The 102,305-nt window shown below is 65.3% G+C and carries 120 protein-coding genes and 1 tRNA gene; 68 read left to right on the top strand and 53 right to left on the bottom strand.

Annotated features, from left to right (window positions below):
• Positions 1-523: 523 nt before the first annotated feature.
• The 3 genes from GRI89_RS18380 to GRI89_RS12185 form a co-directional block, all read right to left on the bottom strand.
• The gene (locus GRI89_RS18380; protein WP_159795894.1) at positions 524-865 is read right to left on the bottom strand and encodes a tyrosine-type recombinase/integrase; all 342 of its coding nucleotides are present in this window, start codon (positions 863-865) and stop codon (positions 524-526) included.
• Entirely contained in the window at positions 862-1,296 is a 435-nt protein-coding gene (locus GRI89_RS12190) for a site-specific integrase (protein ID WP_159795891.1), read from the bottom strand. The genes GRI89_RS18380 and GRI89_RS12190 overlap by 4 nt, the downstream gene beginning before the upstream one ends.
• A gap of 527 nt (positions 1,297-1,823) precedes the next feature.
• A complete protein-coding gene (locus GRI89_RS12185) occupies positions 1,824-2,018 on the bottom strand; it encodes a hypothetical protein (RefSeq protein ID WP_159795888.1) in 195 nt (64 codons plus the stop codon).
• A gap of 377 nt (positions 2,019-2,395) precedes the next feature.
• Between GRI89_RS12185 and GRI89_RS12180 the strand changes: the two genes are divergently transcribed.
• Together GRI89_RS12180 and GRI89_RS12175 are read left to right on the top strand one after the other, a co-directional pair.
• Positions 2,396-4,402 carry a TonB-dependent receptor plug domain-containing protein gene (locus tag GRI89_RS12180; protein ID WP_159795885.1) on the top strand — a complete coding sequence of 669 codons (2,007 nt, stop codon included), beginning with the start codon at positions 2,396-2,398 and terminating at the stop codon, positions 4,400-4,402.
• Positions 4,403-4,484: 82 nt separating this feature from the next.
• Positions 4,485-5,891, top strand: a complete 1,407-nt coding sequence (locus tag GRI89_RS12175; protein WP_235913312.1) for a PepSY domain-containing protein — start codon at positions 4,485-4,487, stop codon at positions 5,889-5,891.
• Here the strand turns inward: GRI89_RS12175 and ruvX are convergent.
• The 7 genes from ruvX to pyrE are packed head-to-tail and all read right to left on the bottom strand — an operon-like array spanning position 5,888 to position 11,247.
• Positions 5,888-6,373 carry a Holliday junction resolvase RuvX gene (gene ruvX, locus GRI89_RS12170; protein WP_159795879.1) on the bottom strand — a complete coding sequence of 162 codons (486 nt, stop codon included), beginning with the start codon at positions 6,371-6,373 and terminating at the stop codon, positions 5,888-5,890. The genes GRI89_RS12175 and ruvX overlap by 4 nt on opposite strands.
• Positions 6,352-7,533, bottom strand: a complete 1,182-nt coding sequence (locus GRI89_RS12165; protein WP_159795876.1) for a DUF3089 domain-containing protein — start codon at positions 7,531-7,533, stop codon at positions 6,352-6,354. The genes ruvX and GRI89_RS12165 overlap by 22 nt, the downstream gene beginning before the upstream one ends.
• Positions 7,533-8,639, bottom strand: coding sequence for an AI-2E family transporter (locus GRI89_RS12160; protein ID WP_159795873.1), 1,107 nt, complete (start codon positions 8,637-8,639; stop codon positions 7,533-7,535). Before GRI89_RS12160 ends, GRI89_RS12165 begins: the two co-directional genes overlap by 1 nt.
• Positions 8,632-9,546 (bottom strand): signal peptidase I, encoded by a 915-nt coding sequence (gene lepB / locus GRI89_RS12155; protein ID WP_159795870.1) that lies wholly within the window; start codon positions 9,544-9,546, stop codon positions 8,632-8,634. Before lepB ends, GRI89_RS12160 begins: the two co-directional genes overlap by 8 nt.
• Positions 9,543-9,944 carry a holo-ACP synthase gene (gene acpS / locus GRI89_RS12150; protein WP_328598232.1) on the bottom strand — a complete coding sequence of 134 codons (402 nt, stop codon included), beginning with the start codon at positions 9,942-9,944 and terminating at the stop codon, positions 9,543-9,545. The genes lepB and acpS overlap by 4 nt, the downstream gene beginning before the upstream one ends.
• A complete protein-coding gene (locus GRI89_RS12145) occupies positions 9,941-10,669 on the bottom strand; it encodes a pyridoxine 5'-phosphate synthase (protein WP_159795867.1) in 729 nt (242 codons plus the stop codon). The genes acpS and GRI89_RS12145 overlap by 4 nt, the downstream gene beginning before the upstream one ends.
• Positions 10,666-11,247, bottom strand: coding sequence for an orotate phosphoribosyltransferase (gene pyrE, locus GRI89_RS12140; protein ID WP_159795864.1), 582 nt, complete (start codon positions 11,245-11,247; stop codon positions 10,666-10,668). The genes GRI89_RS12145 and pyrE overlap by 4 nt, the downstream gene beginning before the upstream one ends.
• 255 nt (positions 11,248-11,502) lie before the next feature.
• Here pyrE and coxB point away from each other — a divergent pair, with 255 nt between their 5' ends.
• The 8 genes from coxB (at position 11,503) to GRI89_RS12105 (ending at position 17,847) form a co-directional block, all read left to right on the top strand.
• On the top strand, positions 11,503-12,492 hold the full coding sequence (gene coxB / locus GRI89_RS12135; RefSeq protein ID WP_235913311.1) for a cytochrome c oxidase subunit II: 990 nt from the start codon (positions 11,503-11,505) through the stop codon (positions 12,490-12,492).
• 41 nt (positions 12,493-12,533) lie between these two features.
• Positions 12,534-14,255 carry a cytochrome c oxidase subunit I gene (gene ctaD, locus GRI89_RS12130; protein ID WP_159795858.1) on the top strand — a complete coding sequence of 574 codons (1,722 nt, stop codon included), beginning with the start codon at positions 12,534-12,536 and terminating at the stop codon, positions 14,253-14,255.
• A gap of 113 nt (positions 14,256-14,368) precedes the next feature.
• A complete protein-coding gene (locus tag GRI89_RS12125; protein ID WP_235913309.1) occupies positions 14,369-15,286 on the top strand; it encodes a heme o synthase in 918 nt (305 codons plus the stop codon).
• A complete protein-coding gene (locus GRI89_RS18180) occupies positions 15,283-15,405 on the top strand; it encodes a hypothetical protein (RefSeq protein ID WP_328598231.1) in 123 nt (40 codons plus the stop codon). Before GRI89_RS12125 ends, GRI89_RS18180 begins: the two co-directional genes overlap by 4 nt.
• Before the next feature lie 3 nt (positions 15,406-15,408).
• Positions 15,409-15,981 carry a cytochrome c oxidase assembly protein gene (locus GRI89_RS12120; RefSeq protein ID WP_159795852.1) on the top strand — a complete coding sequence of 191 codons (573 nt, stop codon included), beginning with the start codon at positions 15,409-15,411 and terminating at the stop codon, positions 15,979-15,981.
• Between the two features lie 64 nt (positions 15,982-16,045).
• Positions 16,046-16,870 (top strand): cytochrome c oxidase subunit 3, encoded by an 825-nt coding sequence (locus tag GRI89_RS12115; protein ID WP_159795917.1) that lies wholly within the window; start codon positions 16,046-16,048, stop codon positions 16,868-16,870.
• Between the two features lie 3 nt (positions 16,871-16,873).
• Positions 16,874-17,245: a DUF983 domain-containing protein gene (locus GRI89_RS12110; RefSeq protein WP_159795850.1), complete on the top strand. Its 372-nt coding sequence runs from the start codon at positions 16,874-16,876 to the stop codon at positions 17,243-17,245.
• Positions 17,245-17,847 (top strand): SURF1 family protein, encoded by a 603-nt coding sequence (locus GRI89_RS12105; protein WP_159795847.1) that lies wholly within the window; start codon positions 17,245-17,247, stop codon positions 17,845-17,847. Before GRI89_RS12110 ends, GRI89_RS12105 begins: the two co-directional genes overlap by 1 nt.
• On the opposite strand, the gene GRI89_RS12100 is transcribed toward GRI89_RS12105, so the two are convergent.
• Positions 17,844-18,287 (bottom strand): hypothetical protein, encoded by a 444-nt coding sequence (locus GRI89_RS12100; RefSeq protein WP_159795845.1) that lies wholly within the window; start codon positions 18,285-18,287, stop codon positions 17,844-17,846. The two genes, GRI89_RS12105 and GRI89_RS12100, sit on opposite strands and share 4 nt — an antisense overlap.
• 38 nt (positions 18,288-18,325) lie before the next feature.
• Positions 18,326-18,814 (bottom strand): SRPBCC domain-containing protein, encoded by a 489-nt coding sequence (locus GRI89_RS12095; RefSeq protein WP_159795842.1) that lies wholly within the window; start codon positions 18,812-18,814, stop codon positions 18,326-18,328.
• Positions 18,815-18,946: 132 nt separating this feature from the next.
• Between GRI89_RS12095 and thrC the strand changes: the two genes are divergently transcribed.
• From thrC to GRI89_RS12080, 3 genes are read left to right on the top strand one after another with little or no spacing between them, the layout of a single operon-like run.
• The gene (thrC, locus tag GRI89_RS12090; RefSeq protein ID WP_159795839.1) at positions 18,947-20,350 is read left to right on the top strand and encodes a threonine synthase; all 1,404 of its coding nucleotides are present in this window, start codon (positions 18,947-18,949) and stop codon (positions 20,348-20,350) included.
• Positions 20,350-21,243, top strand: coding sequence for a class I SAM-dependent methyltransferase (locus GRI89_RS12085; protein ID WP_159795836.1), 894 nt, complete (start codon positions 20,350-20,352; stop codon positions 21,241-21,243). Before thrC ends, GRI89_RS12085 begins: the two co-directional genes overlap by 1 nt.
• The gene (locus GRI89_RS12080) at positions 21,243-21,842 is read left to right on the top strand and encodes a TMEM175 family protein (RefSeq protein ID WP_235913306.1); all 600 of its coding nucleotides are present in this window, start codon (positions 21,243-21,245) and stop codon (positions 21,840-21,842) included. The genes GRI89_RS12085 and GRI89_RS12080 overlap by 1 nt, the downstream gene beginning before the upstream one ends.
• 19 nt (positions 21,843-21,861) lie before the next feature.
• Here the strand turns inward: GRI89_RS12080 and GRI89_RS17820 are convergent, their stop codons facing one another.
• Both GRI89_RS17820 and GRI89_RS12070 read right to left on the bottom strand, forming a co-directional pair.
• A complete protein-coding gene (locus tag GRI89_RS17820) occupies positions 21,862-22,326 on the bottom strand; it encodes a hypothetical protein (RefSeq protein ID WP_201290921.1) in 465 nt (154 codons plus the stop codon).
• Positions 22,327-22,444: 118 nt separating this feature from the next.
• Positions 22,445-23,287, bottom strand: a complete 843-nt coding sequence (locus GRI89_RS12070; RefSeq protein ID WP_159795833.1) for a hypothetical protein — start codon at positions 23,285-23,287, stop codon at positions 22,445-22,447.
• 108 nt (positions 23,288-23,395) lie between these two features.
• Between GRI89_RS12070 and GRI89_RS12065 the strand changes: the two genes are divergently transcribed.
• From GRI89_RS12065 to GRI89_RS12040, 6 genes are all read left to right on the top strand, one after another.
• Complete coding sequence (locus tag GRI89_RS12065; RefSeq protein ID WP_328598230.1) at positions 23,396-23,764, top strand: dihydroneopterin aldolase; 369 nt, start codon at positions 23,396-23,398, stop codon at positions 23,762-23,764.
• On the top strand, positions 23,764-24,174 hold the full coding sequence (locus tag GRI89_RS12060; RefSeq protein ID WP_159795827.1) for a Rossmann fold domain-containing protein: 411 nt from the start codon (positions 23,764-23,766) through the stop codon (positions 24,172-24,174). Before GRI89_RS12065 ends, GRI89_RS12060 begins: the two co-directional genes overlap by 1 nt.
• Before the next feature lie 251 nt (positions 24,175-24,425).
• Positions 24,426-25,427, top strand: a complete 1,002-nt coding sequence (gene moaA, locus GRI89_RS12055; RefSeq protein ID WP_159795824.1) for a GTP 3',8-cyclase MoaA — start codon at positions 24,426-24,428, stop codon at positions 25,425-25,427.
• A 118-nt stretch (positions 25,428-25,545) separates the two neighbouring features.
• Positions 25,546-25,788 carry a MoaD/ThiS family protein gene (locus tag GRI89_RS12050; RefSeq protein ID WP_159795821.1) on the top strand — a complete coding sequence of 81 codons (243 nt, stop codon included), beginning with the start codon at positions 25,546-25,548 and terminating at the stop codon, positions 25,786-25,788.
• Between the two features lies 1 nt (position 25,789).
• Positions 25,790-26,254 carry a molybdenum cofactor biosynthesis protein MoaE gene (locus tag GRI89_RS12045; RefSeq protein WP_159795818.1) on the top strand — a complete coding sequence of 155 codons (465 nt, stop codon included), beginning with the start codon at positions 25,790-25,792 and terminating at the stop codon, positions 26,252-26,254.
• Positions 26,255-26,320: 66 nt separating this feature from the next.
• Positions 26,321-26,752 carry a hypothetical protein gene (locus GRI89_RS12040; RefSeq protein ID WP_159795815.1) on the top strand — a complete coding sequence of 144 codons (432 nt, stop codon included), beginning with the start codon at positions 26,321-26,323 and terminating at the stop codon, positions 26,750-26,752.
• Between the two features lie 51 nt (positions 26,753-26,803).
• On the opposite strand, the gene GRI89_RS12035 is transcribed toward GRI89_RS12040, so the two are convergent.
• Entirely contained in the window at positions 26,804-27,307 is a 504-nt protein-coding gene (locus GRI89_RS12035; RefSeq protein ID WP_159795812.1) for a hypothetical protein, read from the bottom strand.
• Between the two features lie 205 nt (positions 27,308-27,512).
• Between GRI89_RS12035 and rplU the strand changes: the two genes are divergently transcribed.
• The 3 genes from rplU (at position 27,513) to GRI89_RS12020 (ending at position 29,087) form a co-directional block, all read left to right on the top strand.
• A complete protein-coding gene (gene rplU / locus GRI89_RS12030; RefSeq protein ID WP_159795809.1) occupies positions 27,513-28,064 on the top strand; it encodes a 50S ribosomal protein L21 in 552 nt (183 codons plus the stop codon).
• A gap of 26 nt (positions 28,065-28,090) precedes the next feature.
• On the top strand, positions 28,091-28,360 hold the full coding sequence (rpmA, locus tag GRI89_RS12025) for a 50S ribosomal protein L27 (protein ID WP_159795806.1): 270 nt from the start codon (positions 28,091-28,093) through the stop codon (positions 28,358-28,360).
• 169 nt (positions 28,361-28,529) lie between these two features.
• Positions 28,530-29,087: a GNAT family N-acetyltransferase gene (locus tag GRI89_RS12020; RefSeq protein WP_159795803.1), complete on the top strand. Its 558-nt coding sequence runs from the start codon at positions 28,530-28,532 to the stop codon at positions 29,085-29,087.
• 497 nt (positions 29,088-29,584) lie between these two features.
• Here the strand turns inward: GRI89_RS12020 and GRI89_RS12015 are convergent, their stop codons facing one another.
• The 7 genes from GRI89_RS12015 to infA form a co-directional block, all read right to left on the bottom strand.
• Positions 29,585-30,514: a hypothetical protein gene (locus GRI89_RS12015; protein WP_159795800.1), complete on the bottom strand. Its 930-nt coding sequence runs from the start codon at positions 30,512-30,514 to the stop codon at positions 29,585-29,587.
• Positions 30,515-31,028: 514 nt separating this feature from the next.
• Positions 31,029-32,189 carry a Fic family protein gene (locus tag GRI89_RS12010; RefSeq protein WP_159795797.1) on the bottom strand — a complete coding sequence of 387 codons (1,161 nt, stop codon included), beginning with the start codon at positions 32,187-32,189 and terminating at the stop codon, positions 31,029-31,031.
• Between the two features lie 338 nt (positions 32,190-32,527).
• Positions 32,528-32,603, bottom strand: a tRNA-Phe gene (locus GRI89_RS12005).
• A 122-nt stretch (positions 32,604-32,725) separates the two neighbouring features.
• The gene (locus GRI89_RS12000; protein ID WP_159795794.1) at positions 32,726-32,896 is read right to left on the bottom strand and encodes a DNA gyrase inhibitor YacG; all 171 of its coding nucleotides are present in this window, start codon (positions 32,894-32,896) and stop codon (positions 32,726-32,728) included.
• Positions 32,893-33,852: a ribonuclease E/G gene (locus tag GRI89_RS11995; protein WP_159795791.1), complete on the bottom strand. Its 960-nt coding sequence runs from the start codon at positions 33,850-33,852 to the stop codon at positions 32,893-32,895. The genes GRI89_RS12000 and GRI89_RS11995 overlap by 4 nt, the downstream gene beginning before the upstream one ends.
• Entirely contained in the window at positions 33,845-34,420 is a 576-nt protein-coding gene (locus tag GRI89_RS11990; RefSeq protein ID WP_159795788.1) for a Maf family protein, read from the bottom strand. The genes GRI89_RS11995 and GRI89_RS11990 overlap by 8 nt, the downstream gene beginning before the upstream one ends.
• A 14-nt stretch (positions 34,421-34,434) precedes the next feature.
• On the bottom strand, positions 34,435-34,680 hold the full coding sequence (gene infA, locus GRI89_RS11985; RefSeq protein WP_159795785.1) for a translation initiation factor IF-1: 246 nt from the start codon (positions 34,678-34,680) through the stop codon (positions 34,435-34,437).
• Positions 34,681-34,885: 205 nt separating this feature from the next.
• On the opposite strand from infA, the gene GRI89_RS17815 reads away from it, so the two are divergent.
• The gene (locus GRI89_RS17815) at positions 34,886-38,023 is read left to right on the top strand and encodes a porin family protein (RefSeq protein WP_235913304.1); all 3,138 of its coding nucleotides are present in this window, start codon (positions 34,886-34,888) and stop codon (positions 38,021-38,023) included.
• Positions 38,024-38,045: 22 nt separating this feature from the next.
• Here the strand turns inward: GRI89_RS17815 and GRI89_RS11975 are convergent, their stop codons facing one another.
• Positions 38,046-39,329, bottom strand: a complete 1,284-nt coding sequence (locus GRI89_RS11975) for an APC family permease (RefSeq protein ID WP_159795782.1) — start codon at positions 39,327-39,329, stop codon at positions 38,046-38,048.
• 74 nt (positions 39,330-39,403) lie between these two features.
• Here GRI89_RS11975 and uvrC point away from each other — a divergent pair, with 74 nt between their 5' ends.
• Complete coding sequence (uvrC, locus tag GRI89_RS11970) at positions 39,404-41,347, top strand: excinuclease ABC subunit UvrC (RefSeq protein WP_159795779.1); 1,944 nt, start codon at positions 39,404-39,406, stop codon at positions 41,345-41,347.
• A gap of 77 nt (positions 41,348-41,424) precedes the next feature.
• The gene (locus GRI89_RS11965; protein ID WP_159795774.1) at positions 41,425-42,213 is read left to right on the top strand and encodes a universal stress protein; all 789 of its coding nucleotides are present in this window, start codon (positions 41,425-41,427) and stop codon (positions 42,211-42,213) included.
• A 109-nt stretch (positions 42,214-42,322) separates the two neighbouring features.
• Here GRI89_RS11965 and GRI89_RS11960 read toward each other — a convergent pair whose 3' ends face one another.
• Together GRI89_RS11960 and GRI89_RS18035 are read right to left on the bottom strand one after the other, a co-directional pair.
• The gene (locus GRI89_RS11960; protein WP_159795771.1) at positions 42,323-43,171 is read right to left on the bottom strand and encodes a hypothetical protein; all 849 of its coding nucleotides are present in this window, start codon (positions 43,169-43,171) and stop codon (positions 42,323-42,325) included.
• Positions 43,172-43,271: 100 nt separating this feature from the next.
• Positions 43,272-44,492, bottom strand: a complete 1,221-nt coding sequence (locus tag GRI89_RS18035) for a S8 family serine peptidase (RefSeq protein ID WP_159795768.1) — start codon at positions 44,490-44,492, stop codon at positions 43,272-43,274.
• Between the two features lie 84 nt (positions 44,493-44,576).
• On the opposite strand from GRI89_RS18035, the gene GRI89_RS18030 reads away from it, so the two are divergent.
• Both GRI89_RS18030 and GRI89_RS11945 read left to right on the top strand, forming a co-directional pair.
• Positions 44,577-45,068 carry an RNA polymerase sigma factor gene (locus tag GRI89_RS18030; protein WP_328598233.1) on the top strand — a complete coding sequence of 164 codons (492 nt, stop codon included), beginning with the start codon at positions 44,577-44,579 and terminating at the stop codon, positions 45,066-45,068.
• Positions 45,065-45,754, top strand: coding sequence for an anti-sigma factor family protein (locus GRI89_RS11945; RefSeq protein WP_159795765.1), 690 nt, complete (start codon positions 45,065-45,067; stop codon positions 45,752-45,754). The genes GRI89_RS18030 and GRI89_RS11945 overlap by 4 nt, the downstream gene beginning before the upstream one ends.
• A gap of 298 nt (positions 45,755-46,052) precedes the next feature.
• Here the strand turns inward: GRI89_RS11945 and def are convergent, their stop codons facing one another.
• The gene (gene def / locus GRI89_RS11940) at positions 46,053-46,622 is read right to left on the bottom strand and encodes a peptide deformylase (RefSeq protein ID WP_159795762.1); all 570 of its coding nucleotides are present in this window, start codon (positions 46,620-46,622) and stop codon (positions 46,053-46,055) included.
• Between the two features lie 141 nt (positions 46,623-46,763).
• On the bottom strand, positions 46,764-47,360 hold the full coding sequence (recR, locus tag GRI89_RS11935) for a recombination mediator RecR (RefSeq protein WP_159795759.1): 597 nt from the start codon (positions 47,358-47,360) through the stop codon (positions 46,764-46,766).
• Between the two features lie 96 nt (positions 47,361-47,456).
• On the opposite strand from recR, the gene fmt reads away from it, so the two are divergent.
• Together fmt and truA are read left to right on the top strand one after the other, a co-directional pair.
• Positions 47,457-48,383, top strand: coding sequence for a methionyl-tRNA formyltransferase (gene fmt / locus GRI89_RS11930; RefSeq protein ID WP_159795756.1), 927 nt, complete (start codon positions 47,457-47,459; stop codon positions 48,381-48,383).
• 124 nt (positions 48,384-48,507) lie between these two features.
• Entirely contained in the window at positions 48,508-49,254 is a 747-nt protein-coding gene (truA, locus tag GRI89_RS11925) for a tRNA pseudouridine(38-40) synthase TruA (RefSeq protein WP_159795753.1), read from the top strand.
• Here truA and GRI89_RS11920 read toward each other — a convergent pair.
• Positions 49,251-51,449: a transglycosylase domain-containing protein gene (locus tag GRI89_RS11920; RefSeq protein WP_159795750.1), complete on the bottom strand. Its 2,199-nt coding sequence runs from the start codon at positions 51,447-51,449 to the stop codon at positions 49,251-49,253. The two genes, truA and GRI89_RS11920, sit on opposite strands and share 4 nt — an antisense overlap.
• A gap of 168 nt (positions 51,450-51,617) precedes the next feature.
• Between GRI89_RS11920 and GRI89_RS11915 the strand changes: the two genes are divergently transcribed.
• The gene (locus GRI89_RS11915; RefSeq protein WP_159795747.1) at positions 51,618-52,538 is read left to right on the top strand and encodes a TauD/TfdA dioxygenase family protein; all 921 of its coding nucleotides are present in this window, start codon (positions 51,618-51,620) and stop codon (positions 52,536-52,538) included.
• Between the two features lie 103 nt (positions 52,539-52,641).
• Positions 52,642-53,754: a zinc-binding dehydrogenase gene (locus GRI89_RS11910; RefSeq protein ID WP_159795744.1), complete on the top strand. Its 1,113-nt coding sequence runs from the start codon at positions 52,642-52,644 to the stop codon at positions 53,752-53,754.
• 13 nt (positions 53,755-53,767) lie between these two features.
• Here GRI89_RS11910 and GRI89_RS11905 read toward each other — a convergent pair whose 3' ends face one another.
• Positions 53,768-54,751: an AAA family ATPase gene (locus GRI89_RS11905; protein WP_159795741.1), complete on the bottom strand. Its 984-nt coding sequence runs from the start codon at positions 54,749-54,751 to the stop codon at positions 53,768-53,770.
• A gap of 77 nt (positions 54,752-54,828) precedes the next feature.
• Here GRI89_RS11905 and GRI89_RS11900 point away from each other — a divergent pair, with 77 nt between their 5' ends.
• Complete coding sequence (locus tag GRI89_RS11900; protein WP_159795738.1) at positions 54,829-55,470, top strand: glutathione S-transferase family protein; 642 nt, start codon at positions 54,829-54,831, stop codon at positions 55,468-55,470.
• On the opposite strand, the gene GRI89_RS11895 is transcribed toward GRI89_RS11900, so the two are convergent.
• Positions 55,467-56,156: a winged helix-turn-helix transcriptional regulator gene (locus GRI89_RS11895; protein ID WP_159795735.1), complete on the bottom strand. Its 690-nt coding sequence runs from the start codon at positions 56,154-56,156 to the stop codon at positions 55,467-55,469. The genes GRI89_RS11900 and GRI89_RS11895 overlap by 4 nt on opposite strands.
• An 80-nt stretch (positions 56,157-56,236) precedes the next feature.
• Between GRI89_RS11895 and GRI89_RS11890 the strand changes: the two genes are divergently transcribed.
• The 12 genes from GRI89_RS11890 to GRI89_RS11835 all read left to right on the top strand — a co-directional run bounded on the left by GRI89_RS11890 (position 56,237) and on the right by GRI89_RS11835 (position 62,349).
• Positions 56,237-56,674 carry a VOC family protein gene (locus GRI89_RS11890; RefSeq protein ID WP_159795732.1) on the top strand — a complete coding sequence of 146 codons (438 nt, stop codon included), beginning with the start codon at positions 56,237-56,239 and terminating at the stop codon, positions 56,672-56,674.
• A gap of 29 nt (positions 56,675-56,703) precedes the next feature.
• The gene (locus GRI89_RS11885; protein ID WP_159795729.1) at positions 56,704-57,114 is read left to right on the top strand and encodes a DoxX family protein; all 411 of its coding nucleotides are present in this window, start codon (positions 56,704-56,706) and stop codon (positions 57,112-57,114) included.
• Between the two features lie 4 nt (positions 57,115-57,118).
• On the top strand, positions 57,119-57,790 hold the full coding sequence (locus GRI89_RS11880; protein WP_159795726.1) for a glutathione S-transferase family protein: 672 nt from the start codon (positions 57,119-57,121) through the stop codon (positions 57,788-57,790).
• Between the two features lie 14 nt (positions 57,791-57,804).
• A complete protein-coding gene (locus GRI89_RS11875) occupies positions 57,805-58,164 on the top strand; it encodes a DUF1428 domain-containing protein (protein WP_159795723.1) in 360 nt (119 codons plus the stop codon).
• A gap of 30 nt (positions 58,165-58,194) precedes the next feature.
• Complete coding sequence (locus tag GRI89_RS11870; protein WP_159795720.1) at positions 58,195-58,551, top strand: DUF1428 domain-containing protein; 357 nt, start codon at positions 58,195-58,197, stop codon at positions 58,549-58,551.
• A gap of 3 nt (positions 58,552-58,554) precedes the next feature.
• On the top strand, positions 58,555-59,346 hold the full coding sequence (locus GRI89_RS11865; protein WP_159795718.1) for a VOC family protein: 792 nt from the start codon (positions 58,555-58,557) through the stop codon (positions 59,344-59,346).
• Between the two features lie 2 nt (positions 59,347-59,348).
• The gene (locus tag GRI89_RS11860) at positions 59,349-59,828 is read left to right on the top strand and encodes a VOC family protein (RefSeq protein ID WP_159795715.1); all 480 of its coding nucleotides are present in this window, start codon (positions 59,349-59,351) and stop codon (positions 59,826-59,828) included.
• Positions 59,797-60,510 (top strand): glutathione S-transferase family protein, encoded by a 714-nt coding sequence (locus tag GRI89_RS11855; RefSeq protein ID WP_159795712.1) that lies wholly within the window; start codon positions 59,797-59,799, stop codon positions 60,508-60,510. Before GRI89_RS11860 ends, GRI89_RS11855 begins: the two co-directional genes overlap by 32 nt.
• A 149-nt stretch (positions 60,511-60,659) precedes the next feature.
• Complete coding sequence (locus GRI89_RS11850) at positions 60,660-60,893, top strand: hypothetical protein (RefSeq protein ID WP_159795709.1); 234 nt, start codon at positions 60,660-60,662, stop codon at positions 60,891-60,893.
• Positions 60,894-60,925: 32 nt separating this feature from the next.
• Complete coding sequence (locus tag GRI89_RS11845) at positions 60,926-61,153, top strand: hypothetical protein (protein ID WP_159795706.1); 228 nt, start codon at positions 60,926-60,928, stop codon at positions 61,151-61,153.
• 95 nt (positions 61,154-61,248) lie between these two features.
• Entirely contained in the window at positions 61,249-61,881 is a 633-nt protein-coding gene (locus GRI89_RS11840; protein WP_159795703.1) for a glutathione S-transferase family protein, read from the top strand.
• A gap of 12 nt (positions 61,882-61,893) precedes the next feature.
• On the top strand, positions 61,894-62,349 hold the full coding sequence (locus GRI89_RS11835) for a GFA family protein (protein ID WP_456236776.1): 456 nt from the start codon (positions 61,894-61,896) through the stop codon (positions 62,347-62,349).
• On the opposite strand, the gene GRI89_RS11830 is transcribed toward GRI89_RS11835, so the two are convergent.
• Positions 62,346-62,942, bottom strand: a complete 597-nt coding sequence (locus GRI89_RS11830; RefSeq protein WP_159795700.1) for a DnaJ domain-containing protein — start codon at positions 62,940-62,942, stop codon at positions 62,346-62,348. The two genes, GRI89_RS11835 and GRI89_RS11830, sit on opposite strands and share 4 nt — an antisense overlap.
• A gap of 42 nt (positions 62,943-62,984) precedes the next feature.
• On the opposite strand from GRI89_RS11830, the gene GRI89_RS11825 reads away from it, so the two are divergent.
• The 6 genes from GRI89_RS11825 (at position 62,985) to GRI89_RS11800 (ending at position 66,531) form a co-directional block, all read left to right on the top strand.
• A complete protein-coding gene (locus tag GRI89_RS11825) occupies positions 62,985-63,263 on the top strand; it encodes a BolA family protein (RefSeq protein ID WP_159795697.1) in 279 nt (92 codons plus the stop codon).
• Positions 63,260-63,967, top strand: coding sequence for a glutathione S-transferase (locus tag GRI89_RS11820; protein ID WP_328598228.1), 708 nt, complete (start codon positions 63,260-63,262; stop codon positions 63,965-63,967). The genes GRI89_RS11825 and GRI89_RS11820 overlap by 4 nt, the downstream gene beginning before the upstream one ends.
• Positions 63,964-64,521, top strand: a complete 558-nt coding sequence (locus GRI89_RS11815) for a hypothetical protein (RefSeq protein WP_159795694.1) — start codon at positions 63,964-63,966, stop codon at positions 64,519-64,521. The genes GRI89_RS11820 and GRI89_RS11815 overlap by 4 nt, the downstream gene beginning before the upstream one ends.
• Positions 64,518-65,402, top strand: a complete 885-nt coding sequence (locus GRI89_RS11810) for a pirin family protein (protein WP_159795691.1) — start codon at positions 64,518-64,520, stop codon at positions 65,400-65,402. Before GRI89_RS11815 ends, GRI89_RS11810 begins: the two co-directional genes overlap by 4 nt.
• The gene (locus GRI89_RS11805; RefSeq protein ID WP_159795688.1) at positions 65,402-66,286 is read left to right on the top strand and encodes an alpha/beta fold hydrolase; all 885 of its coding nucleotides are present in this window, start codon (positions 65,402-65,404) and stop codon (positions 66,284-66,286) included. The genes GRI89_RS11810 and GRI89_RS11805 overlap by 1 nt, the downstream gene beginning before the upstream one ends.
• A gap of 89 nt (positions 66,287-66,375) precedes the next feature.
• Positions 66,376-66,531, top strand: coding sequence for a hypothetical protein (locus GRI89_RS11800; RefSeq protein ID WP_235913301.1), 156 nt, complete (start codon positions 66,376-66,378; stop codon positions 66,529-66,531).
• A gap of 6 nt (positions 66,532-66,537) precedes the next feature.
• Here GRI89_RS11800 and GRI89_RS11795 read toward each other — a convergent pair whose 3' ends face one another.
• Entirely contained in the window at positions 66,538-67,602 is a 1,065-nt protein-coding gene (locus GRI89_RS11795; RefSeq protein ID WP_235913299.1) for a DUF2332 domain-containing protein, read from the bottom strand.
• 42 nt (positions 67,603-67,644) lie between these two features.
• Between GRI89_RS11795 and hisG the strand changes: the two genes are divergently transcribed.
• The 3 genes from hisG to nusB are packed head-to-tail and all read left to right on the top strand — an operon-like array spanning position 67,645 to position 70,036.
• Positions 67,645-68,301 carry an ATP phosphoribosyltransferase gene (gene hisG, locus GRI89_RS11790; RefSeq protein ID WP_159795682.1) on the top strand — a complete coding sequence of 219 codons (657 nt, stop codon included), beginning with the start codon at positions 67,645-67,647 and terminating at the stop codon, positions 68,299-68,301.
• Positions 68,301-69,593 carry a histidinol dehydrogenase gene (gene hisD, locus GRI89_RS11785; protein ID WP_159795679.1) on the top strand — a complete coding sequence of 431 codons (1,293 nt, stop codon included), beginning with the start codon at positions 68,301-68,303 and terminating at the stop codon, positions 69,591-69,593. Before hisG ends, hisD begins: the two co-directional genes overlap by 1 nt.
• A complete protein-coding gene (gene nusB, locus GRI89_RS11780) occupies positions 69,590-70,036 on the top strand; it encodes a transcription antitermination factor NusB (RefSeq protein ID WP_159795676.1) in 447 nt (148 codons plus the stop codon). Before hisD ends, nusB begins: the two co-directional genes overlap by 4 nt.
• 95 nt (positions 70,037-70,131) lie before the next feature.
• Here the strand turns inward: nusB and GRI89_RS11775 are convergent, their stop codons facing one another.
• Positions 70,132-70,971: a S1/P1 nuclease gene (locus GRI89_RS11775; protein ID WP_159795673.1), complete on the bottom strand. Its 840-nt coding sequence runs from the start codon at positions 70,969-70,971 to the stop codon at positions 70,132-70,134.
• Between the two features lie 57 nt (positions 70,972-71,028).
• Between GRI89_RS11775 and thiL the strand changes: the two genes are divergently transcribed.
• Entirely contained in the window at positions 71,029-71,901 is an 873-nt protein-coding gene (gene thiL / locus GRI89_RS11770; RefSeq protein ID WP_159795670.1) for a thiamine-phosphate kinase, read from the top strand.
• On the opposite strand, the gene GRI89_RS11765 is transcribed toward thiL, so the two are convergent.
• Positions 71,898-72,911, bottom strand: a complete 1,014-nt coding sequence (locus GRI89_RS11765; RefSeq protein WP_159795667.1) for a fatty acid desaturase — start codon at positions 72,909-72,911, stop codon at positions 71,898-71,900. The two genes, thiL and GRI89_RS11765, sit on opposite strands and share 4 nt — an antisense overlap.
• Complete coding sequence (locus GRI89_RS11760; RefSeq protein ID WP_159795664.1) at positions 72,911-73,108, bottom strand: hypothetical protein; 198 nt, start codon at positions 73,106-73,108, stop codon at positions 72,911-72,913. The genes GRI89_RS11765 and GRI89_RS11760 overlap by 1 nt, the downstream gene beginning before the upstream one ends.
• A gap of 248 nt (positions 73,109-73,356) precedes the next feature.
• Here GRI89_RS11760 and GRI89_RS11755 point away from each other — a divergent pair, with 248 nt between their 5' ends.
• From GRI89_RS11755 to GRI89_RS11740, 4 genes are all read left to right on the top strand, one after another.
• Positions 73,357-75,456, top strand: a complete 2,100-nt coding sequence (locus tag GRI89_RS11755; RefSeq protein ID WP_159795661.1) for a sodium-translocating pyrophosphatase — start codon at positions 73,357-73,359, stop codon at positions 75,454-75,456.
• A gap of 189 nt (positions 75,457-75,645) precedes the next feature.
• Positions 75,646-76,809, top strand: coding sequence for a GNAT family N-acetyltransferase (locus GRI89_RS11750; RefSeq protein ID WP_159795658.1), 1,164 nt, complete (start codon positions 75,646-75,648; stop codon positions 76,807-76,809).
• Entirely contained in the window at positions 76,806-77,687 is an 882-nt protein-coding gene (locus GRI89_RS11745; RefSeq protein ID WP_159795655.1) for a cupin domain-containing protein, read from the top strand. The genes GRI89_RS11750 and GRI89_RS11745 overlap by 4 nt, the downstream gene beginning before the upstream one ends.
• A 154-nt stretch (positions 77,688-77,841) precedes the next feature.
• Positions 77,842-78,720, top strand: coding sequence for an acyl-CoA thioesterase (locus GRI89_RS11740; RefSeq protein WP_159795652.1), 879 nt, complete (start codon positions 77,842-77,844; stop codon positions 78,718-78,720).
• 5 nt (positions 78,721-78,725) lie between these two features.
• Here GRI89_RS11740 and GRI89_RS11735 read toward each other — a convergent pair whose 3' ends face one another.
• The 3 genes from GRI89_RS11735 to GRI89_RS11725 all read right to left on the bottom strand — a co-directional run bounded on the left by GRI89_RS11735 (position 78,726) and on the right by GRI89_RS11725 (position 81,524).
• A complete protein-coding gene (locus tag GRI89_RS11735; RefSeq protein ID WP_159795649.1) occupies positions 78,726-79,193 on the bottom strand; it encodes a hypothetical protein in 468 nt (155 codons plus the stop codon).
• An 86-nt stretch (positions 79,194-79,279) separates the two neighbouring features.
• Positions 79,280-79,771, bottom strand: a complete 492-nt coding sequence (locus GRI89_RS11730; protein ID WP_159795646.1) for a hypothetical protein — start codon at positions 79,769-79,771, stop codon at positions 79,280-79,282.
• A gap of 91 nt (positions 79,772-79,862) precedes the next feature.
• A complete protein-coding gene (locus GRI89_RS11725) occupies positions 79,863-81,524 on the bottom strand; it encodes a formate--tetrahydrofolate ligase (RefSeq protein ID WP_159795643.1) in 1,662 nt (553 codons plus the stop codon).
• A gap of 226 nt (positions 81,525-81,750) precedes the next feature.
• Between GRI89_RS11725 and GRI89_RS11720 the strand changes: the two genes are divergently transcribed.
• Positions 81,751-83,100 carry a DNA recombination protein RmuC gene (locus GRI89_RS11720; protein WP_159795640.1) on the top strand — a complete coding sequence of 450 codons (1,350 nt, stop codon included), beginning with the start codon at positions 81,751-81,753 and terminating at the stop codon, positions 83,098-83,100.
• Positions 83,097-83,804 carry a hypothetical protein gene (locus tag GRI89_RS11715; protein WP_159795637.1) on the top strand — a complete coding sequence of 236 codons (708 nt, stop codon included), beginning with the start codon at positions 83,097-83,099 and terminating at the stop codon, positions 83,802-83,804. Before GRI89_RS11720 ends, GRI89_RS11715 begins: the two co-directional genes overlap by 4 nt.
• Here the strand turns inward: GRI89_RS11715 and GRI89_RS11710 are convergent, their stop codons facing one another.
• The 7 genes from GRI89_RS11710 to GRI89_RS11680 all read right to left on the bottom strand — a co-directional run bounded on the left by GRI89_RS11710 (position 83,805) and on the right by GRI89_RS11680 (position 89,187).
• Positions 83,805-84,608 carry a TrmH family RNA methyltransferase gene (locus tag GRI89_RS11710; protein ID WP_328598227.1) on the bottom strand — a complete coding sequence of 268 codons (804 nt, stop codon included), beginning with the start codon at positions 84,606-84,608 and terminating at the stop codon, positions 83,805-83,807. It abuts the gene before it with no gap.
• Positions 84,609-84,701: 93 nt separating this feature from the next.
• Positions 84,702-84,977, bottom strand: coding sequence for an HPr family phosphocarrier protein (locus tag GRI89_RS11705; RefSeq protein WP_159795634.1), 276 nt, complete (start codon positions 84,975-84,977; stop codon positions 84,702-84,704).
• A gap of 4 nt (positions 84,978-84,981) precedes the next feature.
• Entirely contained in the window at positions 84,982-85,386 is a 405-nt protein-coding gene (locus GRI89_RS11700; RefSeq protein ID WP_159795631.1) for a PTS sugar transporter subunit IIA, read from the bottom strand.
• Positions 85,387-85,462: 76 nt separating this feature from the next.
• The gene (gene rapZ / locus GRI89_RS11695) at positions 85,463-86,389 is read right to left on the bottom strand and encodes an RNase adapter RapZ (protein WP_159795628.1); all 927 of its coding nucleotides are present in this window, start codon (positions 86,387-86,389) and stop codon (positions 85,463-85,465) included.
• A gap of 42 nt (positions 86,390-86,431) precedes the next feature.
• Positions 86,432-86,851: an HPr kinase/phosphorylase gene (locus tag GRI89_RS11690; RefSeq protein ID WP_328598226.1), complete on the bottom strand. Its 420-nt coding sequence runs from the start codon at positions 86,849-86,851 to the stop codon at positions 86,432-86,434.
• Positions 86,848-88,416, bottom strand: coding sequence for a stimulus-sensing domain-containing protein (locus tag GRI89_RS11685; RefSeq protein WP_159795625.1), 1,569 nt, complete (start codon positions 88,414-88,416; stop codon positions 86,848-86,850). The genes GRI89_RS11690 and GRI89_RS11685 overlap by 4 nt, the downstream gene beginning before the upstream one ends.
• A 6-nt stretch (positions 88,417-88,422) precedes the next feature.
• Positions 88,423-89,187, bottom strand: coding sequence for a response regulator transcription factor (locus GRI89_RS11680; RefSeq protein ID WP_159795622.1), 765 nt, complete (start codon positions 89,185-89,187; stop codon positions 88,423-88,425).
• Positions 89,188-89,407: 220 nt separating this feature from the next.
• Here GRI89_RS11680 and GRI89_RS11675 point away from each other — a divergent pair, with 220 nt between their 5' ends.
• The 3 genes from GRI89_RS11675 (at position 89,408) to GRI89_RS11665 (ending at position 93,070) form a co-directional block, all read left to right on the top strand.
• Entirely contained in the window at positions 89,408-91,009 is a 1,602-nt protein-coding gene (locus GRI89_RS11675) for a phosphoenolpyruvate carboxykinase (RefSeq protein ID WP_407924979.1), read from the top strand.
• A gap of 119 nt (positions 91,010-91,128) precedes the next feature.
• Positions 91,129-91,440, top strand: coding sequence for a hypothetical protein (locus tag GRI89_RS11670; RefSeq protein WP_159795616.1), 312 nt, complete (start codon positions 91,129-91,131; stop codon positions 91,438-91,440).
• Between the two features lie 34 nt (positions 91,441-91,474).
• Positions 91,475-93,070, top strand: coding sequence for a tannase/feruloyl esterase family alpha/beta hydrolase (locus GRI89_RS11665; protein WP_159795613.1), 1,596 nt, complete (start codon positions 91,475-91,477; stop codon positions 93,068-93,070).
• On the opposite strand, the gene GRI89_RS11660 is transcribed toward GRI89_RS11665, so the two are convergent.
• The 3 genes from GRI89_RS11660 to GRI89_RS11650 all read right to left on the bottom strand — a co-directional run bounded on the left by GRI89_RS11660 (position 93,071) and on the right by GRI89_RS11650 (position 94,463).
• Positions 93,071-93,301, bottom strand: coding sequence for a hypothetical protein (locus GRI89_RS11660; RefSeq protein ID WP_159795610.1), 231 nt, complete (start codon positions 93,299-93,301; stop codon positions 93,071-93,073).
• Positions 93,301-93,903 (bottom strand): polysaccharide deacetylase family protein, encoded by a 603-nt coding sequence (locus GRI89_RS11655; protein WP_159795607.1) that lies wholly within the window; start codon positions 93,901-93,903, stop codon positions 93,301-93,303. The genes GRI89_RS11660 and GRI89_RS11655 overlap by 1 nt, the downstream gene beginning before the upstream one ends.
• 197 nt (positions 93,904-94,100) lie before the next feature.
• Positions 94,101-94,463 (bottom strand): DUF3597 domain-containing protein, encoded by a 363-nt coding sequence (locus tag GRI89_RS11650; RefSeq protein WP_159795604.1) that lies wholly within the window; start codon positions 94,461-94,463, stop codon positions 94,101-94,103.
• On the opposite strand from GRI89_RS11650, the gene GRI89_RS11645 reads away from it, so the two are divergent.
• Positions 94,456-94,755: a hypothetical protein gene (locus GRI89_RS11645; RefSeq protein ID WP_235913298.1), complete on the top strand. Its 300-nt coding sequence runs from the start codon at positions 94,456-94,458 to the stop codon at positions 94,753-94,755. The genes GRI89_RS11650 and GRI89_RS11645 overlap by 8 nt on opposite strands.
• A 19-nt stretch (positions 94,756-94,774) precedes the next feature.
• Here the strand turns inward: GRI89_RS11645 and GRI89_RS11640 are convergent, their stop codons facing one another.
• Entirely contained in the window at positions 94,775-95,434 is a 660-nt protein-coding gene (locus GRI89_RS11640) for an energy transducer TonB (RefSeq protein WP_159795601.1), read from the bottom strand.
• Between the two features lie 149 nt (positions 95,435-95,583).
• Entirely contained in the window at positions 95,584-96,240 is a 657-nt protein-coding gene (locus GRI89_RS11635) for an alpha/beta hydrolase (protein ID WP_159795599.1), read from the bottom strand.
• Positions 96,241-96,335: 95 nt separating this feature from the next.
• Between GRI89_RS11635 and GRI89_RS11630 the strand changes: the two genes are divergently transcribed.
• Genes GRI89_RS11630 through GRI89_RS11620 form a run of 3 tightly spaced genes read left to right on the top strand, consistent with a single transcriptional unit; the run spans position 96,336 to position 98,855 of the window.
• Positions 96,336-97,415, top strand: coding sequence for a cysteine desulfurase family protein (locus GRI89_RS11630; protein ID WP_159795596.1), 1,080 nt, complete (start codon positions 96,336-96,338; stop codon positions 97,413-97,415).
• 22 nt (positions 97,416-97,437) lie between these two features.
• A complete protein-coding gene (locus GRI89_RS11625; RefSeq protein ID WP_159795593.1) occupies positions 97,438-98,523 on the top strand; it encodes a cysteine desulfurase family protein in 1,086 nt (361 codons plus the stop codon).
• Entirely contained in the window at positions 98,523-98,855 is a 333-nt protein-coding gene (locus tag GRI89_RS11620) for a 2Fe-2S iron-sulfur cluster-binding protein (RefSeq protein ID WP_159795590.1), read from the top strand. Before GRI89_RS11625 ends, GRI89_RS11620 begins: the two co-directional genes overlap by 1 nt.
• A 7-nt stretch (positions 98,856-98,862) precedes the next feature.
• Here GRI89_RS11620 and GRI89_RS11615 read toward each other — a convergent pair whose 3' ends face one another.
• The gene (locus GRI89_RS11615; protein WP_159795587.1) at positions 98,863-99,840 is read right to left on the bottom strand and encodes a SphA family protein; all 978 of its coding nucleotides are present in this window, start codon (positions 99,838-99,840) and stop codon (positions 98,863-98,865) included.
• 245 nt (positions 99,841-100,085) lie between these two features.
• Here GRI89_RS11615 and GRI89_RS11610 point away from each other — a divergent pair, with 245 nt between their 5' ends.
• A complete protein-coding gene (locus tag GRI89_RS11610; protein WP_159795584.1) occupies positions 100,086-101,243 on the top strand; it encodes a hypothetical protein in 1,158 nt (385 codons plus the stop codon).
• Positions 101,244-101,417: 174 nt separating this feature from the next.
• On the opposite strand, the gene GRI89_RS11605 is transcribed toward GRI89_RS11610, so the two are convergent.
• Positions 101,418-101,642 carry a hypothetical protein gene (locus GRI89_RS11605; RefSeq protein WP_159795581.1) on the bottom strand — a complete coding sequence of 75 codons (225 nt, stop codon included), beginning with the start codon at positions 101,640-101,642 and terminating at the stop codon, positions 101,418-101,420.
• Between the two features lie 79 nt (positions 101,643-101,721).
• Positions 101,722-102,305 (bottom strand): IS6 family transposase (locus GRI89_RS11600; protein ID WP_159791433.1); only part of this gene is annotated, 584 nt, incomplete at its 5' end.

The raw sequence follows: 102,305 nt of genomic DNA, 5'->3' as shown, positions 1-102,305 counted from the left end.
CATCGTCAGATATAATCGAATTGTTGGAAACATAGGAAACGACGATATCTGTCGTGTGAGTGATCAGGATGCTGAAATCATTCGCGTCTTCTGAGCCAATCTGCGTGGCCATTGCGTAACCTTCATTCTATTGTTTTGGAGCGACCCTGGGCTGATCTAGTAAAAGAAATAGCGCATCGCAAGCACTCGGCGCACTATTCAGAGCTTGTAGCCTTATTGACCATCAGGGTCGTTCGCTGAACTTGCAGCATTTTGTTGTAAGTGGAACTGCAGCCGCTAGAAGCCCATCATCAAACTTTGATGTTTGACATTGAGGCAGGCCAGGCAGGGTCAAGTTGGCGCGATCAATTTCACTTCCGTGCCGAGCTGGGTTTGCTACATTTTGCTACACAACAGCGCTACACGTAGGTCTCAGAAAGTGCGGAAATCCGCCATTTTTCAACGCCCGTCGTGGACTGGAACTTCTCCACCCCTGTCCACCAGCCGGTTATGGCTTTGTTTCTACAGCAGAAATATCGATAACCTACGCTCGCCCCTTGGGCGCTGGAATATCGGGCGTGTGTAATCTGTGTGTAACTGAGTTCAAGAAATCCGTGTCGATAGCGGCAATCGCATCGTCAATCTGATTGTCCTCCAGGTGGACGTAGCGCATGACCATTGCGAGGGTCTTGTGCCCGCTGATTCGTTGGATCGTTGGTAGATGGACCCTCGCCTTCACCAGTCGAGTTATTCCGGTGTGCCGCATAACGTGAGGCGTCACTTTCTCGGGGTCTAGACCGGCGCGAACAACGGACGCTGGAACTGGCGCTGAAAATCGCAGCGGTGTTCTGTCTTGCTCGTCCGCGTAGTGGCCGGGAAATGTCACTTGTCGTCTTTCCGCCGTTTCCGCTCCTCCGCCAGGATATTGGCTAAGCTGGCGGTGATGGGCTGTTCGCGCTGGCCCGCCTTGGCCTTGGGAACGTGAATGCGGCGGCGGTCGGTGACTATGCCTTGCCAGAGAATGCGGGCTATCTCGCTGTGGCGCATCGCCGTGTTGAGGCCGATAGCAACGAAAAGCCAAAGGTCCGCATCTTGGTCGGCAACTGCCCCTCGATAAAGCGCTTCGGCGTGTTCGGAGCGAAGTATGACGATTCGCTTGCGGAGTTCTTCATCCTTCACGACGTTGGGGCGCTCACTGTCCTTTATCCACTTCCATTCCACTGCCCAGCTCATCAGGTGAGAGAGGGTGGACAGCTCGCGGTTGACGCTGGCCTGCTTCGCCCCTTCGTCCAGCCGTTGCCGGGTGTAGTGCTGCACGAGGAAGCCGCTGATCTTGTCGAGGCGGTGCGGTCCGAAATGGGGTAATAGCTGGCGGTCGATGTGCCGGCGCTTGTTCGGCAGGTCGGCAAATCCTCGCTGGCCTTCGCCTATCGTTTCCTCAAGTCGGGTGAGGGCATTGTCTGAGCATTTGCACCTTAACCTAATGGCCGTAGCTCAGAGCTGCTGTCAGTCTAGCTCTTGCCGCCGGCTAAGTTCCAGGATCGGCGGCGATTGACCAAAATTCATCAAGGGAGGAGCGACCAGCTCGGGGGAAACTCTACCTCAGACCGGCCGGTGCATTTGCTCTGACAATACCGCAGCAAGAACTGGCGGTAACCCATGCCCCAGAACTCGAAGGTCGGATAGCTCCGCACAGAGAGAACCGCCACCACGCAGCCGCTCGAGCAGGCGGTGAAGGCCACCGCCAGCGAGCACGAACCGAGCAGTTTTTGCCAGTTGCGCCGGTTCGCTGCGACCAGCGACACCTGGATGAAGAACAGCCCGATTCATGCGGTCACCGCCGATCAGTGGATTGCATCCAGCCGCACCATTTCGGACAGCAAGGGCGTGTCGCCCGCCCCCATTCCGTGCAGATAGTAAGAGCGAAAACCCCACAGCGTCATCAGCAGAATGACGCCGCCGGTAATGACGTAGAGGAACTTGCGCCCCGTCGCTCTGAGCGAGGGCCGATGCGGAGCTTGAATCGTTGCAGTTGTCATGAAGATTCACCCACGAGAGTTCGAAAGCTTCTCACGATGTAGACAGAAGTCGAACGATGAAATGTTAGGTGTCAATATGAGAGCGTAATTCCTTTCCTTAATGCACCAATTGCGCGTCTGAAATTGGTATTTCGACTACTGGTTCGCAATGCAGAAGTAGGTCACCGAAAGCGGATTATCCGCATTCGACCCAATTTTGGTCGTACCGTTTTCTTGCCCCGAGAAGGATTGTTCAGAAACAGGTCGATCTTCATGTGCAATCTCAATTCTGTAACGGACCTGTAACCTGGCCATTACGGTAATTTACTGCCGCAACGCACCGGCCTTGCCTAGGCCCCCAAAACTGCAAGCGTCCGTCTGCCGATAAAGGGGGTCAAATGAAGTTTCGTACGACACTGTTTGCCGGGGCGGCAGCCTCGGCGCTCTTCTTTGGGCACGCGTCCGCGCAGGCTGCGGCGGTAGCAGGGGCTGACGAATCGGACCGGCAAAGTATCGTCGTGCTAGGCCAGAAGCTTGAAGAGACGACCCCCGAGGAACTGGAGCAATACGGCTCGCGGCTCGAAATCGTTGAAGGCAAGGCAATCGACCAGGCGGGCTTCGACGACACCGGGCAGGCGCTGCAGATGCTCGTCCCCGGGCTCTATGTCTCGCCCAAGAACGGCGCGTTCGATTACGTCAACGTCTCGCTGCTCGGATCGCGGACGAGCGAAGTGCTGTTCACCGTCGACGGCGTGCGCATGGGCAACCGGCTCTACACCGGGACCACGCCGCTCGACACGCTGCCGTCGAGCATGATCGAGCGGATCGAGGTGCTCAAGGGCGGGCAGGGCCTCTACTACGGAACTCAGGCGGTCGGCGGTATCGTCAACGTCATCACCAAGGGTTTCACCCGCGATTTCGACGGCTCGGTCGAGGCCGGATACGACACCAACGACGGCTATCACGCCAACGGCTACCTGCGCGGTGGAGGCGGCGACCACTACTTCGTCGCCTTCGCTTCATACGACGAGGCGGAAGGCTTCCAGCCGTTCCACACCTCCGACTACCAGCCGAGCGCGACCGACCGCAAACGCGGATACCGGGTGGCGACGGGCGGCCTGAAGTACGCCTACGAACCCGCCGACGCCTTCCGCCTCAGCGCATCGTACCAGCATACCGATGCCAAGGTGGAGTTCGCCAAGGCGGAGGACGTCGCCGCGGCCTTCAACACGCGCAACGAGGAAGTCGCATCGCTCAAGATCGACTGGACGCCGAGCGACCGGTTCGGCTTCTACGTCAAGGCCTACTGGCACGACTGGGATTCGACCTACAGCGAGTTCGAGAACGTGCTTGGTGCCGACGGCCTGCCGACAGGATCGCTGATCACTATCGACGACCACGACCCCTGGGTGTTCGAGGATCGCGGCATCAACCTGCTCGGCGAATACAAGCTGGCCGACGGCGTCACGGTGATCGGCGGCTACGATTACCAGAAGTACGACGGCATGGACGCGGTCTTCCTGATCGGATCGCAGAGCGAGGAAGTCCACGCCCCGTTCGCGCAAGTGAAACTGGACCTCGGCGGCCTCAAGCTGGCGGCCGGCGTGCGCCACAACATGCCGTCCGACGGCCAGTCCAAGACCGTGTGGAACGTCTCCGGACGCTACGCCATGGACGGCGGCGTCTACTTGCGGGGAATGGTCGGCACCTCGTTCCGCCTGCCCGACGCCTATGAGCTCTACGTCATCGACCCCTGCTGCGAGCAGGGCAATCCGAACCTGGTGGCGGAAGAAAGCTTCAACACCGAGTTCGGCGTGGGCCTCGAACGCGGCATGTTCTCGGGCGAAGTGCTCGGCTTCTACCGCAAGACCGACAACCTGATCGACATCGACTATTCGCTGCCGGCCTATCCCGACGGTTTCATCGTCAACACGCAGGACAGCGTCACGGCATGGGGCGGTGAGGCCATCATAAACGCAAGGCTCGACGACTGGTTCGGATTGACCTTCGACTACACCCACACCGAGGTCGAGGCTTCGGGCACCAACGAGCAGATCCAGGACATCCCGCGCGATCTCGCCAAGCTGATCCTGACGGCAGAGGAGCCGGGCGGACGGTTCGGTGGCACGGTGTCGATGAACTGGGTCGGCAAGATCTACGATTCGGTCGGCGGCGGCATCGGCCGCGTCCAGCACGGTGACTATGCGGTGGTCGACCTTGCCGGCTGGTTCTTTGTCGACTCCGCGCACAATCACCGCCTTGGCGTGCGTTTGGAGAACCTGTTCGACACCGATTACGCCACGCGGATAACTCGCGTGCGGCGCGATGCCGACGGCTCTTCCTATCCGGCCGACAATCGTGGAACTCCGTTCACCGTCCATGTCACCTATCGCCTCGCCATCTGACACCGATGCCCTGCCTGTGCCGAAGCGCCGCACCCCGCGGCGCTTCACGCAGGTGCAAAGGTTAGGGGGCTGGCTGCGGCGGATGGCGTTCCTCGTGCACCGCTGGCTCGGCATCGCGCTGGCGTTGCTGATGGCGGTCTGGACGCTGAGCGGAATCGTCATGATGTACGTCTCGTACCCGGAGACGACAGCGGCTGAGCGGGCCGCTGGGCTCGATGCGCTGGACCTTTCGCAGTGCTGCGCCGCTGCCGGCCTGCCGGAGGGTCCGCTCGAGCGCGTTTCGGTCGAGATGCTGCTCGGCCAGCCCGTATTGCGGGTCATGACCGAGGCCGGCCCGGTCACGCTGGGTCTGCGCGATGGCGCTCCGCTTGCAGTGGGCGAAAACGAGGCGCGGCAGGTTGCTGCCACGCACTACCGCAACACCACCGGGCACGACGCGGCGGTCGCGATCGAACCGGTCGATGTCGACCAGTGGACCTTGCAATTGCGCCGCTATGCCCCGCTCTACAAGGCCAGCATGGGCGATGCGGCGGGCAGCGAACTCTACGTCTCGGGGCTGACCGGCGAGATCGTGCAGGACACCACGCGCCGGGAAAGGTTCTGGAACTGGCTCGGCGCGGTGCCGCACTGGCTCTACTTCACCGCGCTTCGCAAGGACGGGGCGCTGTGGAGCGAGGTGGTGATCTATGCCTCGCAGCTCGGTACCTGCCTGACGCTGACGGGAATCTACATCGGCTTGCGCATGTTTCGCCGGGGGCCGCGCTGGACGCCGCTGCGCGGCATCGCGATGTGGCATCACTGGACCGGGCTCGTGTTCGGCCTCGTCACGCTGACATGGGTGTTCAGCGGCTTCGCTTCGATGCAGCCGTGGGGCTGGCTCGAAGGCGAGGGGGCGGGACAGGAAATCGAGGCAATGGCCGGCCGCGCGATCGAACCGCGCGACGTGGTGGATTTTGCTGCCGCGCTGGCTGCACACCCGCAGTCGGGTGTGGTTTCAGCCGAACTGGCGATGCAGCAGGGGCGGCCATGGGCGATCGTCGCCGGACGCGATGGCGCGCGCATTCGGGCCAGCCTGCCGAACCTCGCCGATGCCGCACCGGACGATGCCGGACTTGCGGCGCTTTCTCGCGCTGCCCGGCCGGGTGCCGAGCCCGTCTCACAGGGCCTGATCACCGAGGGCGACGCTTACCACTACAGCCACCACAGCACGCCGGCGGTGCTACCGGCGTGGCGCGCGATCTGGGCGGATGCGGGAGCCCCGCGTCTTTATCTCGATCCACGGACCGGGGAACCTGTCGGCTTCGTCGATGCCGGGAGCCGCGGCTTCCGCTGGTGGCATTCCGCGCTCCACCGGCTCGACTTCGCGCCGCTCCGCGACCGGCCTTTGTGGGATGCCGTTATGCTGGCGCTCCTCGCGGGCGTCGCGGTCCTGTCCCTGCTGGGCGTGTGGATGGGCATTCGCAGGTTGCGCAGGAACGAGCGCGTCTAGAACATTCCCCCCGTCAGCGCATCGAGCGCGGCTTGCAGGATCACCGCGGCGGCGGCGCTGTCGATGCGTTCGGCGCGTTTGGCGCGGCTGAAGTCCTGGGCGATCAGGTCGCGTTCGGCGCTCGTGGTGGACCAACGCTCGTCCCACAGCAGGACCGGCAGGCCGAGCGGAGCAAGGTTGCGGGCGTAGGCGCGGGCGGCCTGAGCGCGCGGGCCTTCGCTGCCGTCCATGTTGAGCGGCAGGCCGAGGACAATTCCGGCCACACGGCGTTCGGCGACCAGCGCGTTCAGCGCCTCGAAGTCGCGGGTGAACTTTCCGCGCGGCAGGGTCTTTCCGGCGGTGGCGAAGCGCCAGCCGGCGTCGGCCAGCGCGGTGCCGATGGTCTTGGTGCCGAGGTCGAGACCGAGCAGGGCGCCGCCGTCGGGCAGCGCGCCGCGCAGCTCCGCCGCGGTGGTGCAGATCAGGGGTGCTGCGCCGCCCATGCGCGCATCCGGCGGTCGACGTCTGCCTGCAGGTTCCGCCAGAACAGCGGGATGTCATAGACGTGGAAGTTGTTGCCCGGCAGCACTCCGGGGCCCATCTGCGGCGGGTCGCCGATCAGCAGCAGGCCGCGCGGGCTGCACCGCGCCGGGACCGCGCCGGGAACCAGTTCGCCCGAGCTGAGATCGTCGTTGGGCCTGAGCGTGCCGAGGTTGGCGCTGGCGTCGGCCTCCCCGCCGATCGTCCCGGTCAGCGGGTTGACGCAGAGCAGCCCGCCCTCGCCGCGCGCCAGTCCGTCGTACCCGGCCGAGGTGCGATAGCGTTCGAGCAGCAGGCCCGGCTCGGCCGGCTCGGCGAAGCTCGAATAGTCCATGATGCAGCCCGCTTGCGCCGCTGTGGCGCAGGCCGGCAGGCCGAGCACCGGCAGGTCGTGCTCCACCGAAATAGGCCAGCCGATCAGGTAGGCCATGGCCACGCGGTCCTGCAGCGGGGTGCCGGCAATGCGTTCCTTGAGCAGCCGGGTCAGGTGCGCCGCGCCCTGGCTGTGACCGGCGAGCACGATCGGCATGTCCGGGCGGATGCTGGCCAGGAAATAGTCGAACGCCTGGCTGACGTCGCGGTAGGCGGCGTCGATCGCCTGGTCGGCAGCCGGGTCGTCGGTCAGGAAGGCGCCGAAGGTCGCCTGGCGGTACTTGGGCGCCCAGATCTCGGCCGCCTGGTTGAACGGGCTGGCCATGCCCTTGATGAACAGCTTCGCGCGGGTGTCGGCCTCGGGATCGTCGAGCGGGGCGTTCCAGGCGTTGCGGTTGATGTAGCTCGTCGGGTGGACGAAGAAGACCGCGAATTGCGGGGTTGCGGCGCCGTCGGGTGCAACGGGCGCGGGAGCGGCTTCGGCGGCGCGCGCGGCGGCGCCCGCCACCGGTGCGGCGGCTTCGGGGGGCTGCCACAGCGCCGGATCGTTCGGCGCGCCGAACCCGGGCCGCGAATACCACATCGCCGGATCCTGGTAGGCGTTCACCTCGAACGGCTGCTGGTCGACGAACTCGGCGGTCGGGACGAAGGCGATCTGGGTCGCCTTGTCGGACCACATCGCCAGCGCAATCGCACCGACGATGACCAGCACGACGCAAATCGCGACCAGGTTGAGGAACTTGCGAACCATTAATTGGCGGACGCTTTACGGGCCTTGTTGTTCCTGTCGAACCGTTCCGAGCGTTGTTCGAGCGCGACCTTGATCATTGCCAGCATCGGGTCGGCCAGCGCCAGCCCGAGGATGCCGAACAGCACGCCGAAGATGAGCTGGCTCATCAGCACCAGCGCCGGGGCGAGGTCGACCGTCTTCTTGGCGATCATCGGAACGAGGATGTAGCCGTCGAAATTCTGCACCAGGAAGTAGATGCCGATGGTCGACAGCCCCATCTCGGTGCCGCCGGAAAAGCCGACCAGCGTCATAAGGACGCCCGAAATGATCGCCCCGATGTTGGGGATGAAGGCGAGGATGCCGGTTATCAGGCCGAGCAGTGCCGCCATCGGCACGCCGATGAACGAGAGCAGCGCCCAGGTGAAGATCCCTTCCGCAAACATGCCGAGCAGGCGCCCGGCGAGCAGGCGGCGCAAGGTGAAGGCCATGCGGTCGAGCGTCGCGGCGACTTCCTTGCGGTTCCCCTCGGGCACCATCCATTCGAGCCCGCGCTCGTAGGGCCGCGGGTCGATCGCGAGGTAGATGCCGATGATCATGATCAGGAAGCCGGTGGTGACACCGCCGAGAAAGCCTCCGATCGCCTTGGTTACCGTGCCGACGCCGCTGTAGAGGCTGCTGACCACGCTCTGCAGGTCGCTGTGGCCGATGTCGATACCGTGCGACCGCAACCAGGCGAAGAAGCGGGAGAGCTGCTCGCTCACCAGCGCCGGGAACTCGGCCGCCTGCTCGGAGATCTGCGAACCGGCGAAGTAGACCAGCCAGGCGACGAAGGCGACCATCGCCAGCAGCACCAGGGCGATGCGCCAGCCGCGGCCGATCTTGAGGGCGCGGCCGAGCAGGCGTGCGCCGCCGTCGAGCATGGCGGCAAAGACCATGGCTCCGAAAATGACCAGCAGCGACTGCGACAGGAATACCGCGAGCACGAAGAGGCCAACGACGACCGACCACGCAAAGGCCTTCTCGACCTCGTAGCGCAGCTTGGGATTGGAAATGTGAGTCGGGCTCGATCCGACCGGTTCTTCGGCCAGGACTTCGGTGATGTCCGGATCCTCTTCGCCCTCACTCATCGCTGGCCGGTCTCTCCCTCAAAGCGGGCCTCAGGGTGGTCCAGGCGCGGTCGGGACGCAAGCTATTCCACCAGGTCAGCGGATTGAGCGTGGTGCTGCCGTCGAGCGAGAAGGTGATGAATTCGGCGCGCCCGCCGACGTTTTCCAGCGGGACGGGGCCGTCCAGGCCTTCGAACGCTCCCGCCTCGAACCGGCTGTCGGCGGAATGATCGCGGTTGTCGCCCATCAGGAAGACATGGCCGTCGGGCACTTCGACCGGGCCGAAGTTGTCCATGCCGAAATTGTCCTCGTCGATGACGAGGTAGCTGGCGCCGTTGGGCAGCGTTTCGCGGTAGGTCGGCGGCTCGTAGAAAACCTTCCCGCTGGGCAGGCGGTGACGGTAACGCGAAAAGTCCGCAAGGCACGGATCGCCGTTGCAGACCTGCGCGTCGGCGGCGAGCTGTACCGGCGGCTCCTGCTCGCGCGGCACGGGCGTGCCGTTGAGGATGACCTGGCCGTTGACCAGCGCGATGGTGTCGCCGGGCAGGCCGATAACCCTCTTGATGTAATCCTCGTTCTTGTCCGGCGGGACGACGATGACGATGTCGCCGTATTGCGGGGTGTGCGGATTGATCCGCCAGTCGCTGCGTTCGAGGATGTGGAAGCTGACCGAGACCCACGACCAGCCGTAGGGATACTTGCTGACCACCAGCCGGTCGCCGACCAGCAGGTTAGGCATCATCGATCCCGAAGGGATGTAGAACGGCTTGGCGACGAAGGTGTGGAATCCCAGCACCGCGAGCAGCATCAGCGCGAGGCCGCGCAGTTCGTGCAGCCAGTTGACCTTTTCCTTCGGCTTCTTGGCCTCGGTTTCGTCGCTCGTGTTTTCGCTATCGGTCATCGCGGGATCGGCTGGGACAGAACTCATAGGGGGCGGGCCTCGATAATAACGTAGGCCTGCGCCCATGGGTGGTCGTCGGTGAGGGTGAGGTGAATGAGCGCCTCATGGCCGGGCGGCGTCAATTCTGCAAGCCGCGCGGCAGCGCCGTTGGCCAGCGCCAGGGTCGGCGCGCCGCTCGGCATGTTCACGACGCCGATGTCCTTCATATAGACGCCGCGATAGAAGCCGGTGCCGACGGCCTTCGAGAAAGCCTCCTTGGCGGCGAAGCGCTTGGCGTATGTTCCGGCGCGGGTGAAGGGTCGCTTGCCGGCCTTGGCGCGCTCGATCTCGGTGAAGCAGCGCAGCTCGAAGCGGTTGCCGTGGCGGGCGAGCGCCGCCTCGATGCGCTCAATGTTACACAAGTCGGAGCCTAGGCCGATGATCACCGTGCCAGGTCCATCAGTTCGCGCATCCGCACCACTGCATCTTCCAGCCCGACGAAGATCGCCTCGCCTACGAGGTAGTGGCCGATGTTGAGCTCGCGCAGTTGCGGAATCGCCGCGATCGGCTGGACGTTTTCGTAGGTCAGGCCGTGGCCGGCGTGCGGCTCGATGCCGTTCTTGGCGGCGAGGGCGGCCATGTCGGCGATTTTCTTCAACTGCACCGCGACCTCCTCGCCTTCGGCGTGGGCGTAGTCCCCGGTGTGGAACTCGACCACCGGAGCGCCGAGACGCAAGGCGGCTTCGACCTGCCGCTCATCGGGACCGATGAACAGGCTTACGCGGATGCCGGCGTCGGTCAGGCGGCTGACGATCGGCTGGAGACGGTTGTGGAGCCCGGCAGCATCGAGGCCGCCTTCTGTCGTCACTTCCTCGCGCTTCTCCGGCACGATGCAGGCGGCGTGCGGTTTGTGGGCGAGGGCGATCTCGAGCATCTCGTCGGTCGCCGCCATCTCGAGATTGAGCGGCAGTCCCGTCGCTTCCTGGATGCGCCTCAGGTCGCCGTCGCGGATGTGCCGCCGGTCCTCGCGCAGGTGGGCGGTGATGCCGTCACCGCCACAGGCCGCGACGATTTCCGCAGCACGGACAGGGTCGGGGTGGTCGCCGCCGCGCGCGTTCCTGATCGTGGCGACGTGATCGATGTTTACGCCAAGGCGGAGCCTGTCATTCAAGCCTTGCGGCTCCCGGGCTTCTCGACGGGAAGCGCCGCCAGTTCCTCGGGCATCTCGCCCGGCGCGTAAGTCGGGAAGTTGATCTCGACCAGCGGGAAGAACGGCACGCCCATGTCGACCTCGCCGGCCGAACGGTCGACCAGCGCGCAGGCGGCGATGACTTCACCGCCGGCCGCGTTGATCGCCTCGATCGCCTCGCGGCCGGAGAGGCCGGTGGTGACGACGTCCTCGCACATCAGCACCTTCTCGCCTTCCTTGAGGGCGAAGCCGCGGCGGAATTCGAAGGTACCGCTCGGGCGTTCGACGAACATGGCGTCGACTTCGAGCGTGCGGCCCATCTCGTGGCCGATGATCAGTCCGCCCATCGCCGGGCTGACGACCTTGTCGATCTGCGTGCGCAGCTCGCGCGGGATCTTTTGCACCAGAGCGCGGGCCAGCCGACCGGCCCGCTCGGCATTCATCAGCACGCGGGCGCATTGCAGGTAGTGAGCGCTATGGCGGCCCGAGGAGAGCTTGAAATGGCCTTCCAGCAAGGCGTGGCAGGCACGGAACTCGGCGAGGACCTCTTCTTCGGTCATGGTGTCTTCGGTGTTTCCCTGGCAGGCATGGGGCCCCTCCACGCGCCATGAGGGCGCGGCCGGAGCCTGTCGAAAAATCTCCCTAGAAGCGCTTGAGGCGTGGGGCAAGCGCGCGTATAGGCCCCGCGAAACCAGCCCCTTGAGGGGCGATCGCGCCAACGCGCGCAACGTTACTGGACGGAAAGCGGCAAACAGATGATTCTCGGCGATATTGCCCGCAAGCGACTGAGTTTCCTTGCAATTCTTATCGGGGCAATGTCCCTCTCCACTGTTTCCCAAGGCGCCCTGGCCGCCACGGCCGAAGCCACCCCGGCGGCCACTACGGTTGCCGCCGCACCGGCTGCCGCCGATTCCACGGCCGTCGCCCCGGCAGAAGCTCCGGCCGCCGACAGCGGTTACACGCCTCTCGGCCCGGACATGATCAAGGGCCAGCCGCATGACGGCGGGTGGGACGTCCAGAAGCAGTATTCGATCATCGGCGACACCGCCGAGCCGCTGCACGTCGGCCTGATCTGGGTCATGGCGGTGATCAGCGTGTTCGTGCTGGGCCTGCTTCTCTACGTGATGGTCCGCTTCCGCAAATCGGCCAACCCAGTGCCGTCGAAGACCTCGCACAACACCCTGATCGAGATCATCTGGACCATCGTTCCGGTGCTCATCCTGGTGGTCATCGCGGTCCCGTCAATCATCCTGCTGCGCGACCAGTACCAGGCTCCGCCGAAAGACGCGCTGACGGTCAAGGTCACCGGCTACCAGTGGTACTGGGGCTATACCTATCCCGACAATGGCGACTTCGAGGTCATCTCCAACATGATGCCGGAAGAGGAAGCCAAGGCGAAGGGCTTCCCGGGTCACCTCGAGGTCGATCACCGCATGGTCGTCCCGGCCGGCGAATGGATCCGCATCCAGACCACCGGAGCCGATGTGATCCACTCGTTCGCGGTGCCGAGCCTGTGGTTCAAGCTCGACAGCGTCCCCGGGCGGCTGAACGAGAAGAAGGTGTTCATCAAGGAGCCGGGCATTTATTACGGCCAGTGCTCCGAGCTTTGCGGCGCGCGCCACGGCTACATGCCGATCGCCGTCGAGGCTCTGCCCCGGCCGCAGTTCGAAGCCTGGGTCCGCTCGCAGGGCGGCACCGTGAAGGGTGATGCTGCGGCGGCTCCGGCTCCGGCCGAAGCGGCACCCGCCGAAGCTGCGCCTGCCGAGGGCGACTCTGCCCCCGGCGAAGCGGCTCCGACCGCCTGAACCGACCAGAACGCGACAGAATAGATCTAAGGTAAGCTAAGATGGCCACCACCGCCGATACCTTCCAGGCCCACCACGATGATCACGCGCATCATGATGCCGATCACAAGCCGGGCTTCTTCGCCCGCTGGTTCATGTCCACCAACCACAAGGACATCGGTACGCTGTACCTGATCTTCGCGATCTGCGCGGGCATCATCGGCGGCGCCATTTCCGGCATCATGCGGATGGAACTGGCCGAGCCAGGCATCCAGTACCTGCAGTACTGGGTCGAGCTGTTCGGCGGCGAAGCCACGATGGACACGATGGGCCATCAGTGGAACGTGTTCATCTCCGCCCACGGCCTGATCATGGTGTTCTTCATGGTCATGCCGGCGATGATCGGCGGGTTCGGCAACTGGTTCGTGCCGCTGATGATCGGGGCGCCGGACATGGCCTTCCCGCGCATGAACAACATCTCGTTCTGGCTGACCGTGGCGGGCTTCTGCAGCCTGTTGATTTCGAACTTCATGCCCGGCGGCACCGGTAACGGCGCTGGCACCGGATGGACGGTCTATGCCCCGCTGGCGACCAGCGGTTCGGTCGGCCCGGCGGTGGACTTCGCGATCTTCTCGCTACACCTTGCCGGTGCGGCCTCGATCATGGGCGCGATCAACTTCATCACCACGATCTTCAACATGCGCGCGCCGGGCATGACCCTGCACAAGATGCCGCTGTTCGTGTGGTCGATCCTGGTCACTGCCTTCCTGCTGCTGCTGGCGCTGCCGGTGCTGGCCGCGGCGATCACCATGCTGATCACCGACCGTAACTTCGGCACGACCTTCTTCGACGCTTCGGGCGGCGGCGACCCGGTGCTGTATCAGCACCTGTTCTGGTTCTTCGGCCATCCGGAAGTGTACATCATGATCCTGCCGGGCTTCGGCATGATCAGCCAGATCGTCGCGACCTTCAGCCGCAAGCCGGTGTTCGGATACCTCGGCATGGCCTACGCGATGGTTGCCATCGGCGTGGTCGGGTTCATCGTCTGGGCCCACCACATGTACACCACCGGCCTCGACGTAAACACGAAGATGTACTTCACCGCCGCGACCATGGTGATCGCGGTGCCGACCGGCATCAAGATCTTCAGCTGGATCGCGACGATGTGGGGCGGCTCGATCGAGTTCAAGAGCCCGATGGTCTGGGCGATCGGCATGATCTTCCTGTTCACCGTCGGCGGCGTGACCGGCGTCTATCTCGCCAACGGCGGCATCGACGACGTGGTTCACGATACCTACTTCGTCGTCGCGCACTTCCACTACGTGCTGTCGATGGGTGCGGTGTTCTCGCTGTTCGCTGGCTTCTACTACTGGTTCCCGAAGATGAGCGGCAAGATGCACTCCGAGCTGCTCGCGCACCTGCACTTCTGGGGCTTCTTCATCGGCGTGAACGTGATCTTCTTCCCGCAGCACTTCCTCGGCTGGCAGGGCATGCCGCGGCGCTATCCCGACTACGCCGAGGCCTATGAATACTGGAACGGCATCAGCTCGTTCGGTTACGAGATCATGGCCGGTTCGATGCTGTTCTTCTTCGCCAACCTGATCTACGCCTTCATCGCGGGCAAGAAGGCCCCCGACAACTACTGGGGCGAGGGTGCGACGACGCTCGAATGGAGCCTGTCGAGCCCACCGCCGTTCCACCAGTTCGAAACGCTGCCGGTGATCGAGGATCATCACAACTACCACGATCACATCGGCGACAAGGGATCGGCGTCAGCCCACTAAGGCCGTCGCCCCGACAACACACAGCAGGGGCGCGCCGGCAACGGTCGCGCCCCTTCGCTTTACCGCCGCAACGGGTTCCAGCCATGACAGTGACGACGTATAACGAGCCCGCGATGACTGCCGCTCCCGCCACCCCCACACCGCTCGAATGGCGCGATTTCTACGCGCTGACCAAACCGCGGGTGATGAGCCTGGTCGTGTTCACCGGGCTGTGCGGCCTGCTCGCGGCGCCCGGAACGATCCATCCGGTCATCGGCTTCACCGCGGTGCTGTGCATCGCGCTCGGCGCTGGCGGCTCGGGGGCGCTCAACCAGTGGTGGGAAGCCGATCTCGACGCCGGGATGAAGCGCACCGCCAAGCGGCCGCTGCCCTCGGGCAAGATGGACCGCTCCAACGCCCGCGATTTCGGTATCGCCCTTTCGGTCTTCTCGGTTCTGCTGATGGGGCTGGCGGTGAACTGGCTGGCGGGCGCGGTGCTGGCGCTGTCGATCCTCTATTATGCCGTGGTCTATACCATCTGGCTCAAGCCGCGCACGCCGCAGAACATCGTCATCGGCGGAGCCGCCGGGGCCTTCCCGCCGCTGATCGGGTGGATCGCCGTGACGAACCAGATCACCCTCATGCCGATCCTGCTGTTCACGATCATCTTCGTGTGGACCCCGCCGCACTTCTGGGCGCTCGCGCTGTTCGTGAAGACCGATTACGCCAAGGTCGGCATCCCGATGATGCCGGTGGTCAAGGGCGAGGCCGAGACGCGCCGGCAGATACTGATCTACAGCGTGGTGCTGTTGGCCGTCAGCGTGGTGCCGTGGGCGATCGGCGGAACGAGCTGGGTCTACGGGCTGGCCGCGCTGGCGCTGTCGGTGGCGTTCCTCCTCATCGCGCTGCCGGTCGGCCTGCGCCAGTCGGTGGAAGGCGACAAGATGAAGCCGGAAAAGCGCCTGTTCGGATACTCGGTGCTCTACCTTTTCGCCCTGTTCGCGGCGCTGGTGGTCGACGCCGTATTGCGCAACCTCGGAGCAATCGGGTGACCCCCGAAGAGGAAGAAGCTTTCAAGCGCGCCCGCAAGGGCCGTAACGTCGCACTGGCGCTGGTCCTGGTGGCCTTCGTGGTGCTGTTCTACGTCATCACCTTCGTAAAGATGGGCTGAGACATGGCGAGCCAGGCAATCGAGTACCGCAACCGCCGCACCGCCGCGATCATGGCGCTGGTCGCCGCCGGGATGCTCGCGCTCGGCTTCGCGGCAGTGCCGCTGTACCGCATCTTTTGCCAGGTGACCGGCTTCGCGGGCACGACCCAGCGCGCTACCGCCGCGCAAGCGGCAACTGCCGCCGAGATGGCCCGCAGCGCCGGCGGTCGCGAGATCTCTATCCGTTTCGACGCCAACACCGCGCCCGACCTGGCGTGGAAGTTCAAGCCGCTGCAGGTCACCGACACGGTCACCATCGGCCAGCGCGACATTGCCATCTTCACCGCCAGGAACCTCTCCGACAAGCCGCTGACCGGCAACGCCAGCTTCAACGTCGAGCCTGAGCAGGCGGGACGCTATTTCAACAAGATCCAGTGCTTCTGCTTCACTGAGCAGACTCTCCGTCCGGGGCAGGAAGTGCGCATGCCTGTGATCTATTACATCGATCCCGCGGCGTTGAACGATCCCAACATGGACGGGGTCGAACAAATCACTCTCAGCTACACATTCCACAAGGCGGTCGATCAGCCGTCTTAAGCACTTGAGCCAACCGACCGGGGCCATTAAGGGCTCGGCAAACATCCATCAGGAAGCGATCATCATGGCCGGCGCCAAGAACCACGACTATCATATCCTGCCACCCGACATCTGGCCGCTGATCGGCTCGATTTCGGCGCTGACCTTCACCAGCGGCATGGTGCTGTACATGCACGACATGCCGAACCACTGGCTGGTCCTGGGCCTCGGCGTCGCCGGCCTGATCGCCACCTTCTTCAGCTGGTTCTCCAACATCGTGAAGGAAGCGCAGGCGGGCGATCACACGCCGGTTGTGCAGCTGCACCTGCGCTACGGCATGATCCTGTTCATCGCTTCGGAAGTGATGTTCTTCGTCGGCTGGTTCTGGAGCTGGTTCGACTTCGCGCTGTTCCCCTCGGAGCTTTCCGAGGTGGTCGGCGGGCAGTTCCCGCCCAAGGCGATCGAGGCGGTGATGAACCCCTTCGACCTGCCGCTGCTCAACACGCTGATCCTGCTGTGCTCGGGCACCACCGTGACCTGGGCGCACCACTGCCTGATCCACGGCGACCGCGACGGGCTGAAGAAGGGCCTGTGGCTGACGATCGCGCTCGGCGTGCTGTTCACCAGCATCCAGGCCTACGAATACGCCAACGCCCCGTTCGGCTTCGGCGGCAACACCTACGGTTCGGCATTCTACATGGCGACCGGGTTCCACGGCTTCCACGTGCTGGTCGGCACGATCTTCCTGATTGTCTGCCTGGTGCGCACCTACAAGGGCCACTTCACGCCCGAGCAGCACTTCGGCTTCGAAGCGGCGGCCTGGTACTGGCACTTCGTCGACGTCGTGTGGCTGTTCCTGTTCGTGGTGGTCTACGTCTGGGGCGGTTGGGGCGCGCCGATTCACGGCTGATCCATGGCGGATACGCCTGAAGCAACGAAGGGGCAGCAGGGCATCGGCCATGCTGCCCTTTTCGGTTTGTGCCCGAAGTGCGGCGCGAAGACGCTGTTCGGCAGGCTGACCGCCTTCGCCCCGACCTGCCGCGCCTGTGGGCTCGACTTCCAGAAGTTCAATGTTGGTGACGGGCCGGCGGCTTTCCTCATCCTGATCATCGGCGCGCTGGTCACCGGCCTCGCAATCTGGTTGGAACTGTCGTTCGACCCGCCATGGTGGCTGCACGTCATGCTTTGGGCACCGCTGACAGTGGCGGGCACGATCTGGGGCCTGCGCGTGGCCAAGGCGGCGCTGCTCTACTCCGAATACCATCGCGGCGGGGAGCAGCGCTGATGGAGCGCAAGGTGCCGGTCGTCGCCACCGTGGTCGTGCTGCTCGCCGTCGCGACGATGGTCGCGCTCGGGGTGTGGCAGTTGCAGCGTCTGCACTGGAAGGAGACACTGCTGGCGCACTATTCTGCTGCGAGCGCCGATCCGGCGCCGGTGGAATATCCCGTCGCCAGCCAGGCCGCCGCCGATGCTGCCCTCTATCGTCGCAGCACCATCGAATGCGCCTTCACCGGGAGTGACTGGCGCTCGATCGCGGGGCGCAGCAGCGAGGGCCGGTCCGGCTACGTCCATATTATCCTGTGCGGGATTGACCGCGGCTCGCCGGGGGAGGATCGCACCGCTTACGTGCAGGCTGGCTGGTCGCCAGGACCGACGCCGCCCGACTGGACCGGCGGACCCGTCAGCGGGCGGATCGCGCCCTATTCGGAAGGTTTCATGCGGCTAGTCGCCGATCCGCCTTTGGGTGGACTCGCTGCCAGTGCCGAACCTGACCCCAACGACATTTCCAACAACCACCTCGCCTATGCCGTGCAGTGGTTCCTGTTCGCGTTGACCGCGCTCGTCATCTACGCGCTGGCGCTGCGCAGGAAGTGGCGCGGCGGCTAGGCGAGGACACCCTTGCGTTCGAGCGATCGAGCGTGGAGCCAGTTGAATATCGCGATCACCTCGATGACGATCGTCGCGATCATCGCTCCCTGATTCGCCAGTGCGCGCGATGTGCCATTTCCGATTTCGATCCCGTTTGCGGCGAGAGTAACGACCACCAGCATCATGAACAGCGGGCGGGCGGCCTTGCGCCGCTGCAGCAACGAGACCGAACCGGCGATGCCCATCAGCAGCGAAATGTTTGACAGCCATTCGAGGAACACCGGCTTGGCGGCGTAATAGGCGATCTCGTCCGCATCCAAGCCCGGCAGCGTACCGTATTGCGCCTGGAAGATGGTGTAGGCGCCAGCGAGGTACCAAAGCAGCGAAAGTATTCCGACGGCCCAGAGATGCCAGGGCGCCTTGGGCTTGGTCGAACCGATTGCGTCTGCTGAATCCACAGCAAGTCTCCTCCTGACAGTGACTTCCTCGTTTCGACCTATTTATACATCTTTTCCCGCAAAATGATGCCGTGTTCGAGCCAGACCTTGAGCGCCGAGACCATCTGGCTCCAGCCCATGCAGTTGCCGTAGCTCGCGTTGAGGGCACCCTGGGTTTCCCGCCAGCCTTCCTCGAAGATTTCGACCAGCGTTCGCTCCGAATCGTTTTCGACCGGCCTGAAGGCCATGGTCACGGTGGTGTTGTAGTCAACGTCTTCCATGCCGCCACCCTCGAGGTCGGTCGGTTCGCCTTTGTGGGCCTGCCACTGGAGGACGATCCTCTCGCCGGGGACCACCTCGATCACGTGGACCGGGAAGGCGCCGGGAAAGTCGTGGAAGTCCCAGGTGACCGTTGCGCCTTCTTCCAGGCGGCCTTGCGCCCCGCCGGTAGTGAAATAGCAGGACAGTTTGGTCGGGTCGGCGACCGCCTCGAACACTTCGTGCACTGGCTTCGAGATGTTGGCGAACACGCGAAACTTGAGGTCCATCACGCTACTCCTTCAGGAAATGTCGAATAAGATCGCAACCAGGCCACTACAAGGTTGGAACCAACGGAGGTTTGGGCTCCCCAAGCCGCCTTTGCTTGCCCGCCGCACCCTGCGCCGCTAACCGCCATTGCGATGCAATATGTCTCGACCCGCGGAAGCGCTCCGGCGCTCGATTTCGAAGGTGCGACGCTGGCCGGGCTGGCGAGCGACGGCGGCCTCTACGTCCCCGCCGAGTGGCCGACCTTCACCCCTGAAGAGATTGCCGCGATGCGCGGGTTGCCCTATGCGGAACTCGCGGCGACGGTGATGCAGCCTTTCGTCGGCCATGCGCTTACGCCTGAGCGCCTGCTTGAGCTGTGCCAGCAGGCCTATGGCCGCTTCGCCCACGCCGCCGTTACCCCGCTGGTCCAGCTCGACGAGCGGAACTGGCTGCTCGAACTCTTCCACGGCCCGACGCTGGCGTTCAAGGACGTGGCGCTGCAGCTGCTCGGCCTGCTGTTCGAGGAATTCCTGTCCCGCCGCGACGAGCGCCTGACCATCGTCGGCGCGACCAGCGGCGATACCGGCAGCGCGGCGATCAACGCCGTTGCCGGGCGCGAGCGGATCGACATCTTCATGCTCCACCCCAAGGGACGAGTGAGCGACGTGCAGCGCCGGCAGATGACCACGGTCAAGGCGCCCAATGTCTACAACATCGCCATCGATGGCAGCTTCGACGACGCCCAGGCAATGGTGAAGCGGATGTTTGGCGATACCGCGATGACCGGGCGATTCCGCATCAGCGCGGTCAACTCGATCAACTGGGCCCGACTGATGGCGCAGGTGGTCTACTATTTCGGTGCCGCCCTCCAGCTCGGCGCTCCGGAGCGCAAGGTCGCATTCAGCGTGCCAACCGGTAATTTCGGTGACGTCTTTGCGGGCCATGTGGCAGCGCGAATGGGACTGCCGATCGAGCGGCTGATCGTCGCCACCAACGTCAACGACATCCTCCATCGCGCGCTGGCGCACGGCGACTATTCGGCCGGAATCGTGACCCCCACTGCCGCGCCGAGCATGGACATCCAGGTCTCGTCCAACTTCGAGCGCCTGCTGTTCGACGTCGGCGGCCGCGACGGCGCTGCGCTGGCGGAGCAAATGCGCGGTTTCGAGGCCGAGAAGGCGATGCGCCTGACCAACGCCCAGCGCGAAGGCGCCGCGGCGCTGTTCACCAGCGCTCGTGCCGACGCCGACGAGATGGCGCGGGCGATGCGCTGGGCCTGGGAAAGCTGCGACGGCGAGGTGATCGACCCGCACACCGCGATCGGCCTCCACGCCGCGCGCGAGGCGGACCTGCCCGCCGGCGTTCCCGTCGTCACGCTCGCCACCGCGCACCCGGCCAAGTTCCGCGACGCGGTTGAACGCGCGACCGGCAAGCGGCCCACGCTGCCGACCCGCGTCGGCGATCTGTTCGAACGCGACGAGGCCTATGTCGAACTGCCTGGCGACTACGACGCGATCGCCGCTTACGTCGCGGAGCACGCGGCGCCCAGCCGCTGATGGCCGGGCTGGTCGAACAGTCCCTGATCATGGCCGGAGAGGGCTGGGCCGACTACGGCCTTGTCGACTCCGGCAGCGGCCGCAAGCTCGAACGCTTCGGCCCCTATCGCTTCATCCGTCCCGAACCGCAGGCGATGTGGACTCCGTTGTTGGCCGAGTGGCAGGCCGACGGCGAATTCATCCCCGGCAGCGACGAGGACGGCGGCGGGCGCTGGCAGTTCGAGAATGCGGTGCCCGATGGCTGGCCGCTGGCTTGGCCAAAGGAAGGGGGACCGGTCCGCTTCACCGCGCAGAACACGCCATTCCGCCACCTCGGCTTCTTTCCGGATATGGCGCCGGTGTGGGACTGGATGCGCGGGAAGCTTGCGGGAACGTCCGACGCGCAGACGCTCAACCTGTTCGGCTACACCGGTGTCGGCACGCTGGCGCTGAGCGAGTGCGGGCCGGTCACCCACGTCGACGCCTCTAAGAAGTCGGTCGCGCAGGCGCGCGAGAACGCGGCGCTTTCGGGCATGGAGGACCGCCCGGTGCGCTGGCTGGTCGACGATGCCGCCAAGTTCACCGCGCGCGAAGTGCGGCGCGGAAAGCGCTACGACGGCATCATCCTCGACCCGCCGAAGTTCGGCCGCGGCCCCAACAACGAGACGTGGCGGCTGGAGGAAGGCCTTCCGGGCCTTATCGCCGACTGCCGCCAGTTGCTCGATGCTGACAGCCGCTTTATGTTCCTCACCGTCTATGCCGTGCGGATGAGCAGCCTTGCGCTCGGCGGCCTTCTGGCCGAACACTTCGCCGGACTGCCGGGCATGATCGAGCACGGCGACCTTGCGGTGCGCGAAGAGGGGCAGGGCGGACGTCTCCTCCCGACAGCCATATTCGCCCGCTGGAGCGCCTGATGGCCGAAAGCTCGATGACCACCGCCCGGCTCGAAGCATTCAGCGACGGGGTGCTGGCGATCATCATCACCATCATGGTGCTCGAACTGAAAGTCCCCCACGAAGCGACTCCGGCGGCGCTCGCTGCGCTGTGGCCGCAGTTCGTCAGCTACGTCCTCAGCTTTCTCTACATCGGCATCTACTGGAACAACCACCACCACATGCTGCACGTGACGAAGACCGTCAGCGGCAGCATCCTGTGGGCCAACCTGCACCTGCTGTTCTGGCTGTCTCTGCTGCCCTTTTCCACCGGGTGGATGGGCGAAAACCACTTCGATACCTGGCCCACCGTGGTCTACGGCATCGACTTGCTGATGTGCGGGATCGCCTATTACATCCTCGAACGCCGAATCATCGCCAGGCAAGGGGCGGACGGCGTGCTCGCGCAGGCGGTCGGGCGCGATCTCAAGGGCAAGCTCTCGCCGCCGGCCTACCTGCTCGGCATTGCCGCGGCATGGCTGGTCAACCCGTGGCTCGGCTTCGTGCTCTACGCGCTGGTCGCCGCCGTCTGGGTCGTGCCGGATCGTCGGATCGAGCGACTGGCCAGCCACAAGGCCTGACCGGCACGCCCGGTCCGGGTCAAGAAATCGTGCAGATCCCGTTTGCGGTGCCCTTGCCGTAGCTCATGCTCGGCGAGCCGTCGGGGTTGATGGTCAGCGATATCGTCACGCCGCTCTTTTTCGCCTCGAAGAAGGAGTCGCTGTACTTCTTGAGTGAGGCCTCCTCGCCGTTGATGTAGATCGGGCCGCCCTCGTCGGCGTGGACCTCGATGCCGAGCGGACAGGTGGCGTTGAGCGTCGGGATGAGCGCCTTCGAAGGCGCGGCGGCGGCGGCGGGCGGGGCTTCGGAAGCTTCCCCGATTGCGACAGTCGCCGGGGTTTCCGGGGTTGCGTCGCCGACCGGCACTGTCGCTGTATCGACGGGCGTAGCTTCCGCCATGGGCTCGGCGGGCGCGGTCTCGTCGGAATTCCCCGAACCGCAGGCGGCGAGCGAAAACGCCAGCGCTGCGGTGGCGGTCAGAAACAGTGGGGTACGTGCCGGCATGCCGAAACTCCCAATCCAGACGGAAGCTGTGATAATGCTAAGGCGCAAACGTGGGGATGCCTAGGGTGAAAGACCCGGACGGCGATACTTTCGCTTCGCGCCTCGCCAGAGCCGCCTGCTAACTGCCGGACCGGATCTCGACCGCCGGGCTGTCCAGCGCGTCGGGGACGAGAAACCAGCCCGAACCTAGCAGCGAGTCGAAATTGTACGCGGCGTTCGGATCGCGCAGGTAACCGAACAGTTCGTCGAAATCCTGCCGCTGGTCTCCGGCAATGGCGAGGACGCAGGCGCTCGCCGCGGCCTGCGCGCGCAGCGTCTGCTTGCGGTCGGCGTCACCCAGTTCGAGCAGGATCGGGTCCCTTCCGGAGCGGTCGAGGCCCGAGGCGATCAGGGCTGCTGCAACATCGTCCACCCGGTTGGCATCGAGCCGCGAGATCCACATCACCACGACGCCGGCCTGGCGAAGTTGCGCGAGCCCGTCGGCGAGGCCGGGGGCGGGCCGGAGTTCTGTCTCGGGCACAAACGCGTCCGCGCCGTGATCGAGGTCGATGATGACCGCGCTGTCGCCGCCGTTGCATGGCTGGCGATCGGGCTGCAGGAGCTCGGCGGCCCCCTGGGCGAGGATCGCCGAAGCCGTTTCGTTGCCGATGCCGCTGGCGCGGTCGAGCGTGTAGCCGACGAAGTCGTGCCAGGGCCCGGCGGGCATCGGAGCAACCTGGAGGTTGGCGCTCGGCACCCCCGGCGTGAGCTGAGCGCTCGCCGGTTTGGGGGCCGCCACCGGCTCGGCAACCGCAACCGGCTCGGCCTTGTCGCGCTTGCCCTTCTGGATCGCGCCAATCGCTGTCATCGAAGGCACAGCCAGCGCTGCCGCCGCCACGCAGCCGCCGAGCGAGGGCAGGAGCATGAGCGCGATCAGCGCACGCGCCCTGTGAAGCGTCGATCGGGGTGCTGCTCCCGCCATCGGCCGGACGATAGCCGCAAGAACTCGCGGCGCCCAGTGCCATGGCGCGGGTGGTGGACAAGCGCCGCACCGCCTGCCATCCGCGCGGCTTGTTTGTGGGAGACTACGGTGGCCGACAGCCTCTACCTCGAGATCGCCGACTTCGAGCACATGGTGCATACCGGCATCTACTCGGAGGAGACCGGGCGCCCGCAACCGCTGCGCTTCACCGTGCGGGTCAAGCTCAAGGCGCAGGACCGCTACGAGCCCGAGACCCACCTCGACGCCAGCAAGAATTACATGGACCTCAAGTTCGCCGCCTCCGAGGCGCTTGGCGAAGTCCATTTCAAGTTGATCGAAGCGGTCGCCGAGCATGTCTGCGACACGCTGTTCGTGCAGGACGCGCGGGTCGAGGAAGTCAGCGTAAAGATCGTCAAGCTGGCGTTGAGCGAGGCCGACGAGAAGATCGGCATCACCCTGACGCGCGAGCGGCGGTGATGACAATCCTGCGGGTCGAGGGCTTGCCCGAAGGCGCGCTCGACGCGGCAGCTGCGTTCCATACGATATGGCTGCCCAGGGCGCTGGCGCAACTTCCTCCCCGAAGCGGGGAGGGGGACCATGCGCAGCATGGTGGAGGGGAGTCGCCAAGCCGTGAGTCCCCTCCGCCAGCGGCTGCGCCGCCGCCACCTCCCCGCGCCGGGGAGGATCTTGTCATCGTCTTCCCGCCGGCGACCCACGAACATCGCGGCTGGCGGCTGGCGGCTGTACAGAACCTTGCTCGCGTTGCCGCACCGTTGCGGGTGAATGGCATTGCGGCAAACGACGAGACTGCCATCGCCCGCACGCTCGCCTTCCTACAGGACGCCCCCGGCGTGACCGGCCAGGTCCTCGAAGTGGGACCGCGCTGACGATTTCGCTGTCCTACATCGCCGTAACCTGCTTGCTGCGGGACCATGATTCAGCCCAGCTTCCCTTTCCCAAACTCCGCGCGCGCCCGGCGCACGGGCGAAGCGGGAGGCCGGAGTTTTGCCCCAGGACACTGTCAACATTGTCAACCCGGTGTAAACTTCGCCGCTCGAAGAGGCCGGAAAGCCGGGCGAATCACCGGTAAAGTTCAAATGGGTTTGAACTTTACCGCCGCCGCCGCCACAATGGCGCCATGAGTTGCAGCAAGCCTCTCGTCGACGCCTTCAACCGGCGGATCAGCTATCTCCGCCTGTCGGTGACGGATCGCTGCGACCTGCGCTGCACCTATTGCATGCCCGAGGCGATGACCTTCCTGCCGCGCAAGGACGTGCTGAGCCTCGAGGAACTGCACAAGCTGGCGCTGGCTTTCATCGACCGGGGCATCGGCAAGATCCGGCTGACCGGCGGCGAACCGCTGGTGCGGCGCGACATGATCGAACTGGTCCATGCCATCGGACGCAAGCTTGGTGACGGGCTCGACGAACTGACGCTGACCACCAACGGCACCCAGCTCGAGAAATTCGCCGAGGACCTGTTCGCAGCCGGGGTGCGGCGCCTCAACGTCTCGCTCGATACGATGGACGCCGACCTGTTCGAACAGCTCAGCCGCCGCGACCGGCTGGTGCAGGTCCTGCGCGGCATCGCCGCGGCGAAGGAGGCGGGTCTCAAGGTCAAGCTCAACACCGTCGCGCTCAAGGGGCTCAACGAGGATGAGATTCCCTTCCTCGTCGAATGGGCCCACGCCAACGGCCACGAGATCACCCTGATCGAGGTCATGCCGCTCGGCGAGATCGAGGGCGAGCGGGTCGATCACTACCTGCCGCTGACCGCGGTGCAGGACGTGCTGGCGGCGCGCTGGACGCTGACGCCCTCGGGCCACACCAGCGGCGGCCCGGCGCGCTACTGGGACGTAGCCGAGACAGGCGGCCGGCTCGGCCTGATCACTCCGCTGACCAACAACTTCTGCGCCGGCTGCAACCGCATTCGCGTGACCGCGACGGGCGAGCTCTACGCCTGCCTCGGCGGGGCCGAGAAGGTCGACTTGCGTGCAGCCTTGCGTTCGGATGCGCCCGACGAGAACCTCGCCGCCGCGCTCGACGAGGCGATGCGCATCAAGCCCGAACGGCACCACTTCCGCATCGAGGAAGGCGCCGCCCCGGCCCAGCCGCGGCACATGTCGCTGACGGGGGGATGAGTGTGATCGGTGCCCCCAGCTTTCGTCATTGCGAGCGTAGCGAAGCAATCCAGGGTGGTGCGCGCCGCCCTGGATTGCTTCGTCGGCTTCGCCTCCTCGCAATGGCGAAGAGGTAACCATGAGCGTGAAGCTGGTCTTCCTCGGCAAGCTGGCCGACCTCGCGGGTTTGCCCGAGATGACGGTCGAGGCCCCGCTCGACTGGGTTTCGCTGGTCGAAGGGCTCGAAGCCGGGCTGGCCGAGGCGATCGAAGGCGACAAGGTGCGTCTCGCGCTCAACGGCACGGTGCTCGCCGACAAGCGGACGCTTGATGCCGGCGAGGGCGACGAGGTTGCGCTGCTGCCACCCGTCTCGGGAGGCTGACATGGCCCGGCAGGTCGAACTGCTCGATGCGCCGTTCAATCCCGGCAGCTACGTCGGACCCTTCACCAACGCCCATCCGGGGCTGGGCGGGGTCTGCACGTTCGTCGGCGAGGTCCGCTCGGACGACGACGTCGAGGCGCTCGAACTCTCGCACTACGCCCCGCTGACGCTGGCGGGGATGGAGGCGTTGGCCGACGAGGCGCTGGGCCGGTTCGACTTGATGGGCATCCTGATCGTCCACCGCGTCGGCGAGATGCAGCCGGGCGAACCGATCGTGCTCGTCTCGGCCTGCGCCCGCCACCGCCGCGCGGCGATCCAGGCGGTCGACTTCGCGATGGATCACCTCAAGTCCGACGCCTGGTTCTGGAAGCGCGAGAGGCGCGGCGGCGTGTGGACCTGGATCGAACCGCGCGAGGAGGATCATGCCGACCTTGCGCGGTGGAGGGAAACGCCGGAGAAAGTTTGATTCCGGTCAAGGCGGACCGCTGCGGCCGCTGCCATCAGCCTCGGAAACAACCCGAGGAGAAAATCGATGGCCGAACGCGTTACCCGCCAGCTCGTTGCCGAGAAGGCGACCGTCTACACCGAACTTCCGGTCCATGCGCCGACCATCGTCGACCGCACCTTCGAACTGCCCAAGTCACTCTATGCCATCACGGTGGCGATGTACCTCGGCTTCCTCGCCGTCATGGCAATCGGTTTCCGCACCCCGGAAATGATCCTGCCGATGGCCGCCTTCGTGGTCTCGATCGTCGCCGGTTTCGGCATCCCTACGATCTGGTCCCGGCTCAACCCGCCGACCGAATCGAAGCCCAAGAGCTGGGCGCGATTTGCCATCGACGGAATCCAGACCGCCTACGGCAAGACCGCGGCACGCGACGCGGCGGTGCAGGTCCTGATCCTGCCGGTGCTGATCTTCGCGTGGGGCGTTGCGGTCGTCACCATCGCCGCGGTCGTCCGCTAGGCCACGAACTCCTCCCCTGGCGCGGGTCCTTGGGGCCCGCGCTTCTTTTCGTCAGCGCAGGGCGTTCCAGATTTCGTCGAGCTTGGCGGTCTCGAAGTCGACCATCTCGCCGACCAGGCCCTGCGCCGCCTCGTAATCCTCAAGCGTACCACCCTCAATCGCGGCTGCGACGGTGAGACGGTCGATCTCGGCCAGCGGCAGCATGGTGCGGCTGCGCTCGGTCTCGAGGTCGGCGATGGCGACGTTGGCCCGTGCCCAGGCGTCCGTCCCGGGCTCCGCGCCTCGCGCCGCAAGCACAGCCGCGCGCACACCGTCGAGCTTGCCGCGATACGATTCGTACGCGCTGTTCGCCTGTTCCACGAGGCTTTCGATGTTCGCTATCGACTCGGCGCTCGGCGTCGGCGCGACGAAAGGCTCGGTCGCGGGTTGGGCGGGCTCCATCGTCCCGGTTACTCGCTCGGCATCGCGAATTGCGAGGCTGGGATAGTCGCCTTGCGGGCTGGCGCAGGCGGCCAGCATGGCTGTAAGGAGGGCGGGAAGGGCGCGATTGGGCATCGACAGCGGACCTAGCGACACACCGCCGGTCTTTCCAGCACGATCGGGCGAAATTACCGCCTTGGGGGCGTTGACAGCGCGGGGCTCTTCCCCTAACGGCTGCGCTCTTTCCGGCACCCCGGTGGGTGCCCTTTTTGTCGTTTGTGCCGCGCGTTTCCATATGTGCGGTGTGAGGGACAGTCGATACGAACGGATTAGGTGAACCATGTTCGCAGTAGTGCGCACGGGCGGTAAGCAATATCGCGTTTCCGCCGGAGACAAGATCGCGGTCGAGAAGCTGGCTGGTGAAGCCGGTGACACGGTCGAGCTGGGCGACGTCCTGCTCGCCGGCGACGGTGGCGAAATCAAGGATGCCGCCAAGGTCAAGGTCGCGGCCGAAATCATCGCCCAGGCGAAGAGCGAGAAGGTCACGGTCTTCAAGAAGCGCCGCCGCCACAACTATCGCCGCAAGGCCGGGCACCGCCAGCAGATGACCCTGCTGCGCATCGTCCAGGTCGGCGATTCGAAGGTCGAGAAGAAGGCTGCTCCGAAGAAGGAAGCCGCTCCCAAGGACGAGGCTCCGGCCAAGGTCGCCAAGACCACTGCCGTGAAGGACGAGCCGGCCAAGGGCGTCGACACGAAGAAGGAAACCAAGGCCGTGAAGGCGGAGCCGGTCAAGAAGGCCGCCACCGCCGCCAAGGCCGACGAGAAGCCCGCCGCCGCCAAGAAGGCTCCGGCGAAGAAGGCCCCGGCGAAGAAGCCGGCGGCCGAGAAGTAATCAAGCCGAGTACGGAGTAAGACGAGATGGCACATAAGAAAGCAGGCGGTTCGTCGCGTAACGGTCGCGATTCGGCCGGCCGTCGCCTCGGCGTGAAGAAGTTCGGCAGCCAGGAAGTCATTCCGGGCAACATTATCGTGCGCCAGCGCGGGACCAAGTTCTACCCGGGTGCCAATGTCGGCATGGGCAAGGACCACACCCTGTTTGCGCTGGAAGCCGGCCGCGTGCGTTTCCACGACGGCAAACTCGGCCGCAAGTACGTATCGGTCGACATGATGGCAGCCGCCGCCGAATAACCGGATGATCCGATAAAGGGGTCATCCAACGGGATGGCCCCGCCGGAGGCGCAAGCTCCGGCCAGTCGAGGGAGATGGGGCCAGACCCGTCTCCCTTTTTTAGTCTCCTTCGCAACAAGACCGTCACGTCCGTGAGGTAGCGGCGCGGCGGCCCGAGGGAGTAAATGCGATGTTCTACCGGAGTGAGAGGCTGTTCCTGCGGCCCGCCTTCCCGGAAGATTGCCGGGCGGTTTACAACGGGATCTGCGATGCCGGCATCGTGTCGATGCTCTCGCGCGCGCCGTGGCCCTATCGCATGGCCGACGCGGAGCAGTTCTGCGTCCGCGAAGTGCAGGCCAGTCAGCCGCGCTTCCTTATTACGCTTCCCGACACTCCCGGCGCTCCGATCGTCGGTTGCATCGGCCTGCACAAGGAGGTCGAGGGCTTCGAGATGGGCTACTGGATCGCCCGCGACCACTGGGGCCACGGCTATGCCAGCGAGGCCGGCCGGGCGGTGACCGAGATCGCGCACGCCTTGGGCTATCGCAAGCTCGTCGCCGGGCACTTCATCGACAACCCGGCGTCGGGCCGGGTGCTGCGCAAGATCGGCTTCCGCGAGACGGGCGAAGTCCGCCCGACAGAGTGTCGGGCGCGCGGCGGGGACCTGCTCCTCGCCCGGCGTTATACGCTCGACCTCGAGACGACCGGCAGCGAAGTAGGCGACGACAATGCCATGAAGGCGGCGTGAGCAGCCACTCCTGACAAGCGATCGGCGGCCGGACGCTGTGCCGGGCCGCCGCTCAAGCTATTGAAAAGGTGGTGCCCAGGGGCGGAGTGGACATTCTGTTGAAAATCAACGCCCGCACTGTTTCCAACCAAGGCTCTTGACCAACGGAAGCCCGCTGAGTCCCGCGGGTGATGTTTCCAACCTTTTCGGCAGAGCGAATCGCCATTTTGTGAAAGTACGTTGAGAACTTGCCAAGGCATTAGCGAAATGACCGCCATAGGCGTTGGCTTCAAGCTCAATGGTTGTCTCCGGGCGGGGCCCAAAATTCGGCCGATAACACCCTGACGCCTAGACAGCGGATCAGAAGTTTGAGCCCTACCGTGCCGTCTCTTCAAGTGGTTAGAAAATTGCCTTCGCACGAAGGTCAAGTCTTCAAACTCTTTGTCTGAATAAGTTGATCTAGCTAGCGCCAGCTAGAGCTGCCCCTTTGCCACTATCATAGCATCTTCGTTGGGGGTCTAGGTTTTGAATAGTCCCGCCTCTTGGCTGCTAGGCTGTAGGCTAAGAAGGTGCTCCATGAATCCAGGAGGTACTATTCGATCAAAACCTTGACGGTTTACTTGAAAAATCATGCCATCAGAAGTTGGATCAGTATCTATGTAAGTAATCCACCTATCTACATCACTGTCGTAAATCAAATGACCAACAAAATACGGTAAAACTGATCCAGAAGGAGGGGAAATTATTCCATCTCTTCGAAGTAAATCTGGAATAATGGACTGTTTCAAATTAAGTTTTCTTTGCCCCTCAATTTCTTCTGTGATTTGAAATCTGGTGATTATTAGATTGTTGTTACTATACCATCCAAAGTATCCTGGACCTCCAGTGCTCACAATCCCCTTGCCCCTTGCCCAAAGCTGGACGCCGTATGGGACTTTGGCAAAAGTGTCGAAATCGGCATAGGCGAGTTCGAACCAGCCTCCGTAAGAGTGCCGGCTTATGCTCTCCGGTTGGTAGCGCTCGAGAAGCGTGTGCATGAGAACCTTGGAAATTAGCTCGTGACGGATGTTAATGTGGCTCTCGTGAGTTCCGTCCGGTTTGAAGCGAATGTCGCGAGCAAAATGCCTTAAGCCACTACCGTTCCCAATTAGGTCCTCCTCTGATGACGATGGCGCGCGCAGACATCCGATTTCCTCACGCGTGATTTCCGCATCTGAGTCTTTGAAATGATAAATGAGTGACAGACCACTTAGTTCAGTTTCGTAGAGGTCCATCTCATCAACTAACTTGTTGATGTTTACTTTTTGGCGGCCCTCGTCAGAAGTCTCTCGCAGCCTAGCTATGATCCTTGTTGCTACGATTTCCATGCCGGCGAGCAAGATCAACGTACGGCCGAAGATTGCCGACTTCTGCGAAAAACCGGATAGGTACCGCTGGTTCCCTTCCATACTCAGAGGTACGTCGCGAAAAGGCAAGTCGGCTGAAATCGAACCATTCGCTACTGGCCGCGAAACGGCGATGTCCGATACAGTCAATAGCCCCGTTACCGGACTACAGTGGGAGAGGATGAGCGTCAGAAATTGACTCCTTTGTTGCGCGCAATCACCATCCACATTCTAGGACTACCAAGCAGGCATTTTGTGACCGAAATCGCCTTGTCTACGATAGAGCGGTTGGCAGAATATTGGCATTAAAGCCAATCAACAACAGAACGGCGCAATACGTTGACCCTCCGCTGGAAGATCTGAGGAGATATTTTCTCGTTGAAGAGGGCGAGGGGCAAACCTCCGTGCTGGCTCGCGTAGACAGCGAGGACGCGGCCCTGCGGTTGGGAAGGCTACTCGGCCTCGCTTGAGGGTTTCGGCTTCAGCAACTTCCCAAGCCGTTCCTCAAAGCGCCGTTCGTCGTCGTCGCACTCAAGCTCGCGCGCGGCATCCTTGAACTTGTCGATTTGCTTCTACATTAGACTGCCATTTCCAACTGCGCAGTCCGTTGGGCGACGAGCTCATATGGATCACCTGCGCGCCGTTCTTCGCGGGTTCTCTCGGTAATTTCGAGCAGCAACTTGCTGGCCACGTAGTATCGGCCTCTCTTTTCGCCAACTGGTATCAGCCAATCAAGTTCACAAAGCCGCCTTAGGTCTCGGCCGGCCACCGCATCTGAGATGTCGCTCTCTTCACGATAGCGATGATTGCGCACCTTGTATCCGAATGCCGCTTCTAAGAGCGGCCCCTCCATCCGATCGTGCAGATCGTGTTGGCGGCAGATCTGCGCAATCTCGCCCCACACCCGGCCGATATGGGTATTTCGCTTCATTAGGGTGGCGGCTTGTTGATAGTGCGCCTTGAGGCAAAATCGCACCCACGGGAGCGCTGAGTTTTTGGGGTGCCAGCTACCTTGACCCACCTCCTTTAGAATATCGTAATATGCGAGCGTGTTGCGTCCGAGCCATTCTTCGATGCTGCAAAAGGTAGGTGAGCTAATCCCATTTTGCGAAATAACCAGCGTCTGCAACGCACGCGCCATCCTGCCATTCCCATCCTTGAACGGGTGGATCATCGCCAGATTGAGGTGGGCCATAGCGCCCAACACCGTTGAGGATTCGACGTTGTCAGAAGAATTTAGTTGCTCAGCGTACTCGTCCATTAGGCAGGGCACTTCCTCGGCTGGGGGCCCCTCGTAGGCCACCTCTTTGGTCCCCTCGTGAACGACGTACACCGGGCCAGGGCGCCATTGGCCCGGCATTTTCGACATGTCGTAGTTCAACATCATGTAGTGCAAAGTACGGATAAATTGCGTCCCTACTTTCGTGTGAGGGTCGTCGTGGATGCGGATGATGTATGTAACCGCTTGGCGGTAACCTTCTAACGCTCTCGCCGTCTCCTCTTCCAACGTTTCAGGGCGTTCGTCATCGATGATCGCCATCGCTTCATCGAGGTTCGCGTTGATGCCTTCGATACTGTTGGATCCCTGCAGAGCGCGGGCAAAGGTGTTCTTCCGAAGAAAGCCGTTCCAGCGTAGCGGGTTCTGTCCGACTTGATGGCGCAACAACCGACGCTGCTCTCGGATTAATCCAAGTACATCGTGATCGATCTGCTCAAGTATTGGGTAGGCGTGTATCATGTCGGTTATTCCGATACGTTCCGTCGTTGTGATGATATATAACCGACATTGCGACGGATTCAAACCGATTAACCGACTCTATCCCCGACATGCCCGATGGCGCTGAGTGCGCCACCGGCGATTGCGTTGATAACGCTGTCACAATGAGGGGGGCTTTTCGGCCCCGGTCAATCAAGCGTATGGCGTTCACGGGGCTCAAGTAGTCCGCGACCTTCGCCAAGTACCGCGGAGGCGCCAATCGAACGCTCCTCGCGGACCGCGCTGTTTCCAACCTTGGACCCTTGGCGTGTTTCCGACCCGAAGAAAAGGACGATGTTTCAGATGCTTGATGGTAATGATGGTGCCCAGGGGCGGGATCGAACCACCGACACTGCGATTTTCAGTCGCATGCTCTACCAACTGAGCTACCTGGGCATTCGCTTCAGCAAGGGCCGGAAACCGGCCCGCGAGCGGTTGGAAGCGCGCCTATGGCGGGCCGTGGCGCGCTTTGCAAGGGGGTAATCACCTCCATCCGACGACAGGAGGATGAGGGCCGTTCAGTCCTCGTCCCTGACCGCGTCTTCCGGGTTCGCGGGGGGGCCGGGAATCGCATATCCCTCGTTGAACCAGCTTGCGAGGTCGCGGTCGCGGCAGCGGGCCGAGCAGAACGGGGCGAACTCTTCGCTGCGCGGCTTCCTGCAGATCGGGCAGGTTTTCGATTTGGTCATGATGCGACCGCCTGCGCGAAGCCGCCATCGAGTGCAAGGGCGGGGTCGGGTGCTGTCCGCACCTGTCGTCCAGTCCGTCGAGCCAGTTCCTCCAGCCACGGCTCCCCGACCTGCGCCAGCACGGCGGGGTGCGCGGTGAGCAGCAACTGTCCCGGTTCGGCGACCTGCTCGGCGCGGCGCAGCAGGAGTCTCGCCCCCGCCCCGGCGCGGTTCAGTGCGAGGCGATGGAGCAAAGACGGGCGCTCGAGCCGAGCGACAATATGCAGCAGGCCGAAGCCGTTCATTGCCGTGCGCTCGTGCGGCCAGCCATCCAGCGCGGCGGCAACGAGTTCGTCAACGACCCGGCGGTCGGCCTTGTCGGCCAGTGCCGGGAAATCTATGGCGATCGACCCGCCGAGGTCCATCCGGCGCAGGGTCGCGGCAATCGCCGGAACGGCCTCGTGGGCCAGTTGTGCCGCCGGGGCAGCGCCGTCGATGTCGATGGCCGTCAGCGCGGGCGTGGGCGACACGACAAGGCTTCCGCCGGGGAAGGCGACCTCACCCGACCAGGCCTCGCTCCAGACCTCTTCCCACAAGCCCGCGGGCAGGGCCCGCACCGCCTTCGCCCCGAGCGCCTCGGCCAGCGATGGTGCAGGGCGGGGGTCCGACGTGCTCGGCCGCGCCTGCGCGCGCTTGTTGCGGCCACGCTCCGCCAGTGCCGGACGGGTCACTTCGAGCCGCATGACGGTGCCTTCGCGGGTATCGGCCGGGAGGCGCGCAACCAGCGCTTCTTCGCCGCCGGAAAACTGCGCCGTGCCGCGTCGCCGGGCCGGGACGTAGTGGGTCAGCTTCGCATCGGCGACGAGGCCGGCAGCAAGTCCGCCGGGCCAGTCGAGCTTTGCCGCCACTGCTTCACCACCGTCGACGAGCAACGCGCGGTGTTCGCCGATGCCCTCCTCGACGAGCCAATCAGCCAAGGCTGAAGCCCGCCGCTTTCAGCAGTGCCCGCGTTTCGAACAACGGCAGGCCGACCACGCCAGAATGGCTGCCGGAGATCCACGCGATCAGGCCCTCCGCGCTGCCCTGGATGGCGTAGCCACCGGCCTTGCCGTGCCACTCGCCCCCGGCGAGATAGGAGGCTATTTCCTCGGCGGAGAGGCGCTTGAAGCGCACCTGCGTCTCGCTCAGCTTCTCGCGCAGGCTCCCGTCTGGTCCGCGCAGGGCGATGGCGGAAAGCACGCGGTGACGCCGTCCGGAGAGTAGTTCAAGGCACTGTCGAGCTGTCGCCTCGTCCTCTGCTTTGGGCAGGATCCGCCGACCGACTGCGACGACGGTGTCGCCTGCGAGCACGAACGCGTTGCCCTCTTCGGCGGCTACCGCCTTCTCGCGCGCCATGCGCACGGCGTAGTCGCGCGGCAGTTCACCCTTTAGCGGGGTCTCGTCGATATGTGCGCCACCCATGCGCGCCGGTTCGACGCCGAGCCGGGCGAGCAGTTCGCGCCGTCTCGGGCTGGCGGATGCGAGGATCAGTGAGGGGGCGTCCAAGCGCCGCCCGCCGCTTATTGCGGGCCCGGGCCGCCCCGGCCGGGCATGAAGCGGTAGGTGATGCGGCCCTTGGTCAGGTCGTAGGGCGTAAGCTCGACGAGAACCTCGTCGGCGACGAGCACGCGGATGCGGTTTTTGCGCATCTTGCCGGCGGTGTGACCGATGATCTGATGGCCGTTTTCGAGCTCTACCCGGAACATCGCGTTAGGCAGCAGCTCCACCACCTTCCCGCGCATTTCGAGGAGTTCTTCTTTCGCCATAAAGTTCGTAATTCCGTTGCCTTGTCTCAGTCGTGGCCGCGCCCATACCCGTGCCGGCGCGAAAAGGAAAGCCTCGCCTCAGGGCGGCGTTAGGCTCCGATACACTTGCGACACTTTATTACCCGAACGCAGCTTGTGGGATTTGGGAGTTTCTCCAAATAGCGCGGCAGGGGTGTGTACAGTTGTATTCGAAGGATATCTGCGCTTGCGATTGCATCCCGCCACGAGTCTTGCTGCCCTTGCCGTTGCCCTGAGCACGCCCGCGTTCGCGCAGAGTTCAACGCCGGTTCCGGATGCGGATTCGACCGTCGGCAAGGCGCAGGACGGACTCGAGCAGATGACGCCGGAGCAGCGCCAGGACCTGTCCGACAATGAGATCCTTGTCATCGCCGGGTCGCTGCGCGGTGCGGTAGAGGCCCCGCAGCCGGCTGTCGTCGAGCTCAACGAGGAGGATATCGCCTCCTATGGTGCCGGCTCGCTGGCCGAACTGGTCGCCGCGCTTTCCGCGGAAACAGGTAGTGGGCGTGGGCGCGGTGGCGGTCAGCCTGTGTTCCTGCTTAATGGGCTGCGCGTGTCATCTTTCCGCGAGATGCGCTCGTTTCCGCCCGAAGCGATCCGCAAGGTCGAGATCCTGCCGGAGGAAGTGGCGCAGCGTTACGGCTATCCGCCCAACCAGCGCGTCATCAACTTCATCCTCAAGGACAATTTTTCGAGCAAGGAAGTCGAGCTGGAATACGAGCAGCCCGACCGCGGCGGGACCTCGACCAAGTCTGCCGACGGTACGCTGCTCACGATCAACGGCGCGAGCCGCCTCAACATCGACCTAAACGTTTCGGACACCAGCAAGCTGACCGAGGCCGAGCGCGGCATCGCTCAGACCGTCGCTCCGGTCGTTACCGGTGATCCCGACCAGGCCCCGTACCGCACGCTCGTCGCGGATTCCGAGAACTACCAGCTCACCGCCAACTGGACGAAAGGTCTGGGCGATGCCGGGGCCTCCCTCAGCCTCAACGGCACGCTCAGCCGCAACGACAGCACGTCGCTGTCGGGCCTCAATACCGTGTTGCTGACCGGCCCGACACCCCCGGGCGACTCCGAGTTGCGCATCTTCGGCGCAGACGATCCGCTGGCTCGCCGCTCGCGGACCGACAACGCCGCCATGGGCGCGACGCTCAACGCCAACGCCGGCGACTGGCAACTGACGGGCACGCTGGACGCCAGCCGCAACGACTCGACCACGAAGATCGACCGGCGCGCCGATGTCGCCGGGCTGCAGACCGCAGCGCTGACCGGAGCATTCGGTCTCGACGACCCGATCACGATCCCGACCGCGGCCGGGTTCGATACCGCCAACAGCATGTCCGACAGCGCCAGTGCCAAGTTCACGGCCATCGGCAGCCCGATCATGCTGCCTGCGGGCGACGTTTCGGTCACTCTGGATGCCGGATTCGACTGGGACCGGATCAAGAGCGACGACACCCGCACCGCGTTGCCGCAGACCAAGCTGACGCGCGGCGATTTCAACGGCGGCATCAACGTCTCGGTCCCGATCGCCAGCCGCGACATGGACGTGCTGGCGTTCCTCGGTAACCTTACCGCGACGTTCAGCGCCGGCGCCGATCACTTGTCGGACTTCGGCACCCTGACCGACTGGACTGCGGGCGTGACGTGGAGTCCGTTCGACAAGTTGACCTTGCAGGCGACCCGCATCGTTCGCGACGCCGCGCCGGGGCTGAGCCAGCTCGGTGCGCCGACGATCACGAACTACAACGTGCCGGTCTACGACTTCAACACCGGCCAGACGGTCCTGGCGCAGGTCACCAGCGGCGGCAACCCGAACCTGAAACGCGAAACGCAGCGTGATATCCGGCTCGGCGCATTCTACGAGCTGCCGCTGTTCGACCGCACGGCCGTCTCGGTCGAGTACTTCCGCAACAAGTCGAACGACGTGACGGCCTCGTTTCCGGTGTTGACTCCGGCGATCGAGGCGGCGTTCCCCGGGCGCGTGACGCGTGACGGAGCGGGCAATCTCATCGCGCTCGACCAGCGTCCGGTGACCTTCACCGAACAGCGCTCCTCGCGCGTTCGCGTCGGCCTCAACTTCTCCGGCCAGCTCGGCGAGCGGCCGGAAGGCAGCCAGCGCGGCGGCGGTGGTGGCGGCGGGTTTGCAGTCGGTTTTGGCGGCCCCGGCGGACCGGGTGGCCCCGGCGGCGGCGCACTAGGCGGCGGTGCTCCCGGCGGCGGTGGTGGACCTCCGCCCTTCATCTTCTTTGGTGGCGCTCCCGGTGGCGGCCAGCAGGGTGGCGGGGGAGGCAACTTCAACCCGCAGGCGTTCCAGAAATTCCGCGAGCAGCTCTGCGCCGACGGCGGCGAGACCCCCGACATCTCGGGACTGCCTGAACAGATGCAGGAACGGATCAAGGGTCCTGACGGCAAGCCCGATCCCGAGCGGCTGGCCGAGATGCGCCAGCGCATGTGCGGCGCCAACGGGCAGGGCGGACCGGGTGCCGTTTTCAATCCCGAGGGCTTCCAGCGCCTGCAGGCGGCGTTCTGCGAAAACGGGAAGCCGAAGGAGGCACCCGAACTTTCGGTCCTTCCCGAAGAGTTTCGACGACGGTTCATGGGACCGGATGGCGTGACGCCCGACATGGAACGCGTCGGCCAGCTGCAGCAGCGTCTCTGCGCCGCCAATCCGGCACAGTTCGGCGGCGGCGCCCCGTCGCAGGGCAGCCAGCCGGGGCAGGGTGGTGGCCAGGGCGCTCCGGGTAGCCAGCCAGGCCAGGGCAACGGCGGCGGCCAGCCACAACAGGGCGCGGCAGCCTCTGGAGGCTTCCCGTTCAATCGTAATCGCGGTGGCAACTTCGGCCGCTGGAACCTCTCGGTGAATTACACCCGTGAGCTTGAGAACGAGGTGCTGGTCGCCTCCGGTGGTCCGCTGCTCGACCTGCTTGACGGCGACGCACTTTCGGGCGGCGGCGTTTCGAAGAACACCTTCGAGATCAACGGCGGCGTCTTCTACAACGGCATGGGCGTGCGCCTGCGCGGAAATTACAGCAGCAAGACGCGGGTCGACGGTAGCGGATTGCCAGGCAGCACCGACCTCTACTTCGACGACCTGTTCACTCTCAACCTGAGGGTCTTCGCGGATCTCGGACGAAGAGAGAAGCTGGTCGAGCAGGTGCCGTTCCTGGAAGGCACGCGGGTGTCTTTCAGCATCGACAACCTTACGGATGCGCACCAGCGCGTGACTGACAGTAGCGGCGATACGCCGCTGCGGTATCAACCGCTGCTGATCGATCCGCTCGGGCGGACGCTCTCGCTCGAGTTCCGCAAACTCTTCTGACGACCGAACTCGCAGGCCACCTCTATGCGGCTGCCTCGGGGGCGGCCGTCCGACCTCGCCGGGCAAGGACGTAGAGCGCGGTCCCCACGGCAATCAGCACGCCGAACATGGTCCAGGCTTCGGCGTCGGCATGGCTCGCAATCCATGCCGAAGCCGCGAGGGCGAGGACTGACACCAGCAGGTGCAGTGGATTGAACGCCCCCTCGCGCCGTTCGATCACCGGCAGGGCTGCAGCGGAGATTGCATAGGCCAGCATCCGCGTCAGCGTGCTGGCGGCGGCGAGCACGGCAAAGCCGCCCCAGATTGCAAACAGCGCTGCGATAATTCCGTAGCAAAGGATCGAGTTGGCCGGCGTCAGGTAGCGAGGGCTGATGCGTTCGAACCAGCGCGGGAGCATGCCCTGCTGCGCCATTCCGTAGGCCATGCGTGGGACGACCACGAGGCTGGAAAAATTGTTGGCTGCGATGGAAAACCCAGCACCGAGGACGACCAGCAGCGCTCCCCATCGGCCGAGCGCGGTGTCCGCCGCGCTGGCGAGTGCGTTGTCGCTCGCGCTCTCCGCGGGGGCGATCGTGAGGTAGGCCCAGATGACCAGCGCGTATATCACGGTCACCCCTGCGAGCATGGTAACCAGCACCCTCGGGATGTCGCGCTTCGGGTCGCGCACTTCGCCGGCCGGCACGGTCACACCTTCGAATCCGATAAAGGCATAGAACAACAGGAGGACGACCGATTCCACCTTTCCGAACTGAGGCAGCAGGACAGGTTGCTGAGAGAATCCGCCGAACAACGCCGCCAGCGCGACAATGGCAAGTGGGATCAGCTTGAGCAACGTCAACACGCCGAGCGTGCCGATCGAATTGCGCATCCCGAGGAGATTTATGAACGTCAGGGCAAGGAGCACGGCAACCACTGCGGCGGTCGCGATGGACGGCACTTGGAGTGCGGGGAAGATCACCGCGAAGTAGGCGATCATGACGTGGGTGTTGGCAGCAAGCGCGATGTTGCCCGAGGCATAGCGTCCCCACCCGGCCTGGAAGCCGACGAAACTACCGAAGGCGGCCTTGCCGTAGAGGACCGGCCCTCCGGTTTCGTCGAACCGCGACGAGAGCCAGGCGAAGACCAGCGTCAGCGGGAGGAACACGATCCCGCCCAGGACCATCAGCCACGGCGCAAAGCTGCCGACGGCGGCAACGAGCAGCGCCGGCAGGGCGAATATGCCCGACCCGATCATCCCGTTGATCTGCAATAACGAGCTTCCCCAGAAGCCGACCGTGCGCGGCGGTGCCGCCTTTTCCCCCTGCATGAGCCGAAGTTGCCCCGCTCCGCCGGACTTGGCAAGCGATTGAGAAATGGCGAGGTCCGGCCTATCTGCTGCTCATGTCCCGCACTCCGGCAGGCACTCCCCACGATCCGCGCGGCGCCGAACGCTTCAACGAGGAGCGCGCGACCTACGTCGTGCAGGGTTCGAGCAAGCCCGACATCGAGGCCGGGACGAAGGCGATCCGCGAGACGGTCAAGACGCTCAAGCCGATGCCGGGCGTCTACCGCATGCTCGATGCCCGCGGCGACGTGCTCTACGTCGGCAAGGCGCGGGCGCTGAAGAACCGGGTGGCGAACTACACCCAGGTGGCGAACCTTTCGGGACGGTTGCAACGCATGGTCGCACAGACCCGGTCGATGGAAATCGTCACGACCAATTCCGAGGCCGAGGCGCTGCTGCTCGAAGCGCAGCTGATAAAACGATTTCGTCCCCCTTACAACGTGTTATTGCGCGATGATAAGAGTTTCCCTTTCATCCTGCTGCGCGCCGAGCACGATTTCCCGCGGATCATGAAGCACCGCGGTGCGCGCAAGGCCAAGGGCGACTACTATGGCCCCTTCGCAAGCGCCGGCTCGGTCAACACGACAATTAACGCACTGCAGAAGCTGTTCCTCCTAAGATCCTGTACCGACAGTTTTTTCAGCCGGCGCGACCGACCCTGCCTACTCTACGAGATCAAGCGCTGCTCGGCGCCCTGCGTCGGACGGATCGACAAGGAAGGCTACGCCGAACTGGTCGAGGAAACGCGCGATTTCCTGACCGGGAAGTCGGGCGCGGTTCAGGCCAAGATCGAGGCACAAATGGCTGAAGCGGCCGAGACGCTCGACTTCGAGCGCGCGGCAATGCTGCGCGACCGTCTGCGCGCGGCGACCTTCATCCAGGGCAGCCAGGCGATCAATGCCAGCAGCGTCGGCGATGCCGACGTCTTCGCGCTCGCGGCCAAGGGCGGGCACATCGGCATCCAGGCCTTCTTCATCCGTGGCGGACAGAACTGGGGCCACCGCGCCTTCTTCCCGAGCCACATCCAGGACGTGAGCGAGGACGAGGTGCTCGCCCGAGTGCTTGCCCAGTTCTACGAGGAAGTGCCGCCGCCGCGCACGATCCTGGTCGACCGCGAACTGCCGGATCGCGCCCTGCTCGAAGAGGCGTTCGGGGCCATCGCCGGGCGCAAGGTCGAGATCAGCGTCCCCCAGCGCGGCGAGCGCCGGAAGCTGATGGAGCAGGCCGCGCGCAATGCGAATGAAGCGCTTGATCGGCGCCTTGCAGAGTCCGGAACGCAGGCGAAAGTCATGCGCGAGATGTCCGAATTCCTCGAACTGCCCGATGTGCCCGCGCGGATCGAGATTTACGACAACAGCCACATCCAGGGCACCAAGGCTTTGGGCGCGATGGTCGTTGCCGGACCCGAGGGTTTCCAGAAGGGCCAGTACCGCAAGTTCAACATCAAGAGCGCCCAGACCGACGACGACTTCGCGATGATGCGCGAGGTCATGCACCGCCGCTTCAGCCGCGCGCTCGAGGAGGACCCCGAGCGCGACGGCGGGCTATGGCCGGACCTGGTGCTGATCGACGGCGGCAAGGGCCAGATGTCGAGCGTGCGCGACAAGCTGGAGGAACTCGGCATCGAGGACGTGCCGCTGATCGCCATCGCCAAAGGCCCGCACCACGGCCGCGAGGGGCGCGAGGTGTTCCACTTCCCCGATGGCCGCGAGAAGATGCTGCCGACGAATTCGCCGGTGCTGTTCTACCTCCAGCGCCTGCGCGACGAGGTCCACCGCTTCGCCATCGGCGCGCACCGCGCCAAGCGCAGCCGGGCGATCACCGCCAGCCCGCTCGACGAAATCCCCGGCATCGGCCCGGCCCGCAAGCGCGCGCTGCTGCTGCACTTCGGCACCGCGGGCAAGGTCCGCGCCGCCTCGCTCGAAGACCTCCAGCGCGCGCCCGGCGTCAGCCAGGGCGTGGCGCAGGCGATATACGACTTCTACCATCCGGGCGGGTGACTCCGCCCGTTTGACCGCCATCAATGCATTCTGCCTCACTAGGGCGGATAGCCTTCCAGCTATCTTGGGAGGCGCATATGCGTTCGATCCTTCTCCACGCTCACGACGATCAGGCTTTCGAAGCCCGGCTGCAGGTCGCGCTTGACCTCGCGCGGGCATTCGACGGCCATGTCACCTGCATTCAGGCCGTCTCGCTCGATTTCGCGATGCCCGGAGACTTCGAGGGCATGCTCTCGACCGAGATGGCGCACGTGATGCGCGAAAGGGCCGAGGCCTTTCGCGCCAGGACCGAAGTCAGGCTCGAATTGGAAGACGTTCGCTGGGAATGGGACGATCGGATCGGGCTAGGCGATAGTGTCCTGCAGGAATACGCCGCGCTCAGCGATGTCGCGGTCGTCGGCTCCGGCAATCCCGAAAACGAGGCTGCCCCGTCATGGCTTGCCGGCGGCCTGGCCATCCACGCCCGGGTGCCGGTCCTTGCCGTTCCGCAGGGTTGCCCCGGGCTGCAATGTGGCGCGCCTGCGCTTGTCTGCTGGAACGGCACCGTCGAATCCTCGCGCGCACTGCGCGCCGCGGTCCCGCTGCTGGTGAAGTCCGAGCGCGTGACGCTTGCCACCGTGGGAGACGGCGAAACCGACGGGGAAACCGTCGACCTCCCGCCAGTACAGGGAGCCGAATACCTGGCGCGACATGGCATCGATTGCGAGATCGTCCGCTTTCCATGGACGTCACGCAAGGAAGTGGCCGGACAGTTGCGCGAGGCGGCACGGGCACGCAATGCCGGGCTGGTGGTCATGGGCGCCTATGGCCACGCCCGGATGCTCGAAACCCTCCTCGGCGGGGTGACGCGCGACATGCTCACCTAGCCGCCGACTCCGCTGTTCATGGCCAACTGATCCCCGCACGCAAGAAGGCGCCCGGCAGGGGAGGAATCTCCTGCCGGGCGCCCCGAAACGGGCTTGCGGTTGTTTGGGGTTAGCCGCCGTTTTCGCCCGTTCCTTCCTGTTGGCCGGCGAGGCTCTTTATCGAGCCTTCGCCCATCGCCGAGATCACGGCGTTGCCGCTTCCGGTGAAGTTGGTCGCCGGGATCATGGCCCGTTCTCCGTCGACCTTGACCAGCAGTTCCTGCACGCGGCCACGCGAATCCGCGATCACCTGCTCGTCCTTGCCGATCTTGTCGCCGTCGGGCGAAAGGACGGACATGCCCTTGTCGACCGCGAAGGCGCCCGAGCCGTTGGCGGCGGCGCTGCCGGCGACGGCGAGCGAGTTGTAGGCGGCCGAAGCGGCGCCGCTCGCCGCACCCTGGGCACTGCCCGAGGCGGAACCGGCGAGGCCTGCGGCGCTAGCGGCAGCCGAACGGGCGGTACCGACCGCGCCACCGGCAGTGCCGCGCGCCTGCTGGACGGTCCCACCGGCCGTTGAGCGGGCCGAATCGACCGTCGAGCGCACCGCATCGGTGCCGACCAGCTGGGCCGAAGCCGAGCCGTTGCCCGAGGCCGAGCCGTTGCCCGAGCCATCGAGGAGCGGGTCGGTCAGCGTGCCGCCACCGTTCGCGCCGCCGCCACCGTTGGCATCGACCTTGCCGCTCTTGCGGTCGGCCTTGGCCGAACCGTGACCGTGGGCGGAGCCGTCGACCGTGCCGCGAGTAGAAGGCAGGTCGGCGGTGGGGTTGGGAAGGTCGGGGACACTCGGCAACGAGGGCAGGCCGACCTGGCCCGCGCCCGACCCGCCGAGGATACCTCCGGCACTGCCACCCAGCAACTGGGCCTGCGCCGGGATCGAGATCAGCGCCATGGCGGCGCCGGCAATCAGAAGGGACTTCATGGCTTGTTCTCCTTGTCTTTTCGCCGGGGCTTTCGCGCCGGCTCACAAGGAAAACGGATGCCGTTCGCCGTTTAATTCACGTTGCGCGAAATTTTTCGCATCACCGGCCGCAGCCGCGGCACAGCAGGCCGCGACCGAACTGCTTGTCCGCCCCGCGCGGGCCGAGGTCTTCGGCCTCGCGGTCGAGCGTCGTGCGCCAGCTGCCGCCCGCGTCGAGCGCCGCCGCCAGCCGTGCAGCGACCAGCGGCGTGGCGAAGGAGGTCCCGCGCACGGACTTCGCCTTGCCGTTGCGGTTGGCGGCGCGGATGTCGGCCCCGGGAGCGGCATAGTCGAGATGCAGGGCATTGCCGGCCTCGATCAGGGGGCGGCCATGGCCATCGACTGCGGTGACCGCGACGACGCCGGGATAGGAGGCCGGGTAGGACGGCGGTGCGGCGGGCCCGTCGTTGCCGACGGCGGCGACCACCACCATGCCCGAACGGCTCGCCCCGGCAATTGCCTTGGCGAGGACCGCGTTGTTTGGCCCGACGAGGCTGATCGTCGCCACCTTAGCGCCGCTGCCCGCGAGCCAGTCGAGCGCGCGGGCGATGGCCAGCGCGTTGCCGCCGGCCGGATCCTTGCCATAGACGTCCGCCGCCAGCACGCGGCGCACACCGGCCCCGCCGAGCAGCGAGGCGACGGCGCTGCCGTGGTCGCTGGCATAGGGCGCGCCCTTGGCGAACCCGCGCTGTGCGGCGACCGCAACGCCCTTGCCCGGCGCACCGTCGATCATGCCGACGGTGGTGGCGATCGTAGCGATGCGCGTGCTGGCGCCGGCCGAGGCGGCGAGCGCAGCGCCGGATTCGAAATAGATATTGTCGGGTGCGATCTGGGCGCCCGGTGCGGCCTTGGCCAGAAGCTCCTGGGCGGCAGCCAGTTTCACACCCTTTGGCAGCTGCACCCTGGCCACTTCGAGCCCAAGCGAGCCGAGCCGTTCGTGGCCGACGACGCCGAACCCGGCATTCGCCACTGCGTCGAGCGTCGCCTTGACGGGATCGAGCAGCAGCAGTTCGCCGCGCCGCGCCGGTGCGCCGCTCGCATCGGCCTCGACCGTCTCGCGCTCGCGCTGCAGCAGGCGGTCGATGCGTGCCTGCCGCAGGTCGAGCAAACGCTCGGCGGTCTCGCGGACCGTCTCGGTCGTGTTCTCCAGCGTGCGCCCGACCACCTCGCCGGGCAGCGACACCTGCGGCAGCGACACGCCGGGCACCGCAAGCTGGGCCGCCGCGGGGATTACCGGCAGCAGTACCGCGAGGGCGATCAGGGCTGGGCGAAACAGGCGCAACGGTTCTTCTCTTGTGATTTTTCCTTAAGCGTGGATGAAACGCGCGAACTCAGCCGTTTAATCCATGCAACGAACGAGGCGACAATAGCTGACGACGGATTCGAGCAGGGTGTCATGGCGTTGCTGCCGCGCTTGCGGCGCTTCGCGATGAGCCTTGCGCGCCATCCGGCGGACGGTGACGACCTGTGCCAGGCCACCATCGAGCGCGCCCTGACGAAGCGCCACCAGTGGCAGCCGGGCACCCGCCTCGATAGCTGGATGATGAAGATGATGCGAAATATCTGGATCGACGAGACTCGCGCCTGCAGCCGCCGCGGCGAGACTTTCGTGGCTGAGGAAGCCGGCATGTCGGTCGGCGGCGACGGAGCGCAGGAAGCCGCCGTCGCGCTGAGCGATATCGACCGCGCATTGCGCACCCTGCCCGACGAACAGCGCGAGGCGGTGCTGCTGGTGATGGTCGAAGGCTACGCCTACAAGGAGGCCGCCGAGATCGTCGATTGCCCGGTCGGGACCCTCAATTCGCGGCTGGTGCGCGGGCGCGACGCCCTGCTCGCCAGGCTTGGAGAGACGCCATGAGCGTGAGCCCCGAAGAACTGGCCGCCTTCGCCGACGGCGAACTGGCCGAGCCGCGCCGCTCGCAGGTCGCCGCCGAAGTGGCGCAGGACGAGGCGCTGGCGGAAGAGGTGCGGCGTCACACCGAACTCAAGGCCATGCTCGGCGCGCATTTTGCCCCGGTCCTCGACCAGGCCGTTCCCGACCACCTCGTGCAGACGCTCGGCGGCGGTGAGGCGAAGGTGGCCGACCTCGCGACCGCGCGGCAGGGCCGCGAGGCAAAGCGGGGCATTCCGCGCTGGGGCTGGATCGCCGGCCCGGCGCTGGCCGCATCACTGGCCTTGGCGGTGTTCCTGCCCCGCGGCGGGTCCGGGCACTATGCCGGAGATGAGGTCGCCGCGGCGCTCGACGGGCAGCTGGTGGCGACGCAAGGAGTCGTGGAGCCGGTGAAAGTGTTGGTCAGCTTCCGCGACAGGGACGGTGATTATTGCCGCGCCTTCAGCGGCGTGGCGCAAAGCGGCATCGCCTGCCGCGACGAGACCGGCTGGAAGCTGGAATACGAAGGCGAGGGCCATTCATGGAACGGCACCGAGTACCAGATGGCCGGGTCCGGGAACGCCGACCTGCTGGCCAAGGCGCAGGAAATGGCCGCCGGCCCGGCGCTCGACGCGGCGGGTGAGGAGGAGGCTAAGGCGAAGGGCTGGCGCTAGGCCGGTCCTAACCCGCCGGACGCTTTCCCCGAGGCCGGCGGCAGGGTCACAAGGTTCTCACCTGTGACCCTGTGCCGGAATCCAACATTACCTTGTTTTCAGTACGTTACAGGAGAAATGGCTGCAATTCGCTGGGTCACACCCACGGCGTTTCGAAAAAAATCGTGTGGCCTTCACCCGCTCGAGCGACTTTGCGCGAGGCGGACAAAAGGGGGCAGGCACGAAACGGCATCGCCGCGAGCATGCAGCGAACGAAGGGCTGTAGGAAAGTTCTTTTTTCGGCCCGGGCCGAGGCGGCTCAGGCCGCCTTGCGGATCTTTTCGAGCTTCTTGAGCGCCATCTGCCGCTTGAGGCGGCTGAGGTGGTCGATGAACAGGATACCTTCAAGGTGGTCCATCTCGTGCTGGATGCAGACCGCCATCATTCCTTCCATGTCCTCCTCGTGGGTCTTCCCGTCGAGGTCCTGCCAGCGCACCCGGCAGCGCGCCGGGCGGTCGACGTCGGCGTAGATCTCGGGGACCGAGAGGCAGCCTTCCTGGTAGGTCTTGAGGTCGTCGGACGGATCGAGGATCTCCGGGTTCACGAAGACCCGCGGGTCGTTCTTGACCGGGCGGTGGAAGTGCTTCTCGCCGCCGTGGTCGTGGCATTCCTCGGGTTCGGCATCCATGTCCTCTTCCTGCAGGTCGATAACCAGCAGGCGGATCGGTTCGCCGACCTGGATCGCGGCAAGGCCGATGCCATGCGCGGCGTACATCGTTTCGAACATGTCGGAGACGAGCGTCTTGAGCCCCTCGTCGAACCTGGTGACGGGGGTCGATACGGTCTTGAGCCGGGGATCCGGCACTTCGAGGATTTCAAGGATGGCCATGGCGGGAAGATAGTTCCGACCGACGAATGATTCAATCCGTGGCGGGCCCACCCCGAACCCCTCCCGCTTGCGGGAGGGGGAGCGAGACTTGCCCGAGCTCCGGACTTGTTCCGTGGCGAGGCTAGTCGCTGCGGGGTGGGCTTAGCCCACCGGCCGCCGCGCCCGCAGCGCTTGCGCCAGCGTGCCTTCGTCGAGGTAGTCGAGCTCGCCGCCGACGGGCAGGCCGTGGGCGAGCTGGGTGATGCGCACCGGGTAATCGCCGAGCCGCTCGGCGATGTAGTGCGCGGTGGTCTGGCCTTCGAGCGTGGCGTTCATGGCGAGCACGACCTCGTCGATCCCGCCCGCCGCGACGCGTTCGATCAGCGCGCCGATGCTCAGGTCCTCGGGCCGTACGCCTTCGAGCGCCGAAAGACGCCCGCCGAGCACGTGGTAAAGGCCGGTGAACAGCTTGGCGCGGTCGAGCGCCCAGAGATCGGCGACGTCCTCGACCACGCAGAGCTGGCGCTGGTCGCGGCGGTGGTCGGCGCAGATGCCGCAGGGGTTGCGGGTGTCGACGTTGCCGCAGGTCTCGCACTCGACCAGCGTGTCCTGCACCGCGGCGAGCGCCTCGACCAGCTGCACCAGCGAGGTCTCGCGGCGCTTGACCAGCCACAGCACCGCCCGCCGCGCGCTGCGCGGACCGAGGCCGGGCAGGCGGGCGAGAGCTGCGCTAAGTGTCTCGATCTCTTGCGATGCCATGACCAGCCCCCTATCCGCTCGGGCTGAGCTTGTCGAAGCCCGTTTGCGCCCTTCCGGCGTCCTTCGACAAGCTCAGGACGAGCGGGTGTGGTTTCGATGCGCATAGTCTTCATGGGAACGCCGGACTTCTCCGTGCCGACGCTGCGTGCGCTGCACGAGGCGGGGCACGAGATTGTCGCCGCCTATACCCAGCCGCCGCGCCCGGCGGGGCGGGGCAAGCAGGAGCGCAAGTCGCCGGTCCACCTCGCAGCCGAAGCGATGGGCATTCCGGTGCGGCCTCCGGTCACCCTGCGCGACCTCGAGGCCGAGGCGGATTTCCTCGCGCTCGAGGCGGAACTGGGCGTGGTCGTGGCCTATGGTCTGATCCTGCCCAAGCCGATCCTCGAAGGGCCGGTGCACGGCTGCCTCAACGCCCATGCCAGCCTGCTGCCGCGCTGGCGCGGGGCGGCGCCGATCCAGCGTGCCATCCTCGCCGGGGACCACGTCACCGGGATAACCATCATGCAGATGGAGCAGGGGCTCGATACCGGCCCGATGCTGGCGACGGCGCGGGTGCCGATCGAGGACAAGACCGCGGGCGAACTGCACGACGAACTTTCCGAAATCGGCGCGAACCTGCTGGTCGAGACCGTCGGGCACCTCGGCGAACTCAAGGCCGAACCGCAGCCCGCCGGGGCGACCTACGCTGCGAAGATCGACAAGGTCGAAGCCCGCATCGACTGGCGCAAGCCGGCCGAGCTGCTCGAACGCGAAGTGCGCGCCTTTGCGCCCTTTCCCGGCTCGTGGTTCGAGCTTGACCCCGGATCGGGGGCCGGGGCAGGCGGCGAGCGCGTAAAGGTCCTGCGCGCCCACGTCATCGGCGCCAACGGCGCGACCGGAACCGTGCTCGACGAGCAACTTACGGTGGCCTGCGGCAACGCCGCCTTGCGCCCGCAAGTGGTTCAACCCGCCGGCAAGCCGCCGATGGACGCCGCCGCCTTCCTGCGCGGGCGCAGCGTGCCGATGGGGACGGTTCTCAAATGAAGACCAAGACCTCGTCATTGCTAGGAGCCCCGGGCTTGTTCCGGGGCGACGCGGCAATCCAGAGCGGCGCGCGCATCCGCCCTGGATTGCGTCGCTACGCTCGCAATGACGAAGGCTTGCGGCCATGACCCGCTTCGCGCTGACTCTCGAATTCGACGGCGGACCGTTCATGGGCCTGCAGCGCCAGGACCACGGGCCGAGCGTGCAGCAGGCGGTCGAGGCGGCGGCGAAGGCCGTCACCGGCGAGACGGTGACGCTGCACAGCGCCGGGCGGACCGACAGCGGGGTCCATGCGCTGGCGATGCGTTGCCATCTCGACATCGCCAAGGTCATCGAGCCGTTTCGGCTGATGGAGGCGCTCAACGCGCTGTTGCGGCCCGACCCGATCGCGGTGCTCGCCTGCAAGGTCGTGCCCGACGACTGGCACGCGCGGTTTTCCTGCATCGGCCGGGCCTACGAATACCGCATCGCCAACCGCCGCGCGCCGCTGACGCTCGAGCGTGGGCACGCCTGGCACATCGCCCGCGAGCTCGATGCCGAGGCGATGCACCGCGCGGCGCAGGCGCTGGTCGGGCGGCACGATTTCACCACCTTCCGCTCGGCGCATTGCCAGGCAAAGGATCCGGTCAAGACGCTCGACCGGCTCGACGTGCGGCGCGTCGCCGATCATGTCGTGATCGAGGCCGAGGCGCGCAGCTTCCTGCACCGCCAGGTCCGCTCGATGGTCGGCACGCTGGCGCTCGTCGGGCAGGGGCAGTGGACCGAAGCGCAGGTAGCCGACGCGCTGGCGGCGAAGGACCGCACCGCGCTTGGGCTGAACGCGCCGCCGGAAGGCCTCTACTTCGTTCGCGCAGTCTATCCGGAGGATTAAGGCGGCGCGGCCTGCGGCGTGGCCGATGGCGCCGGCTGGATCTGCACGCCGTTGCCGTCGATCCTTATCCCGACCGGCTCGCCGTCGATCTGGCCGTTGATGGTTGCTCCTTCGCCGTCGATGTTGAGCGTCGCGCCGCTGTCGCCGAGCGGAATGTCGCCGACGTCGGCAACGTCGAGCGGCTTGACCGGGCCCTGCGGGTTGGGCCGCGAAGTGGGCCTCGGCGCGACCTTCTTGCCAATCGCCTGGGTCATGAAATCGCGCCAGATCCGCGCTGGCGTCGTGCCGCCGTAAACACCGGGCATTGCCGTGTCGTCGTCGTTGCCGACCCACACGCCGACCACCAGGTCCCCGGCATAGCCGACGAACAACGCGTCGCGGTGGTCCTGCGTGGTCCCGGTCTTGCCGTAGTTCGGGATCGACAATTTCGCCGCGCGCCCGGTGCCTTCGTTGACCGCCTTGCGCAGCAAGTCGTTCATGTCGGACTCCGTCCTGGACGAGAAGCTGTCCTTGCCGTCGAATAGTCTGCCGAAGAATCCCGGGTCCTTGACCGGGAAGGCTGTCGGCTTCACCGGGAAGGAATTGCCCGCCACCCCGGCGTAGGCCGCGGTCAGCTCTAGCAGGTTCATCGTCGAGGTGCCGAGCGCGAGGCTCGGGTCGCCGTCGGCGAGGTCCGAGGTGACGCCGAGCTGGCGGGCCATGGCGATCACCGCCTTGCTGCCGATCTGCTGCTGCAGCCGCACCGCTGCGACGTTGCTCGAATGGGCGAAGGCGTCGGCCAGCGTTATCGTCGGCTGGTACTTCCCTTCGGCATTCTTCGGGCGATAGGCCCCCTCGGTAATTTCCGAACCGTCGATGGTGTCGTCGGGATGCATCCCGGCGTCGAGCGCGGCGAGATAGACGAACAGCTTGAAGGTCGAACCCGGCTGACGCTGCGCCTGGGTGGCGCGGTTGAAGGCGGACTGGGCGTAATCCTTGCCGCCGATCATCGCCACGACCTCGCCGTTCGGATGCATGGCGACGAGCGCGACCTGCGCGTTGCCGAGCCGGGCGCGACTTATGGCTTGGCGCGCCGCTTCCTGCAGGCGGGAATCGAGCGTCGTGGTCAGCGTCTGGCGGGAATAGCCAACGTCGCTCAGCGTGCGTGCCTCGGGCAGGGCCCAGTCGGCGAAATAGGTGCCCGTGGGCAGGTCGCCGTCGAGGTTGCGCACGTCGAGCCGCGGCGGCTTCATCGCCTTCGCCTCGGCTTCGGTGATGTAGCCGGCGGCGACCATCGACTTGACCACGAGCTGCATGCGCCGCTCGGCACGGTCGTAGTGTTCGGTCGGGGCATAGGCGGAAGGGGCCTGCAGCAACCCGGCCAGCATCGCGGCCTGGTTCGGCTTCAGGTTCTCCGGCTGGCGGTAGAAGTAGTGCAGGCTGGCCGCGCGCAGCCCGTACATGTTGTCGCCGAAATAGGCGTTCGAGAGATAGCGCTCGAGGATTTCGTCCTTGGTCAGCCAGGCTTCGAGCCAGAAGGCGATCAGCGCCTCGCGCGCCTTGCGGGTCAGGCTGCGCTCGGGCGTGAGGAAGGTGAACTTCGCGAGCTGCTGGGTGATCGTGCTGCCGCCGCCGGTGCCGGTGAAGGCAGCGCGGGCGATGCCGCGCGGATCGACACCCCAGTGGCTGTAGAACCGCCGGTCCTCGGTGGCGAGGAAGGCCTCGACCACGTGCGGCGGCAGCTTCGAGACGTCTACCGGCGCCTCCACCACCGCGCCGTTGCGAGCGATCGGGGTGCCATCGCTGGCCAGCAACGTGACCTGCGGCGGGGCGATCGGCTGCAGCGACTTGGACAAGGGTGCGGTGATCGCCAGCCAGGCGACGAGCACGATGAACAGCGCGATGATCGCGGCGACGATGCGCGCCGCCCACCAGCGCTTGCGCCGGCCTTGCCAGTATTCGCGGGTCCACCACGGCTGCCGTTTGCGTTCCTCGACCGCGACCGAACGGTCGAGCTGGGCGAGGCGGCTATCCCAGTCGGCCCACGCCGGGGTGGCGCTGCGCGGCTTGCCCGAGCGGTAGAGCAGGTCGCCATCGTCATCGTCGTCGTCCCACGCGCGGCCGGGCGCGTCCTGCAACGGGAAATACCCGCCGTGGCCGTTCGCCGGCTGATGTTCGGGGGAATCCTTGCGCCTGAAGATGCGGAACATGCCCATCGCGCGCTGTGTTAAACGAACAACACAGCCTTTGCGAGAGGGCGATGAATCGAAACATTGAACCGCCGGTGCCGCCGCCAGTTTGACCTTGTGCGCCGGCAGTCTGGCCGTTAGGCAAAAATCGCTATACTTAGCATTCTAATTAAGCCAGCCATGGGATCAGGCTCCATGAATCCCCAAGTCGAATTGCTCGAACCGTGCGGCGCTATGCTGACCGATGTCGATTGTGCCCAGCTCGACACCGCGCTGGTGACGCTGATCGAGGACCTGATGCGCGAGCATGCCGTGCTGGTGATCCGCGGGAAGGGCCATCTCGACGACGAGCAGCACCTTGCCTTTTCGCGCGCTTTCGGTCCGCTCGAGCTGCCCAGCGCGAGGCCCAATGCGCACATGGCCCGGGTCGCCTTCGGGCTCTACGACGTCTCCAACCTCGGCCCCGACGGCGAGATCGCCGATCCCGACGGACCGCGGGCGAAGATCGCCAAGGGCAACGAGCTGTTTCATGCCGACTCCAGCTTCAATGACTTGCCGAGCAAATGGTCGATCCTGCGCGGGGTGATCGTCACGCCCGAAGGCGGCGCGACCGAACTGATCGATGGGCGCAAGGTCTACGACGCGCTGTCCGACGCTTCGAAGGCGCGCATCGCCGGGCTCGAGGTCGAGCACGACTACTTCCATTCGCGCCGCAAGGCCGGGGCCACGGTGCCGAGCGACAGCCCGCTCGCGCCTTACATGCGCGCCGTGCATCCGCTGGTGCGGACAAGCGCCTCGGGCCGCCCGACGCTGTTCGTCGGTGCCCACGCCGCGCGCATCCTCGGCATGGACGAGGCGGAGAGCACGGCACTGATCGAGGAACTTCTCGCCTTCGCCACCCAGCGCAAGTTCGTCTACGCGCACAAGTGGCAGGCTGGCGATATAGTCATCTGGGACAACCGCTGCACGCTCCACCGCGGCACCGAATACGACTACCGCCGCTACAAGCGCGACATGCGCCGCTCGACGGTCAACGAGGGTGGCGAGGAACGCAGCGCGATCCCGGCGCACCTGAGCCTCCAGATGCTGAGCCAGCCGCAGGCGGAGGCGCGCTAGCCGGACGCGCTTCCAAACCGAGCTCCCGCCGCCAACTTTGGTCGCCCGAATGCATTCCGCGTCGTCACACGTGCTATGGAGTATCCCTGAGAGGAGCCCCGGCATGACAACGACAGGCAAGCAGATCTTCACGACTCTCGCTTCCGACGGCACGCTGACCGTCGAAGTGGGAGAGGTCGAATTCTCCGATCCGGTCGGCAGCCAGGTGCTGGTAAGAATGGAAGCGGCGCCGATCAATCCGTCGGATCTCGCCTTGCTGTTTGGGCCGGCTGACCTGGCCACCGCCAGCTATACGCCGGGCATAGTCGTGGCGAAGATGCCCGAGCCGTTCGCGAAGGCCGCCGTGGGCCGCCACGGCCAGCGCTTGCCGGTGGGCAACGAAGGCGCGGGAACGGTGATTGCGGCCGGTGAAGCGCCGGCAGCACAGGCGCTGGTAGGCCAGCGCGTCTCCTGTGTGCCGGGCAATGCCTTCTCGCAATACGCCATTGCCGACGCGATGATGTGCCTGCCGCTCGGCGATATCTCTGCGCGCGACGGGGCTTCGGCGTTCGTCAATCCGATGACCTCGCTGGGCTTCGTCGAAAACGCGAAGATGGAAGGGCAGAAGGCGATCGTCCATTCGGCGGCCGCGTCCAACCTCGGCCAGATGCTGCTGCGCATCTGCGAGGAGGACGGGATCGCGCTGGTCAACATCGTCCGCAAGGCGGAACAGGCGGACCTGCTGCGCGACCTTGGTGCGAAGCACGTCGTCAATTCCTCGGACCCCGACTTCATGGCGCAGCTGCGCGCGGCGATTGCGGAGACTGACGCCTTCTTTGGCTTCGATCCGATCGGCGGCGGACGAATGGTCGATTCGATCTTCACGGCGATGGAGCAGGTCGCCGGCTCGCGGATGACCGATTACAGCCGCTATGGCTCGAACCAGCCCAAGAAGATGTACATCTACGGCCGCCTCGACCGCGGCGAGACGATCCTCTCACCCGCCTATGGCTTCGGCTGGACGCTATCGGGCTGGCTGCTGACCTCGTTCCTGCAGCAGGCGGGCATGGAGACCATGGTGCGCATGCGCCAGCGCGTTCTCGACGGCCTGACGACCACGTTCGCCAGCCACTACAAGCGCGAGGTCAATTTCGAGCAGATGCTCGAAAAGGATGCGGTCCTGGACTACGCGGCGATGAAGACCGGCGAAAAGTACCTGGTGACGCCTTGGGCTTGAGCCCGGCGATGGCTCAAGCTTTCGCGACGACGCTTTCGGGCAGTTCCACACCGAACACGCGCTGGTAGTACTCGGCGACCAGCATCCGCTCCGCCTCGTCGCACTTGTTGAGGAAGGTGAGGCGGAAGGCGAAGCCCGGGTCCTTGAAGATCTCGGTGTTCTGCGCCCAGGTGATGACCGTGCGCGGGCTCATCACGGTGGAGATGTCGCCGCCGATGAAGCCCTGCCGCGACAGGTCCGCGACGCGGATCATGTCGGCGAGCAGCTTGGGGTCGAGGGCCGACTTGGCCTTGACGATTTCCAGCTCGACCGGGGCGGGCAGGTAATTGAGCGCGGTGACGATGGACCAGCGGTCCATCTGCCCCTGGTTGATCGCCTGCGTGCCATGATAGAGCCCGCTGGTGTCGCCGAGACCGACCGTGTTCGAGGTCGCGAAGAGGCGGAACCACGGGTTCGGGCGGATGACGCGGTTCTGGTCGAGCAGGGTCAGCTTGCCCGCCTGTTCGAGCACGCGCTGGATGACGAACATCACGTCCGGGCGGCCGGCGTCGTATTCGTCGAACACCAGCGCCACCGGGTGCTGCAGCGCCCAGGGCAGCAGGCCTTCGCGGAATTCGGTCACCTGCAGGCCGTCGCGCAGCACGATGGCGTCGCGCCCGATCAGGTCGATGCGGCTAATGTGCGCGTCGAGGTTGATGCGGATGCACGGCCAGTTGAGGCGGGCGGCGACCTGTTCGATGTGGGTCGACTTGCCGGTGCCGTGATAGCCCTGGATCATCACGCGGCGGTTGTGCGCAAAGCCGGCGAGGATGGCGAGGGTGGTGTCCGGATCGAACACGTAGCTCTCGTCGAGGTCGGGCACGCGCTCGTCGGCCTTGGAGAAGGCCGGGACGGTCCAGTCGATATCGATGCCGAAAGTCTTGCGGACATCGACTTCGGTGTCGGGAGCGGCCATCAGCGTTCCGCCTTCGCCTGTGGTGCTGGTCATCTCGTTCATCGCGCTGGAACGCCTAGACGGGCGCGGCGGGGGCTGCAACAAGCAACTCGGCCCATTCGAGAGGAAAGAGGACCCCCATGAAGCTCTATGGATTTCCGCTGTCGCCGTTCGTCCGCAAGGTTGCGGTCGCGCTCGCCGAAAAGGGTCTCGAATTCGAGTGGGAGCCGAGTAATCCGGGTGCCCCGACCGAAGAATTCCTCAAGGTCAGTCCGTTCAGCAAGATACCCGGCTTCGCCGACGGCGACTACGCGCTGGCGGATTCGACCGCCATCGCGGTCTATCTCGACGCGAAGTATCCCGACGTCCCCCTCATCCCTGCAGCGCCCGAGGCGCGGGGCCGGGCGGTGTGGTTCGACGAGGTGGTCGACACCGTGCTGATCCCGGCGGCGGCGCCGATCGTCGTGCATCGCTTCCTGCGCCCGAAGATATTCGGCCAGCCGGGAGACGAGGAAGCGGCCAAGGCGGGCGAGGAAGCCGCGCTCAAGTCGCTCAATTACCTCGAAGGCCAGCTCGGCAACGATGGCTGGCTCGACGGCGAGTTCTCGCTCGGCGACATTGCGCTTGCCAGCTCGATCAAGACGCTGACCTATGCCGGCTGGTCGATCGATCGCGCGGCGCACGGCAAGCTCTGCGCGTGGTACGACCGGGTCAGCGCCCGCGCCGCGTGGCAGGCGATTGCGGAAAAGGAAGCGGCGATGTTTGCCGCAATGAACGGCTAGGCGATCTTTTTGGACCAGGCGAAGGCGGTAACGAAGGCGCGGGCAAGCGCGGCTTCGCCCTCGATCGCCCGCGCCGGGTTGTCTGCTAGCCAGTCGGTAAACGGCATCCGGCCGTAGAACAGCGCGAGAAAGGCATTGGCCCCTTCCGCGCTGAGGTGGAGGTCGGCCGACGGCTTTTCCCTGCGCTCGACCAGCAGCTCGCCCCCTTCGATGCGGGCGAGAAAGCTGTGCGCTCCGATGTCGAGCGAGACAGTCCGGCCTTCGAGTGCCTTGGCCGCCTCCGGCAGCAGGGAAAACTGCAGGCTCTGAACGAAGGACGTTGCCGTCATGGGCAGTGAAGGGTCGTGCAGTTTCGACCGCATGGCCCACTGGACCAGCGTGCGCAGCACCGGCGCGGCCTCCAGACCCCACTGGGTCAGTTCGTAAACCTGCACGCTGGCGGGCGGGGGAAGGGTGGTCCGGCGCAGGACCCCGGCGGCTTCCAGCCCCGCGAGGCGCTCGGTCAGGATCTTTGCGCTCAGGCCGGGCAGTTCGGCACGAATGGCCGAGAAACGCATTGGACCAAGCATCAGTTCGCGAACGATCAGCAGCGACCAGCGTTCACCGAGTACCTCCAGCGCCAGCGAGGCGCCACAGGCGTCACGATACCACTTTCCGTGAATGCTGGTTTCCTGTGGTAATTCCATAGTTGCATTAAGTAACTAAGAGGTTCACCAATAGCAAGTGCCGAGTCGCACGGCGGCTCGCGAAATCGGGGAGAAATCCGATGTCCAAGATGATCTTCGTCAACCTGCCCGTCGCCGACCTGGCGAAGTCGATGGCGTTCTACGAGGCGCTCGGCTTCGTGAACGAACCTCGCTTTACCGACGAGACGGCGGCGGCGATGCAGTGGTCCGACACCATCGTCGTCATGCTGCTGACGCATCCGAAGTGGAAGAGCTTCACCAGCAAGGCGATCGTCGACGCCAAGGCCAGCGCGCAGGTCATGCTGTGCATCGGCATCGACAGCCGCGCGGCGGTCGACGCGATTACCGAGGCGGCGGCCGGGGCCGGCGGCCTTGCCGACCCGAATCCGCCGCAGGACTATGGTTTCATGTACGGGCGCAGTTTCGAGGATCCCGACGGTCATATCTGGGAGCCGATGTGGATGGACCCGAAGATGGCCTCAGGCGAGATGGCTCCGCCGGAACACCAGCCGGCCTGATCGGGCCACGAGACGAAGGGGAGAGCGTCATGGCAAGCACCGCCTCAAGCCCGCCGAACTGGTGGCCGATTTCCGGCCGGGTGCTGTCCGGTCTCGTCATCGCTTTCCTGTTGATGGACGCCACCATGAAGATCGCCGCGCTGCCCGCGGTCGCGGAAACCTCCGCCCAGCTCGGCTGGACCACCGATGCCGGGTTCTGGCGGGGCATGGGCGTGCTGCTGCTGGCGCTGACCGCGCTTTACGCCTGGCCGCGCACCGCGATGCTCGGCGCGGTCCTGCTGACCGGTTACCTCGGCGGCGCGATCGCCACGCATGTCCGCGTCGGCAGCCCGATGTTCAGCCACATACTGTTCGGACTCTATCTCGGCGTGATGCTGTGGGGCGGCCTCTGGTTCCGCTCTCCCGCGCTGCGCCACCTGTTCCCCCTCGTGAAGGAGTAACCCGATGTCCACCCAACCCGCTCCCGTCGTCACTGCCTTCGACTGGGTGCCCGACTTCGCCAAGGGTCTGGTGCGCGACCTGCGCGTGCGCTGGGCGTTCGAGGAAATCGGCGCGCCCTATGCGATCGAGAAGTTCGGCGCCGGACAGCCGCGGCCCGAGGGCTACGTCGACTGGCAGCCGTTCGAACAGGTCCCGGCACTCCGCGACGGCGAGCTCGAGCTGTTCGAGACGGGGGCCATCCTGCTCTACCTCGCCGAAAAGCACGGCGCGTTGTTGCCGAAAGACGAGCAGGCGCGCTGGCAGGCGATCGCCTGGGTCTTCGCCGGGCTCAACAGCGTCGAACCCTCGTTCCAGCGCTACTTCGCCTATCATGTCTTCAACGCCGGCAAGGACTGGACCGAAGGCGCCAAGGAAGCCGTCGTCCCTCTGGTCCGCCAGAAACTGAAGCGGGTCTCCGACGCGCTCGGTAACAAGGACTGGCTGGCGGGCGAATTCTCGATCGCGGACATCATGATGGTGACCGTGCTCAACGGTCTGCGCGACACCGATTTCCTCGGCGAATTTCCGTCGCTCAAGGCGTATCATGCACGCGGCACCGCGCGCCCGGCCTACCAGCGGGCACTCAAGGCCCAACTCGACGATTTCACCGGAGCGCCGCCGGCCGCTGCGGCCTGACGAGGAGAAGCCCGATGTACATCAATGGATTTGTCGTTCCCGTGCCCGCTGACAAGCAGGACGAATACAGCGACGTTGCCGGCAAATTCTGGGAAATCGCCAAGGACTACGGCGCGATCGAGCACGTCGAGGCTTGGGAAGACGACGTCAAGGACGGCAAGCAGACCGACTTTCGCCGCGCGGTCGACCTCAAGGACGGCGAAAAGGTTGTCTTCTCGTGGGTCATCTGGCGCGACAAGGCCGCCGCCGATGCGAGCCACGAAAAGATGATGGCTGACGAGCGCATGAAACAGTTCAGCGGCGAAATGCCGTTCGACGGCAAGCGCATGATCGTCGGCGGGTTCGAACCGCTTGTGGTCCGCAAGGCCGACTGAGCCGCGGTCAGGCGCCGAAGGAGAGAGACCATGCAGATTGACGGTTACGTGATCCCCGTCCCCGAAGGGAAGAAGCAGGAGTACCTCGAACTCGCGCAGTGGTACGACCAGCTGATGATCGAACACGGCGCGATCGAGGTGTTCGAAGGCTGGGAACTGGACGTGCCCGACGGCACCCTGACCGACTTCCGCAGAGCGGTCGCCGCCGAGGAAGGCGAGAAGATCGTCTTCAGCTGGATCCTGTGGCCCGACAAGGCGACCGCCGATGCGGCGCACGAGGCGGTCCACGAGGATGAGCGGTTCAAGTCGATGACCAGCTTCCCGTTCGACGGCAAACGAATGATCGTCGGGACCTTTGAACCCATCGTCGCCTTGCGAAAGGACTGAACCATGACCGGCATGCCCATCTGGTACGAACTCATGACTCCCGACCCGGCCGCGGTGGCGAGTTTCTACAAGGCCGTCGGCGGCTGGACGATTCCGGATGGCGGAGGCCGCTCGGCGAACGGGTCCGAATACCGCATGATGATCCGCCCGGACGGCGGCGCGCTAGGCGGCGTACTGACGTTGAGCGAAGAGATGGCCGCGCACGGCACGAAGCCCGCCTGGGTTCCCTATTTCCACGTTGCCGACGTCGATGCCTCGATCGAGGCGCTGAAGGCGGCGGGCGGGGCGATGCACATGCCGGCAACCGACCTGCCGGTGGGGCGCATGGCCATGGTCTCCGACCCGCAGGGCGCGCCGTTCTACATGATGCTTCCGATTCCGCCCGAGGGCGATCCGGATGCGAAGAGCGATGTGTTCGACCAGATGCGCGTCGGCCACGTCGCTTGGAACGAGCTCAATACCGACGATGCGCCGGGGCAGGAGGCGTTCTACACCGGCCTGCTCGGTTGGACGATCAGCGGCGAGATGCCGATGCCGGGCGATAACACCTACCACTTCCTCGAATGCGAAGGCACCGGGATCGGCGCGATCGGTTCGATGAAGCCGGAAGGCGCGCCCACGATGTGGCAGTTCTACCTGCGAGTGCTGGACATCGGCGCGGCACAAGCCGCGGTCGAGGCCACGGGCGGCAAGGTGCTGAACGGACTCCACGAAGTGCCCGGCGACGACGTGATCATCATTGCCACCGATCCCGCCGGCGCGCGGGTGGGATTCGTCGGCAAGAAAGGGGAGTGACGATGGCCCACAAGGCAACCAACTGCATCTGGTACCAGAGCGGCGCGGAAGATGCGGCGAAGTTCTATGCCGAAACCTTTCCCGACAGCGCGGTGCATGCGGTCCATCGAGCTCCTGGCGATTTTCCCTCGGGCAAGGAAGGCGACGCGTTGACAGTGGAGTTCACCGTTTGCGGACTGCCCTGCGTGGGCCTCAACGGTGGCGAACACTTCAAGCCCGACGAGGCATTCTCGATTATGATCCACACCGAGGATCAGGAGGAAACCGACCGTTACTGGAATGCGATTGTCGGCAATGGCGGGCAGGAATCCGCGTGCGGGTGGTGCAAGGACAGGTGGGGCATTTCCTGGCAGATAACCCCACGCGTGCTCACCGAAGCAGTCGCCAGCTCCGACAAAGCCGCCGCCAAGCGAGCTTTCGAGGCCATGATGACCATGCGCAAGATCGACGTTGCCAAAATCGAAGCAGCGCTGGCAGGCTGAGCGCGGCGTGGAACTCTACGGGCACCTGTTCTCGTCCTACACCTGGAAGGCGCTGATCCCGCTTTACGCCAACGGGACCGAGTTCGAGTTTCGCGAGATCGGACCCGCGGGCAGCGACGAGGTCAATGCCTTCGTTCATGCCGAGCACCCGGCAGGCAAGTTTCCGATCCTGGCCGACGGCGACACGGTGGTCATCGAGGCGACGGCGATCATAGAATATCTCGCCGTCCATCATCCCGGCCCGGCGCCGCTGATCCCGGCCGATCCGGCAATTGCCGCCGAGGCGCGGATGATCGACCGGGTGTTCGACAACTATTTCCAGTCGAACTTCCAGCGCATTGTCGGAGCCTACCTTTCGAACACCGAGGTCGGTAACACGCCGGTGGTCGGCGAGCCCGACATGGCCGAGGTTCACGCGGGCAAGGCGGGGTTGCGCCGGGCCTATGCCTGGCTCGAAGGCTGGCTGGGCAACCACACCCTGCCGCCCCACGTGTCGCTGGTCACCTGCTCTGCCGCGCCGGCGTTGTTCTACGCCGACTGGTGCGAGCGGATACCCGAGGACTGCCCCCGCATCACGGCACTGCGCGCCGAGCTGCTCGCCCTGCCGCCGGTCGTCCGCTGCGTCGAAGATGCCCGGCCCTACCGGCCCTATTTCCCGCCCGGCATGCCGGTCCGCGACTGACGGGGCAGCCGTTCCGGGTCAGACTGCGCTCCGTTCTCGACGTGGGATAATCGGGCGCGCGCCCTTGTCGCTAATCTTACATAAATGCACTTTGGCTTACTCAACTTAGCGGAGACCCGGGTGAACCCGGGCCAAGCGAAGGGTTGCATATGTTCATAGACACATCCGTTCCGGGTGCACCGGGCGGCGAGCCGAACTGGCCATTCTGCCGTAGCTGCAAGCAGGAAATCCTGGTCGGGCAGCGCTCGCGGACGATCGATTTCTCCTCTCCAAATCCGGCACTGAAGAAGCTGGGCGGGACCTATCACGAGACCTGCGCCGAACCGGTGATGCGGGTGAAGCGATCGTACGAGATGCTGCGCATGCGCCGACCGGGAGCATAGAATAACGAAATGGACCTTAGGGGGGTCGCCAAATGTTTATAGATATCAAGTCGAACGATGGGGGACGCGGAGAGCCGTATTCCGACGTCTGCGTGAGCTGCCAACGACTGATCGAGCCGCATCATTCGACCGAGCACATCGATTTCCAGACCGGTGACGAGAAGCTCACGAAGCTCAACGGCATCTATCACGCCAAGTGCGCGGTGCCCTATCTGAGCATCAAGCGCGCACTCGACATGATGAACCGGATGATCGGCTGATCCACGTCCCTCGGGGCACAAGCGTGCCCTTCCGCGATTGACCCGGCTGGAACGTTCCCGTAATGTTCCAGCCCTGAGTCGCGGGAGAATCACCGATGGCCGCCTTCACGTTCTTCTATAATCCGATGAGCCGGGCGCAGATCGCGCGCTGGGCGCTGCATGAGGTTGGGGCTGATTACGAGCCCGTACTGGTCGAATGGGGCAATAAGCCGCAGGCCCTGCTCGACGCCAACCCGATGGGCAAGCTGCCCACGATCATCCATCACCACGGCAGCCACGATCACGTCGTGAGCGAGTCGGCGGCGGTGTGCCACTACCTCGCGCTGACCCACCCGCGGGCAGAGCTCACTCCCAGCGAGCACGAGGCGGCCGACTATTTCCGCTGGTTCTTCTTTGCCGCCGGTCCGCTCGAACAGGCGGCGACGTCGAAGATGTTCGGGTGGGAGATGACGCCCGAGCGGGAAATGTCCGCCGGCTTCGGCAACTACGAACGGACGATGGACGCGCTCGACGGCTGGCTCTCGACCCACGACTACGTCTGCGGCGACCGGTTCACGATGGCCGACGTCTATGTCGGCAGCCATGTCGACTGGGGGTTGCAGTTCAAGTCCTTCCCGGAGCGCGACAGCTTCCTTGCCTACGCCGGTCGGGTCCAACAGCGTCCGGCCTACAAGGAAGCCAAGGCGATCGACATGGGCGAGATCGCGAGGATGCAGGGCAATGGCTGAGCTCGCGGGCCAGTGTGCCTGCGGCAGTGTCCGTTACATCCTGGGCAGCGTCCCTTCGCCGTGCACTGCTGCCATTGCCGCGATTGCCAGCGCGAGACAGGCAGCGCCTTCGTGCTCAACGGGCTCGTCGAAACCTCTCACGTCGGGGTAACGGCGGGCGCGCCGGAAACGATCGATACGCCTTCGAACAGCGGCAAAGGGCAGAAGATTGTCCGCTGCCTGGCCTGCAAGGTCGCACTGTGGAGCCATTACGGCGGGATGGGCGAGAAGGCGGCGTTCGTCCGCGTCGGCACGCTCGAAGACCCCGACGCCTGTCCGCCGCGGGTCCACATCTTCACGCGCAGCAAGCAGCCGTGGTTCGACCTGCCCAAGCACGCCGCCGCCTACGAGATATTCTACAGCCGCGACGATCTCGATGACTTGTTCGGAGCGGAGGGCGCTGCCCGTTGGCGCGCGCTGCGCGGCTAGGCGAACGCCGCCGACCGGCGTAGCAACTGGTAGGCCTCGACAACACGTTGCAACCGCCCCTCGTGGGTCCGGTCGCCGCCATTGCGGTCGGGATGGTATTGCCGCACCAGGTCGGAGTACCGGCGGCGCAGCTTGGTGCGGTCCGCTTGCGGGTCGAGGCCCATCACCCCCAGCGCCTCGCGTTCCTGCGGCGTAAAGCGGGAGAACTCGGCGCGGCCCCTGGCCCGCTCCCGTGCTCGCGCCTTGATGTCGCCGGCCCGGGCGCCGATCGCGTCGAGCGGGTCGTCGAAGTCGGCCCAGCGCGGCACGCCGTCGACGCCGGCATCGGCTCGGAACGCCTTTGTCTCGGTGCGCCATCCGGCGGCAGGAGATTGCGCGGCGTAGATCTCGTCGGCGCTCATGCCTTCGAACCAGTCGTACCCGGCGTTGAACTCGCGCACGTGGTCGAGGCAGAACCAGCGCCAGTCGCCCGGTCCGTCGAAGCTCGCGCCGCGCGAGCCCGGTGCACGGAACTCTCCTGGTTCGCCGCAACCCGGTGCCTCGCACCCCTGGCCACTTTCCTCGAACCGCCCGTGGAACCTTTGGTTGCGCATCCGCTATAGGATGGGGAGACTCGCCCCAGAAAGGAACCCCCGTTGGCCGGACCGCTCGCACAAGAAATCGAAAATCGGCTGCGCGAGGCCTTCGCGCCGAGCGACTTGGCGGTGATCAACGACAGCGCCAGGCACCATGGCCACGCCGGAGACGACGGCAGCGGCGAATCGCACTTCACCGTGGTGATCGAGAGCGCAGCCTTTGCCGGCAAGACGCGGCTCGACCGCCAGCGCATGGTCAATGAAGCGCTTGGCGACATACCGGGACAGCGTGTTCACGCGCTCGCCATCCGCGCAATTGCGCCCGGGGACGCCTCGTGAGCATCGAACTCTGGTACTGGCCCGACATCCCCGGCCGCGGCGAGTTCGTCCGCCTGTTCATGGAAGGCGCCGAGATCGAGTATGAGGACATGGCGCGCGAGCAGGATGCCGACGCGCTGGTCGAGCACATGCACGCGCTTGACGGCATCCGCCCGTTCGCGCCGCCGTACATCGTCGACGGTGATCTTTGCATCGGCCAAACTGCGCACATCCTCGCCTATCTCAGCGACAAGTACGGGCTCGGCTCGGGCGAACTCGAGACCGACCTGCAGCTGATCCAGCTCCAGCTCGACATCAGCGATTTAATTTCGGAGGTGCACTCGGTCCACCACCCGATCGCCAGCAGCCTCTACTACGCCGACCAGATGGACGCCGCCTTCGAGCGTGCGCAGGAATTCCGCGCCAATCGCATTCCCAAGTTCCTGATTCATTTCGATAATGCCATGGCGGTTCACGGCGGACCGTACTCGCTCGGCCAGCAGTGGACCCACGTCGACACCAGCCTGTTCCAGGTCATGGAGGGGCTCGACTACATGTTCCCCAACTACATGAAGAAGATGCAGGGCACCTGGGCCAACCTCGAGGGCCTGCAAGCCGCCTTGCCCGAGATCGACGGCGTGGCGGACTACCTTGCCAGCGAGCGGCGGATGGAATTCAACGAGGACGGCATCTTCAGGCACTACGAGGAGCTCGACGAGCAATGATTGTGCTCCGCGGCCTTGCTGCTTTCCTGTTCGCGCTGATTGCCGGATTGTTCCTTTTGATTGGGTTTCTACCGACCGACACCGAGAACGTGCGTCAAAGTTTGGCCGATCAGAAGGCCATGCATGCAGACATGATCAAGATGGGCGATTTCACAGAGCGTTACCGGAAAGAGTTTGGGCGACTGGCGAGCGCTGCTGAACTGCAGGACTGGGGGGCAAAGCAGGATTTCCAATATGTCGGCTTTCAGCGGTTGGCTAAGGATGGCGGGACTGATCACATCGCTCTTTCAATCGTGCCGACTGGTGAAGAATTCATCGTGGGTGATGACAGCGCCCTGCCGAATGATGGCCACTCCTACCGCATTGCCTATTGGAATAACTGGACCGAGGAGTACGCACCCGAGACAGGTGCAAACACGTTCGCCACATCAATTGCCGACTACGCTCCACCGCTTTGGGAAAGGGCGCTGGCAATCGCCATGGCACTGGCTTTCTCCGCGCTGACAGTTTGGATTCTGCGGGGCAAGCAATCGCGCAGGGAAGTCGTTGCATGAGCATCATCAAGTCGGTCACCCCCGTCAGCCACGATCTCGGCAGCTTCACCGTGCGCCGCGCCGTGCCGAGCATCGAGGCGCGGATGGTCGGGCCGTTCGTGTTCGTCGACCAGTTCGGCCCGGCGCAGCTGGCGCTCGGCGAGGGGATGGACGTGCGGCCGCACCCGCACATCTGCCTCGCCACGGTGACCTGGCTGTTTGAGGGCGCGATCGATCACCGCGACAGCCTCGGCACCTATTCGACAATCCACCCGGGCACGGTGAACCTAATGACCGCGGGCAAGGGCATCGTCCATTCCGAGCGCAGCCCGGCGAGCGAGCGTGCGGCCGGACCGAAGCTCTACGGCATGCAGACCTGGCTCGCGCTGCCCGACGGCAAGGAGGAGATCGATCCGGCGTTCGAAGCGGTCAGCAACCTGCCGTTGGTGTCCGACGGCGGGGCCGAGGCGCGGGTGATCATGGGCAGCCTGTGGGGCGAAGCCGCGCAGACAACTACTTACGCTGAGACGATCTACGCCGAGATCGTGCTTGCGCCGGGTGGAGCGATCCCGATCGACGCCGAGGCGGACGAGCGCGCGGTCATGCTGGTCGGCGGCGAGGGCAGCCTCGATGGCATGCCGCTGGAGCTTTACACGCTCTATGTGCTCAAGCCGGGCGACTCGATGACGCTGCGCTCCGCTTCGGGCGGTCGCGCCATGCTGCTCGGCGGCGAGGCCTTTCCCGAGCGGCGCCACGTGTGGTGGAACTTCGTCGCCTCCAGCCGCGAGCGGATCGAGCAGGCAAAGGCCGACTGGAAGGAGGGCCGCTTCGGCAAGGTGCCGGGTGACGAGGTCGAATTCATCCCGCTTCCGGAAAAGCCGCTGACGATCAGCAACCCGTGATGGAACGCGTCGAACTCGCTTCGGGTATCGCGCTCGCGGTCGAGGATACCGGACCGCGCGATGCGCCGGCGCTGGTCTTCCTGCATGGCTTTCCCGAGAACCACCGCACCTGGCGCCACCAGGTCGCGCATTTCTCCGACCGTTTCCGCTGCATCGCGCCCGACCAGCGCGGCTTCGGCGCTTCGGACCTGCCGCAGGATGTGAGCGATTACACGACCGAAAAGCTGGTCGGCGACGTCTTCCAGCTCGCCGATGCGCTGGACATCGGCAAGTTCACGATCGTCGGTCACGACTGGGGCGGGGCGATTGCGTGGCTGATCGCGGCGATGGGGCAGGGCACCCGAGTCGAGCGCGCGGTGATCGCCAATGCGCCGCACGCGGCGGTTTTCCAGAAGCTGCTCTGGCTCGATCCGGTGCAGCGCAAGGCGAGCCAGTACATGCGCGTGTTTCGCGATCCCGGGAACGACGATCTGGTGCGGCAATACGGCCTTGCCCCGGTGCTGCTGAAGGCGCTCGACTGGGAACGGCCTTCGCCGATGCCCGACGATGAGCGCGCCGCGCTGATGGCCGAATGGGCCGATCCAGCACGCGCCTTCGCCATGCTCAACTGGTACCGCGCGAGCCAGGTCGTGGTGCCGCCGCTCGACGCGACATACGAACTGTCTGCCGATTTCCGGACCTTGCCGTTGCCGAAAATCGCCATTCCGACGTTGGTCGTATGGGCCATGGAAGACGAGGCCCTGCCGACCTGCAATATCGCCGGATTGGGTGAATGGGCCTCGGATTTGACGGTGATCGAGGTTGCGCAATCCGGCCATTTCGTGCCGTGGGAAGCGCCTGAAGCCGTCAATTCCGCGATGGAGGACTTTCTCCAACGATGCTAGGCTTATCCGAAATTCACTTATTGCAGCGCAGCAAATCGTGGTAATCGACCGGGTAACGATTGAAATCGAAACTCGAGAGCAGGCCCACGATGCGATATGAAATTGCTTCCGTGCTCACCGCGATCCTGATCTTCGCGGTGATCGGCGTGTCCATCCTGACGATCCGCTATCACCGTTACGAACGCCGGCTTGCGCGCGGCTCGCGCAACAGCAAGCGTCCCTGGAAGCCTTTCTGGATGAACTAGTTCGGCTTAGCCGCCAAGCCATTCGACCCATGCGCCGTGCGGATGGGCCGTGGTCAGCTGCACCGCCTGCTCTCCACCCGGCCAGTACCGGACGTGCAGTTCGTGGGCGAAGGTCGCGCGGTTTGTTTCGAGCGATATCCACGCCAGCGGCCGGGTCGGCTCGCCTGCCGTGCCTGCGGCCTCCATCATCTCGCTGATCGCCTCCTTCGAGGCATCGGGCAGGTATTGCCACATCACCGTGTGGAACAGCACGCGGGTGACGCCCTCTTCCTGCGGGCGTGCGAGCATCTCGCGCACGAACTCGACCGCGTCCTGTTTCACAAGGTCCGGCGCGGCCTGCCGGGCCATGGCGATGGCGGTATCGAGCCGTGCCATGCGCTCGGTCGCATCGGCCCAGACGTAGGCCTTGAGCCGCAGCGCCCGGTCGGGATCGGTCAGGTCGATCGGAGTCAGGTCGCAACCTCGCACGGCGGTTATCTCGACCGGGTTCTGCGGCGGCGGCGCGCCGCGCCATTCCGGGGCAATCTTCATCCGTGACAGGCTCGGCCCCGCCGTGGTCCCGCCGAGGTCGTAACGATAGCGCCCCATCATCGTGTTGACGCCCGCACTGGCGCCGATCTCGTTGAGCTCGAACTTGGGCCCGAGCTCTCCCGACAGCCACAGCAAACCTGCCATTACGCTGGCGGACCGGCCGGCCTCGTTGGTCTGTGGCGGGCCGTCGAGCCACGGCATCAGCCGGGCGTCGTACTTCACCGCCATGTCCGCGACGATGGCGTCGATTGTCCCCTGGTCGGTCAGCAGCCCGGCGTAAACGGGCTCGAGCCGCCGGTCCTCGCCGGTGAGGAAAAGCCAGTGCAGGCCGCCGGCAATGCGCAGCGGCATGGCGTCGGCCACGGACAGGCCGTGCCAGTTGGCCATGCGTCGCCCGGTAGCGGTATCGGTGTCGAGGATCGCCAGTTCGGCGCGGATAACCCGGCCGGTGCATGGCGCGCCGGCCTTTTCGCTGTGGGTCGCCTGCCAGTCGATTGCCTCGCGTACGTCGGCAATTTCCATAACCGGCTTGTCAGCCATTGGCGTTGCCCTTTCCTGTGCTGCTCTCTATCTGCGCCCTCGATGGCCGAACCGCTGACCTTCGCCGTGCCCAAGGGGCGCATACTCGACGAGGCGCTGCCCGTGATGGCGCGCGCCGGCCTCGTGCCGGAAAGCGCGTTTCACGACAAGGGCAACCGCGCGCTCTCGTTCGCTTGCGAGGACGGGGCGGCGCGGCTCATCCGGGTGCGTGCTTTCGACGTGGCCACTTTCGTCGCCTTCGGTGCGGCGCAGGCCGGGATCGTCGGGTCGGACGTGATCGAGGAGTTCGAGTTTTCGGAGCTTTACGCCCCCGTCGATCTCGACATCGGCCATTGCCGGCTGGCGCTCGCCGAACCGAAGGACGCGGCGCGATACAATCCGGGCAACGCCAGCCACATCCGCGTTGCCACCAAGTACCCGCACCTGACCAAGCGCTGGTTCGAAAGCAAGGGCGTGCAGGCAGAGTGCATCAAGCTGAACGGTGCGATGGAGCTTGCGCCGGGACTGGGGCTTGCCGGCCAGATCGTCGATCTCGTCTCGAGCGGCCGCACGCTCAAGGACAATGGCCTGGTTGAGGTGGAGACGATCATGGACATTTCGGCCCGGCTCATCGTCAACCGCGCCGCGCTCAAGACCGACCCGCGCGTCGCGGCACTGGTCGAGAAGTTCCGTGACAAGGTATCGGTGAAGGCCGCCTGATGCTCCGTCTCGACAGCACCGACGCCGATTTCGCGAAGAAGTTCGAAAGGCTGGTCGAGGATCGTCGCGAGAGCGGCGAGAACGTTGCCCGCACCGTCACCGACATCCTCGAAAAGGTCCGCAGCCGCGGCGACGAGGCGCTTCGCGAGCTGTCGGCGCGTTACGACAACTATTTCCTGACCGACGACCAGGCGACCTGGCGCATCGCGCCCGAGGATTGCGAAGCGGCGTTCAAGGCGCTCGACGGCAAGCTGCGCGACGCGCTCGAACTCGCCGCCGCGCGGATCCGCTCCTACCACGAAGTCCAGCTTCCCGGCGATCGCGACTACACCGACGATGCCGGGGTGCGGCTCGGCGCGAAGTGGCGGCCTGTGGACGCAGCCGGGCTCTACGTCCCCGGCGGGCGCGCGGCCTACCCTTCTTCGCTGCTGATGAATGCCATACCCGCCAAGGTTGCCGGGGTGGGACGGCTGGTCATTGCGACGCCGACACCGAAGGGTGAAATAAACCCGCTCGTCCTCGCCGCCGCGCACCTCGTGGGAATCGAGGAAATCTGGCGCGTCGGCGGCGCCCAGGCGGTTGGCGCGCTGGCATACGGCACCGATCGCATCGCGCCGGTGGACGTCGTCACCGGCCCGGGCAATGCCTTTGTCGCGGAGGCCAAGCGCCAGCTTTACGGCATGGTCGGGATCGACATGGTCGCCGGGCCGAGCGAGATCCTCGTCATCGCCGATGGCAGGAACGATCCCGACTGGATTGCCGCCGACCTGCTGAGCCAGGCCGAACACGACCCGTCGAGCCAGTCGATCCTGATCACCGACGATGCCGAGTTCGCCGAGCAGGTCGAGGACCGGATCGACGTGCAGTGTTCGATGCTCTCGACCAAGCGCGTCGCCCGCTCGAGCTGGGACGAACACGGCGTCATGATCGTCGTACCCGACCTTGCAGAGGCTCCGGCGCTGGCCAATCGGCTGGCCGCCGAGCACGTCGAACTGGCGATCGACGAACCCGAGGCGATGTTCGGCCAGCTCCGCCACGCCGGTAGCGTGTTTTTCGGACGGCACACGCCCGAGGCGGTTGGCGATTACGTCGCTGGCCCCAACCATGTCCTGCCGACCGGGCGCCGCGCCCGCTTCGCCAGTGGCCTGTCGGTGCTCGATTTCATGAAGCGCACCAGCTTCATCGAGATGGGCGAGGCCGGGCTGGCGGCGATCGGACCCGCTGCCATTGCCCTTGCCGAGGCCGAGGGGCTTCCTGCGCACGCCAATTCTGTCCGGTTGCGCCTGTCATGAGCGGTCGCGCCCAATCCCGCTCCGCCGCCCGGCTGGCCGCAGTACAGGCGCTTTACCAGCAGTGCATGGAAGGCACAGCGCTGGCGAAGCTGCTCAACGAATTTCACCAGCACCGCCTCGGCCGCGAAATCGACGAGGACCAGTATGCCGATGCCGACGTCGATTTCTTCGACGATCTCGTCAGCGGCACGCTGGCCCGCGGCGACGAGATCGACGCGCTTCTCGAAGCGCGGCTGGCCGAGGGCTGGAGCCTCGCCCGCCTCGACCGCACCCTCCTGCAGATCCTGCGCGCCGGGTCCTACGAACTGATGGCGCGCGCCGACGTGCCGGTCGGCACGGCGATCAGCGAATATGTCGATGTGGCCCACGCCTTCTTCGACGAGCGCGAGGCAAAGTTCGTCAACGGGGTGCTCGACAAGGTGGCGAAGGCCGTTCGGACCTGACTTCGATCCTCATTGCGAGCATAGCGAAGCAATCCGGGGCTGCACACAGCCGCACTGGATTGCCGCGGGACCTGCGGTCCCTCGCAATGACGAAATCAATTGGTTGACGGTCCGGCGAACACCCAGTCGAGATAGGCCGCGGTGCGGATTCCGGCCTGCTGCAGGCGCTGCTCCATCGTCGGGTTCCAGTCGTAGATGTAGTGGTATTCGAGCTTGAACGGGTTTTCGACGGTTCCGTCACCGTACTTGTCGCTCGGCTCGGGATAGAGCCGGTTGCGGATGGAGATGCTCTCGTCCATCCACGCATTTGGGTCGATGGTCCACCAGTCGATGGCCTGCTGCGGCGTCATGCGCGCTTCAAGGCGGTCGGCGTATTCGGTGAAGCTGAGGCCCTGCTTCTCGATCATCCCTTCGTCCCACACCCAGTGCAAGTTCTTCTGGACGGGGAAGTCCAGCCACAGGACCTTGACGTCGTTGCCACCGCGGTCGCCGTCCTTGCCGACGTGCAGCGGCTGGTGGAGATCACCGATGATGTGGACGAGGAAGCGCAGGGCAACGGCCTTGTCCCCTTGCGACGCCGCGGGATCCCTCAGCGTCCGGGTAAATCGTTCGATCGCGGTGACGGCATCGCCCTCGGGCGGGTGGACGAGGTCTTCTGCCGCCTCGTTCGGTTGCGCCAGGGTGACGAAGTGCCAGGGATATGTCGTCTTGTTCAGGAACACGTCCGGGCTCGATCGTTGCTCGTCGGGCCAGGTCGCGCCTTCGGGCAATTGCTCATGGCCAAGAATCTGCTCGATCCGCGCCCGCGTCTGGCCGCTGACGTTGTCCTGCGCTATCTGTGCGACGATGCGATGGCCGGTCGGCCCCCAGGCAGCGCCGGGCGCCGCGCCGAGGGCAAGGCCGGACACGGCAAGAAGGGTTGCGAAGCGTTTCATGCAGGCGAATCCCGAAGCAGCTGACTTGACCTTTTCGCTAGGCGGAATGACCCGGCGATGAAAGGGGAAGCCGCCTTCGTCGCTGCCCTTCGGCATCTCGTCTACGATCCCGCCGCGCGCGGCCTTGCCGACGATTGCGCGGTCATCGAACTTGGCAATGAAGCGCTTGTTCTGACCCATGACATGCTGGTTGAGGGTGTTCATGTGTTCGACGGAGCCGATCCGGCGGACATCGCCTGGAAACTTGTCGCCGTGAACCTTTCGGACCTCGCCGCGAAGGGCGCGCGTCCGCTCGGCGTCCTGCTCGGCCACATGCTCGGCGATCGTGACGACCGGTTCCTGGCCGGCCTCCATGACGTCCTCAACCACTACGGCGTCCCGCTGCTCGGCGGAGATACCGTCGCGGGAGAGGGGCGCCGCGCCTGGGGCCTGACGGCGGTCGGGCGAGCAACGCATCGCCCCGTGCCGTCGCGCTCCGGGGCGCGGGCGGGGGACGCGATCTGGGTTACTGGCGAGATCGGCGCGGCGATGCTCGGCTTCGAGGCCCTTCGCGACAAGACCGGGGCCGACAGCACCGCCTATCGCCGGCCCATGGCACGTCTGGCCGAGGGCGAGGCGCTGGCCCCGCTGGTAACCGCGATGATGGATGTCTCGGACGGCCTTCTGCTCGACTCCTCCCGCATTGCCGAGGCGAGCGGCGTCACGCTTTCGCTCGACAGCAAGGCGATCCCGCTCGCAACGCACATCGGGCGGCTGCACTACGCATTGCGCTGGGGCGACGATTACGAGCTTCTGTTCACCCTGCCGGAAGGCGTCAAACCGCCGGTCAAGGCGACACGCATCGGCAAGGTCTTGGAAGCCGGATCGACTGGTCTACTGCTCGACGGAAACGAGCCCGAAGGCGAGCTCGGCTGGATGCACGGTACCTAGAGCGGGGTGCAGTCGACCCCGCGCGCCTCGAGGATCGGTTTCATCTCGTAATACGCGTACTTTGTCGCGTGGTTGGGGATGCCCGGATAGAGGTGGTGGACGATGTGGTACTGCATGCCGAGCGACATCCAGTGCCCGACCCAGGTCCTGAACACGCGGGTGTTGGTGTAGCGGTCGAGCCCGTCGCGAGGATGGTGCGGAGCCCAGCTCAGCCAGTAGCGGATGTAGCTGAGGCCGAGGTGCCGCGGCAGCCAGAACAGGAATGCGGCTTCGAAGGCATAGCCTGACCAGCACAGCGCGAACATGAAGAACATCGAACCGAGCTGCAGCAGCATCGTGTCGCGCAGGGCGATGTGCGCCTCGGGCGTGCCGATGCGTTCGAGGCAGCGCTTGTAGTGGTGGATCGATCCGTCGGCGCCGGGCTGGCGGTTGAGCCAGGTCTTGATCCACGCCTTCCACCAGTTGTCCGCCCCGTCGGTGTAGTCGGGGTCGTTCTCCGGGTGGTTGCAATGGTAGTGGTGATGCATGTGCATCAGCCGCGCCATCGAGAACGGGAAGATCAGGATCAGCGTCGCCACCTGGCCGACCGCCTCGTTCCAGAAGTGGTACTTCGTGCCGAGGCGACCGATGTTGTGGTGCATAGCCTCGTGGCTCGGCACGTAGCCGACCGCGGCTATGAAGGTGCTGAAGGCGAAGCCGAACCACAGCGGCACGATGTCCATCATGCACAGCGGGAACAGCGCGACCCAAAAGGCGAAGCAGCCCAGCGTCACCACGGTGTAGATGCGCATCTGCTTCGGATCGGCCATCCAGCGCGCGGCGATTTCCCGCTCGTCCTTGCGCAGGCGGATGCGGACGTGCCGGTCAAGTTCGGGCGCCTTGCGCCATTCGAAGGCCGAACGGTCGGCAGCACCGCTTTCGACACCGCCTTCGATCAGCCCCGCTTCGCCGCCCAGCGGCAGGTCATCGTGCGTCTCCTCGCGGGTGAGATCGTCGATCGGACGATCCATCAGACCCAGCGGCCCTTGATGTTGGCGTAGAGCCCCCAGGCCCCGCCAAGGATCAATCCGAATACGAGCGAAGACAGGCCGAACGGCGCGCTAATATTCCAGTAGTCCATGGTCTGCGCCGTCAATGGCGCGATGAAGCCGATCCCGAACAGGAACGGCATCCACAAGAGCAGTTTCCGGATAACCAACGCACCCATGGGTGTTTACGTAAAATAAACTATCGAATCCCGCAATATCGTCTGAATTTCTGTCAGATTTCGGCACGCCGGTTGTTGCCGTCGGGACACTTGCGCCGGGTGGCTCCGGGAGGTGTCCCGGACTGGGCAGGGAAATCTCCAGATTGGGACTTGCGCCGCGCACGGGCGGCCTATAGCCAACCCCATCGTCCCGCGCCCGCGCGGTGTTTGGGCGGCCTTTGGGAGAATTAGAGGGGGAAGGTCACCACATGGACCTCATAGTCATTGCTATTGTTCTTGGCCTGCTGGCAGTCGTCTACGGCTTCTTTACCAGCCGGCAGGTGCTCGGTTCGAGCGCCGGTTCCGAAAAGATGCAGGAAATCGCCGCGGCGATCCAGGAAGGCGCTCAGGCCTACCTCAAGCGTCAGTACACGACGATCGGCATCGTCGGCGTGGTCGTCGCGGTTCTAGTCGCGATTTTCCTCGGCCCGATCAGCGCTTCCGGCTTCGTGCTCGGCGCAGTGCTTTCGGGCGTCGCCGGGTTCATCGGCATGAACATCTCGGTACGTTCCAACGTGCGAACGGCTCAAGCGGCTTCGCAGGGCCTACAGCAGGGCCTGACCATGGCGTTCCGCGCCGGGGCCATCACCGGCATGCTCGTGGCCGGCCTCGCGCTGCTCGCCATCGCGGTGTTCTTCTACATCCTGACGCATTCGATGGGCTTTGCCGCCAACGACCGCGTCGTGATCGAAGCTCTGACCGCGCTGGCCTTCGGTGCCTCGCTGATCTCGATCTTCGCGCGTCTCGGTGGCGGTATCTTCACCAAGGCGGCCGACGTTGGCGCCGACCTCGTCGGCAAGGTCGAGGCGGGCATACCGGAAGACGACCCCCGCAACCCGGCGGTCATCGCCGACAACGTGGGCGACAACGTCGGCGACTGCGCCGGCATGGCCGCCGACCTGTTTGAAACCTACGTCGTCACTGTTGGTGCGACCATGGTGCTCACCGCGCTGCTGTTGAAGGGCCTCGGTGACCTGCTGATGCCGATGATGAGCCTGCCGCTGCTGATCGGCGGCGCGTGCATCGTAACCTCTATCATCGGCACCTACGCGGTCCGCCTCGGCGGCGGTACCAACGTGATGGGCGCGATGTACAAGGGCTTCCTGCTCACCGCGGTCCTCTCGATCCCGCTTATCTGGTTCGTCATGACCTACGCGCTCGGCGACATGAACGCCGTAATCGGCGGCGGCGAGGTCACGGCCTTCACCGGAATGGACCTGTTCTGGTGTTCGCTGCTCGGCCTGGTCATCACCGGCCTGATCATCTGGATCACCGAATACTACACCGGCACTGGCTTCCGCCCGGTCCGCTCGATCGCCAAGGCGAGCGAGACCGGCCACGGCACCAACGTCATCCAGGGCCTCGCGATTTCGCTTGAATCGACAGCCCTGCCGACGCTGGTGATCGTTGCCGGCATCATGATCGCCTACCAGTTGGCGGGCCTGATCGGCATTGCCTACGCGGCGACTGCGATGCTGGCGCTGGCCGGCATGGTAGTGGCGCTCGATGCCTACGGCCCGGTGACGGACAACGCCGGCGGCATCGCCGAAATGGCCGGTCTCGATGACAGCGTTCGTGAGAAGACCGATCTGCTCGACGCGGTCGGCAACACCACGAAGGCGGTGACCAAGGGCTACGCGATCGGATCGGCCGGCCTCGCCGCGCTGGTGCTTTTCGCCGCCTACACCACCGACCTCAGGGAGTTCTTCCCGACGCTGAACGTCAACTTCAGCCTTGAGAACCCCTACGTCATCGTCGGCCTGCTGCTCGGTGCACTGCTCCCGTACCTGTTCGGTTCGATGGGCATGACCGCCGTCGGCCGCGCGGCCGGTGACGTTGTCATCGACGTGCGCGACCAGTTCGCCAATGACCCGGGCATCATGGCCGGAACAAGCAAACCGAACTACGCCAAGACCGTCGACCTCGTCACCAAGGCCGCCATCAAGGAGATGATCATCCCCTCGATGCTGCCGGTGCTGGCCCCGATCGTGGTGTACTTCGTGATCACCGCGATCGCGGGCCAGGAGAACGGCTTCGCCGCACTCGGCGCGCTGCTGCTCGGAGTGATCGTCGGCGGCTTGTTCGTCGCGCTGTCCATGACCGCCGGCGGCGGTGCGTGGGACAACGCCAAGAAGTACATCGAAGACGGCAACCACGGCGGCAAGGGCTCCGAAGCCCACAAGGCCGCGGTGACCGGCGATACGGTCGGCGATCCCTACAAGGATACCGCCGGTCCAGCCGTCAACCCGATGATCAAGATCACCAACATCGTCGCACTGCTGCTGCTGGCCGCCCTCGCGGCCGGCTGACGCAAAGCAGGTTACGCTTCGTCCTCAAGTAGCGAAGCGGTAGGACAACAAGAAGAGCCCCGTCCGGAGTGATCCGGGCGGGGTTCTTCTTTGGGTCCAGTCCCAAACGTTAATCTTTCCTTGGTCATGGCGGGGTATCGCAGGGGCGACGGCACCCCCAGCCGCCGACATGAAGGTTAACGCCGAAGCATGGCAACACGGCCTGCAAGCGCCGATGACATCCCGCATCCGCCAGAGATGCGCCCTGTCGCCATGCGCATGGCCGCGCGCGACTGGAGCGAATTTGCCGATCCGGGGCAGCAAGGACAGTGGGACGCGCTCGCCGAGTGGGCAGCCGAACCCAATCCGTTCTTCGAGAGCTGGTACCTGCTGCCCTCGCTGCGCGGGTTCGACGAACGCGGGCGCGTCAAGCTGCTGTGCCTCGAGGCCGACGGCCAGCTCGCCGGGTTGATGCCGCTGCGGCGCGACCTGGCCTACTATCGATATCCGTTTCCGCAGTGGTCGACGTGGATCCACAGCAACTGCTTTCTCGGCGCGCCGCTTGTTGCGCGCGGGTTCGAGGCTGCGTTCTGGCGCGAGCTGCTGGCCTGGGCGGACCAGAACAGCGGTCCGGCGCTTTTCCTGCACCTCTCGCACCTGCCGCTGCATGGGCCGCTGTGGGACGCACTGACGCAGGTCTGCCGCGACGGCGTGCGCGCCGCATCGGTGGTCAAGCGCGAGGAGCGGGCCATGCTCGCCTCCGACCTGAGCCCGGAGGACTATTTCGAGGCCGCGCTGGGCGGCAAGAAGCGCAAGGAATTGCGCCGCCAGCGCCGGCGGTTGGAAGAGGAGGGCCGCTTCGAGGTCCGCCGCCGCACCGACAGCGAGGGGCTCGAAAGCTGGATCGACGAATTCCTCGCGCTCGAAAGGGCCGGGTGGAAGGGCGCGGAGGGGTCCGCACTGGCCAGCGCACCGCGCACGGAAGCGCTGTTCCGCGAGGCGCTCAGTGGCGCGGCGGCGCGCGGCAAGCTCGAACGCCTCGGCCTGCGGATCGACGGCAAGCCGGTGGCCATGCTGGCGAGCTTCCTGACCCCGCCGGGCGCCTATTCCTACAAGACCACGTTCGACGAGGCTTACAGCCGCTACTCGCCCGGCGTGCTGCTCCAGCGCGAGAACCTCGCCATGCTTGAGCGGCCCGGTATCGAATGGACCGACAGTTGTGCCGCCGCGGATCACCCCATGATCGACCACTTGTGGACCGAGCGGCGGGCGATAGGCCGCGTCAACGTGGCTATTGGCGGTGCCAAGCGGCGCGCCCTGTTCGGCGCTATCGCGCGCCGCGAAACCGGGCGGCCGGCAGGAGAGCTGGAATGACTGCTATCGACACCAACCTGACCGGCGATCCGCTGGCGCTCAATTCCTTTCCGGCCGCCAGTCGTGCCACCTTCGCCGCAAACTATCCCGAAGTGCCGCACCTGCTGCACCACGACTTGCGCGAGCACCCGTTGCTGGCGCTTGATGCGCTCGCCGCGCTGGGCGAGGCGCTCCCCGAGGCGTCGGTCGAATACAACAAGGGCGACCTGCCTATCGGTGTCGACGGAAAGCCCGGCTCGAACGGCCTGACCATCGGCGAGACGATCCGCCGCATCGCCACTAGCGGGAGCTGGTGTGTGTTGAAGAACATCGAGCAGGACCCGGCCTATGCCGCGCTCCTCAACGGGCTGCTTGGCGAGATCGAGGAAGAGATTACCGCCCGGACCGGCGAGATGCTCAAGATGCAGGGCTTCATATTCGTCTCCAGCCCCGACGCGGTCACGCCGTACCACTTCGACCCCGAGCACAACATCCTGCTGCAGCTGGTCGGTTCCAAGGAGATGACCGTGTTCCCGGCGGGTGACGCGCGGTTCGCCCCCGACCATGTCCATGAAGGCTATCACACCGGCGGTGCGCGCGAGCTGAGGTGGGATGATGACATGCTCGCCGGTGGCAGGCAGTTCACGCTCAATCCGGGCGCCGCCATCTTCGTGCCGGTCATGGCCCCGCACTTCGTCAGGAACGGGCCGGGCGTGTCGATCTCGCTGTCGATCACCTGGCGTTCGACATGGAGCTATGCCGAGGCCGACGCCCGAGCGATGAACAAGTGGCTGCGCGCCCGCGGACTCAACCCGCGCCGCCCGGGCCGCTGGCCGCAGAGCAATATCGTCAAGGCCTGTGCCTGGCGCGCGCTGCGCCGCCTCGGCGCGAAGGACTGAAGCCAGACAATCTTCGTCATTGCGAATAGCCCCGGACTTGTTCCGGGGTTGCGCGGCAATCCAGTGCGGCACTGTGCAGCTCTGGATTGCTTCGCGTCGCTCGCAATGACGAAAATCAGTTGCAGGCGATGAACCCCGGCTTCATTGCCGGCCCATGGCCGATCCCACGCCCGAAGTCTTTGTCGCCCAGCTTCTCGAACTGCTGACGCTCAAGCCGCTCGGCAACGACCGCTTCGAAGGTCCGCGCCGCGTCGAGGGCATAGGCCGCGTGTTCGGCGGACAGGTCGTCGCGCAGGCTCTGGTCGCGGCTCTGGAGACGGTCGACGCGGATCGCCCGGCGCATTCGCTGCACGCCTACTTCCTGCGCGGGGCGAGCGAGGATTATCCAATCGAGTTCGAAGTCACCCGCGTGTTCGACGGCGGCAGCTTCTCCAACCGCCGCCTGACCGCCACACAGCAGGGCAAGCCGGTGTTCGCCTGCTCGGCCTCGTTCCACAAGCACGAGGACGGCTACGAGCACCAGTCGGCGATGATGCCCGACGTGGCCGGGCCCGACGAACTCGAATCCGAACACGTGCTGCTTGCGAGGCATTGGGACGAGATCGCCCCCAACGCGCCACCGATCATGCTCCGCCCGCGGCCCATCGAGGTTCGTTCGATAAATCCGGGCGACCTGCTCGACCGCGAGCCGGGCGAGCCCCGGCAATACGTATGGTTCCGCGTGCGTTCGCCGCTGCCCGACGATCCGCTGCTGCACCGGGCGATCCTCGCCTACTGGTCGGACATGCGGCTGATGGCGACGAGCCTCCTGCCGCACCCGATTTCTTTCGCCCGCGGCGACGTGCGCGGCGCGAGCCTCGACCACGCGCTATGGTTTCATGCCGACGCGCGCGTCGACCAGTGGTTGCTCTACGCGATGGAAAGCCCCTGGACAGGTGGGGCGAGGGGCCTCAACCACGGCCAGATCTTCACCGGGGATGGCACCCTTGTCGCCAGCGTGGCACAGGAAGGAATGTTCCGCGCCGTGCGCTGAGGCGGCTATTCGGAAGCCGCCTGCGGGTGTTGGTTGTAGGCTTGGTTATCGGCTGCTTCTTCGCCACCTGTGTTGCGCGGGTTTACCCGAGCGAAGATCGACTGGAGGGCACGGGCCATCCATTCTTCGTCAATGGCATCGGGATCGGCGGTTATCGGCTCGACGTGGGCAACGGCGAAGCGGCTGCGCTCGATCTCTCCTCCAGCCATCACGGCCTGGCCGTTGTGGATCGTGACCGAAACGGCGAGCACGCGGTTGCCGTGAACCTTGATGACGTAGCGCTTGATGTCGCGGGTCGCGCCTTCTTCGCTCAGTTCGAATTCCTCGCGAGCTGCAAATGCGCCCTTGAGCAGCCCGACCAGTCGTTCGAGCTTGGGCCCGACGTTCCGCTCCCATGCGAGGCGATCGTAAAGCGCCTTGTCGACGATGGCCGACAGGCGGTCACACGAGTGGTCGAAGTTTTCTACAGACACAGGCCGTTTCGCTCATCCAGCTCCGCTCGCCCCCGAATGATGGACGGCTTACCGGCACTAGGCGAAGATGGTTAAGAAACGGCCAATCAGCCGTAAGCCTGGTCCTCGAGCACCATTGGATCGCTCGCCAGGCTGTGCAGGTACTTGCGCCTCTCGATGCTGCCCTTGTCGAACATGTTCAGATGCCGGGCCTGTTCCCTGGTTAGCCTGAATTGCCGGTAGCCGCGATCGGCGAGGCACATTTCGAGCGCGTCCTTCAGGAGCGTCGCAGCGCGGTTCCACTGGATTTCCGGCGAAACGAGCTGCTGAACAGAGCCGATCGCCACGGCATCGTTGGTATTGTCGAGTATGCGGGAAGCGTAGATCAGGGCTTTTGCCGGCTTGGAGTCCGACAAGTCGGTAGCTGCCGCCTCGTGACCGCACGTGCTCGAATCGATCCAGTACTGTTCGAGCGAGACCCCGGCCTTGCCCCAGCTCGTCCTGGCGTCGGGCCTGACACGGTCGCCGGCCTGAGCGCTGCCGCCGGCCACTATTGCAGCCAGCGCGATGCAGTTCGCGGTTATGGTGAGCATGCGCATGACGAGCACTCCCTTCCGAAAGGAATGTTCGGCGTCATACAACGATTTCGAACCGATTTGAACGGGCGGCCGCCGGAGCGGCCGCCACAGGTCAGAACAGACCTTCGATCTGTCCGTTCTCGTCGAGGTAGATCGCCTCGGCGCTCGGGACCTTGGGCAGGCCCGGCATCGTCATGATGTCGCCGGCGATGGCGACCACGAAACCGGCACCAGCGCTCAGTCGAACTTCGCGGATGGTCACGTCGAATCCGGTCGGGGCGCCGAGCGCGGTCGGGTCGGTCGAGAACGAGTACTGCGTCTTGGCCATGCAGACCGGGAAGTTGCCGTAGCCCATTTCTTCCCACTGCTTGAGCTGGCTCTTCACCGCCGGGGACATCGTCACGCTCTCGGCGCGGTAGATTTCCCTGGCGACCGTTTCGATCTTGTCTGCCAGCGGCATCTCATCGGGGTAGAGCGGCTTGAAGTCGGCGCCCTTGTCGGCCTTGGCGGCGACGATCTTCGCCAGTTCCTCGGCACCCGCGCCGCCATCGGCCCAGTGCTTGCAGATCACGGCGTCGGTGCCGAACTTGCTCGCCATCTCCTGAATCACCGCGATTTCCTCGTCGGTGTCGAGGTAGAAGTGGTTGATGGCCACAGTCGGGTTGATGCCGAATTTGTTGAGGTTCTCGATGTGGCGTTCGAGGTTGACCGCGCCCTTGCGGACCGCATCGACGTTCGGTTCGGTGAGGTCCTTCTTGGCCACGCCGCCGTTCATCTTGAGCGCGCGCACGGTGGCGACGAGGACGATGGCGTCGGGCTTGAGGCCGGCGATGCGGCACTTCACGTCCATGAACTTCTCGGCCCCGAGATCGGCGCCGAAGCCGGCTTCGGTGACGACGTAGTCGGCCATGGCCAGCGCCGTCTTGGTGGCGATCACCGAATTGCAGCCGTGGGCGATGTTGGCGAACGGGCCGCCGTGCAAGAACGCCGGATTGTTCTCCAGCGTCTGCACCAGGTTCGGCATGATCGCGTCCTTGAGCAGGACGGTCATCGAACCGTCGGCCTTGACGTCGCGACAGAACGCCGGGGTCTTGTCGCGGCGATAGCCGATGATGATGTCGCCGAGGCGCTTCTGCAGGTCCTTGAGGTCGGAGGCGAGACACAGGATCGCCATGATTTCCGAGGCGACGGTGATGTCGAAGCCGGTTTCGCGCGGGAAGCCGTTGGAGACGCCGCCGAGCGGGCCGACGATCTGGCGCAGCGCACGGTCGTTCATGTCGAGCACGCGGCGCCAGGTGACGCGGCGCAGGTCGATCTCCAGGGCATTGCCCCAGTAGATGTGGTTGTCGATCATCGCGCTGAGCAGGTTGTGCGCGCTGGTGATCGCGTGGAAGTCGCCGGTGAAGTGGAGGTTGATCTCGTCCATCGGCATGACCTGCGACTTGCCGCCGCCGGCGCCGCCGCCCTTGACGCCGAAGCACGGGCCGAGGCTCGGCTCGCGCAGGCACAGCAGGGTCTTCTTGCCGATGCGGTGGAGCGCGTCGGACAGGCCGACCGAAGTGGTCGTCTTGCCTTCGCCGGCCGGGGTCGGGTTGATCGCGGTGACGAGGATCAGCTTGCCCGGAGCCGCCGCCGGGGGCAGCGCGTCACGATCGATCTTCGCCTTGTACTTACCGTAGGGAATGAGCGCCTCGTCGGGGACGCCGGAAGCGGCGGCAACCTCGGTAATCGGCTTCAGGGTCGCCTGGCGGGCGATTTCGATATCGGTGGGCATCGGCGGGTAATCCTCTTCCGGCGTCTGATTCGTTTTCGTTCACTTACGCGAAAAATTCGCAAATCCGAAATTGTAAGTGACCCATACAATCGGAGGAGCGAATCTCAAGGGGATTTCTGGCCGGTGGAAGGCAGCGGGGTTGGGCATAGCGTGACCCACAGGCTTGTGTCGCTTAAGGCCGGGCCCTAAGTTCGCTCTCTGTTCCCATACTCTCCGGGTCAAAAACATGGACACAACCGTCGCCGCCTTCATTGTTGTTGCATTGGTCATCGGACTTGGCGCGGGCTGGTTCCTCGGCAACCGCCCGGCTGCCGGGCTCAAGGCCGACCTCGCCAAGCGCGAGGAAGAGTTCAAGGCCGCAGCGGCGGAGCTGGGCGCAGCGCAGATCGAGATCGCGACGCTCAAGGCCAATGCCGAGAACTTCGACAAGCAGATCGCCGCGCTGAAAGACGCGCGCGAGGACCTGCTGGCGCAATTCAAGGCGACCGGCGGCGAGGTGCTGTCGAAGGCGCAGGAGCAATTCCTCAAGGCCGCAAGCGAGCGCTTCGGCCATGCCGAAACGGCCAGCAAGGAAGCGGTCAAGGCGCTGCTCCAACCGGTGCACGAGCGGCTCAAGTCCTACGAAGATCACGTGACCGGGCTTGAACAGAAGCGTGTCTCCGCCTTTGGCGAACTGACCGGCCTCATCGCCTCGATGCGCGAAGGTCAGGAGCAGGTCCGGCGCGAGGCGCAGCGGCTCGGCAACTCGCTCACCAACGCCCCCAAGGCGCGTGGCCGCTGGGGCGAACGGGCGCTGCAGAACCTGCTCGAACAGTGCGGGCTGGCCGAGCACACCGATTTCCACCTCGAGCACTCGATGGACACCGAGGACGGCCGGTTGCGGCCCGACGCGATCGTCAACGTGCCCGGCCAGAAGAAGCTGGTGATCGATTCCAAGGTCTCGCTCAACGCCTACCAGGCGGCGTTCGAGGCGGACAACGACGAGGAGCGCAAGCGCCAGCTCGACCTGCACGCCAAGTCGATGCGCAACCACGTCCAGCAGCTTGGCGCGAAGAGCTACCAGAGCCAGTTCGAGGAAGCGCCCGACTACGTGGTAATGTTCGTGCCCGGCGAGCATTTCGTCGCCGCCGCGCTCGAGGCCGATCCCGAATTGTGGGACTTCGCTTTCGAAAAGCGCGTGCTGCTGGCGACCCCGACCAACCTCGTCGCGATTGCCCGCACCGTGGCGCAGGTCTGGCGGCAGGACTCGCTCGCCCGCGAGGCGCAGGAGATCGGCCGCATGGGTGCGGAACTCTACGAGCGCCTCGCCGTTGCCGCTGAACATCTCAAGCGCGTCGGGGGCGGATTGGAAACCGCGGTCAACAACTACAACAAGTTCGTCGGCAGCTTCGAGCGCAACGTCCTCTCTTCCGGCAAGCGACTGGCCGAGAAGGGCATCGAAGTCGGCAAGCGCGAGATCGAGGAAGTTCCCCTTGTCGAAAGCGCTCCACGCTATACATCGGGCGACATGGAGACCTCGGCGCTGCCCCTCCCGGGCGGCGACGGGACAAGGGAAGAGGCAAACGAAGGCGCATGAAGGCTCTAGTCGCGGCCCTGCCGTTGGTCCTGCTATTGGCTGGCTGCCAGCGCGAGGATGCGCCGGCGGACAACCTCGTGGAGAGCGCGGGGCAGCTGGTCGGGGCCGAGCAGCCGGTTGACGAAAAGCTGGCCGAGGGCCGCTATGCGCCTCGCGATACCTGTAGCGATCTCAAGGGTGCCGACACCTTTCGCCAGGATCTTGCCGTCGCCGTACAAGCGCGCGACGCCGATGGACTGGCCGCGCTCGCGGCGGAAGACGTGAAGCTCGATTTTGGCGGCGGTACAGGCCGCGAAGAACTGCGCAAGCGCCTGACCGGCAAGGAATGGAACCTGTGGGACGAGCTTGACGAACTTCTTACGCTCGGCTGCTCGGCCAATGCACAGGGCGGTCTGACCATTCCGTGGTATTTCGACCAGCCGATCGACGGGGTGGACCCCTACAGCGGGATGCTGGTGACGGGCGAAAAGGTTCCGCTACGCGAGTCTCCCCAAGCCGATAGCGCGGTGCTGGAGGAAATCTCTTGGGACGTCGTGACGATCGACGCGCTGCGGCCCGACGACCGCTATCAGCAGGTCACTTCCCGCGACGGCAAGAGCGGCTTTATCCTCACCGACAAGCTGCGCAGCCTTGTCGACTATCGCCTCAGCGCTGCTTCGCGGAACGGCAGCTGGCGCATCGTCAGCCTTGTCGCCGGGGACTGATCAGCCCTCCAGTTCAGCGAGCACTTCGTAGGCGAGGACCGCTGCCGCTACGGCCGCATTGAGGCTGTCGGCGCGGCCCCTCATCGGCATCGTCACGCGCAGGTCGCAGGCCGCCTCGTAATCTTCGGGAAGGCCGCGCGACTCATTGCCGACGAGGATGAAGCAGGGCGCGGCATAGGGCGCGCCGCAATAGGGCACGGCCTCCCGTAGCGACGCAGCGACCAGTTGGCCGTCGCCGGCACGTAGCCACGGCAGGAACTCCTCCCACGTCGCCTTTGCGATGGCCTGGGTGAACACCGCGCCCATGCTGGCGCGTACCGCCTCGGCCGAGAAGGGATCGGCGCAGTCGTCGATCAGGATCAGCCCGCCCGCGCCGACGGCATCGCCGGTACGCAGCATCGTGCCGAGATTGCCCGGATCGCGCAGCGCCTGGGCGACCAGCCAGATCGGGGAACCGTGTCGATCAAGCGCTTCAATCGCGGTGTTCCACTCTGCGAACACCCCCAGGACGGCCTGCGGATTGTCCTTACCGGTGATCTTGGAAAGGATGTCCGGCGAAGTCTCGATGATCTCGCCGCCGGCCGCCTCGACCTCCGCTTCGAGCGCGGCGAGCAGCGGGTGCGGGTCGCGACCCTCGGCCATGACCAGCGACTGCGGCAGGCGGCGGCATTCGCGGGCATCGGTGAGCAGGCGCAGCCCTTCGGCCAGGAACAGCCCCTCGCGCTTGCGGTGCTTCTTGTCGCGCAGGGCACGCAGGGCCTTGACGGTGGGGTTGGAAAAGCCGGTGATCGTCCTGCGGGTCACGCTTCACCCCTAGCCGTTCGTGCCGAGCGAAGTCGAGATGCTCCCGCGTGCCGTGTCTCGACTTCGCTCGACACGAACGGGGAAAGACGCAGCCTACTCTTCGCCGAACTTGTTGGAGATCATGGACACCAGTTCGCCCAGGCGAGCTTCGGCTTCGGCGCCTTCGACGGAAATCTCAATGGTATCGCCCTTGGCCGCGCCGAGCATCATCAGGCCGAGGATCGAGCTACCAAGCGCGCTGTTGCCGTCCTTGACGACGGTGACCGTGCAGCCGTCCATCATCGCGACCGCGGCAACGAACTTGGCGCTGGCGCGCGCGTGCAGGCCGCGCTTGTTGACGATTTCCACCGACTGGCGCGCGTCCGCCATGCGATCAGGCGTCCTGGCCGAGGAATTCCGAGGCGACGGTGATGTAGTTGCGCCCGGCTTCGCGCGCGGCGGCCACGGCGGCCGCCAGGTCGAGGTCCTTGCGGGCGCCGGCAAGGCGGATCAGCATCGGCAGGTTGATACCGGCGATGACTTCGGTCTTTCCGGCCTCGAGCAGCGAGATGGCGAGGTTCGACGGGGTGCCGCCGAACAGGTCGGTGAGGATGACCGCGCCCGAACCGCTGTCGACGCGCTTGATCGCATTGGCGATCTCGCGGCGGCGCGCTTCCATGTCATCGTTGGGGCCGATGCAAATGGTTGCGACGTCGCGTTGTTCACCGACGACATGCTCCATTGCGTGGACGAATTCCTCAGCCAGTCGGCCGTGGGTGACCAAAATCATGCCGATCATGCGACTGGATAACTCTTTATCTCTTGAACCCGAACCGCGCGAGTCGCGCGGCAAGGGCGGGGGCATAGTCCGGTTTTCACGATTGTTGCACCCCTTCTATCATCTCGGCTGCGCGCGACCCGAGATTGCGATGCAGGACGGTGGGCGTGAATCCCGCCCCGCGCAAGACCCCTGCGAGCTTCTCGGCGGTGTAGACCGAACGGTGTCTCCCTCCGGTACAGCCGATCGCTACAGTGACGTAGGTCTTACCCTGCGCATCGTAGCGCGGCAGCAGGAAGGTCACGAGGTCGGCGATCCGTTCGAACGCCGGGGCAAAGGACGGGTCGCGCTCGATGTGTTGGCCGACGGCAGGATCGAGCCCGGTCTGCTCGCGCAGTTCGGGAACCCAGTGCGGGTTGTCGAGGAAGCGCATGTCGAACACCAGGTCGGCGGCCGGAGGCACGCCGCGGGCGAACCCGAAGCTGGCCACCGTGACGGTCAGCGATCCGGGCGATTCGGCCCCAAACCGATCGCGGACGACCTGCTTGAGCTCGTTGGTCGAATACCGGGTCGTATCGATCAGGACATCGGCCCAGTGGCGCAGTGGGGCGAGCAGTTCGCGCTCAGCTGCAATGCCCTCCGTCAGAGGGGAATCCTGCGCCATGTGGTGCCGGCGGCGCGTCTCGTCGAAACGCCGCTCGAGCTCGACGGTCGTACAGTCGAGGAACAGCGTCGAGATGACGAGATCGGGCCGGGCGCTGAGTTGCTTCACCCGCGCGATAATTTCGTCGGGCTTGAAGCCGCGGGTGCGCCCGTCGAAACCGATCGCAAGCGGCGGAGCTTCCTGTTCATGTCGCTCACCCTCCTTGCCGATGAGGCGGCGCAACAGGCGGATCGGGAAGTTGTCGAGAGCCTCCCACCCGAGATTCTCGAGCTCGCGCAGGACCGTGGTCTTGCCGGCACCGAGCATGCCGGTAACTAGCAGGATTCGTTGTCTGTCCTCGCTCGGCGCAGTGTCGGCCATCGCCCTTAATTCTGCGCCTTCGCTCCGCCCATGTGAAGCCACTTATCGCGCGCCATGTTGCCGCAGCGCCCATTCGACCCTCAGCGGCAGGGCCGGTGTGTCGGGGAAGAGCGCGATCTCCGGCACGGCGTGTCCCGCGAAGTGCGCAGGTGTTGCCGTTTCGACGAAGCGCGGCGCTGCCGGATCGAGCCGCACGGCAAGGGCGAGGGGGGCTTCCGCGACAGGCAGGTCGACCAGTCCAACGTTGCGGATTTCCAGCTTGCCGGCGATGTTTGGAGGTGGACAAGCCCAGCAGCGGCCCTCGCGATTTTCGAAAAGAGCTCCGTCGTCGCCCACCAGCACGGCACCGCGGTCAATCAGCGCCAGCGCCAGACTCGATTTGCCACTGCCGGGTGGCCCAGAGATGAGCACCGCGCGGCCATCAATGGCGACGCAGGTAATATTGGCGAGCAAGTCGCTCACGCCGCCGGCAGTGACAGTACGAAACAGGCGCCCGCTGCCTCGTCGGCCCGCGAGCTGACCGTCAGTGTACCATCGAGAGCTTCGGCGATGGCCCGGCCGATGGCGAGGCCGAGGCCGCTGTGATCGCCGAAGTCCTCCGCCTCGGGCCGCAACGAGTGGAAGCGGGCGAAGATCTTCTCGCGCGATTCCTCGGGCACGCCGGGCCCCTCGTCACAGATCGAAACGTCGACCCGGCCGGCACGGTTGCCGATCGTCGCAACGATTTCGCCGTTCGGCGGGGAAAACGACACGGCGTTGTCGAGCAGGTTCTCGATCACTCGCTCGAGCCGGATCGGCACGCCCATGACAAGGGTCGACCCGCCTTCGTATTCGAGCGAAACCCTGACGCCGTCGTTCTCGCCGCGCGCTTCGCGCCGGGTGATGACGTTGCCGACCAGCCGCGCCATGTCGATCGGTTCGAAGACCGCGCGGCTCAGTTCGGCATCGATGCGGCTCGCTTCGGAAATCTCGCTTACCAGCCGGTCGATGCGCCGGACATCGTGCGCCGCTACCTCGGTCAGCTGCGCGCGCAGGGCCTTGTCCTCGACCTTGGGCAGCGAGTCGATCGCGCTGCGCAGGCTCGCAAGGGGGTTCTTGATCTCATGGGCGACGTCGGCGGCGAAGGCCTCGACCGCGTCGATGCGGTGGCGCAGCCCGTCGGTCATTTCAGCGACCGCGCGGGCCAGCAGCCCGATCTCGTCGCGCCGTTCGGGGAGACGCGGCACTTCGACGTGGCGCTCGCGGCCCTGGCGCACGCGGATCGCGGCGCGGGCGAGCGTGCGCAGCGGCAGGACGATGGTGCGCGACATGTAGAGCGAGAGCATGATCGAGGCGAGCAAGGCGAGGCCGATGGCCGAGCCCAGCGTGGTCCGCGCCGCACGCACCTTCTCGGTGATGTCGACCGCGTTGCGCGTCGTCAGCAAGGTCGCGCCGACCAGGCCGACCGGCGCGGCGGCGTTGATCACCGGTGTGCCGTCGGGCGCATCGCGCAGCTGGATCTGGGTCAGGCCTTCCTTGCGCGCGCGGGCCAGCTCGGGCCAGGCGTCGGCATCGGTGTCCTCGGGCTCGATGTAGTCGGGAATCGGGTCGGCGCCGACGATGGTGTCGACCGCGCGGTCGAGCCAGCGGGCGAAGTTTTCCGAGGCGTTCTCGTCACCGACCTTGTCGAACTGGAAGGCCGGTTTGTCGAGCTGGAAGCTGTCGGCCCAAAGGTGCCCCTCGGCATCGAACATCCGCAGGCGCAGCTTCTGTTCCTTGCCGATCTGCTTGAGCACCGCTTCCTGCCGCTCGCGGCTCGCCCCGGCGAGTGCTTCGGCGGTGATCTGCGCTTCGATCCGGGCGAGCTTGTAGCGTTCGTCGAGCAGCACCTTACGGTAGGAGTCGAGGTAGAACACGCCGAGCCCGAACATCAGTAGCGGGACGATATTCACTGCCAGAATACGCCAGGTCAGCGAGACCAGCCGGGAGCTGCTCAGCGGGTCGCGCGCCTTGACCTCGTGCCGCGCGTTCCACCCTTCGTCGGTCATGGCAGGTCAGCCATCGGAGTAGCTGTAGCCCGCACCGTAAAGCGTCTCGATTGCCGAGAACTCGGGATCGGCGGCGCGGAACTTACGGCGCAGGCGCTTGATGTGGCTGTCGACCGTGCGGTCGTCTACGAACACGTCGTCGGGGTAGGCGGCATCCATCAGCTGGTTGCGGCTCTTGATGACGCCCGGGCGCGAGGCGAGCGCCTCGAGGATCAGGAACTCGGTCACCGTGAGCGAAACCGGCTGGCCGTCCCACCGCACACGGTGGCGCGCCGGGTCCATTTCGAGCCGGCCGCGCTCGATCACCGGCCCGTCGGGAGCGATGCCCGGCTCTCCCGGCGCACCGGCGACGAGCGGCGCGGCGCGCCGCAGGATGGCGCGGATGCGCGCCAGCAGCAGGCGTTGGCTGAACGGCTTGGTGATGTAGTCGTCGGCGCCGAGCGCGAGCCCGGCTGCCTCGTCCTGCTCCTCGTCCTTGCTGGTCAGGAAGATCACCGGCAGGTCGCTCGTCTCGCGCAGGCGCCGCAGCAATTCCATCCCGTCCATGCGCGGCATCTTGATGTCGAACACGGCAAGGTCGGGGCGGTTCTCGGACAGCGCCTTGAGCGCCGCCTCGCCATCCGAATAGACCCGCGTGGCGTAGCCTTCGGCCTGCAGGGCGATCGACAGGGTGGTGAGGATATTGCGGTCGTCGTCGACCAGCGCGATCGTGCGGCGCGGCTCGGCCGCCCGGGCGACGTCCTCATATGCAGCATCACCAGTCTGGGTCATCGCTAATCCTTGTGGGCAACGGCCTAACTGCTTGCGCTGCGAGACACAACAATCGTGCCTCAAATCGGTACTCTTTCGATATGCGAACGTTCACAATTTTGACTGCCAATACAGAGTATGGTTGCACAAATTGACGCAACATATCTTCGCCACTATGCGCACGCGAAAAATCAGCGTGCACCGGCCGATTTCGGTCAAATCGAATATTGGGAGCTTAGCTTTGCCGCTTACGTTTTCTGAACAGCTTTCGGCCCAGGGATTTCCCACCGGGGCAACGATCCATGCCAATCTCGGCACGGCGGCCCTGATCGAGCACGCGCTCAAGCGGAGCGAGGGACGGCTGACCAAGGACGGCGCCCTGCTCGTCGATACCGGCAAGTTCACCGGACGCAGCGTGAAGGACAAGTTCGTCGTTCGCGATGCCGTGACCGAAGACACGATCAACTGGGGCGCGATCAACCAGCCGATGTCAGTCGAGCACTGGGCCAACCTGAAGGCCGATTTCCTCGCCGAATTGAAGGGCCAGGACGAACTCTACGTCGCCGACCTGTTCGGCGGCAGCCAGCCGGAATACCGCGTCAATGTGCGCGTCATCAACCAGATGGCCTGGCACAACCTGTTCATCCGCACCCTGCTGGTTCGCCCGACCAAGGACGAGCTGACGAGCTTCGCTCCCGAATACACCATCATCAACCTGCCCAGCTTCAAGGCCGACCCCGAGCGCCACGGCTGCCGCAGCGACACGGTGATTGCGGTCAACCTGACCGAGAAGCTGATCCTGATCGGCAACACCGAGTATTCGGGCGAGATGAAGAAGGGCGTTTTCGGCCTGCTCAACTTCCTGCTTCCGGCGCAGGGCGTGATGCCGATGCACTGCTCGGCCAACATCGGCGCCGACGGCAAGAGCGCGATCTTCTTCGGCCTCTCGGGCACCGGCAAGACCACGCTTTCGGCCGACGCCAGCCGTACGCTGATCGGCGACGACGAGCATGGCTGGTCGGACCAGGCGGTCTTCAACTTCGAAGGCGGCTGCTACGCCAAGATGATCAACCTCTCGGCCGAAGGCGAGCCGGAGATCTACGCGACGACCAAGATGTTCGGCACGATCCTCGAGAACGTGACGATGGATCCGGATACGCGCGAGCTCGACTTCACCGACGCGAGCAAGACCGAGAACACCCGCGGCGCCTATCCGATCGAGTTCATCCCCAACACCAGCGAGAAGAACCTCGGCCCGCCGCCGTCGAACATCATCTTCCTGACCGCCGACGCTTTCGGCGTGCTGCCTCCGATCGCGCGGCTCACCCCGGACCAAGCGATGTACCACTTCCTGTCGGGCTACACCGCCAAGGTCGCCGGCACCGAGATTGGCGTCACCGAGCCGACCGCGACCTTCAGCACCTGCTTCGGCGCCGCCTTCATGCCGCGCCACCCGAGCGTCTATGGCAACTTGCTCAAGAAGCGCATTGCCGAGGGCGGGGCCGAGTGCTGGCTGGTCAACACCGGCTGGTCGGGCGGCAAGGCGAGCGACCCGGGCATCAAGCGCATGCCGATCAAGGCGACCCGCGCGCTGCTCAACGCCGCGCTCGACGGCAGCCTCAACAACGCCGCGTTCCGCAAGGACCCGAACTTCGGCTTCGAAGTGCCGGTCGAAGTGCCGGGCGTCGACACGAAGCTGCTCGATCCGCGCGCGGCCTGGGCCGACCAGGACGAATACGACAGGACCGCGCAGAAGCTTGTCCAGCTCTTCGTCGACAACTTCGAGCAGTTCGCGGCCCACGTCGACCAGGGCGTGCGCGACGCGGCTCCGCAGCACGCCTGAGCCCTCGCGGCGACAAAATCTTACAAGAAAGACCCCTTCCGCCCCGGCGGGAGGGGTTTTTCTTTGCCCGCATTCGGTTCAATATGTTCGCCAGGACGGGAAGTTCAGGAGAATGCGCGATGAGTCTTTTCGACCAGGTTCTGGGCTTCGCCCACGATCATCCCACCTTGAAGAACATGGCCGACAAGATCGGCATCAATCCGCGCGAAGCCGAAAAGGCCATCGCCGCGCTGGTCGAGGCGCACCATAAGCCCGAGGATACCGTGACGGCGGCTGCGGCCAAGACCGGACTCGATGCGGGCGTGCTCAACCAGATCGTCGGGCACATCGGCGGCGAAGGCTCGCTGGCCGAGTTCGCGCAGATGCTCGACGCCGACCATGACGGCAATCCGTTCGACGACATTGCCGAAAGGCTGTTCGGCAAGTCCTGAGCAAACGAAAACAAGCAACGAGGGGAACAGGGAAATGGGCAAGTTCGGCAGGCTCGCGTTGCGGGCAGGGGGAGTGGCGTCGGCGGCGCTGGCCATGGCATTGGCGGCGCCCGCCGCGGCGGCCGACTGCGACGACCTAGCCAGCCTCAAGCTGACCGACGGCAAGGTCACCTCCGCCACGCTGGTCGAGGCGGGCAAGTTTTCCCTTCCCCAGGCCGCGGGCGGGCCGGCCCCCGGAGTGCAGGCCTCGGGTTTCGCCAACCTGCCCGCGTTCTGCCGCGTTCAGGCGACGATGACGCCGACGCCGGACAGCGACATCAAGGTCGAGGTCTGGCTGCCCGCAAGCGGCTGGAACGGCAAGTTCGTCACCATCGGCAACGGCGTCTGGGCCGGATCGATCAGCTACTTCCAGATGGGCGGTCCGCTCGGCCGCGGCTATGCCGTCGCTGCGACCGACACCGGCCACACCGGCAGCGGCATTTCCGCCGACTGGGCGGTCGGTCATCCCGAAAAGCTCGTCGATTTCGGCTACCGCGCGGTGCATGAGGCGGTCGTCACCGGCAAGGCGGCGGTGAACGCCCTCTATGGCTCGGGCCCAAAACTGTCGTACTGGGATTCCTGCTCGACCGGCGGGCGCCAGGGGCTGATGGAAGCCTATCGCTTCCCGGCCGACTTCGACGCCATTTCCGCGATGGCCCCGGCCAACCCGATGACCGAACTGATGACCCAGTCGATGTGGGTCGGGTACCAGCCCAACCGCATGCCCGGCGCGAAGCTCAGCCCGGCCAAGCTGGCGACGGTCCACTCGGCGGTCCTCAAACAGTGCGACAAGCTCGACGGGCTCGAGGACGGCATCATTTCCCGCCCGACCGCCTGCACCTTCGAACCGGCAACCCTGCAATGCACCGGCGCGGACAGCGACAGCTGCCTGACGCCGGTGCAGGTCGACACCATGCGGGCGATCTATGACGGCATCCGCGACGCCAACGGCAACGTCGTGCTCGGCGGCTTCACCTACGGCAGCGAGATGCAGCTTGCCGCGCTGACGCAGGGCCCGGCACCCTTCCCGGTCGCGCTGACCTACTATTCGATGCTCGTGTTCGGCGACAACAAGGGCTGGGACTGGAAGACCTTCGACTATGCCCGCGACCGCCAGGCCGGGATAACCTACGGCCGCGACATCCTCGACGTGCCGCCCGACGGTCTCGATGCCTTCTTCGCGCGGGGGGGCAAGCTGCTGCTCAGCCACGGCTGGAACGACGGGCTCATCCCGGCCAAGAACTCGCTGCTGTTCTACAGCATGCTCTATCGCAACATCCCGCTGCAGCAGGCGCAGGACCAGCTGCGCTACTTCATCGTGCCGGGCATGGATCACTGCTCGGGCGGCGAGGGCGCGAGCCAGTTCGACACGCTCGGCACGATCGACGACTGGGCGACCACCGGCGCTGCTCCGAACCGGATCGAGGCGACCAGGCCGACCGTTGTCGCCGGCTTCCCCGGTGCGCCGCCATCGCCGCCGCGCGATCCGCTGTCGCGACCGCTCTGTGCCTATCCTCTCTACGCGAAGTACGATGGGGAGGGCGACACGTCGCTGGCCAGCAGCTTCACCTGCGTCGCGCCGGAGAGCTGATCAGCCCGAGCCGTAGAGCGCGTTGGCGACAGCCTGCTCGACGACGCGCGCTCCGCTCCTGACCGGGTTCGACGGCAAGACCTGCCGGGGTTGCTGTGCGGCCTTGCGGGCCACGACGCGATTCCCGGCATAGGTTGCCGTCTCGACGCCCGGCATGTCCGCCAGCGCGGCGCAGAACTGCTCGAAGCGGCGGCGCACGATGCGGTTGATGCGGCGGCGTCCGCGGCACATCAGCTCGAAGCTGTGCGAGACGATGGTGAACTGTCGATGCCATGCTGGCGGGCGTGGCTCACCGCGCCGGTCAGTTCGCTGTACGACAGCGCGGTCAGTTGCGCGTGGCGCAGCCCGCTGGGCACCTGGATACAGCCGACGGGGATCTCGGTGACGCCAAGGCGGCGGATCGGGCGGCGGTCTTCGGGGCCAACGCCGATATCGCAGTCCGACCCGGCGATGCCCGGTGTGTGGTTCGAGCTATTAGCGAAGCCGAGCCGCGTGAGGGCGCGCAGTGTGTCGTCGTTGGCACCGTAATTGCCGGTGCGAAATGCCACGGGGCGCGGGGTGCCGGCCGCTATCAGCGCTTCGCGGGCATAGTCGAGCAGGACTTCCTGCTCGCTGCGCGTGAAGTCCTTGAGGTTGCGTCCGGTCTTGCCGCCGAGCGGATTGGCGCTTCCCGCGAGCGCGAGCCATTCGGTGTGCATTTGCAGTTGCACGTCATGCCCGCGCACCAGGATCGGTTCGACCACCTGCGCCACCGCCCCGGTACCCCAGACCAGTGCCGGCATGGGATCGACGAAGAACACCGCGCGCAATCCGTACCGCTCGAACACGTCCATCTGGTAGAAGATGCCTGCGTCGCCCGCCGGCGTGCGGCACTGGATCGAGCGCGCAAAGTTCTTCTAGCGCGCGGGCACATCGGTCCCGTGGCGCGCGGCGAACCCGAATTCGTACTCGGGGTCTACCGTAACGTAGACCTTGGCAACCTTCCCGCGCATAGCGCGGGAAGGTTGCCAAGCGCGAGGATTACCCCGGCTTAGTCGACGTATTCGGCCGGTACCTTGCCACCGTTCTTGGCCAGGTCCTGCATTACGCGGCGGTGCAGCCAGATGTTGTCCTCGACGCTGCCGGAGTAATCGTTCCGGCCCATCTCCACCGCCAGTTCCTTGCGCGATTCGTAACTCGCATCGACGTCAATCAGCTTCATCAGGTCGACGATCGAGGTCCGCCAGTTGAGCTTGTCGGCGCCCGGCATGGAATCGAGCTTCTTCTCGACGTCGACCTCGGTGATCGGTTGCAGCTGCGCCGGCTTGTTCATCGGGATGGCCGAAGTCGTGGCCGGCTTCGCCTCCTCCTTGTGGCCGAAGATGGCGTTCTTGATCTTTCCGAAAATGCTCATGGGGGCTCTCCTGCTGGGGGCATGGAACGAACAGCCGGCGGCGGCCGGGGTTCCACCCGAATCCGCAATGCCCTATCGATGCGACATGGATGTGATCTTTTCGGTCGTTGTGCTTGCCGCTTTCGCCCTTCTGGGTGGAGCCTGGTTCCAGTGGCGGCGCGAGGGGGCGGTCAAGCAAGTCTGGCTGATGGCGCTGCTCGCGGTGATCATGCTGGCCAACGTGGCCCTGTGGACGGTGCCCGACAAAAACGGCGCGGCCCCGATGGACCGCGCCGAAGTGTCCCCGGAATAGGCTCAAACCGGGGGAGGCCTTATCGGCGGGGCAAGATCCAGCGCACCGTGCTGGAATAGCTTCCGACGACCTTGTCGCCGTTGCCGTCTGTCGCCGCATCGAAGCGAGCGCGTCGGGTCACATACTTGCAGGTTGCCGCATCGAGTTCGGCGTTGCCGCTGCTCGAGGTGATCTCGCAGGCATCGACCTTGCCGTCGCTGCCGATCACCAGGCGGAAGCCGGCGACACCTTCCGCCTCTTCGCGGATCGGGCGCGAGGGATAATCCTCGTTCAGCACCCAGCGCGCCGGGTCGTTGCGCGGTGCGGCGCGTTTCGGAGTGAAGCGCGGGCCGACCGGGGGCTGGACCTCCGGCACCTTGACCAGCGTCGGCGGGGGGATTGCGATCGGGTCGAATTCCTTAACGTCGACCCTTATCGTGCCGGTCAGGTCGAGCGGCGGCGCGGGCGCAACCAGCTTTTCGGGCTTGGATGCCGTTTCGGGTTGCGGATCGTCGGGCGGCGGAGGCGGCGGCTTTTTGTCTTCGATGAACGTCGCCTCAGTGGGCTGGGTAATCTTGGTGAAGGCATCGACCACCAACCCCGATGCCAGCACGTATCCGATGAGTCCGTTGACGGCGATAGCAATGCCTATTGCGGTAGCCCGCCGCCGCGGGTCCTGCGCTTGGTTGAGATAGGACATGGGAACCTCTCCTTTCTCCCATGAGCCGAGTCTCTCGACTCAATGTGATAATGTAACATCTCATTCAATGCGCAAGAAGGCAAGAGGGTTCCCTTCCGCCCGTTCGGGCGGCCATCAGGCGGGGATTTGAGAGGTTGCGCCGACCCGCGTCAGCGGATCGGGCAATCCGGATCGAGACGGAAGTCGAGGTAGTTGTCGACCGACCGCATCAGTTCTTCCTGCTCATTCTCGAAGAAGTGATTGGCGCGCGGAATCTCGTCGTGGTGGATCGTGATGTGCTTCTGCGTGCGCAGCTTGTCGACCAGCTTCTGCACAGCGCTCGGCTGCACCACGGTGTCGGCCACGCCCTGGACGAAGATGCCCGAAGCGGGGCAGGGGGCGAGGAAGCTGAAGTCGTACATGTTGGCCGGCGGGGCGATCGAGATGAAGCCGCGGATTTCCGGGCGGCGCATCAGCAACTGCATGCCGATCAGCGCGCCGAAGCTGACGCCGGCGACCCATGTGGTCTGCGCTTCCTGGTGGATCGACTGCACCCAGTCGAGCGCCGCGGCGGCGTCGCTCAATTCGCCGATGCCGTTATCGAAGCTGCCCTGGCTACGGCCGACGCCGCGGAAGTTGAAGCGCAGCGTGGCGAAGCCGCGATCGACGAAAGTCTTGTAGAGCCGCTGCACGATGCGGTCGTTCATCGTTCCGCCGCCCTGCGAATGCGGATGCAGGATCATTGCCACCGGCGCGCGCGGGCGCGGCGGGGGAGAAAAACGGCCTTCGAGACGGCCTTCAGGGCCGGGAAAGATGACGGACGGCATGGTGCGAGCTCTTGTATTTGTGTTTGACGCGGCGCGGGTGGCGCGCCGGAAGTGGGGGGCTATATAGGGTTTACGCCTGAAATCGCAATTCCAACATGACCCGCATCTACCTCGACCACGCCGCGACCACGCCCCTGCGCCCTGAAGCGCGCGAAGCAATGCTGCGCGGTTTCGACATCTGGGCCAATCCAAGCAGCCCGCACGCCGAGGGGCGCAAGGCCCGCGCCGCGCTCGAGGACGCCCGCGAACGGGTCAAAGCGACGCTCGGCTGGGAGGGCGAAGTCATCTTCACCGGTGGAGCCACCGGGGCGGCTCTGATCGGTCTCGGCTGCTCGCAGGTGGAGCGGCTTTGCGCCAGCACCGTCGAGCACGATGCGGTGCGGCGCGGCGAGGGCACGCTCGATTTCGACTTGCCCGTGCGGTCCGATGGCGCGGTCGATACCAGGCTGCTGCCGGTAGCGCTCGATGACCAGCCGACGCTCGTCGCAGTCCAGCAGGTCAATTCCGAAACCGGCAACCGGCAGGACCTTGCCGCGGTATCGGCCGGACTGGCAGGCAAGAACGCCATGCTGCTGGTCGATTGTGCGCAAGGTGCGGGCAAGTTTGCGCTCCCGAGAGAGGCCGACATGGCGATCGTTTCGGCGCACAAGTTCGGCGGGCCGATCGGCGTGGGCGCGCTGTTGGTGCGCGAATACGGGTTGCTCTTCGCGACGGGCGGGCAGGAGCGCGGCTATCGCCGGGGCACCGAGAACCTGCCCGACATCCTTGGCATGGCGGCGGCGCTCGAGGCCTGCAACGATCCCTACATCGATCCCGGTGTGCTCGAACCACTCGATGCCTTTGCCGCCGAGGTTCGGGCGATTGGCGGCGACTGGCTTTCTGACCGGCTGTCGGACCCGACGCCCTACATTCGCGCGCTCGCCATGCCCAACATGACCGGCACCGCGCAGGTCATGCGTTTCGACATGGCCGGGATCGACGTTTCGCAGGGCAGCGCCTGTTCTTCCGGCACAATGAAGACCAGCCATGTGCTCAAGGCTCTTGGCCTCGGCGACGATCTTGCCGGCCGGACGATCCGGGTCAGCTTCGGCTGGTCGACGAGCCGTGCAGAAGTCGAGAGGTTCTGCGAGACTTGGCTTGCGATGGCGCGCGAGGCCGCCGAAGGGGCCGCATGAAAAATACGATTCACGGGTTCGCATGATCTATCTCGATAACCAGGCCACAACTCCGCTCGCGCCCGAAGCGCTCGAAGCCATGCTGCCGTGGCTCGGAGGTCCGGAGACCACCGGCTACGGCAATCCCCATTCCTCGCACCGCATCGGACGCCAGGCCGAAGCCGCGGTCGATATCGCCCGCGAGCAGGTCGCCGCATTGTTTCCCGAAGGCGGCACCGTCGTCTTCACCGGCAGCGCCACCGAGGCGCTCAACATTGCCCTGCGCGGCAGCGACCGGGCGCGCGGGGACAAGCGCATCGCGATCAGTGCAATCGAGCATTCCGCTGTCCTGAACACCGCGAAAGCGCTCGATCCGCAGGCTGCGGTATTGGCCGTTGACGCCGACGGGCTGGTCGATCCGCAGGTCGCGCTGCCCGAGGACCTCGGGGTGCTGGCGGTCATGCAGGTCAACAACGAGATCGGCACGATCCAGCCGGTTTCCGACCTCGCCGAACGGGCCCGCGCTGTTGGCGCACTTGTCGTCTGCGACGCGGTCCAGTCGGCGGGAAAGATGGCCATCGCCGAGGCCGACCTGATCGCCGTCACCGGCCACAAGCTTTACGGCCCCAAGGGCGTCGGCGCGCTGTGGATCCGCGACGGCATCGAGCTGGACCCGGTCATCACCGGCGGCGGGCAGGAAGCGGGCATCCGCTCGGGCACGCTCAGCCCCGCGCTCTGCGCCGGACTGGGCGCCGCGGTAAAGCTCTCGCTCGACACCATGGACGAGGACGAGGCGCACATCGATGCGCTGTGGGATCGGGCGCGCGAGATGCTCGCCGGGTGGACGCTCAACGGCAGCGCCACGCACCGCTACAAGGGCAACCTCAACATCCGGCGCGATGGGCTCGACGTGGCTCGCCTGATGTCCGATGCTCGCGAAGTGTGCTTCTCGGCCGGGTCGGCCTGCGCCAGCGAGGCGAAGAAGCCGAGCCGCGTGCTTGGCGCGATCGGCCTCTCGGTCGAGCAGTCGCGAGCCTCGATCCGCATCGGCTTCGGCCGCTACACGACGATGGACGAACTGGAGCAGGGCATCGGCATAATCCTCGAAGCGGCGGACCCGCAGGGCTGATGGTCAAGGTTCGCTTCATCGACCGCGACGGCTCTCCGGTCGAAGCGGAAGGCGAAGCGGGCCTGAGCCTGCTCGAATGCGGGCAGGCGGCCGGCATGCCGCTCGAGGGAACTTGCGAGGGGCAGATGGCCTGCTCGACCTGCCACGTGATCGTCGCGCCCGATTGGTTCGACCGGTTGCCGGAAGCGAGCGAGGAGGAGGAGGACATGCTCGACCTCGCCGCCCACGTCACCCGCACCAGCCGCCTGTCGTGCCAGATCGTCCTCGGCGAGGAGCTCGAGGGGCTGGAGGTGCGAATCCCCGACGAGAGCCGGGACATGCGCTCGCGCTAGGGCCCGATCAGCCCGCTTCGGGGGGCAGGTTCATCTTGATCGGGAAGGTCAGCGAGAAGAAGAACGCGCTGCCCTTCAGCCGGTTGCGCACGTCGAATTCCTTGAACGCCCTGAACCGCGCGGTGACCGGCGTCTTGCCCGACAGGAAGTTGAAGGCCGCCGTCAGGCCTCCCGCGACCGTCTTGCCCTTGAACGGCCCGAGCCTGGCCCCGGGGCCGCTGTCGCCGCTCAACTGGTCGAAATAGTAGCCCTGCACGCCGAGCGAGAAGCTGGGCGAGAAGGCCTTCTCGATCGCGGCTTCGGCGTGGAATTCGTCGCCGGATTTGTATTGGGTGTAGTCGTTTGTGCCGTTGAAGGTGACGCCGACCTTGCCGCTCACGTCCCAACCGGATTCCATGTCGTGGAGCGACATCGCGACCGATCCGTCGTAAATCCAGCGGTTGAAGGCGAGGTTGGCGAGTTGGTCCTCGCGGTAATTGCCCACCGGGATGTTCACTTGCACGGTCGGCTGAATGAAAAGGTTGTCGGCAAGGGGCCAGCTGACCTGGACCGTCGCCACCGGATCGCCGATCACCGTGGCGTTGTCGAACGCGTCAAACTGACGCACCCCGCCTCCCGGGCCGGTGAGCACCACCGAGGCGTCGATATTGGGATGGCCGACGGGAAAGGTGGCTCCGAGCTGCAACACCCCGCCCGCGAAGTCGGTCGATGGAACGAAAAGCACGGTCGGGAAGTCGGCTACGACCGTGGCATCGAGTCCGGCGACGATCTGGCCGCCGACGACGAATTCCTTCGAGACCTTGGCGCTGCCGTCGTAAATATAGACGGTGTTGTCGATGAAGATCCCTTCGACCGGAGGCGCCACCGCCGCCCCGGGCCCGCCCGATCCGAGCAGGTAGAAGCTGGTGCCGCCTTCCGACGCCAGCGCGGGCGAGGCCGCAACCGCCAACACGCAGCCCGCCAAGCCCTTGAGGTAGGTGTGCATTTCCCTGATCCTTTCGTCGCCTCAATCGTCCTGAAACGCGCCGATTCTAGGCGGGGGGAAGGGCCGCGATATCGGGGTAATGCCTGAGATTGCCGCTGCCTGTCGCGGACACGGGCCATTCCGGGGCAGCAAGTCGCGGACAGTTCCTGCTGGACGAAGGGCCCCGTGGACTGGAAGTATGCGCCTTCCGGCCGATTGCGGTCCCGCGCCATGAAAGACGGGGCATTCCGGGGGGAGAAGCCTGAGTGAAATCCAATTTCCGCTTCTACGACAACCGCCAGAAGTACCTGATGTTCGTCAACACCTGCTCGGAGAAGTGGGAGGTGGCGCAGCGCCTGGCAAAGGAACTCGACAAGCTGGTCCCGCGCCCGCCGGCCTTGCGGTTCTTCGATGCCGGGGTCGGCGACGGAACCGTGCTGGCGCGCGTGCTGCGTTCGATGCATCGCAAGTTCGACCGCCTGCCGTTCTACATTGCGGCCAAGGAAATCAGCCTCGAGGACATCCGGCTGACGCTCGACAAGATGCCCGACCGCTTCTTCGAGCATCCCGAAACGGTCCTCGCGCTGACCAACCTGCCTTACGCCGATGCCCCATGGCTGGTGCACCGCAAGGACGGTGCGCAGCCGCCGGTGGTGTGGAAGGAGGTTGCGCTCACCGGATCGACCGCCGCCGAATTCGAACAGCAGATCAACGACCTGCAGCCGTTTCTTGCCGTCAACTGGAGGACGCGGGTCAGCGAGAAGACGGGCGTGCTGCTGCCCGAAACGCCGACCGTGATCGTGCTCTACCGCCACGACTGCCGCTACATCCTCGACGCGGTGATCCCGCGTCCCGGAAGCCCGCGCGCCGACTTCGACCTGGTGCTCGCGAGCCAGCCGTTCCGCCTTGCCGCCGACGTCAAGTTCAAGGCCGGACGGGTGCTCGCCCCGCTGGCCCGCGCGCTCGGGCCGGGCGGGCGAATGCTTGGGGTCCACTCCGCCGGCGGCGACCCGGGACTGGAGATCGTGCGCGAGGTCTGGCCCGAAGCCGACCCGTTCACCACCTCGCGCCACGAACTCCTCGCCGCGACCGAGGCGGCGCTCGGCGACGAGGCCGCCCGGTTCGCCTTCGAGCCGCTGCCCGACGAGGAATCGCGCCTGCGCTATTCCATGCACACGCTGCCCGACGAGATCGACAGCAACGACACCCTCATCGGCACCTCGACCCTGCTCGCCGCGTGGAACGCCGCGACCTATGTCGCGCAGATCGAGGACGACAGGCTGGCCGAGGCGATGACCGGTTCGGCCTACCTCGACGCAACCCGCGACGTGCTTCGCGAACACGGCGCGCTATGGTTCGACGACGAGACCTACGTGATCCGGCGCGTGGCGGGCTATGCAGGGTCTCGAAGTTCTCACCTGTGACCCTGTCGAAGTTGGAAAAAATGTCGTATTTCCATCGGGTTATGCTTTGACTTGCAGGGTCTCACATGGCGCGGCCGGAAAAAATCAGCGGCGCCTGGGCCGATCGTCGGGCAGGTTGCGGGCGACGATCCGGTCGGCCTGCGTCTCGCCGCCGGGCGGTTCGAGCCTGGCCCGCTAGTCCACCACCAGCGTGCGCTGTTCGTCTTCCCAGCCGACCGAGCCCGTCTCGACCCGCTGCAGCATCCGGTCCCAATCCTCGGTCCAGAACTCGGCCGCCGCGCCGTAGCGGCCGAGCATCGGCGCGCCCATGCGATTGCGCATGTTGAGCAGCGCCACGATCAGCTGCGGGTTGCGCTTGCGGTGCGTGGCGACGAGTTCGCCGCGGTGATAGTACGGCACCTCTTCGCCCTCGAGGGTGCTGTCAGTCCAATCGCTACAAGTCTCCAATTGACGCAGGTTGTGCAGGAAACACGAGGCTTCAGCTCACGAGCGACTGCCACTCGGCCAATGCGGCCGAGCGGCGAAGCTTGTAGGTCTGACGATCGACGAGGTGGCGTTCCGAATTGAAGTGATTGTGGAAGGAGGAATGGACGGAGGCGAATTTCTGCAGTGACTTCATCTGCCGAAATCGCAGCAATGCCCGCTCTCGTCGTCGGAAAGGCAAGTGTGAATTCTCGGCCCGATTGTTGAGCCAGCGGCCCATCTCGCGGCGGTCGATATTGTCCAGTTCCCGCATGGCAGCCGGATAGGAGCGCAGCCCGTCGGTGACGATTGCCTCGGGCTTGCCGTGCCGCTTCAGCGTCTTCTTCATGAACGCCAGAGCCGCGGATTTATCGCGTTTTCGAGTAACATAGCTCTCCAGCACCTCGCCCTCGTGGTCCACCGCCCGCCAGAGGTAGACCATCTCTCCGTTCAGCTTCACGTACATCTCGTCGAGGTGCCAGCGCCACTGACGAAAGCCGCGCATCCGGTTCACCCGCTGCCGCCGGATATCGGCAGCAAACAGCGGGCCGAACCGGTTCCACCACAGCCGCACCGTCTCGTGGCAGATGTCGATCCCGC

It is taken from the genome of Croceibacterium salegens (assembly GCF_009827435.1).
GTDB classification, from domain to species: Bacteria; Pseudomonadota; Alphaproteobacteria; order Sphingomonadales; family Sphingomonadaceae; genus Croceibacterium_B; species Croceibacterium_B salegens.
Note: the sequence above shows the minus strand (reverse complement) of the source record. Positions and strands in the feature narration are given on the sequence as shown.

Bases quoted from the DNA above. Each gene is read 5' to 3' on its own strand.
- GRI89_RS11865 (WP_159795718.1), top strand. From the start codon at position 58,555: ATGACCGGCATGCCCATCTGGTACGAACTCATGACTCCCGACCCGGCC.
- def (WP_159795762.1), bottom strand. From the start codon at position 46,622: ATGGCCATCCTTGAAATCCTCGAAGTGCCGGATCCCCGGCTCAAGACC.
- GRI89_RS11845 (WP_159795706.1), top strand. From the start codon at position 60,926: ATGTTTATAGATATCAAGTCGAACGATGGGGGACGCGGAGAGCCGTAT.
- rapZ (WP_159795628.1), bottom strand. From the start codon at position 86,389: ATGGCCGACACTGCGCCGAGCGAGGACAGACAACGAATCCTGCTAGTT.
- moaA (WP_159795824.1), top strand. From the start codon at position 24,426: ATGAGTTGCAGCAAGCCTCTCGTCGACGCCTTCAACCGGCGGATCAGC.
- GRI89_RS11815 (WP_159795694.1), top strand. From the start codon at position 63,964: ATGATTGTGCTCCGCGGCCTTGCTGCTTTCCTGTTCGCGCTGATTGCC.
- GRI89_RS11870 (WP_159795720.1), top strand. From the start codon at position 58,195: ATGCAGATTGACGGTTACGTGATCCCCGTCCCCGAAGGGAAGAAGCAG.
- GRI89_RS11805 (WP_159795688.1), top strand. From the start codon at position 65,402: ATGGAACGCGTCGAACTCGCTTCGGGTATCGCGCTCGCGGTCGAGGAT.
- rpmA (WP_159795806.1), top strand. From the start codon at position 28,091: ATGGCACATAAGAAAGCAGGCGGTTCGTCGCGTAACGGTCGCGATTCG.
- GRI89_RS11680 (WP_159795622.1), bottom strand. From the start codon at position 89,187: ATGACCCAGACTGGTGATGCTGCATATGAGGACGTCGCCCGGGCGGCC.
- GRI89_RS11965 (WP_159795774.1), top strand. From the start codon at position 41,425: ATGCGTTCGATCCTTCTCCACGCTCACGACGATCAGGCTTTCGAAGCC.
- GRI89_RS12015 (WP_159795800.1), bottom strand. From the start codon at position 30,514: ATGGAAGGGAACCAGCGGTACCTATCCGGTTTTTCGCAGAAGTCGGCA.
- uvrC (WP_159795779.1), top strand. From the start codon at position 39,404: ATGTCCCGCACTCCGGCAGGCACTCCCCACGATCCGCGCGGCGCCGAA.
- GRI89_RS11745 (WP_159795655.1), top strand. From the start codon at position 76,806: ATGACTGCTATCGACACCAACCTGACCGGCGATCCGCTGGCGCTCAAT.
- GRI89_RS11920 (WP_159795750.1), bottom strand. From the start codon at position 51,449: ATGGGCATGTTCCGCATCTTCAGGCGCAAGGATTCCCCCGAACATCAG.
- GRI89_RS12085 (WP_159795836.1), top strand. From the start codon at position 20,350: ATGGCCGGGCTGGTCGAACAGTCCCTGATCATGGCCGGAGAGGGCTGG.
- GRI89_RS11715 (WP_159795637.1), top strand. From the start codon at position 83,097: ATGAAGGCTCTAGTCGCGGCCCTGCCGTTGGTCCTGCTATTGGCTGGC.
- GRI89_RS12000 (WP_159795794.1), bottom strand. From the start codon at position 32,896: ATGACCAAATCGAAAACCTGCCCGATCTGCAGGAAGCCGCGCAGCGAA.
- GRI89_RS11905 (WP_159795741.1), bottom strand. From the start codon at position 54,751: ATGAACGAGATGACCAGCACCACAGGCGAAGGCGGAACGCTGATGGCC.
- GRI89_RS11975 (WP_159795782.1), bottom strand. From the start codon at position 39,329: ATGCAGGGGGAAAAGGCGGCACCGCCGCGCACGGTCGGCTTCTGGGGA.
- GRI89_RS11795 (WP_235913299.1), bottom strand. From the start codon at position 67,602: ATGGCTGACAAGCCGGTTATGGAAATTGCCGACGTACGCGAGGCAATC.
- GRI89_RS11650 (WP_159795604.1), bottom strand. From the start codon at position 94,463: ATGAGCATTTTCGGAAAGATCAAGAACGCCATCTTCGGCCACAAGGAG.
- GRI89_RS11625 (WP_159795593.1), top strand. From the start codon at position 97,438: ATGATCTATCTCGATAACCAGGCCACAACTCCGCTCGCGCCCGAAGCG.
- GRI89_RS11830 (WP_159795700.1), bottom strand. From the start codon at position 62,942: ATGCGCAACCAAAGGTTCCACGGGCGGTTCGAGGAAAGTGGCCAGGGG.
- lepB (WP_159795870.1), bottom strand. From the start codon at position 9,546: ATGAGTTCTGTCCCAGCCGATCCCGCGATGACCGATAGCGAAAACACG.
- GRI89_RS12070 (WP_159795833.1), bottom strand. From the start codon at position 23,287: ATGGCGGGAGCAGCACCCCGATCGACGCTTCACAGGGCGCGTGCGCTG.
- GRI89_RS12105 (WP_159795847.1), top strand. From the start codon at position 17,245: ATGGAGCGCAAGGTGCCGGTCGTCGCCACCGTGGTCGTGCTGCTCGCC.
- GRI89_RS11725 (WP_159795643.1), bottom strand. From the start codon at position 81,524: ATGCCCACCGATATCGAAATCGCCCGCCAGGCGACCCTGAAGCCGATT.
- GRI89_RS11740 (WP_159795652.1), top strand. From the start codon at position 77,842: ATGGCCGATCCCACGCCCGAAGTCTTTGTCGCCCAGCTTCTCGAACTG.
- GRI89_RS12045 (WP_159795818.1), top strand. From the start codon at position 25,790: ATGGCCCGGCAGGTCGAACTGCTCGATGCGCCGTTCAATCCCGGCAGC.
- GRI89_RS12020 (WP_159795803.1), top strand. From the start codon at position 28,530: ATGTTCTACCGGAGTGAGAGGCTGTTCCTGCGGCCCGCCTTCCCGGAA.
- GRI89_RS12040 (WP_159795815.1), top strand. From the start codon at position 26,321: ATGGCCGAACGCGTTACCCGCCAGCTCGTTGCCGAGAAGGCGACCGTC.
- GRI89_RS11645 (WP_235913298.1), top strand. From the start codon at position 94,456: ATGCTCATGGGGGCTCTCCTGCTGGGGGCATGGAACGAACAGCCGGCG.
- pyrE (WP_159795864.1), bottom strand. From the start codon at position 11,247: ATGACCGAAGAAGAGGTCCTCGCCGAGTTCCGTGCCTGCCACGCCTTG.
- GRI89_RS11945 (WP_159795765.1), top strand. From the start codon at position 45,065: ATGAGCGTGAGCCCCGAAGAACTGGCCGCCTTCGCCGACGGCGAACTG.
- GRI89_RS11730 (WP_159795646.1), bottom strand. From the start codon at position 79,771: ATGCGCATGCTCACCATAACCGCGAACTGCATCGCGCTGGCTGCAATA.
- GRI89_RS12095 (WP_159795842.1), bottom strand. From the start codon at position 18,814: ATGGACCTCAAGTTTCGCGTGTTCGCCAACATCTCGAAGCCAGTGCAC.
- GRI89_RS11670 (WP_159795616.1), top strand. From the start codon at position 91,129: ATGAGTCTTTTCGACCAGGTTCTGGGCTTCGCCCACGATCATCCCACC.
- GRI89_RS12060 (WP_159795827.1), top strand. From the start codon at position 23,764: ATGACAATCCTGCGGGTCGAGGGCTTGCCCGAAGGCGCGCTCGACGCG.
- GRI89_RS12120 (WP_159795852.1), top strand. From the start codon at position 15,409: ATGGCGAGCCAGGCAATCGAGTACCGCAACCGCCGCACCGCCGCGATC.
- thrC (WP_159795839.1), top strand. From the start codon at position 18,947: ATGCAATATGTCTCGACCCGCGGAAGCGCTCCGGCGCTCGATTTCGAA.
- GRI89_RS11630 (WP_159795596.1), top strand. From the start codon at position 96,336: ATGACCCGCATCTACCTCGACCACGCCGCGACCACGCCCCTGCGCCCT.
- GRI89_RS11620 (WP_159795590.1), top strand. From the start codon at position 98,523: ATGGTCAAGGTTCGCTTCATCGACCGCGACGGCTCTCCGGTCGAAGCG.
- ctaD (WP_159795858.1), top strand. From the start codon at position 12,534: ATGGCCACCACCGCCGATACCTTCCAGGCCCACCACGATGATCACGCG.
- GRI89_RS12175 (WP_235913312.1), top strand. From the start codon at position 4,485: ATGGCGTTCCTCGTGCACCGCTGGCTCGGCATCGCGCTGGCGTTGCTG.
- rplU (WP_159795809.1), top strand. From the start codon at position 27,513: ATGTTCGCAGTAGTGCGCACGGGCGGTAAGCAATATCGCGTTTCCGCC.
- GRI89_RS12115 (WP_159795917.1), top strand. From the start codon at position 16,046: ATGGCCGGCGCCAAGAACCACGACTATCATATCCTGCCACCCGACATC.
- GRI89_RS11705 (WP_159795634.1), bottom strand. From the start codon at position 84,977: ATGGCGGACGCGCGCCAGTCGGTGGAAATCGTCAACAAGCGCGGCCTG.
- GRI89_RS11840 (WP_159795703.1), top strand. From the start codon at position 61,249: ATGGCCGCCTTCACGTTCTTCTATAATCCGATGAGCCGGGCGCAGATC.
- GRI89_RS17820 (WP_201290921.1), bottom strand. From the start codon at position 22,326: ATGCCGGCACGTACCCCACTGTTTCTGACCGCCACCGCAGCGCTGGCG.
- GRI89_RS12185 (WP_159795888.1), bottom strand. From the start codon at position 2,018: ATGACAACTGCAACGATTCAAGCTCCGCATCGGCCCTCGCTCAGAGCG.
- GRI89_RS12165 (WP_159795876.1), bottom strand. From the start codon at position 7,533: ATGGTTCGCAAGTTCCTCAACCTGGTCGCGATTTGCGTCGTGCTGGTC.
- GRI89_RS12160 (WP_159795873.1), bottom strand. From the start codon at position 8,639: ATGAGTGAGGGCGAAGAGGATCCGGACATCACCGAAGTCCTGGCCGAA.
- GRI89_RS11765 (WP_159795667.1), bottom strand. From the start codon at position 72,911: ATGGATCGTCCGATCGACGATCTCACCCGCGAGGAGACGCACGATGAC.
- GRI89_RS11775 (WP_159795673.1), bottom strand. From the start codon at position 70,971: ATGAAACGCTTCGCAACCCTTCTTGCCGTGTCCGGCCTTGCCCTCGGC.
- GRI89_RS11700 (WP_159795631.1), bottom strand. From the start codon at position 85,386: ATGATCGGCATGATTTTGGTCACCCACGGCCGACTGGCTGAGGAATTC.
- GRI89_RS12110 (WP_159795850.1), top strand. From the start codon at position 16,874: ATGGCGGATACGCCTGAAGCAACGAAGGGGCAGCAGGGCATCGGCCAT.
- GRI89_RS11720 (WP_159795640.1), top strand. From the start codon at position 81,751: ATGGACACAACCGTCGCCGCCTTCATTGTTGTTGCATTGGTCATCGGA.
- nusB (WP_159795676.1), top strand. From the start codon at position 69,590: ATGAGCGGTCGCGCCCAATCCCGCTCCGCCGCCCGGCTGGCCGCAGTA.
- GRI89_RS11900 (WP_159795738.1), top strand. From the start codon at position 54,829: ATGAAGCTCTATGGATTTCCGCTGTCGCCGTTCGTCCGCAAGGTTGCG.
- fmt (WP_159795756.1), top strand. From the start codon at position 47,457: ATGCGCATAGTCTTCATGGGAACGCCGGACTTCTCCGTGCCGACGCTG.
- coxB (WP_235913311.1), top strand. From the start codon at position 11,503: ATGTCCCTCTCCACTGTTTCCCAAGGCGCCCTGGCCGCCACGGCCGAA.
- GRI89_RS11750 (WP_159795658.1), top strand. From the start codon at position 75,646: ATGGCAACACGGCCTGCAAGCGCCGATGACATCCCGCATCCGCCAGAG.
- GRI89_RS12050 (WP_159795821.1), top strand. From the start codon at position 25,546: ATGAGCGTGAAGCTGGTCTTCCTCGGCAAGCTGGCCGACCTCGCGGGT.
- hisG (WP_159795682.1), top strand. From the start codon at position 67,645: ATGGCCGAACCGCTGACCTTCGCCGTGCCCAAGGGGCGCATACTCGAC.
- GRI89_RS11640 (WP_159795601.1), bottom strand. From the start codon at position 95,434: ATGTCCTATCTCAACCAAGCGCAGGACCCGCGGCGGCGGGCTACCGCA.
- GRI89_RS11655 (WP_159795607.1), bottom strand. From the start codon at position 93,903: ATGGACGTGTTCGAGCGGTACGGATTGCGCGCGGTGTTCTTCGTCGAT.
- GRI89_RS11880 (WP_159795726.1), top strand. From the start codon at position 57,119: ATGTCCACCCAACCCGCTCCCGTCGTCACTGCCTTCGACTGGGTGCCC.
- GRI89_RS12080 (WP_235913306.1), top strand. From the start codon at position 21,243: ATGGCCGAAAGCTCGATGACCACCGCCCGGCTCGAAGCATTCAGCGAC.
- GRI89_RS11890 (WP_159795732.1), top strand. From the start codon at position 56,237: ATGTCCAAGATGATCTTCGTCAACCTGCCCGTCGCCGACCTGGCGAAG.
- GRI89_RS11615 (WP_159795587.1), bottom strand. From the start codon at position 99,840: ATGCACACCTACCTCAAGGGCTTGGCGGGCTGCGTGTTGGCGGTTGCG.
- GRI89_RS11665 (WP_159795613.1), top strand. From the start codon at position 91,475: ATGGGCAAGTTCGGCAGGCTCGCGTTGCGGGCAGGGGGAGTGGCGTCG.
- GRI89_RS11660 (WP_159795610.1), bottom strand. From the start codon at position 93,301: ATGTGCCGCGGACGCCGCCGCATCAACCGCATCGTGCGCCGCCGCTTC.
- GRI89_RS11755 (WP_159795661.1), top strand. From the start codon at position 73,357: ATGGACCTCATAGTCATTGCTATTGTTCTTGGCCTGCTGGCAGTCGTC.
- GRI89_RS12125 (WP_235913309.1), top strand. From the start codon at position 14,369: ATGACTGCCGCTCCCGCCACCCCCACACCGCTCGAATGGCGCGATTTC.
- GRI89_RS11685 (WP_159795625.1), bottom strand. From the start codon at position 88,416: ATGACCGACGAAGGGTGGAACGCGCGGCACGAGGTCAAGGCGCGCGAC.
- GRI89_RS11860 (WP_159795715.1), top strand. From the start codon at position 59,349: ATGGCCCACAAGGCAACCAACTGCATCTGGTACCAGAGCGGCGCGGAA.
- GRI89_RS11960 (WP_159795771.1), bottom strand. From the start codon at position 43,171: ATGAAGTCCCTTCTGATTGCCGGCGCCGCCATGGCGCTGATCTCGATC.
- GRI89_RS11915 (WP_159795747.1), top strand. From the start codon at position 51,618: ATGAATCCCCAAGTCGAATTGCTCGAACCGTGCGGCGCTATGCTGACC.
- recR (WP_159795759.1), bottom strand. From the start codon at position 47,360: ATGGCATCGCAAGAGATCGAGACACTTAGCGCAGCTCTCGCCCGCCTG.
- GRI89_RS12010 (WP_159795797.1), bottom strand. From the start codon at position 32,189: ATGATACACGCCTACCCAATACTTGAGCAGATCGATCACGATGTACTT.
- GRI89_RS11810 (WP_159795691.1), top strand. From the start codon at position 64,518: ATGAGCATCATCAAGTCGGTCACCCCCGTCAGCCACGATCTCGGCAGC.
- GRI89_RS11910 (WP_159795744.1), top strand. From the start codon at position 52,642: ATGACAACGACAGGCAAGCAGATCTTCACGACTCTCGCTTCCGACGGC.
- GRI89_RS11635 (WP_159795599.1), bottom strand. From the start codon at position 96,240: ATGCCGTCCGTCATCTTTCCCGGCCCTGAAGGCCGTCTCGAAGGCCGT.
- GRI89_RS12035 (WP_159795812.1), bottom strand. From the start codon at position 27,307: ATGCCCAATCGCGCCCTTCCCGCCCTCCTTACAGCCATGCTGGCCGCC.
- GRI89_RS12180 (WP_159795885.1), top strand. From the start codon at position 2,396: ATGAAGTTTCGTACGACACTGTTTGCCGGGGCGGCAGCCTCGGCGCTC.
- GRI89_RS11885 (WP_159795729.1), top strand. From the start codon at position 56,704: ATGGCAAGCACCGCCTCAAGCCCGCCGAACTGGTGGCCGATTTCCGGC.
- infA (WP_159795785.1), bottom strand. From the start codon at position 34,680: ATGGCGAAAGAAGAACTCCTCGAAATGCGCGGGAAGGTGGTGGAGCTG.
- GRI89_RS11850 (WP_159795709.1), top strand. From the start codon at position 60,660: ATGTTCATAGACACATCCGTTCCGGGTGCACCGGGCGGCGAGCCGAAC.
- GRI89_RS11895 (WP_159795735.1), bottom strand. From the start codon at position 56,156: ATGGAATTACCACAGGAAACCAGCATTCACGGAAAGTGGTATCGTGAC.
- ruvX (WP_159795879.1), bottom strand. From the start codon at position 6,373: ATGGGCGGCGCAGCACCCCTGATCTGCACCACCGCGGCGGAGCTGCGC.
- hisD (WP_159795679.1), top strand. From the start codon at position 68,301: ATGCTCCGTCTCGACAGCACCGACGCCGATTTCGCGAAGAAGTTCGAA.
- truA (WP_159795753.1), top strand. From the start codon at position 48,508: ATGACCCGCTTCGCGCTGACTCTCGAATTCGACGGCGGACCGTTCATG.
- GRI89_RS11800 (WP_235913301.1), top strand. From the start codon at position 66,376: ATGCGATATGAAATTGCTTCCGTGCTCACCGCGATCCTGATCTTCGCG.
- GRI89_RS11760 (WP_159795664.1), bottom strand. From the start codon at position 73,108: ATGGGTGCGTTGGTTATCCGGAAACTGCTCTTGTGGATGCCGTTCCTG.
- thiL (WP_159795670.1), top strand. From the start codon at position 71,029: ATGAAAGGGGAAGCCGCCTTCGTCGCTGCCCTTCGGCATCTCGTCTAC.
- GRI89_RS11875 (WP_159795723.1), top strand. From the start codon at position 57,805: ATGTACATCAATGGATTTGTCGTTCCCGTGCCCGCTGACAAGCAGGAC.